The 115,343-nt window shown below is 36.1% G+C and carries 96 protein-coding genes, 3 pseudogenes and 1 riboswitch (1 of these 100 running past the window's edge); of the genes and pseudogenes, 43 read left to right on the top strand and 56 right to left on the bottom strand.

Features of this window, described 5'->3' with window-relative positions; all coding sequences use genetic code 11:
* On the top strand, nt 1–681 hold the 3' portion of the coding sequence (locus HMPREF2603_RS10380; protein WP_060804623.1) for a transposase. It extends 549 nt beyond the left edge of the window; only the last 681 of its 1,230 coding nucleotides appear in the window; its start codon lies beyond the left edge, outside the window; its stop codon occupies nt 679–681.
* A gap of 35 nt (nt 682–716) precedes the next feature.
* On the opposite strand, the gene HMPREF2603_RS10375 is transcribed toward HMPREF2603_RS10380, so the two are convergent.
* Both HMPREF2603_RS10375 and HMPREF2603_RS10370 read right to left on the bottom strand, forming a co-directional pair.
* A complete protein-coding gene (locus tag HMPREF2603_RS10375; RefSeq protein ID WP_060804625.1) occupies nt 717–1,055 on the bottom strand; it encodes a nucleotide pyrophosphohydrolase in 339 nt (112 codons plus the stop codon).
* Entirely contained in the window at nt 1,048–2,796 is a 1,749-nt protein-coding gene (locus tag HMPREF2603_RS10370; protein ID WP_060804627.1) for a DUF2075 domain-containing protein, read from the bottom strand. The genes HMPREF2603_RS10375 and HMPREF2603_RS10370 overlap by 8 nt, the downstream gene beginning before the upstream one ends.
* A 439-nt stretch (nt 2,797–3,235) precedes the next feature.
* Between HMPREF2603_RS10370 and lpdA the strand changes: the two genes are divergently transcribed.
* From lpdA to HMPREF2603_RS10345, 5 genes are all read left to right on the top strand, one after another.
* On the top strand, nt 3,236–4,588 hold the full coding sequence (lpdA, locus tag HMPREF2603_RS10365; protein WP_060804630.1) for a dihydrolipoyl dehydrogenase: 1,353 nt from the start codon (nt 3,236–3,238) through the stop codon (nt 4,586–4,588).
* Nucleotides 4,589–4,611: 23 nt separating this feature from the next.
* Complete coding sequence (locus HMPREF2603_RS10360; RefSeq protein ID WP_060804632.1) at nt 4,612–5,559, top strand: thiamine pyrophosphate-dependent dehydrogenase E1 component subunit alpha; 948 nt, start codon at nt 4,612–4,614, stop codon at nt 5,557–5,559.
* A 20-nt stretch (nt 5,560–5,579) separates the two neighbouring features.
* Nucleotides 5,580–6,620, top strand: a complete 1,041-nt coding sequence (locus HMPREF2603_RS10355; protein WP_060804634.1) for an alpha-ketoacid dehydrogenase subunit beta — start codon at nt 5,580–5,582, stop codon at nt 6,618–6,620.
* 18 nt (nt 6,621–6,638) lie between these two features.
* The gene (locus tag HMPREF2603_RS10350) at nt 6,639–7,892 is read left to right on the top strand and encodes a dihydrolipoamide acetyltransferase family protein (RefSeq protein WP_060804636.1); all 1,254 of its coding nucleotides are present in this window, start codon (nt 6,639–6,641) and stop codon (nt 7,890–7,892) included.
* Nucleotides 7,893–8,579: 687 nt separating this feature from the next.
* Nucleotides 8,580–10,424 carry a DUF262 domain-containing protein gene (locus tag HMPREF2603_RS10345; protein ID WP_060804639.1) on the top strand — a complete coding sequence of 615 codons (1,845 nt, stop codon included), beginning with the start codon at nt 8,580–8,582 and terminating at the stop codon, nt 10,422–10,424.
* A gap of 381 nt (nt 10,425–10,805) precedes the next feature.
* On the opposite strand, the gene HMPREF2603_RS10340 is transcribed toward HMPREF2603_RS10345, so the two are convergent.
* Nucleotides 10,806–11,693, bottom strand: a complete 888-nt coding sequence (locus tag HMPREF2603_RS10340) for a hypothetical protein (RefSeq protein ID WP_060804641.1) — start codon at nt 11,691–11,693, stop codon at nt 10,806–10,808.
* Between the two features lie 305 nt (nt 11,694–11,998).
* On the opposite strand from HMPREF2603_RS10340, the gene HMPREF2603_RS10335 reads away from it, so the two are divergent.
* The 3 genes from HMPREF2603_RS10335 (at nt 11,999) to HMPREF2603_RS10325 (ending at nt 13,924) form a co-directional block, all read left to right on the top strand.
* Nucleotides 11,999–12,832: a DUF3100 domain-containing protein gene (locus HMPREF2603_RS10335; protein ID WP_060804644.1), complete on the top strand. Its 834-nt coding sequence runs from the start codon at nt 11,999–12,001 to the stop codon at nt 12,830–12,832.
* Complete coding sequence (locus HMPREF2603_RS10330; protein ID WP_060804646.1) at nt 12,816–13,274, top strand: hypothetical protein; 459 nt, start codon at nt 12,816–12,818, stop codon at nt 13,272–13,274. Before HMPREF2603_RS10335 ends, HMPREF2603_RS10330 begins: the two co-directional genes overlap by 17 nt.
* A gap of 149 nt (nt 13,275–13,423) precedes the next feature.
* Nucleotides 13,424–13,924: a hypothetical protein gene (locus HMPREF2603_RS10325; RefSeq protein WP_060804649.1), complete on the top strand. Its 501-nt coding sequence runs from the start codon at nt 13,424–13,426 to the stop codon at nt 13,922–13,924.
* Between the two features lie 89 nt (nt 13,925–14,013).
* Here HMPREF2603_RS10325 and HMPREF2603_RS13685 read toward each other — a convergent pair whose 3' ends face one another.
* The 3 genes from HMPREF2603_RS13685 to HMPREF2603_RS10310 all read right to left on the bottom strand — a co-directional run bounded on the left by HMPREF2603_RS13685 (nt 14,014) and on the right by HMPREF2603_RS10310 (nt 21,296).
* Entirely contained in the window at nt 14,014–18,282 is a 4,269-nt protein-coding gene (locus HMPREF2603_RS13685; protein WP_070502101.1) for an SdrD B-like domain-containing protein, read from the bottom strand.
* 272 nt (nt 18,283–18,554) lie between these two features.
* Nucleotides 18,555–19,748, bottom strand: coding sequence for a YSIRK-targeted surface antigen transcriptional regulator (locus tag HMPREF2603_RS10315; protein ID WP_060804653.1), 1,194 nt, complete (start codon nt 19,746–19,748; stop codon nt 18,555–18,557).
* A 528-nt stretch (nt 19,749–20,276) separates the two neighbouring features.
* Nucleotides 20,277–21,296 carry an amidohydrolase family protein gene (locus tag HMPREF2603_RS10310; RefSeq protein ID WP_060804655.1) on the bottom strand — a complete coding sequence of 340 codons (1,020 nt, stop codon included), beginning with the start codon at nt 21,294–21,296 and terminating at the stop codon, nt 20,277–20,279.
* Nucleotides 21,297–21,899: 603 nt separating this feature from the next.
* On the opposite strand from HMPREF2603_RS10310, the gene pgsB reads away from it, so the two are divergent.
* The 6 genes from pgsB (at nt 21,900) to HMPREF2603_RS10285 (ending at nt 29,073) form a co-directional block, all read left to right on the top strand.
* Nucleotides 21,900–23,057 (top strand): poly-gamma-glutamate synthase PgsB, encoded by a 1,158-nt coding sequence (gene pgsB, locus HMPREF2603_RS10305; protein ID WP_002480094.1) that lies wholly within the window; start codon nt 21,900–21,902, stop codon nt 23,055–23,057.
* A gap of 2 nt (nt 23,058–23,059) precedes the next feature.
* Nucleotides 23,060–23,512: a poly-gamma-glutamate biosynthesis protein PgsC gene (gene pgsC, locus HMPREF2603_RS10300; protein WP_002480095.1), complete on the top strand. Its 453-nt coding sequence runs from the start codon at nt 23,060–23,062 to the stop codon at nt 23,510–23,512.
* Between the two features lie 14 nt (nt 23,513–23,526).
* A complete protein-coding gene (locus HMPREF2603_RS10295; RefSeq protein ID WP_060804657.1) occupies nt 23,527–24,597 on the top strand; it encodes a CapA family protein in 1,071 nt (356 codons plus the stop codon).
* Nucleotides 24,587–24,763, top strand: a complete 177-nt coding sequence (locus HMPREF2603_RS13455; RefSeq protein WP_002480097.1) for a hypothetical protein — start codon at nt 24,587–24,589, stop codon at nt 24,761–24,763. Before HMPREF2603_RS10295 ends, HMPREF2603_RS13455 begins: the two co-directional genes overlap by 11 nt.
* Nucleotides 24,750–26,348: a gamma-glutamyltransferase gene (locus HMPREF2603_RS10290; protein ID WP_060804659.1), complete on the top strand. Its 1,599-nt coding sequence runs from the start codon at nt 24,750–24,752 to the stop codon at nt 26,346–26,348. Before HMPREF2603_RS13455 ends, HMPREF2603_RS10290 begins: the two co-directional genes overlap by 14 nt.
* Before the next feature lie 127 nt (nt 26,349–26,475).
* The gene (locus HMPREF2603_RS10285) at nt 26,476–29,073 is read left to right on the top strand and encodes a YfhO family protein (RefSeq protein WP_060804661.1); all 2,598 of its coding nucleotides are present in this window, start codon (nt 26,476–26,478) and stop codon (nt 29,071–29,073) included.
* A gap of 82 nt (nt 29,074–29,155) precedes the next feature.
* Here HMPREF2603_RS10285 and HMPREF2603_RS10280 read toward each other — a convergent pair whose 3' ends face one another.
* Nucleotides 29,156–29,869, bottom strand: coding sequence for a poly-gamma-glutamate hydrolase family protein (locus HMPREF2603_RS10280; protein WP_060804663.1), 714 nt, complete (start codon nt 29,867–29,869; stop codon nt 29,156–29,158).
* 632 nt (nt 29,870–30,501) lie between these two features.
* Here HMPREF2603_RS10280 and nhaC point away from each other — a divergent pair.
* The gene (gene nhaC, locus HMPREF2603_RS10275; RefSeq protein WP_002480101.1) at nt 30,502–31,998 is read left to right on the top strand and encodes a Na+/H+ antiporter NhaC; all 1,497 of its coding nucleotides are present in this window, start codon (nt 30,502–30,504) and stop codon (nt 31,996–31,998) included.
* 80 nt (nt 31,999–32,078) lie between these two features.
* On the opposite strand, the pseudogene HMPREF2603_RS10270 reads toward nhaC, so the two are convergent.
* Nucleotides 32,079–32,878: pseudogene (locus tag HMPREF2603_RS10270) on the bottom strand (sialate O-acetylesterase).
* 244 nt (nt 32,879–33,122) lie between these two features.
* Between HMPREF2603_RS10270 and mbcS the strand changes: the two are divergent.
* Entirely contained in the window at nt 33,123–34,706 is a 1,584-nt protein-coding gene (gene mbcS / locus HMPREF2603_RS10265) for an acyl-CoA synthetase MbcS (protein ID WP_060804665.1), read from the top strand.
* A gap of 218 nt (nt 34,707–34,924) precedes the next feature.
* Here the strand turns inward: mbcS and putP are convergent, their stop codons facing one another.
* Nucleotides 34,925–36,469: a sodium/proline symporter PutP gene (putP, locus tag HMPREF2603_RS10260; RefSeq protein WP_002480104.1), complete on the bottom strand. Its 1,545-nt coding sequence runs from the start codon at nt 36,467–36,469 to the stop codon at nt 34,925–34,927.
* 882 nt (nt 36,470–37,351) lie between these two features.
* Between putP and HMPREF2603_RS10255 the strand changes: the two genes are divergently transcribed.
* Entirely contained in the window at nt 37,352–37,936 is a 585-nt protein-coding gene (locus HMPREF2603_RS10255; RefSeq protein WP_060804667.1) for a hydantoinase/oxoprolinase N-terminal domain-containing protein, read from the top strand.
* Between the two features lie 317 nt (nt 37,937–38,253).
* On the opposite strand, the gene mqo is transcribed toward HMPREF2603_RS10255, so the two are convergent.
* A complete protein-coding gene (mqo, locus tag HMPREF2603_RS10250) occupies nt 38,254–39,741 on the bottom strand; it encodes a malate dehydrogenase (quinone) (RefSeq protein ID WP_060804668.1) in 1,488 nt (495 codons plus the stop codon).
* A 311-nt stretch (nt 39,742–40,052) separates the two neighbouring features.
* Here mqo and HMPREF2603_RS10245 point away from each other — a divergent pair, with 311 nt between their 5' ends.
* Nucleotides 40,053–40,901 carry a CPBP family intramembrane glutamic endopeptidase gene (locus HMPREF2603_RS10245; RefSeq protein ID WP_060804670.1) on the top strand — a complete coding sequence of 283 codons (849 nt, stop codon included), beginning with the start codon at nt 40,053–40,055 and terminating at the stop codon, nt 40,899–40,901.
* Between the two features lie 88 nt (nt 40,902–40,989).
* On the opposite strand, the gene HMPREF2603_RS10240 is transcribed toward HMPREF2603_RS10245, so the two are convergent.
* From HMPREF2603_RS10240 to HMPREF2603_RS10220, 4 genes are all read right to left on the bottom strand, one after another.
* Entirely contained in the window at nt 40,990–41,991 is a 1,002-nt protein-coding gene (locus HMPREF2603_RS10240; protein ID WP_060804749.1) for an NADP-dependent oxidoreductase, read from the bottom strand.
* A 164-nt stretch (nt 41,992–42,155) separates the two neighbouring features.
* Complete coding sequence (locus HMPREF2603_RS10235; RefSeq protein ID WP_060804672.1) at nt 42,156–42,596, bottom strand: MarR family winged helix-turn-helix transcriptional regulator; 441 nt, start codon at nt 42,594–42,596, stop codon at nt 42,156–42,158.
* Nucleotides 42,597–42,638: 42 nt separating this feature from the next.
* On the bottom strand, nt 42,639–44,072 hold the full coding sequence (locus HMPREF2603_RS10230; RefSeq protein ID WP_070468898.1) for a YhgE/Pip family protein: 1,434 nt from the start codon (nt 44,070–44,072) through the stop codon (nt 42,639–42,641).
* A gap of 637 nt (nt 44,073–44,709) precedes the next feature.
* A complete protein-coding gene (locus HMPREF2603_RS10220; RefSeq protein ID WP_060804676.1) occupies nt 44,710–45,885 on the bottom strand; it encodes a glycerate kinase in 1,176 nt (391 codons plus the stop codon).
* A gap of 130 nt (nt 45,886–46,015) precedes the next feature.
* On the opposite strand from HMPREF2603_RS10220, the gene HMPREF2603_RS10215 reads away from it, so the two are divergent.
* Nucleotides 46,016–46,441 carry a pyridoxamine 5'-phosphate oxidase family protein gene (locus tag HMPREF2603_RS10215; RefSeq protein WP_023014741.1) on the top strand — a complete coding sequence of 142 codons (426 nt, stop codon included), beginning with the start codon at nt 46,016–46,018 and terminating at the stop codon, nt 46,439–46,441.
* Nucleotides 46,442–46,524: 83 nt separating this feature from the next.
* On the opposite strand, the gene HMPREF2603_RS10210 is transcribed toward HMPREF2603_RS10215, so the two are convergent.
* From HMPREF2603_RS10210 to HMPREF2603_RS10195, 4 genes are all read right to left on the bottom strand, one after another.
* Entirely contained in the window at nt 46,525–47,388 is an 864-nt protein-coding gene (locus HMPREF2603_RS10210; RefSeq protein ID WP_060804678.1) for a phytoene/squalene synthase family protein, read from the bottom strand.
* A 198-nt stretch (nt 47,389–47,586) separates the two neighbouring features.
* Nucleotides 47,587–47,964, bottom strand: a complete 378-nt coding sequence (locus HMPREF2603_RS10205) for a YbgA family protein (protein WP_257243748.1) — start codon at nt 47,962–47,964, stop codon at nt 47,587–47,589.
* A 40-nt stretch (nt 47,965–48,004) separates the two neighbouring features.
* Nucleotides 48,005–49,420, bottom strand: a complete 1,416-nt coding sequence (locus tag HMPREF2603_RS10200) for a YfcC family protein (protein ID WP_060804682.1) — start codon at nt 49,418–49,420, stop codon at nt 48,005–48,007.
* 178 nt (nt 49,421–49,598) lie between these two features.
* Nucleotides 49,599–49,913 (bottom strand): hypothetical protein, encoded by a 315-nt coding sequence (locus HMPREF2603_RS10195; RefSeq protein WP_002480117.1) that lies wholly within the window; start codon nt 49,911–49,913, stop codon nt 49,599–49,601.
* A 150-nt stretch (nt 49,914–50,063) separates the two neighbouring features.
* A riboswitch (TPP riboswitch) is annotated at nt 50,064–50,165 on the top strand.
* Between the two features lie 115 nt (nt 50,166–50,280).
* On the opposite strand from HMPREF2603_RS10195, the gene HMPREF2603_RS10190 reads away from it, so the two are divergent.
* From HMPREF2603_RS10190 to HMPREF2603_RS10175, 4 genes are all read left to right on the top strand, one after another.
* On the top strand, nt 50,281–51,033 hold the full coding sequence (locus HMPREF2603_RS10190) for a 3-oxoacyl-ACP reductase (RefSeq protein ID WP_060804684.1): 753 nt from the start codon (nt 50,281–50,283) through the stop codon (nt 51,031–51,033).
* Nucleotides 51,034–51,062: 29 nt separating this feature from the next.
* The gene (locus tag HMPREF2603_RS10185) at nt 51,063–52,367 is read left to right on the top strand and encodes an LLM class flavin-dependent oxidoreductase (protein ID WP_060804687.1); all 1,305 of its coding nucleotides are present in this window, start codon (nt 51,063–51,065) and stop codon (nt 52,365–52,367) included.
* A 115-nt stretch (nt 52,368–52,482) separates the two neighbouring features.
* Entirely contained in the window at nt 52,483–52,815 is a 333-nt protein-coding gene (locus HMPREF2603_RS10180) for a hypothetical protein (RefSeq protein ID WP_060804689.1), read from the top strand.
* A 45-nt stretch (nt 52,816–52,860) separates the two neighbouring features.
* Nucleotides 52,861–53,046, top strand: coding sequence for a helix-turn-helix transcriptional regulator (locus HMPREF2603_RS10175; protein ID WP_060804692.1), 186 nt, complete (start codon nt 52,861–52,863; stop codon nt 53,044–53,046).
* A 51-nt stretch (nt 53,047–53,097) separates the two neighbouring features.
* Here HMPREF2603_RS10175 and HMPREF2603_RS10170 read toward each other — a convergent pair whose 3' ends face one another.
* From HMPREF2603_RS10170 to HMPREF2603_RS10160, 3 genes are all read right to left on the bottom strand, one after another.
* Nucleotides 53,098–54,714, bottom strand: coding sequence for a hypothetical protein (locus HMPREF2603_RS10170; RefSeq protein WP_023014747.1), 1,617 nt, complete (start codon nt 54,712–54,714; stop codon nt 53,098–53,100).
* A 70-nt stretch (nt 54,715–54,784) separates the two neighbouring features.
* Nucleotides 54,785–57,751 (bottom strand): fibrinogen-binding adhesin SdrG C-terminal domain-containing protein, encoded by a 2,967-nt coding sequence (locus tag HMPREF2603_RS10165; RefSeq protein WP_070502099.1) that lies wholly within the window; start codon nt 57,749–57,751, stop codon nt 54,785–54,787.
* A 299-nt stretch (nt 57,752–58,050) separates the two neighbouring features.
* Nucleotides 58,051–60,102, bottom strand: coding sequence for a Mur ligase family protein (locus tag HMPREF2603_RS10160; protein WP_060804697.1), 2,052 nt, complete (start codon nt 60,100–60,102; stop codon nt 58,051–58,053).
* A 91-nt stretch (nt 60,103–60,193) separates the two neighbouring features.
* On the opposite strand from HMPREF2603_RS10160, the gene HMPREF2603_RS10155 reads away from it, so the two are divergent.
* Entirely contained in the window at nt 60,194–60,379 is a 186-nt protein-coding gene (locus HMPREF2603_RS10155; RefSeq protein ID WP_002480125.1) for a hypothetical protein, read from the top strand.
* Nucleotides 60,380–60,634: 255 nt separating this feature from the next.
* Entirely contained in the window at nt 60,635–61,048 is a 414-nt protein-coding gene (locus HMPREF2603_RS10150; RefSeq protein WP_002480126.1) for a hypothetical protein, read from the top strand.
* A gap of 67 nt (nt 61,049–61,115) precedes the next feature.
* On the opposite strand, the gene HMPREF2603_RS10145 is transcribed toward HMPREF2603_RS10150, so the two are convergent.
* Together HMPREF2603_RS10145 and HMPREF2603_RS10140 are read right to left on the bottom strand one after the other, a co-directional pair.
* A complete protein-coding gene (locus HMPREF2603_RS10145) occupies nt 61,116–61,604 on the bottom strand; it encodes a DUF4064 domain-containing protein (protein WP_002480127.1) in 489 nt (162 codons plus the stop codon).
* A gap of 185 nt (nt 61,605–61,789) precedes the next feature.
* Nucleotides 61,790–62,869, bottom strand: a complete 1,080-nt coding sequence (locus HMPREF2603_RS10140; RefSeq protein WP_060804699.1) for an aldo/keto reductase — start codon at nt 62,867–62,869, stop codon at nt 61,790–61,792.
* Between the two features lie 191 nt (nt 62,870–63,060).
* Between HMPREF2603_RS10140 and HMPREF2603_RS13450 the strand changes: the two genes are divergently transcribed.
* The 3 genes from HMPREF2603_RS13450 to HMPREF2603_RS10130 all read left to right on the top strand — a co-directional run bounded on the left by HMPREF2603_RS13450 (nt 63,061) and on the right by HMPREF2603_RS10130 (nt 64,843).
* Nucleotides 63,061–63,210 carry a hypothetical protein gene (locus HMPREF2603_RS13450; RefSeq protein WP_002480129.1) on the top strand — a complete coding sequence of 50 codons (150 nt, stop codon included), beginning with the start codon at nt 63,061–63,063 and terminating at the stop codon, nt 63,208–63,210.
* Nucleotides 63,211–63,386: 176 nt separating this feature from the next.
* Nucleotides 63,387–64,568, top strand: a complete 1,182-nt coding sequence (locus HMPREF2603_RS10135) for a YbfB/YjiJ family MFS transporter (RefSeq protein WP_060804702.1) — start codon at nt 63,387–63,389, stop codon at nt 64,566–64,568.
* 59 nt (nt 64,569–64,627) lie between these two features.
* Nucleotides 64,628–64,843 carry a hypothetical protein gene (locus tag HMPREF2603_RS10130; protein WP_002480131.1) on the top strand — a complete coding sequence of 72 codons (216 nt, stop codon included), beginning with the start codon at nt 64,628–64,630 and terminating at the stop codon, nt 64,841–64,843.
* A gap of 62 nt (nt 64,844–64,905) precedes the next feature.
* Here the strand turns inward: HMPREF2603_RS10130 and HMPREF2603_RS10125 are convergent, their stop codons facing one another.
* The 4 genes from HMPREF2603_RS10125 to HMPREF2603_RS10110 all read right to left on the bottom strand — a co-directional run bounded on the left by HMPREF2603_RS10125 (nt 64,906) and on the right by HMPREF2603_RS10110 (nt 68,909).
* Complete coding sequence (locus HMPREF2603_RS10125; RefSeq protein ID WP_002480132.1) at nt 64,906–66,039, bottom strand: M24 family metallopeptidase; 1,134 nt, start codon at nt 66,037–66,039, stop codon at nt 64,906–64,908.
* On the bottom strand, nt 66,017–67,426 hold the full coding sequence (locus tag HMPREF2603_RS10120) for a sodium:solute symporter family protein (protein WP_023014753.1): 1,410 nt from the start codon (nt 67,424–67,426) through the stop codon (nt 66,017–66,019). Before HMPREF2603_RS10120 ends, HMPREF2603_RS10125 begins: the two co-directional genes overlap by 23 nt.
* Nucleotides 67,427–67,572: 146 nt before the next feature.
* Complete coding sequence (locus HMPREF2603_RS10115; protein ID WP_060804704.1) at nt 67,573–68,298, bottom strand: hypothetical protein; 726 nt, start codon at nt 68,296–68,298, stop codon at nt 67,573–67,575.
* A gap of 5 nt (nt 68,299–68,303) precedes the next feature.
* Nucleotides 68,304–68,909 (bottom strand): DUF4004 family protein, encoded by a 606-nt coding sequence (locus tag HMPREF2603_RS10110; protein ID WP_023014755.1) that lies wholly within the window; start codon nt 68,907–68,909, stop codon nt 68,304–68,306.
* A 516-nt stretch (nt 68,910–69,425) separates the two neighbouring features.
* Here HMPREF2603_RS10110 and HMPREF2603_RS10100 point away from each other — a divergent pair.
* Entirely contained in the window at nt 69,426–70,352 is a 927-nt protein-coding gene (locus HMPREF2603_RS10100; protein WP_060804706.1) for a VOC family protein, read from the top strand.
* A 159-nt stretch (nt 70,353–70,511) separates the two neighbouring features.
* Here HMPREF2603_RS10100 and HMPREF2603_RS10095 read toward each other — a convergent pair whose 3' ends face one another.
* Nucleotides 70,512–70,793, bottom strand: coding sequence for a GNAT family N-acetyltransferase (locus HMPREF2603_RS10095; protein WP_023014757.1), 282 nt, complete (start codon nt 70,791–70,793; stop codon nt 70,512–70,514).
* A 234-nt stretch (nt 70,794–71,027) separates the two neighbouring features.
* On the opposite strand from HMPREF2603_RS10095, the gene HMPREF2603_RS10090 reads away from it, so the two are divergent.
* Both HMPREF2603_RS10090 and HMPREF2603_RS10085 read left to right on the top strand, forming a co-directional pair.
* Nucleotides 71,028–71,498, top strand: coding sequence for a hypothetical protein (locus HMPREF2603_RS10090; RefSeq protein ID WP_060804708.1), 471 nt, complete (start codon nt 71,028–71,030; stop codon nt 71,496–71,498).
* 137 nt (nt 71,499–71,635) lie between these two features.
* Nucleotides 71,636–72,556 carry a TDT family transporter gene (locus HMPREF2603_RS10085; protein WP_060804710.1) on the top strand — a complete coding sequence of 307 codons (921 nt, stop codon included), beginning with the start codon at nt 71,636–71,638 and terminating at the stop codon, nt 72,554–72,556.
* Between the two features lie 50 nt (nt 72,557–72,606).
* On the opposite strand, the gene HMPREF2603_RS10080 is transcribed toward HMPREF2603_RS10085, so the two are convergent.
* Nucleotides 72,607–72,879, bottom strand: coding sequence for a GNAT family N-acetyltransferase (locus HMPREF2603_RS10080; RefSeq protein ID WP_060804712.1), 273 nt, complete (start codon nt 72,877–72,879; stop codon nt 72,607–72,609).
* Nucleotides 72,880–73,175: 296 nt separating this feature from the next.
* Here HMPREF2603_RS10080 and HMPREF2603_RS10075 point away from each other — a divergent pair, with 296 nt between their 5' ends.
* Nucleotides 73,176–74,129 carry an oxygen-dependent tRNA uridine(34) hydroxylase TrhO gene (locus tag HMPREF2603_RS10075; RefSeq protein WP_060804714.1) on the top strand — a complete coding sequence of 318 codons (954 nt, stop codon included), beginning with the start codon at nt 73,176–73,178 and terminating at the stop codon, nt 74,127–74,129.
* Nucleotides 74,130–74,300: 171 nt separating this feature from the next.
* Here the strand turns inward: HMPREF2603_RS10075 and HMPREF2603_RS13845 are convergent, their stop codons facing one another.
* The 5 genes from HMPREF2603_RS13845 to HMPREF2603_RS10055 form a co-directional block, all read right to left on the bottom strand.
* Nucleotides 74,301–74,351: a putative holin-like toxin gene (locus HMPREF2603_RS13845; protein ID WP_226956322.1), complete on the bottom strand. Its 51-nt coding sequence runs from the start codon at nt 74,349–74,351 to the stop codon at nt 74,301–74,303.
* A gap of 87 nt (nt 74,352–74,438) precedes the next feature.
* Entirely contained in the window at nt 74,439–75,896 is a 1,458-nt protein-coding gene (locus tag HMPREF2603_RS10070) for a carbon starvation CstA family protein (RefSeq protein ID WP_060804717.1), read from the bottom strand.
* Nucleotides 75,897–76,464: 568 nt separating this feature from the next.
* Entirely contained in the window at nt 76,465–76,569 is a 105-nt protein-coding gene (locus HMPREF2603_RS13840; RefSeq protein WP_107529461.1) for a putative holin-like toxin, read from the bottom strand.
* A 597-nt stretch (nt 76,570–77,166) separates the two neighbouring features.
* Nucleotides 77,167–77,352, bottom strand: a complete 186-nt coding sequence (locus HMPREF2603_RS10060) for a hypothetical protein (protein WP_060804722.1) — start codon at nt 77,350–77,352, stop codon at nt 77,167–77,169.
* A 173-nt stretch (nt 77,353–77,525) separates the two neighbouring features.
* On the bottom strand, nt 77,526–79,160 hold the full coding sequence (locus HMPREF2603_RS10055) for a BCCT family transporter (protein ID WP_060804724.1): 1,635 nt from the start codon (nt 79,158–79,160) through the stop codon (nt 77,526–77,528).
* Nucleotides 79,161–79,491: 331 nt separating this feature from the next.
* Here HMPREF2603_RS10055 and HMPREF2603_RS10050 point away from each other — a divergent pair, with 331 nt between their 5' ends.
* The 3 genes from HMPREF2603_RS10050 to HMPREF2603_RS10040 are packed head-to-tail and all read left to right on the top strand — an operon-like array spanning nt 79,492 to nt 82,440.
* Nucleotides 79,492–80,472, top strand: a complete 981-nt coding sequence (locus HMPREF2603_RS10050; protein ID WP_070502097.1) for a tripartite tricarboxylate transporter substrate binding protein — start codon at nt 79,492–79,494, stop codon at nt 80,470–80,472.
* A gap of 11 nt (nt 80,473–80,483) precedes the next feature.
* On the top strand, nt 80,484–80,927 hold the full coding sequence (locus tag HMPREF2603_RS10045; protein WP_060804726.1) for a tripartite tricarboxylate transporter TctB family protein: 444 nt from the start codon (nt 80,484–80,486) through the stop codon (nt 80,925–80,927).
* Between the two features lie 16 nt (nt 80,928–80,943).
* On the top strand, nt 80,944–82,440 hold the full coding sequence (locus HMPREF2603_RS10040; protein WP_060804727.1) for a tripartite tricarboxylate transporter permease: 1,497 nt from the start codon (nt 80,944–80,946) through the stop codon (nt 82,438–82,440).
* A gap of 95 nt (nt 82,441–82,535) precedes the next feature.
* Here HMPREF2603_RS10040 and HMPREF2603_RS10035 read toward each other — a convergent pair whose 3' ends face one another.
* Nucleotides 82,536–83,150 (bottom strand): hypothetical protein, encoded by a 615-nt coding sequence (locus HMPREF2603_RS10035; protein ID WP_060804728.1) that lies wholly within the window; start codon nt 83,148–83,150, stop codon nt 82,536–82,538.
* A 356-nt stretch (nt 83,151–83,506) separates the two neighbouring features.
* Between HMPREF2603_RS10035 and HMPREF2603_RS10030 the strand changes: the two genes are divergently transcribed.
* Complete coding sequence (locus tag HMPREF2603_RS10030) at nt 83,507–84,079, top strand: hypothetical protein (RefSeq protein WP_083297517.1); 573 nt, start codon at nt 83,507–83,509, stop codon at nt 84,077–84,079.
* 241 nt (nt 84,080–84,320) lie between these two features.
* Here the strand turns inward: HMPREF2603_RS10030 and HMPREF2603_RS10025 are convergent, their stop codons facing one another.
* From HMPREF2603_RS10025 to HMPREF2603_RS09960, 14 genes are all read right to left on the bottom strand, one after another.
* On the bottom strand, nt 84,321–85,391 hold the full coding sequence (locus HMPREF2603_RS10025) for an NAD(P)-dependent alcohol dehydrogenase (protein ID WP_060804729.1): 1,071 nt from the start codon (nt 85,389–85,391) through the stop codon (nt 84,321–84,323).
* Complete coding sequence (gene xylB, locus HMPREF2603_RS10020; RefSeq protein ID WP_180363567.1) at nt 85,381–86,895, bottom strand: xylulokinase; 1,515 nt, start codon at nt 86,893–86,895, stop codon at nt 85,381–85,383. Before xylB ends, HMPREF2603_RS10025 begins: the two co-directional genes overlap by 11 nt.
* Before the next feature lie 15 nt (nt 86,896–86,910).
* Nucleotides 86,911–88,200: an MFS transporter gene (locus HMPREF2603_RS10015; RefSeq protein ID WP_002480153.1), complete on the bottom strand. Its 1,290-nt coding sequence runs from the start codon at nt 88,198–88,200 to the stop codon at nt 86,911–86,913.
* A gap of 67 nt (nt 88,201–88,267) precedes the next feature.
* Nucleotides 88,268–89,290: a LacI family DNA-binding transcriptional regulator gene (locus HMPREF2603_RS10010; RefSeq protein WP_060804731.1), complete on the bottom strand. Its 1,023-nt coding sequence runs from the start codon at nt 89,288–89,290 to the stop codon at nt 88,268–88,270.
* A 254-nt stretch (nt 89,291–89,544) separates the two neighbouring features.
* Complete coding sequence (locus tag HMPREF2603_RS10005; protein ID WP_060804732.1) at nt 89,545–89,922, bottom strand: RES family NAD+ phosphorylase; 378 nt, start codon at nt 89,920–89,922, stop codon at nt 89,545–89,547.
* Nucleotides 89,904–90,764 carry a sce7726 family protein gene (locus HMPREF2603_RS10000; protein ID WP_060804733.1) on the bottom strand — a complete coding sequence of 287 codons (861 nt, stop codon included), beginning with the start codon at nt 90,762–90,764 and terminating at the stop codon, nt 89,904–89,906. Before HMPREF2603_RS10000 ends, HMPREF2603_RS10005 begins: the two co-directional genes overlap by 19 nt.
* Before the next feature lie 222 nt (nt 90,765–90,986).
* On the bottom strand, nt 90,987–92,144 hold the full coding sequence (gene nagA / locus HMPREF2603_RS09995) for an N-acetylglucosamine-6-phosphate deacetylase (protein WP_060804734.1): 1,158 nt from the start codon (nt 92,142–92,144) through the stop codon (nt 90,987–90,989).
* A 23-nt stretch (nt 92,145–92,167) separates the two neighbouring features.
* Nucleotides 92,168–92,545 (bottom strand): PTS sugar transporter subunit IIA, encoded by a 378-nt coding sequence (locus HMPREF2603_RS09990; RefSeq protein ID WP_002480156.1) that lies wholly within the window; start codon nt 92,543–92,545, stop codon nt 92,168–92,170.
* Nucleotides 92,546–92,566: 21 nt separating this feature from the next.
* Nucleotides 92,567–93,397 carry a PTS system mannose/fructose/sorbose family transporter subunit IID gene (locus tag HMPREF2603_RS09985; protein WP_060804735.1) on the bottom strand — a complete coding sequence of 277 codons (831 nt, stop codon included), beginning with the start codon at nt 93,395–93,397 and terminating at the stop codon, nt 92,567–92,569.
* The gene (locus tag HMPREF2603_RS09980; RefSeq protein WP_002480158.1) at nt 93,384–94,280 is read right to left on the bottom strand and encodes a PTS mannose/fructose/sorbose/N-acetylgalactosamine transporter subunit IIC; all 897 of its coding nucleotides are present in this window, start codon (nt 94,278–94,280) and stop codon (nt 93,384–93,386) included. The genes HMPREF2603_RS09985 and HMPREF2603_RS09980 overlap by 14 nt, the downstream gene beginning before the upstream one ends.
* A 17-nt stretch (nt 94,281–94,297) precedes the next feature.
* Entirely contained in the window at nt 94,298–94,777 is a 480-nt protein-coding gene (locus HMPREF2603_RS09975) for a PTS sugar transporter subunit IIB (protein ID WP_031262332.1), read from the bottom strand.
* A complete protein-coding gene (locus HMPREF2603_RS09970) occupies nt 94,771–96,564 on the bottom strand; it encodes a glycoside hydrolase family 35 protein (protein ID WP_070468889.1) in 1,794 nt (597 codons plus the stop codon). Before HMPREF2603_RS09970 ends, HMPREF2603_RS09975 begins: the two co-directional genes overlap by 7 nt.
* A gap of 27 nt (nt 96,565–96,591) precedes the next feature.
* Nucleotides 96,592–97,707 (bottom strand): SIS domain-containing protein, encoded by a 1,116-nt coding sequence (locus HMPREF2603_RS09965; protein WP_060804737.1) that lies wholly within the window; start codon nt 97,705–97,707, stop codon nt 96,592–96,594.
* Nucleotides 97,708–97,769: 62 nt separating this feature from the next.
* Nucleotides 97,770–98,483, bottom strand: a complete 714-nt coding sequence (locus HMPREF2603_RS09960; RefSeq protein WP_060804738.1) for a GntR family transcriptional regulator — start codon at nt 98,481–98,483, stop codon at nt 97,770–97,772.
* Nucleotides 98,484–99,483: 1,000 nt separating this feature from the next.
* Here HMPREF2603_RS09960 and HMPREF2603_RS13260 point away from each other — a divergent pair.
* Nucleotides 99,484–99,756 (top strand): annotated as a pseudogene (locus HMPREF2603_RS13260) (hypothetical protein); the annotation flags it as partial.
* 428 nt (nt 99,757–100,184) lie between these two features.
* On the opposite strand, the gene HMPREF2603_RS09955 reads toward HMPREF2603_RS13260, so the two are convergent.
* Nucleotides 100,185–100,898, bottom strand: a complete 714-nt coding sequence (locus HMPREF2603_RS09955) for a zinc-ribbon domain-containing protein (protein ID WP_060804739.1) — start codon at nt 100,896–100,898, stop codon at nt 100,185–100,187.
* 270 nt (nt 100,899–101,168) lie between these two features.
* On the opposite strand from HMPREF2603_RS09955, the gene HMPREF2603_RS09950 reads away from it, so the two are divergent.
* Nucleotides 101,169–102,011, top strand: coding sequence for a zinc ribbon domain-containing protein (locus tag HMPREF2603_RS09950; protein WP_060804740.1), 843 nt, complete (start codon nt 101,169–101,171; stop codon nt 102,009–102,011).
* Nucleotides 102,011–103,309 carry a TcaA second domain-containing protein gene (locus HMPREF2603_RS09945; RefSeq protein ID WP_060804741.1) on the top strand — a complete coding sequence of 433 codons (1,299 nt, stop codon included), beginning with the start codon at nt 102,011–102,013 and terminating at the stop codon, nt 103,307–103,309. The genes HMPREF2603_RS09950 and HMPREF2603_RS09945 overlap by 1 nt, the downstream gene beginning before the upstream one ends.
* Before the next feature lie 73 nt (nt 103,310–103,382).
* Here the strand turns inward: HMPREF2603_RS09945 and HMPREF2603_RS09940 are convergent, their stop codons facing one another.
* From HMPREF2603_RS09940 to HMPREF2603_RS09920, 5 genes are all read right to left on the bottom strand, one after another.
* Entirely contained in the window at nt 103,383–104,579 is a 1,197-nt protein-coding gene (locus HMPREF2603_RS09940) for a hypothetical protein (RefSeq protein ID WP_060804742.1), read from the bottom strand.
* A gap of 249 nt (nt 104,580–104,828) precedes the next feature.
* A complete protein-coding gene (locus HMPREF2603_RS09935) occupies nt 104,829–106,226 on the bottom strand; it encodes an MFS transporter (protein WP_070502095.1) in 1,398 nt (465 codons plus the stop codon).
* Nucleotides 106,227–106,243: 17 nt separating this feature from the next.
* Nucleotides 106,244–109,264 (bottom strand): NADH-dependent flavin oxidoreductase, encoded by a 3,021-nt coding sequence (locus HMPREF2603_RS09930; protein WP_060804744.1) that lies wholly within the window; start codon nt 109,262–109,264, stop codon nt 106,244–106,246.
* A 251-nt stretch (nt 109,265–109,515) separates the two neighbouring features.
* Nucleotides 109,516–110,436, bottom strand: coding sequence for an FAD:protein FMN transferase (locus HMPREF2603_RS09925; RefSeq protein ID WP_060804745.1), 921 nt, complete (start codon nt 110,434–110,436; stop codon nt 109,516–109,518).
* Nucleotides 110,437–110,551: 115 nt separating this feature from the next.
* The gene (locus HMPREF2603_RS09920) at nt 110,552–111,241 is read right to left on the bottom strand and encodes a zinc-ribbon domain-containing protein (protein WP_060804746.1); all 690 of its coding nucleotides are present in this window, start codon (nt 111,239–111,241) and stop codon (nt 110,552–110,554) included.
* Nucleotides 111,242–111,557: 316 nt separating this feature from the next.
* Here HMPREF2603_RS09920 and HMPREF2603_RS09915 point away from each other — a divergent pair.
* Nucleotides 111,558–112,609 (top strand): annotated as a pseudogene (locus HMPREF2603_RS09915) (2,3-butanediol dehydrogenase).
* A gap of 146 nt (nt 112,610–112,755) precedes the next feature.
* Here the strand turns inward: HMPREF2603_RS09915 and HMPREF2603_RS09910 are convergent.
* Nucleotides 112,756–113,178: a cupin domain-containing protein gene (locus HMPREF2603_RS09910; RefSeq protein ID WP_002480187.1), complete on the bottom strand. Its 423-nt coding sequence runs from the start codon at nt 113,176–113,178 to the stop codon at nt 112,756–112,758.
* A 208-nt stretch (nt 113,179–113,386) separates the two neighbouring features.
* On the opposite strand from HMPREF2603_RS09910, the gene HMPREF2603_RS09905 reads away from it, so the two are divergent.
* Both HMPREF2603_RS09905 and HMPREF2603_RS09900 read left to right on the top strand, forming a co-directional pair.
* Nucleotides 113,387–114,880 carry a catalase gene (locus HMPREF2603_RS09905; RefSeq protein ID WP_060804747.1) on the top strand — a complete coding sequence of 498 codons (1,494 nt, stop codon included), beginning with the start codon at nt 113,387–113,389 and terminating at the stop codon, nt 114,878–114,880.
* A gap of 45 nt (nt 114,881–114,925) precedes the next feature.
* Complete coding sequence (locus HMPREF2603_RS09900) at nt 114,926–115,252, top strand: hypothetical protein (protein WP_060804748.1); 327 nt, start codon at nt 114,926–114,928, stop codon at nt 115,250–115,252.
* Nucleotides 115,253–115,343: the final 91 nt, after the last annotated feature.

Here is a 115,343-nt window from a genome sequence, read left to right as displayed (position 1 = left end):
TTTGCGAAACTCTATACAATCACTGGCATCAATGAATATGGATATAGAGATATTTTAACTTTGACTGTTTCTTTTGAAGAAGAAAATGTGGTTTGGACACAACTCTTCAATGAATTGAAAAATCGTGGGATGAATCCGCCTTTAATGATTTCAGCTGACCTATCACCTGCTTTAATGAAAATATGTTCAAAACATTTTCCAACGATGAAATATCAAGTATGTTCTAGATCTATGAGAATTGCGTTGAATGAAGCTTTTGAACGTGTCTTAAATACTGATGACTATGCTGAACCACCAAAAGACGTTGCGAAACAAGCACGTCAACTGGTAGCTGCACTATTCGAGCCTAATACTGAATATCAAGTCAATGTAGAAATCAAAAAAGAATTAGTAAAAATAACGAAAGACTATTCAAGTTTTGAGGAAGGTATAAATTTATTAAATCAATACTTTGAAAGCTGCTTTACGTATCTGACAATACCTGTCGCACCTAACTACAACTATGTACTGACAAGTAATAGCGCAGAACGTATCAATAAAGAAGTTAAAAAAATGAGTGAATGCCCTTATGTTTATGCGAGCCCAGAATCAGCAGAGCTGGCGATTTCTTGTTTTATGAAACACTTGGAGTTCAACAACTTCTTTAAACGTATAAAACTTAAAAACAGAGAGCTCTATTAAATAATTAAAGGACTGCGCTAAGCAGTCCTCACATGTTATAACTCTGTATATTTTTTATTTGAATCTTTAGCTTTCTCTACTGGATACTTAATCGCATTTTTCTTCAACTTTTCGCGGATAATATCATCAATATTCATCTCTAAGTTATCCGCAATCATGTAGCTGTATATCAAGACATCTGCCAACTCTTCAGCGATACGCTCACGCTTTGTCTCGTTGACTTCTTCAGGCTGTTTCCACTGATACAGTTCTAAAAGTTCAGATGCTTCAAGCGATAAAGAAATTGCGAGATCTTTTTCATTATGATAAGGTCTCCAGTTTCTCGCATTACGAAAATCATTAATTTCTTGGATGAGTTGTTCTATATTATTCATGGTCTATACCTCCATTAGCGGCACGTTTAAGTTCATTTTGTAAAGCTTCATCTACTGCGTAAATATATAAGCCGTTGACGCCGCGTGTTAATAAGACGTTTAATTCATTCTTAAGCAATTCTTCTGTGAATTTAGCTTTAGTGTTATCTGAGAGTGTTCTATTTCTAGTTGCTTTTTGATTATAACTCTCTGAACCGTCAAAAATAATTTTACCATCTCTAAATTTAACAGATGGACCAATAATCACACCTGCATAATTTAAATCGAAGCCTTGTACGGTAAATGTTGAACCTACTTCATCAATAGTTTGACTTTGTTCAGGCCAAGATAAAGATTTTTCTCGTTTACTAACTTTGAGTTGACTGTTCCAAGGCATGCTCCATTCACCAATACGTACACGCCAATAATCCGCGTCTTCAGGTGCTTTACTATTATACTTCCAGTCATACGTTGCGAGTAAACGTGAAATACCAGAGTCTTGAGATTGAGCTTTATTTCGTATTGCTTGTTCTAGCTGCTTAGGTTGATCAAATATTTTAATATCATACTTATCATCTTCAGGAATATTATCAATGGTTTGTTTATCTATGAGGCGACGAATCCAATCTACAGTATCTTCATTACTATTGATGCGCATTTGATTATTAAGATGTATGTGATTGTTATTTGCTTTAGTTTCTGACACCAATTTTTCTAACTGGTCTGCTTCTATCACTTGTTCAGTACTTAAGATTTGGTTTCTATCAAATACCGCAATAACTACTTTTGCTCGGGCAATTAAATCTTTCAGTTGGTTTTGTCCACGGTAAGATTGCTTACCTTGTGTCCATAATAAGTGCGCTTCATCTACAATGATTACATCTACTTTATCCTCAGTACTGCGCTGATTAATAAAGCTGGTAGGTTTGTTTACTATCGCTTGTTTTTTATTCTTTGGATCATACAACCCTAATTTCTTCGCAATTTCTTGATAAACTTTTAATTGTTCATCATGATTGACTAACAAATACACACTTAAAGGCTGGTTATCATTTTCTTCTAACAACATACGTTTTAAATCAAAGAATAAGCTGCTCATTAATACAGTTTTACCTGAACCCGCTTCACCTTCTACCAACACCAGCTGTTCTTCTAAGTTATTATGTAACGCTACTTTAATCTTACCCGTTATCGCTTCTTTAGCTTTATTTTGTTCCTGAGTCAATTTATGAAACGGGGAAGCTTTGAATATCGCTGAATCTCTAATAATACTTTCTACTGGGAACAAAATATTATTCTCTTTATTCAACTTCTTCCAAATATCCGTAAAGATATCATCTAATTGATCAGCTGTATAATAATCGTTTTGTTGGTTTGCTCTCTTATTATAGATGTATTCAATGCTATCAACACTTGATAAATACTGCATCAAACGATTCTCCACATCTAACGTTAGAGATTTATTGAAATAGCGATGACCAATCACATACATAGTCGACGTTAACGACAACGAAAAATCTGCCCAATAAGGTACTGTCTTCGCATCCGTCAATAAATGCTGAGAAGTACGCTCCTTAATATCAGCTGTCTCCCCTACATACACCTTAAAACCCTTTTGCTTATCATCATTAATGATATAAACCGTAGGATACTTCAACAGATACTTCGAATCCTCAGAGCCTTCCCATACGTCCACAAAATGATTTAAATCCTCCATTGAATACTTTATTTGTTTAATTATCGGCTTTCTTTTCCTATTCATTTTAATCACCTAATACACCATTAATATTGTAGTAATAAAATACTACACACCCGTTTAAGATAATTATAAGTGTCAGTGAATAGGAAAACAATAAAACCACCATACGATTCAGCTTCCAAAATACATTTATACACAATGTATTTTTCTTTCATGTTCTTTTAATACCGTTCTCTTTAATTTTAGCCTTTATATACTGATTCTCATTTTATAAACAGTAATTACATATCAGTTGTAATTTTTAATCGATGAATGCTTCTAACTTTAATACTAATCATTGATTTATCACAAATTGCTACTCAATATTCCTGTAAATTTTTTAGAGTTGCACATATTTATTTGAATATTTAGAAAATATTAAGTAAAATGAGAATAAACTAAGTAAGCGCTTACATAGTGAATGTTTACTTGTTTCCACCTTTTATATTAAGGAGGCGATAATTTGAAACAATATGACTTAGTTGTTATTGGCGCTGGCCCTGGTGGTTATGTTTCTGCTATTCGAGCAGCACAATTAGGTTTAAAAGCAGCTATCGTTGAAAAACAGTATTTTGGGGGAACCTGTTTAAACGTTGGCTGTATACCATCCAAATTATTATTAGAATATGGTAAAAAAGTTCAAAACATTAACATTGCTGACTCTTGGGGAATACACACTGAAAATTTAGACATAGATTATTCTAAATTGCTCTCTAAATCGAAGACAGTAATTTCTCAATTAACTGGCGGTGTTGAGTATTTACTTAAACAAAACAAAGTTGATCAGATTAAGGGTGAAGCAATTGTAAACGAAGACTTAACCATTAAAGTTGATCAGCAAACCATCAAGGCTAAAGACATTATTCTTGCAACTGGCAGTACTCCATTCGTTCCTCCTATCCCTGGACTAAAAGAAACAAACTATCACACTACAGACACTATCTTCAAAATCGAAAAACTACCAAAGCAATTAGCAGTAATTGGTGGTGGCGTTATTGCTACAGAAATCGCATCATCAATGGCTGACTTAGGTGTTAAAGTGACAATTATAGAAGTCGCTGATGATATCTTACTCACTGAAACTAAAGAAATCCGCTCCGTATTAAAAGAACATTTAGATTCTCAAGACATTACAATTTTAACGCAATGCACAATTGATAAGGTTACCCAAGATCATATCCAATTAAAAGATCAAAAAGATATTAACTTTGATACCCTGCTTGTCGCTACTGGCAGAAAACCGAACCTTCAAGTCATTAATAAACTCAATATCGAAAAAGATGAAAAATCATTTTTAAAGGTTGATACAAATTATCAAACTAGCATCCCACACATTTATGCCGTTGGAGATTTAGTAAATAGTTATCAGCTTGCTCATGCTGCGAGTGCTGAAGGAATCGTGGCAACAGAAAGTATTGCTGGTTTAAAACCTAAAGCAATTCAAAATGAAATGATTCCACGTTGTATCTATACGCGTGTGGAAGCCGCTTCAGTAGGTTTATCTCAAGAACAAGCAGAAGAACAAGGTTATAAAGTTAAAACAGTCGAAGCTCAATTCCAAAGTAATGCTAAAGCTTTGATTGAGGGAGAGACAGATGGTTTTATTCAACTCGTTATTGATACTCAATATAGTGAAATATTAGGTGGTTTTATTACCGGGCCTAATGCTACTGAGTTAATTGGTGAACTGCTAGGTGTAAAAGTATCTGAAGGAACAATAGAAGAATTATCGCAAGTGATTCAACCTCACCCTTCTCTTTTAGAAGTAATGGGAGAATCTGCAGATAGTTATCTAAATAAAGCAATTCATAAATAGCTATTTTTAAGGGGGAATTAGTTATGAATAAAGAAGAAGCACGCTGGATCTATAAAACAATGAATGAAATCCGTGAATTTGAAGACAAAGTACATGAGATATTTGGTAAAGGAGAAATCCCTGGATTCGTGCATCTATACGTTGGCGAAGAAGGTGTCGCAACGGGTGTAATGGCTTTATTAGAAGATGATGACTATATCACGAGTACACACCGAGGACACGGACATGCTATTGCTAAAGGTTGCGACTTAAACGGTATGATGGCTGAAATCATGGGTAAACGAGACGGCTTAGGCCATGGTAAAGGTGGCTCAATGCACGTGGCAGAAATAGATAAAGGTATGCTCGGTGCCAATGGTATTGTAAGTGGCGGTTTCGGCTTAGCAACTGGTGCTGGTATTTCTTTAAGAAACCAAGGCAAAAATAATGTTGCTGTATGCTTCTTTGGAGATGGTGCAGCAAACGAAGGAAACTTCCATGAAGGCTTAAACTTCGCTTCGATTTTAAAACTGCCTGTTATCTTCGTTTGTGAAAACAACCAATTTGGTGAAGGTACTACACATAAATATGCAAGTGCATCAGAAACAATTGCTGAGAGAGCTTCAGCTTATAACATGCCTGGTGTTTATGTAGATGGAATGAATGTAGTAGAAGTATATGATGCAGCAAAAGAAGCTATCGAACGTGCTAAAAATGGCGAAGGTCCTACGCTTATAGAGTGTGATACTTATCGTAAGTATGGACACTTTGAAGGCGATGAACAAAAAGTAAAATCAAAAGAAGACCGAAATGCTGATCGTAATCCAACTGAAGAATTCCGAAAATATGCCATTGAAAATGACTTGTTAACTGAAGATGAAGCAAATGAAATTGAAACAGCTGCGAAAAAAGCTGTAGAAGATGCAGTAGAATTTGGTGAAAATAGTGAATTACCAGATTTAGATTCTTTATATAAAGATGTATTTGCATAAGCTTAAAGGGGGAACTGACAATGGGAGAAGAACGTAAAATCACATTTATGAAAGCCGTAAACGAAGCAATGGATATTGCGATGGAACAAGACGAAAACGTTATATTAATTGGTACTGATGTAGCCGGCGGTGCAGATGTAGATCACTTACAAGATGATGATTCATTCGGCGGTGTATTCGGTGTTACAAAGGGATTAGTTAAAAAATATGGACGTAATCGCGTGATCGATACACCTATCGCTGAACATATTACTTTAAGTTCCGCAGTCGGTGCTGCTGCAACAGGCTTAAGACCTGTGGCAGAATTAATGTTCAATGATTTTATCGGGTTTGGACTTGATCCTATTTTAAACCAAGGTGCAAAAATGAGATATATGTTTGGCGGTAAAGCCAAGATTCCAATGGTAGTTAGAACTGTCCATGGTGCTGGCGCTGGTGCCGCGGCGCAACACTCACAAACACTATATAATATTTTTGCTAGTATTCCTGGTGTTAAAGTAGTAGTCCCTTCTAATCCATATGATGCTAAAGGATTACTTTTAGCAGCGATTAAAGACGATAATTTAGTTGTTTACTCAGAAGACAAAACATTACTAAGTATGAAAGGTGACGTCCCTGAAGAAGACTATATTGTTGAAATTGGAAAAGCTAATGTTGTACAAGAAGGCGATGACTTAACAATTGTAGCAATAGGAAAAATGGTACAGACAGCTTTAGACACTGCTGAAAAGTTATCTGAAGATAATATTTCAACTGAAGTCATCGACTTACGCTCAATTTCTCCATGGGATGAAGAAGCGGTATTAGAATCAGTAAAGAAAACAGGTCGTTTGATTGTGATAGATGAATCTAATCCTCAATGTAATATAGCTGGAGATGTCGCTTCAGTAATTGGTGATATTGGATTCGATTACTTAGATGGACCTATTAAAAAGGTTACTGCTCCAGATACACCTGTACCTTTCGCTCAAAACTTAGAACAAGCATACATTCCAAGTGTAGAAAAAGTATTAGATGTAGCTGATGAACTAATTGCTGATTTAAAGAAAGTAAAATCTTAAGTTAAGGGGGTGGATAAAATGAGCACAAATATTATGATGCCTAAACTAGGCATGACAATGAAAGAAGGAACTGTTGAAGAATGGCATGTACAAGAAGGTGATTCAGTAAATAAAGGTGACATCATCGTTTCAATCAGTTCAGAAAAATTAACACAAGATGTTGAAGCCCCTGCTGACGGAACTATTATAAAAATCACTACTCAAGCCGGTGAAGAAGCGAAAGTCAAAACACCTATTGGGGTTATAGGAGAAAGCGGAGAGACTGTTGAAGAAAGTGAGCAAGAAAACAGTTCAGAAAAAGATGAAACTTCTGAAGAAAAAGATGTGAATTCAAATGATACTAACGAGTCTCCATCTCCTAAAGAAGTTAGTGCTACTCAAAATAAAGGAGAACGTATATTCATTTCTCCTCTGGCACGCAATATGGCAGATAAAAACAATTTAGATATCTCTCGTATCGAAGGCACAGGTGGAAATGGAAGAATTACTAAACTTGATATACAGCGTGTTCTTGAAAATGGATTAGATAAAGAGAGTCAAGATACAACTGATACACCTTCTGCTGCTTCTGTTCCATCTTCTACTGCAGGAGAAGGATTAAATCCAATACGTAAACGTATTGCTCAAAATATGCGTCAGAGTCTCGAACAAACAGCACAACTTACTCTGCACCGTAAAGTTAATGCTGATCCATTATTATCATTTAAAGAAAAATTAGCTACAGAGTTAAGTAATGCTGGACAAGATGTGAAGTTATCTATCACAGCATTGCTCGCTAAGGCTGTAGTATTATCACTAAAAGAGTATAAAAAAATTAATGTCCGCTATGAAAATGGTGAGCTTCAAGAATTTGATGAAGTACATCTAGGTATTGCGACATCATTAGATGATGGACTGATGGTGCCTGTGATTAAAGAAGCGGATAGTAAAAGCATCGGTGCATTAGCAAATGAAATTAAAGATTCTGCAGAAAAAGTACGCAATGGTGAAACTAATGATGTTGTCTTATCTGGTGCTACATTTACGATCACTAATATGGGTACAAGTGAGATTGAGTACTTTACTCCAATTTTAAATGTGGGTGAAGCGGGTATCCTAGGTGTTGGTGCTATGCAATCAGAAGTTGTTATACAGGATGGCAATGTAAAGCAAATTCAACGTTTACCACTCAGTCTAACATTTGATCACCAGTTATTAGATGGTGCTGATGCTGCAGAGTACTTAAAAATGCTTGCGAAGTATATCGAAAATCCATATTTGTTAATTTTATAGAACATGAATAAAATCGGAATTATCATAAGTATTTACGATAATTCCGATGCTTTTTTATTTAATTGGCGTTGCAACATTATTTACTAGTTCATCTAGCCCTCATATATTATCTATTCCATTTGTGTCTAACCATTTTATTACATTCTCTTTAGATACATTATATGCTTCTATCGCTCCACTTCATGTTGCTTTTCCACAAAGCATGTCATTAAATCTAGACCCTTATTCACTTTCAAACAACAATGTTTCCTTATATGATTGAATTATTACTCCTATACTAAATATATAAATTTAATACTTCATTTGATTAATCATCTAATTTCTTAAACTGTTTATATTAATCGCCTAACACACCATCAACATTGTAGTAAGTATACACTAAACCCCTCTTTAAAATAATTATAAATGTCTGTGAACAGTAGGAAATAAAATCGCTATACAAATATGTATAAATAATAATATGTTTACAAATAGTGTTTTAACTTCCTTGATCTAACTCATCTAAATAATTAATAACTAGTCGTCAAATCTATGCTTATATTCATAACAAAATATAGTATTGCTTAACCCTTAATGATATGATTAATATAAATTAAGTTTATTTATCGTAAAATTTTGAATCACAAATTACGTACTAGTTTTAAAGGGTTTTTAATAAATAATAGTAACTCGAGGAGAGTGGATAAATTGGGATATAGAATTGAAACACGTACTTTTGAAGAATTGCAAGGCAAATTAAATTTACCGAACTTCCAAAGAGCACTTGTATGGTCTAATAACCAAAAAAAAGAGTTTTTTAATACTCTTAAAGATGGATTTCCCTTTGGTTCTATTTTGTTGTATGAATACGAAAGAGAAAAAACTAAAGATAATGAAAATAGATACAGTTTAATAGATGGACTACAAAGATATTCTACAATGTTGGATTTCAAAGATAATCCTACAAACTATATTGAATTTGATGAATTTGCTGAAAGAATAGCTAGACTTTATAAAAATGCATCTAAAAGTACCACTAACGAAGTTGTGAATTTCTCTAAAGATACTTTATTAGAAATAGTAAAACAAAATAACGATCCTAATTCACCAAATACAAGAGCAACAGCTCTTTCCAAGAAAGTGATAGACAAATTTCCTGCTTTAGATGACCAAGATATACGTGATGAAATAACAGAAATTCAACAAGAAGTCACTGAATTTTTTAATAACCAATTAAATATTAGCAAAGTCAAGATACCATGCATTATTTTTGAAGGTGATGAAACACAACTTGCTGAAGTTTTTCAAAGATTGAATAGCGGCGGGAAAAAATTATCAAAATATCAAGTTTTTGCAGCTCATTGGGATAAATATAATATTGAATTAAGTAAAGCTGAGTATAGTAATAAAATTTTGGATAATATTATTGATAGATATGAAACTTTGAATAATGATCGGGGCATACTTATTGAAGATTTTGACCCTCAAGAGATGAGAAATAGTCGTGAAATTAACTTATCCGAATTTTGTTATGGTTTAGGTAAAATACTTGCTGAAGAATTGTATATCTTCTTTGATAAAATAAGTGAAGACATATGTAACGAATTAGGTTTTCAAACTATGTTAATGATATTTGATATCCCGACCTCTAAAATGAATACTTTACCTCACTTCCATAAATACTTAAAAAACGGTAATAATATAGAAGATATGGTTAGTAAAATTGTAGGTGTGTATAAAATCATTAACAATAAATTCGACAATATATTTACTTTGTCATCTTTAACAAGAAAGAAAAAACATGAAACAAAGTCATTTACCCGTTTACAAATCATGTCATTCTTCGCATCATTATGGCAAGTTTCATATTCGCTTATACTTGATGAAACAAAAGATAGTTTATATATAAAAGAAAAACAAGGAAGAAAAAAAGAGCGTCAGAAAATTTTAGATAATATTGTTAGCTATTCTATTTATGACATCATAAGAAATTACTGGTCTGGAACCGGAGATAAAAAGTTAATGGATATTTATATAAATAAAAACAATAGATATTCAAATGCATTACCAAAAGAAATTTTTATGAATGAACTACTTCGTTGGAACGACGAAAGTATAAATAAATCTAGCGTAAATATCCAATCTGACGAAAAAATGATAATATCATGCATTGCAAATACTCACTCTGATTTTTATAAAGGTCTAAATGATAACTTTGATTATGAACATATTTTCTCAAGAAAGTTATACAATAAACATAAAAATAATCATTTAATACCGGCAGGTGCTTTAGGTAATATAATGCTATTAGATGAAGGCTCTAATCGTAAAAAGAAAGAAAAATTTCTGTATGAAATTTTTAATTTAGATAATATTAATAAGGAAGATACTCACGAATATAACTACATAAAATACAGTAGTTATCCTGAAAAACGAGTTATAGACAAAATAGAATTTGATCTAGTAGCAGGAGAATATGATTCTCTTATAAATATGATTAAAACCAGAGGAGATTTAATTATTAAAGAGCTTACTAATTCTTTATATTCATAGATCTTACTTCTTATCTTCTCGTCACTACTTTTTAAACTATTTTTTATTAAATAGAATAAGTCATGCATCTATATGAGTCATACAGGTATGCATGACTTACTTATTTCTATCGATAAACTTATTAATCATTTATAACAATTAGCGAATTTGCCCTGTCTCTTACCATATTTTTTACTACTAATTTGCTAATTTTATACATACATTAATATTTTATACAAAACAATTTACTTCACTTAACTATCTTACTTTTATCCATGTTCACTTACTTAATAAAAATTTCTAATAGTATACGTAAGCCTTGAATCTCTATAACTCGTATAGAAGTTCAAGGCTTATTTAATATTTATAGATCTAACTACTCATTCATAAAACAATATTCCACTATTCTTCTTTAAACCAATTGGAGATTTCTCCTCTTCTCGCAGCAAACTTCATCTTTGAAATTGAACTGTTCTTTATAACTACAGTATATCTATAGCTTGTTTCTACTAGTTTAGCTATGTTTTTTAATTCTTCTGGTTCTTTTCCATCTATCCCTAAATATCTAGTGAATACTATAAAATATCTATCCGTAGGCAAAACTTCTTTAGCTTGATTTACCATGTATTCAATAAATTGATTAATTATAACTATTTCCTCTACGCTATTTTCAGTTTCTCTTTCAATAAACCTCAGTTTATTATCAATGAATTCATCTTCTTTAAGATTATCCATTTCTTCATCTAATGATATTTGGTTATAAACACACATTCCCATGAACTTTTTTAAGTTGAATAATTGCTTTTCAGAAACCCCAATCTTCTCCCTCAACAATGCATCTAACTTATCTTCATCCAGAAAGTGATTTTGCGACATTAAACGATTCATATAATTTATCTGTTCTTTTTCAAACGTGGGAATTTTATATGAAGATTTGTGATCATCTATATTCTTTCTGACATAATACTGAACTCTGAAATACTTATCATATTGAAAAGAGCTTTCATTATCTAAATTAAACTTTTCCATTATATTGAGCAATCCTTCATATCCATACGATATTAAATCTTGCTTTTCTAAAATCGTTTCTTTTATCTGTAATATATTTTGTTCAACCACTTTATCAACAGTATGATGATTCAGCATAATGAACTTGTTTGCCCAATACTCTTTTTCCTTTTCATCACACGTTCTCCAATTTTTTATACATTCGATACTCTGAACATTTATTTCCTCTTTTGTAGATCGATCCATTACATTCCTATTTCTATCTTTTGATGTTGTATTCATTTGTTGTCCTTCTTTTCTATATTTTTTAGAACGATTGATTTAAAACCTGCTTCAATTTCTACAATATGAACGCCTACCTCTCACATTTATTTTTATCACTCATAAACTACTCTCCTTTTTCTATACATTTATCAGCATGGAAATGCGAACATACAAATTATACATGCTTTTGCTCTACATTTTGTTTACCAAAAAAGCAAAATAAGTGTCATTTACCTCTTCACTTTCTATATGTTTAACGTTACAATGAGTTCATTCACACAATTTTCTGATTATTACAATAATTATTATAGGAGGAGATAACTATGAATCGAAGACAACACTACTGGAAAGATTGGCGATTACATGTCTTAGTATTAGCCATTGTTGTGATTTGTGAATTAATTGGCCCATTCGATATTCCATTAGGGGTTACGTCTATTTTATTATTACCTGTAGTTTATGGAGTTGTCTTAGGTTTATTAGCTTATTTCACTCCTTTGGTTGGTAAGAAACAAGCCAAAAACTCAGAGCCTATGGTTTTTATTTCTGTTGCTATTTTAATTGCGAAATTTGGTACTGAAGCAGGACCTGCACTTCCTAAAATTATCGCGGCAGGCCCAGCATTAGTTTTACAAGAGCTTGGTAACTTAGGTACGATTTTCCTTTCTTTGCCGTTAGCAATTATGCTTGGACTACGTCGTGAGGCTATCGGTATGACACACTCTATTGGTAGAGAAGCAAATATGGCGTTAATTACAGAAAAGTTCGGAATTGAATCACCAGAATGGCGTGGTGTCATGTCTATGTATATCTTCGGAACAATTTTCGGTGCGATATTCTTTAGTATCTTTTCAGGTTTGATCGCATCCATCATACCTTTACATCCATTGGCTTACGCAATGGCGACTGGTGTTGGTAGTGGCGTTATGTCAGCTGCTGCAGTTGGTCCTATTATTGAAATGTTCCCAAGCTATGCTAGTGATATTAAAGCATTCTCAGGAGTCAGTAACTTATTAACATCAGTAACAGGATTATATATGGGTATCTTAATCGCATTACCATTAACAATTCGTTACTACAATGGTGTTATGAAGGTTAAAGCTAGACTACAAAAAAGTACAAAAGGAAAGAGGGATATACATGAAACTCACGTCTAATATTATCAACTGGTCTTTGACGCTTGTCGTTGTGGGACTTATTGCGTTAATTAGTAACTGGGTTGGCCAAGACATTATGCCTTCAAAAGCTGTTCCAGGTGTTCTTGCGTTAATGGGAATCGCTTTAGTCGGTATGATTCTTCAACAACTTATCCCTCTTAACATTCCTAGTATTGCTTATATTGGAGTACTTGGATTAGTACTTACAATTCCTGGTATGCCGACGGCACCTTATATCGTCAGTTGGACACACAACGTAGAATTAATGGCTTTAGCTACACCAGTTGTTGCATATGCTGGTATTTCAATCGGTAACTCTTGGACTGACTTTGCGAAGTTAGGATGGAAAACAATCGTTGTAGGTATGGTCATTCTAATGAGTACATATGTCGGTTCAGCCGTCGTAGCTCATATTGTGTTGAAGATACAAGGTATTATTTAACTTATAAATACAAGTTTACTGAATAGGTAAAGGAAGTCGATTGTGCCGTCGACTTCCTTTTTTTATACTAATTTCTAAGTAATAACATCTACTATGTTTATTACTCAAATTAAGATCCGTCACAATAAATATAGAGAGAACTTGAGATAATGAAAGTCACATACGTCGCAATATTTTATAAAAATGATCCGAAGCTTGAAGGCCAATACTTCTTTGTAGATTTCGATGTAGAATCACTACATGAAGTACTTCCTCCAATCGAACTCCTATCTCCTGAAGATTGCTTAGGCTTCGCCCTAGCAAAGTATAAAGAACTCGGCATCCCCTTACCTGAACCCTTCTCCTTTGATTTAATCTTTCTTAATGACACTTACTATTATGAGAAAAGAGCAATCACTATTGAACTTAATGAATACGCTGGAACTAAGAAACGTAAACCTAAAAAGTTTATTCCTGAATGGCTCTACCGTTTTGAAATGAGCGAAGATGAAAAGTTTCGAAGAAAACGAGAAAGAGATTGGCAAAGAAAAGCTATGGATGAACTGATGAACACAGAATTTGAAGGTGCTCACGTTGGTTTTATGTCAGGCAAGCCTTGGTTACCACAAGCAACAGAAGTAAGATACGAAGAAATTTATGACTTAGACTAAAAAAATGCCTCCAAAAGCATTCACATGATGTGAGCTTAAGGAGGCATTACTTATGCATTAAAACCTATTCAAAGTATTACTGCGATACATTATTTATGATCTTTTGTTTCCTTCTTACGACGATTAAATAAGAATACACTACCTAATGCCGCGAATGATGTTCCAATTAAACCTGCATTTGTACCTTCTTCACCTGTTTCTGGTAAAGCTTTATCTTTAGAAACTTTTGGAGCTTTTTCCGGTTGTTTTTCAGATTTAACTACTTTATGAGGGGCTACATCACCTTTTGGTGCTTTAGGTGGTGTAGGTTGACCAGGTTCTGATGGTTGTTCTGGTGTAGTTGGTACTTCTGGTTTATTTGGTTTTTCAGGTTTTTCTGGCGTGTTAGGTACTTCCGGTTTCTCTGGTACCTCTGGTTTTTCTGGTACTTCAGGTACTTCTGGTTTCTCTGGCACTTCTGGCTTCTCTGGTTTTTCAGGAACTTTTGGTTCTTCCGGTTTCTCAGGTGTGATTGGTTTTTCAGGTTCTACTACTGGTTTATAGAAGCCACTGTCGATTGTGTAATTATCTGCATTGTCGATTACGACTTTCGTTTCTAAACCATTTGAATCTAATGCTTGATCACCAACATTTACCTTAGTTGCTGTGTAACCTTCTGGTGTAGTGAATTTAACTGTGTATTCACCGTTTTCTAATCCAGTAAAGTTATACTTACCTTCAGCATCTGTCACAACTGATTCTGTTGTACCATCTGGTTTAGTCAGTGTCACTGTTACGCCTGAAATGCCTTTTTCATTTGAATTTTGGATACCGTCTTTGTTGCTGTCTTCCCACACATAGTCACCTAAGTTGTATGTTGCTGGGACTGGTGTCGGCTCAACCGTCGGTTTGTAGAAGCCGCTGTCGATTGTGTAATCATCCGCATTATCTACCACGACTTTGACTGTTTGACCGTCTGAGTCTAATGCTTTGTCTCCTACATTTACTTTAGTTGGTTCATAGCCTTTCGGTGTATCGAACGTTACTGTGTATTCGCCGTTTGGTAATCCTGTGAAGTGGTACATACCGTTGTCGTCAGTCACTGTTGTTTCTGTGCTGCCGTCCGGCTTAGTTAAAGTAACTGTTACGCCTGAAATGCCTTTTTCGTTTGAGTTTTGAACACCGTCTTTACTGCTGTCTTCCCAGACTTTATCTCCGATTGAGTATGTTCCTGGCACTGGTGTCGGTTCAACCGTCGGTTTGTTGAAACCGCTGTCGATTGTGAAATCATCCGCATTATCTACCACGACTTTGACTGTTTGACCGTCTGAGTCTAATGCTTTGTCTCCTACATTCACTTTAGTTGGTTCATAACCTTTCGGTGTTTCGAACGTTACTGTGTATTCGCCATTTTGTAATCTTGTGAAGTGGTACATACCGTTATCGTCTGTCACTGTTGTTTCTGTGCTGCCGTCTGGCTTAGTCAATGTAACTGTTACACCTGCAATGCCTTTTTCGTTTGAGTTTTGGACACCGTCTTTACTGCTGTCTTCCCAGACTTTATCTCCGATTGAGTAAGTCGCTGGCACTGGTGTTGGTTCTACCGTTGGTTTGTAGAATCCACTGTCAATTGTGTAATCATCTGCATTGTTGATCTTCACTGTAGCTGACGTACCTTCTGAATCAAGCGCTCTAGAATTTCCTTGCTCAATCAATGTAGATTTATAACCTTTTGGTGTTTCGAAATCTACCTGGTATTCGCCATTTTCTAAATCTGTAAATTTATATTTACCTTTTTCGTCTGTAACTGTCGTTACTTTTGTACCATCCGGTTTAGTTAATGTGACTGTTACACCTGCAATACCTACTTCATTTGAGTTTTGGATACCGTCTTTGTTGCTGTCTTCCCAGACATAGTCACCTAAGTTGTATGTTGCTGGAACTGGTGTCGGCTCAACCGTCGGTTTGTAGAATCCGCTGTCGATTGTGTAATCATCTGCATTGTTGATCTTCACTGTAGCTGACGTACCTTCTGAATCAAGCGCTCTAGACTCTCCTTGTTCGATCAATGTAGATTTATAACCTTCTGGTGTTTCGAAATCTACCTGGTATTCGCCATTTTCTAAATCTGTAAATTTATATTTACCTTTTTCGTCTGTAACTGTCGTTACTTTTGTACCATCTGGTTTTGTTAATGTGACCGTTACTCCAGCAATTCCTACTTCATTTAAGTTTTGGATACCATCTTTATTGCTGTCTTCCCAGACATAGTCACCTAAATTATATTTCGCTACTACTGGTTTAAAGAATCCCGAGTCTATTGTTAAGTCGTCTGCCCCATTAATAGTTACAGGAACAACTAAGCCATTTGAGTCAACTTTGTTGTCTGAACCAACTTTTTGAGCAGTTGGAACATAACCTTCCGGTGTATCAAACTCCACTGTATAGTCACCATTAGAGATATCCCAGAATAAGTAGTTACCATATTTATCAGTTACTGCTGTGTTAATGATTTTTCCTGTTGTATCTTTTAATGTAACTAAAACACCTGGAATCTGCTTTTCTCCCATATCTTGGATACCATTTTGATTAATGTCTTCCCAAACATAATCACCTAATTTATATGTTTCAACAGTCCCATCTCCAGTCCCTGAACTATTCTCAATAACAAAGTTATTAACAAAGAAATAACTTGCAGATGAGCCATATAAATCTGTTGCTAATAAAGTTGCTCTAGTAGTTAAATCTGAACTATATGTTGGATCAAATTTCGAATCCATTACTACTACATATGGTGTATCAATAGCTCCAAAATTTATAACCATATTTCCATTAGAATTAGTATAGATACTGCCATTATTTTGGAAATTTTGCGCCAAGTCCTGATAGTCTGTTTCATCAAAATTATAACTATCAGTTAATAATTTAGAATCTGAAATTTTATAAATATGAAGTTTTGTATAATTAAATCCAATAAGAGCATTACTATCATTATCTTTCGGAGCTATATTAAGAACTGCACTACTTAAATTTTCATCTGTAGGGTTAACATATATCACTTCAGTAAAAGCATTTGTTTTGTTTGTAGCATCAACATTTGTAATCATTGAAGTAACTGATGCTGGATAATAACTATAATTATGCCCATCATACGCATAAGTTATTTGAGCATCAAACTTCTCTTCAGCTAAGCTATAATTTAGTGGATATGTGCCGAACTTTTGCGCTGTTTTACGATCCGCAAATTGAGCTAAGCTGAAGCTTCCTGCAACATTTTGCTTATCATTAACCCAATCAGTAAATGTATATGTTAATGTCTTAGAAGTCGTATCGTAAACACCATTTGCAACTACAAATCCAGATGGTGACTTCAAACTTGTTTCAAATTTATTATTATCAGCTGAATAATCTAATTCTCCATCCATGTTTGCATAAGTTGGCATTTGTAGAGTGAAATAGTCTCCAGCTTTCACAGTGCCATTTACTGTATAATCTGCTTCTAAACGGAAATTACCACTCTTATTTGGATCAATTTCTGTTTTATTGATTTTAGCATTTGATACTGTGACTAAATTATTTACATTTTTACCTTGTTGAACAGTTAGTTCACTGCCTAGGCTCTTACCTGTAATATTTTCATTTCTCGTTGTTTGTGCATTTTGTGCTGTAGCTTCAATAGTGTCCTTATCTTTATTTTGAGATGATTGCTTTAATAAGTCTGCCGTTACTACTGGAGTTTTTTGCGGTGTAATATCCGCTTCTCCGCCCCTTGTTTCGACAACCGGATTAACAGGTTGTGATGCAGTTAATGTTTGAGGTGCTTCTACAGGTTTAATTAATTGTTTTTCTTCTGCTGATTCTTCAATTTTTTGTGGATTGTTTTCAGGTTGTACGCCTGTTGTTGGTACTTCATTAATTGTTGGTGCTGATTCTGTAAGTGGTGTTTTTTCTTCAATAGGATTTTTTTGTTCAGTAGGTGTTGATTCTTTGGTAGGTGTTGATTCTGTAGTTGGTTGTGATACTTTAGGTTCTTTAGAGGTATTTTCTAGTTGTTGTCTTGTATCTGCTTTGTTGTCTGTTTGTGTGTCATTTTCAATCGGATCTTTTAGTGTGTCATTATTTAATTGATTTTCAGTGTTATCAATGTTTGCCGGCTGAGCATCTGGTGTCCCTGCATTTTTCGCAGGCTCATCTGGCTGTACTGATGTTGAATCTTTAGCCTGGTTTGATGTCGTTATCTCCTCTGCTGCTTTTGCTTCGTGACCAAGACCGAATATTAAGGTAGCACCTACAATAATGGATGCTGTACCAACCGAAAATCGGCGGATTGCATATTTGTTACGGTGCTTTGCCTCAAAATTATTTAGTTGTTTATTCATGTGTTTCTCCTCTCTCTATTTAAGCCGTTCAATGCTTTTATCCCTAATTAGGTATAAAAATTAAGCCGAACCGATCAGTATTGTTCCTGTAGAACGTTGGAGAAGAACTAGTGTTTGAAATAGACAGACTTTCTTCATCCCTGGGGACTCACAAAATGAGTAGGAAACAATAACAAATCAGACGGCTTAATGTGATTATATTTAATTAGAGTATTAAAATATTGTATTAAATAATAGAAAGGGTACTTATCACTTTACATATTTTTGTGATATTATACTTTTTTGTTTCTTCTGTACTGTGTAGGTGTCATTTCAAATTCTTTTTTAAATTTCTTACAGAAATGAGAAGAATCTGCATAACCTAACATTTGGGAGATTTCACTGATGCTTAAGTTACGATCTAATAACTTTTTAGCATCTTCTAGTTTTGACTTAGTAATATACTTTTTAACTGTCATACCAAGTTCATTTTTAAAGTTTAAATTTAAGGTCGTTTGGCTAATGTTAAATTCTTTAGCAATCGACTCTATCGTGATTTCATTGTAAAGATTCTGGTTGATATAGTTGAGAATTGAAGATAAAAATGGGGAGAGCTCTTCATCCACGATTTCACCTATTTTTTGAGTGAAAAATACGATAGCGCCATTTCTGACTTTCATAATTTCCGAAAAGTTTTTAGCGGCTTCATTGTCAATAATCATTTGGTCTCTCGTGCGGGTTGCTTCTAATACATCCATGCCTGATTCTATTGCGAGTTGTGATAATTTTTCAAAAACGATAATCGAATAATTCTTCTCGCTACGAATAGAATCTCTTTTACTTGTTGGCATGATTCCTCCTTCCAAATCTGATAGAGATTTCTTCAACTTTGTTATAGAACCTTGTCTAACTAAATCCATCACTTGCTTTTCATACTTTAATTTATTCTTTTCGTTTTCATTTTCAATAAAAAATAATTTCTCTAACCCAGCGTCGTCTAACATTTTCTGCAACTTTTCTACATAGCTATGTATAGGCTCAAAAGTCGGGTCTGATTGACGATCTAATGTAAAAAGATAGTGCACTAATTTAATAATGTCTCTAATGTCTTCTAGAGAATAGAGCTTTATTTCTGGTGCATAATCATTGATTGCCTTTTTAAATTTAATGCTGATGTTTTGTTGTTTTAAAAAGTGTGTAAAGAAGTCGTCCGGTGGTAAACAATGGACATTAAACGGACCAAACAGATAATGCTTGTCCTCAAAGTTATGAAGTAGAAATACTTCATTCATGGCACCTGTTAAAATATAGTAATTATGCCTTTTCTTTTCATCTTCAACAGATTTAATAAGATCTAGTTCGTTATATTGCGGGCTTATCATTTTCTTCGATGTATACTCCTGTATCTCATTCAGATTAGAATCGTATGCTTTAACATTGATACCTAAACATACATGAAGCGATTTTAATATTGCTTTTTCTTTCATTTCTAATCAAAGACCTCCTAGTTGTTACGAAGTTTCTCTTGCCTCACATTAATATCATAATAGCAAATCGAAATATTTAATTGTACATATTATAAAACATTGTATGTTTAAAACATACAATCGCTCACAAGTTGTATTTTAACAATACTGTCATTACAACCTTATCGCAAGCAAACGTTTTCCTTAAATTATCAATAACCTTTCTAAATATTAAATATGTTTATCATTAATCTTAAATTATTTGATTAAAACAAATAAGTATAACTTTAAATTATTATAGACGAACATAAAAAGTAGAGCCTGTCAGAAATAGAGGCTCTACTTATATCTTTACGAAATATAGATGTCATTATTTACGTAAATTCAAACGCTTTTTTATTATACTTGATTTGTCAAGTATACTTTATTTCAAAGACATTAAATACCTGAATGTTTCACGTCAAACTAAATCAGCTTTATCTGATCTTTTCATCAAATGTTCAAACTTATTGTACTTATTTTTGCATTATATAACATAATGCAGTTTATTTAATCTTGCTCTGTATCAATGTTAAATAAACGTTCCGCATTTTGATAAGCAATTTTAGCTTGTTCTGTTGGTGTGAGATTCAATTCATCTAAGAATGTCGTTAATCCCTCTGGTTTTATATACGGGTAATCCGATGCATATAAGATACGATCAATACCGAAATAGTGACGTATCATTTCAAATTGAGGTCTCGATAACATCCCACTCGGCGTGATGTAGAAGTTATTTTTAAAATACGTACTGATAGGTTGTTTTAAATGCTCTGATATGATTGTTTGATCCATACGTTCTAAGAAGAACGGCACAAATTCTCCCCAATGGCCGAGGATGATTTGTAGATTCGGATAACGGTCTAATAATCCTGAAAGTACTAATCTTACCGCATGAATCCCTGTCTCCATATGCCAGCCATAGCCAAATGACGCAAATATTGATGCAGTGACGTCATCATAGCTTGAGCTATTATAATAAGCTTGGTAGACCTCTGATTTAATCGGTGCTGGATGTAAGTAAATAGGTACGTTTAATTCTGCAGCCGCTTCAAATATCCCCTCATACTTCGGATGATCCAAGAACGTACCGTCATCTCCTCTTCCTGCAATCAACGCACCTTTAAGTCCTAGTTCTTTTACACTTCTTCTTAATTCTTGTGCTGCTGCTTCTGGTTCATTAATCGGCAATACCGCCAAGCCTTGAAAACGTGTCGGACGTAAGTCCACATACTCTCCTAACACATCATTACATAACTGACATAATTCAATTCCTGCCTGTCCTATTAAGAGTGAAGGTGCTTCTTTACCATAAGATAAAACCTGCATACGTACGTTATTGTCATTCATAAATTTCATACGCGTTTTATGTTGGTCTAGATCATCTTCACCATGAAAGTCAGTCTTTTCTTCTAAAGCTGAAAGCATTGTTTCTAACGGAACACCTTTAGGATCTTTCGAAACTAAATTCCTCACCTTTTCTTGTACATCTGTCAGTATATAGTGTTCTTCAACCAAAATTGTTTCCATTTTTTCTTCCTTCTCTCTTCTATATCGTTAATAATCTTTTCCCGAGTTACCTTACATATATGCGATAAGCTTTTCGATAGTTGATTCTAAGCTGGTCTGTCTCAAAATAAATTCCCATAAGATTATCTTACTTAACATAGTAGTTAATTTTCATAAACTTTCCATTTTCAATAGTAAATGCCATCTCCAACTTACAAAATTTTCTATACCATACATCGCCACATTAAGCTTGATACATTTAAAATAGTTCCGTTTTCGTGTAATTATAAATTGATACATATAAACTATTTTTTAGATTTTAATGGTAATAATTAAGAATATTACATAGATTACAAATATTACCGTTGTTAAACAATAATGGAGACCTTTATAAAGTGAGACCTATCAACTTTTTCCTGAGTTTTTATAGTGCCTGTTATAAAATTGTCACATTTGCCTGTATATTATGACATTTTAATTATTTAATGCTAATTGATAGGTTTTAACTAAAATCTATTATATTTTTCTAACAAATAATAAACATTCTTACATTTTAGTAAAATTAGATTTTTTTAATATTTGATATGTTAATCTGTTCGGGGATAAAAAAACGAGGTGAAAATTTTGTTATTAGTAATCATATTTTCCGCATTGATTTTAGTACTTGGCATTCGTGAAATGCATGTACATAGAAAACGTATCAAACAGATCCCGATACGTATCAACATTAACGGTATTCGCGGTAAGTCCACCATTACTCGATTAATCTACGGCATCTTACGAGAAGATAACTACCAAGTTATTGGTAAAACAACAGGAACTGATGCCCGAATGCTGTATTGGTTTGATGAAGAAGAGTATCCAGTCGTTCGTAAACCTCAAGGTCCGAACATCGGAGAGCAAAAGGATATTTTGCAGAATGTTATCGACAACAAAGGTAAAGCCATCGTTAATGAATGTATGGCCGTCAATCCAGACTATCAAATCGTCTTTCAAGAAAAGCTGTTAAAGGCGAATGTGGGTGTCATTGTCAATGTCATGGAAGACCATATGGAAACTTTAGGCCCGACATTAGATGAAGTGGCAGAAGCATTTACCGCAACAATTCCTTATAACGGAAAACTTGTCATCATGAAAGACGATTACACAGACTTCTTTAAGAAAGTCGCAGATAAACGCAACACTGAAACGATTGTCGTGGACAGAGATAAAGTTGAAGAAGATTTACTTCGAAAATTCGACTATATCGTCTTCCCTGACAATGTCGCGATTGCGATGGGTGTCGCAAAAGCAATCGGCGCCAATCCAGATGTCGCAATTGAAGGTATGTTGAACGCACCGCCTGATAGTGGCGCAGTACATATACACTACTATCATAAGAACGATACTAAGAACATCTTCGTTAATGCCTTCGCCGCAAACGAACCTCAGTCATCTAAAGCGATTCTCCAAAAAGTAATCGACTACAAATATCCCTATGAAAAGAAAGTCATTATTTTGAATTGTCGTGGTGACCGTTTAGATAGAACAAAACTCTTTGCTGAAGATTTCATTACTGACGTAGACTTCGACACGTTGATTTGTGTCGGCAAGAGTACGCAGCTTGTGACAGAAGTCATGAAATCTCAACCAGATAAAAAATACTTGAACTTTGAAGGAAGACCTTTCGAAGAAGTAGAACAAGCAATCTATGAGGAATCCAAATCGGCACTAGTTTTTTGTGTCGGTAATATTCATGGTAACGGCAAGAAAGTCGTGAATTTATTAGAAGGGATGGATTAATTTTGGTAGGTTCAGAGCTGTATTTCTCATTATTTGTAGGTATCGTACTCAGCTTGATATTCGCTGAGAAATTCGGTATCAATCCTGCAGGGCTCGTAGTACCTGGTTATTTAGCTTTAATATTTGATCAACCTATTATGTTGCTGTCAGTACTGATTATCAGCTGTCTGACATACTTCATTGTGGCACACGGTATTAGTAAAGTTGCTTTACTTTATGGACGTAGAAAGTTCGCCGCAATGATTTTAACCGGCATGATTATAAAATTCGTTTTTGACTTGATATATCCACTGACCCCCTTTGAGGTCGTGCAGATATCCGGTATCGGTATTGTCATTCCAGGCATTATCGCGAATACCATTCAAAAACAAGGTACAATCACTACGTTAGCTTCATGTATGCTGCTGACTTGTATCACGTACGTCGTGTTATTCGCATATAGCTTTATCAAATAAGAAGGAGTTAGAGTATGGCTAACAAGCAACGTTTCAATATAGAGAATTGGATTTTAAAGAAATCCAAAAATCAAAAGAAGCATAATTCTAAATACATGTTAGTTGTGTCTATCGTTGCGCTGATACTACTCATAACGCTCATGGCCACTGCTAAAACACATAAGGTCGATGTCTTCGCTAAACATAAAGATGATATTCACTTAGCTTACTTTGGTAATGTCAATTTGAATAAATACATCAGACAAAGTGACTTAGATGATATGTTCGACCCCATTCACAGCATCATTAAAGAAAGTGATTATGCTTCAACCAGCTTGAATATCAATCGCGTATCTAAAAATTCATCTAAGAACGTCAAAAAGAACTTAGATAATATCGCATTTATGAAATCACTTGGCTTTACGAATCTTAATTTGACCAACAACGCAGTAGACCTCGCAGACATGAAACAAATTGAAAAACAAGCCAATCAAAAATACGGTTATAACTTTTTAACCGGTAATGGTTCAAACCCATTAAACAGTAAAGTATCTCATAAGACGATTCATGGTAAGAAAATTGCGACTGTGTCATTTACAGACATCAACTCAAAATATACGAATGCGAATAAAGCCACAACATCTATCGCTTTAGATCCGAAAATCTTTGTTCCATTAGTTAAAAAACTTAAAGAAGAAAATGACATGGTTGTTGTCAATGTAGACTGGGGTATTCCAGATGAACCACATGTCACAAGCCGTCAGAAGACTTACGGTCACGCCCTAGCAGAAGCAGGTGCTGATGTGGTCTTAGGCCATAATACAGTGATTCAAAAAATTGAAGAACATCAAAATACACCAATCTTCTACAGTTTAGGTAATGTCACTTCAGATGATTTCTTATCTGAGAATAAAAAAGGCTTAGCGGTTCAACAATCATGGGATGGAAATCGCAGTGACTTCATGATTACACCGATTAAGACTTCTGGAGATAAAATCACCAAAGATAATATGAACGTCATAGAAAAAACAAAACTAAAAAATCGTATTTCTCACCCATCCATCAAACTTAAAGATACTAAAGGAGGCTACTATTATGAAAATTAAGAATTACTTATTATATGCGGCTATTGTATTGATCATCGCCAGCATTTTCTTAATGATTATTCTCAGCAATGCGAATGAACCTTTAGATAAATATGAAAAACATGATTTAAAAACTGAAAAACACGTGTCTTTCAATGGAGGTCATACCTTCCATGAACATTTATAGTAAAAAGGTACTGACAGTTATATTTATCATCACATTGCTGGTATCTACTATCTTCTACTTTGTAAATAAAGAAGACCAAGTCGATAAAGATGAACTTTATGAAAATAAATTAGCCTCTCAAAATCATAAAGACGCTAAAAAGAAATACGGTGTCGCAACGAACAATAAAATTGCGAGAGCTGTCGGAAATAAAATTATTCAAGAAGGCGGAAACTCAGCCGACGCAGCTTACGGTGTTGCTTATACTTTAGCAGTTACTGAACCTTACGCTGCAGGACTCGGCGGTGAAGGTACGTCATTGACGTATGATGGAAAAAAGGGGTCCAAACCTACTGTCTATGACTACAACACAGTTTCTGGCTATAACTATCAAAAAGGCGACGAAGTCGGTGTACCTGGTTTTGTTCAAGGTATGCATGACATGCACGAAAAAGAAGGTCATATGAGTGAAAAGAAAATCTTAAACTATGTTATTCCACTTGCTGAGGATGGATTCCAAGTCAACACTGACCTTGCAAAACTCCTTTCTAAATATAGTGGGAACTTAGATAACAACTCACCTTTCTTTAAAAAGGAAGACCAAGTCGTACAAAATGGCGACGTCGTTAAACAAGAAGCTTTAGCTAAAACATTAAAGGGGATCAGAGATCACGGTCCAGATTATTTCTATAAAACACAAGGACCAAGCATTGCTAAACAAAGCGGGAGTCATTTAAGCGAGAAAGATTTCACTGACTATAAAACACAAACGAAACAACCACTTTCAACTAACTATCTGAATAACCAAGTCTATACGTCACCTAACCCGACCAGCGGTATGTTGACACTTCAAGGTCTGAAAATTGATCAGTCTATCAATGGTAACTTAGGTGAAGAAAAACGAAATGACTTTATTGAAAGTGTTATCGAAGCAAGAAATGTAAACTTTAAAAATAGATATTTAATCAATGATCAAGCAAAAAATGACACTAAACATACAGGAGATCATTATTTATTAAAACGTGCTGAAAAGTACAAGAACATTAAAAATCAATTCGGTTTACAAGGACAAGTGAATACAGCTGGTTCACACTTTGTAGTTGTTGATAAACAAGGCCGCATGACAAGCTCAACAAACACACTCAACAACTTCTTCGGTTCTGGCGCTTATACGAAGCAAGGTTTCTTTATGAACAATGCTTTAAAACGTTTCTCAGATTCACCAGATAGTGATAACCACGGTGACAAACATAAATCACCGCGTTCATTCATCTCACCTACCATTGTGGTTGGTAAAGATTATTACTTCGGCGGCGGTACACCAGGTGGTAATAAAGTACCGACTCTTATGCAAGAAAACTTATCTAATTACTTACGCGGTAAAGATTCACTTCAAGAAACAATTGATAAGCCGCGCTTCTATAATGACGGCAAAGATGTCTATTATGAAGACGGCATGAGCGACCAAGACCTTAAGACGATTAAAGACTTAGGTTACAATCCTAAAAACAGCGCAGACAATCCAAACTTCGGCAGTTTCCAAGGTGCAACTTACTTCAAGAAAGACAAGAAAACAGAAACAGGACATGATGTTGAAGTAAGATAGTGTGAATTTATTGCTGTATCAATTGTAAAGTTAAACCCATCACAAACAAGGGACTGAGATGACGACATAAAAGTTATCTCAGTCCTCATTTCTTTAAAAATCTATTTACTAAAGGAGGCTGAACATAATGCGACGCGATCATCCCATGCTCAAACGTTTTCTATTGATTTTACTCTTGAGTATTGCACTAACTACACTAGTCTTTATTCCTTTCTTTATGAATGCGGCAAAAGGCATTGCGTTTATTAGTAAAGGCGATGGGTTTTCACAGTTAGTCCCTTTCCAAAAGTATTTATATCATCAATACACACACTTCAGAAGCTTTTATGATGTTTCATTCGGCTTAGGCGGAGATTATACAAAAGGCTTATCTTATTACTACGCTACGTCACCTTTATTACTGCTATACTTCGGTATCGTATATATTGGTGAACAACTCTTTAATCTGCCTGCGCACAGTATACAATTTTGGGCTGCCAACCAGATTTTCTTGAGTTATATTCGTGTAGTATTCACAGTCTTAACAAGTATCTATTTCTTTAGATACCTTAATTCCAATCGTTTCTTCGTCATACTCGCAACGTTAATGTATGCAATTTCTGTAGTGACGATTTACTTTAACTTTACCTGGTCATTTTATGGTGACGTACTAATCTTGTTGCCGTTATCGTTATTAGGCTTAGAACGTTTCTTTCAAGCGCGCAAAATCGGTTTATTTATCTTTGCGATTGCGGTCACGTTATTCTCTAATTTCTACTTCAGTTATTATGAGTTTATTATTCTAAGCTTTTATACTTTATATCGCATTATTTGGCCATACCATAAAGACATTGTCCAACGTGTACAGAAGCTTTATCTTTTAATTATTGCGGCAGTACTCAGTTTAATGATTGCAAGTCTCGGTTTTTATACAGGTGTTTCAGCAGTTATGGCTAATGACCGTCAAATCAATCCGAACTTAACACTTTCATTACTCATTGATTTCAAAGAAAAATATCATATGTTTTCTGACGGCTTTTACATCACAATTTCAACACTGACATTCATCGCCTTATTTGCGTTTAGATTATATAAGCATTATTTCTATCGCTTATTTGCGATTTTAACTTGGATTATGCTGATAGGGTCACTAACCCCTTATTTCGATAGTTTCTTTAATGGCTTTTCATTGCCTGCACGCAGATGGGTGTACATTTTAGGACTTTCATCCAGTGTCTTGATTGCATTATTCTTACTTCATCTTTCTGAAGTATCTATCAAGCAATACCTATACACAGCCCTTGGCTGTGTCGTTGTCATGCTATATATGTATACACAATACGACGGTAATAATACATGGATGTGGGTCACACTGGTATTAATGATTTTCCTATTTATCTGTTTGTATCAACCACACTTGTTGAAGCGAAAAGCCACCTACATCGCAATTGTTTTACTGGTATTCATTCAACAATTGGTAATGATACAAAATTATCATGATACACATATGTCTATTTATGAACGTCCGATTGCTTCTATGAAAGAAGACAATTACAACAATGCTAAACTGCAACATAAATTTGATCAGTTGCAGCGAGAGAAAGATCCATTCAGTCGTATTGAATATCTCTCATTCCCTGCACAAAATTCGCCTTTAATTTATGGCTTTAGAGGAATCGCACTATACTCTAGTCTGTTTAATGGAGATATTTTAAATTACTATGATAAAACAATGCAGATTGCACAGCCGATTGATAAAAATAGTAACTATCGCTTTTTAGGTAATCGCGCTAACTTAATGGCATTGTGGAACGTACAAGACCGCTTCAAAAACCCAATCGACCACAACCGCCCTTATGGTTTTGAACCGCAATCTACAATTAAAGGAAAGAAAAATAAATACGAACATTCATCATCAACGATTGATTACCCTGCTACTCACATCACAGATAAAGTCTATGATAATAAAAAATTAAAAACACCAATTGAGAAAGAACATGCGATGTTAAAAGGTGTCGTCCTAGATGACGCTACACCAGCGACTCACAAAACAGAACATAACATCAACTATAAAGACCAAATCCAGGAAGAAGCTGATGATGCACGCTGGAATAAAACAGACAAAACCTTAAAAGTTAAAGAGAAAAATGGCGGCATTGATTATACCCTTCCAAAATCAATGACTGATAAATATAAAGATTTATATTTTGAAATTGAACTCGAGCTACAGTCACCAGATAAACCACACCGAGTTAAACTAAATGAATTCACGCAAAACCGCAGTTCACTCGGTTACTCTTATCGTCGTGTGGTTAATCCATTAACTATTCGTATCAAAGCCGATGATAAAGTGCGATTAAACTTACCTAAAGGCAATTACCGTTATAAACTTAAAGGTGTCTACGGTGAAGATTATCAAGCGTTGAAAACTGCATCACGTTCAGTTGACCGTGTCAAAATCAAACCTACATCTCACGGCTATACCTTTACAAAACAACCACAAGATCATGGTTATTTAGTCATCCCGACACCTTATGAAAAAGGTATGCATGCGACAATTGATGGTAAAGAAGCAGAAGTGAAAAAAGGTAATGGTATTGAAACAGTCATTCCTGTTAAAAAAGGTCAAAAACACATTCAGCTTTCTTATACACCACCTTATCTTTATCCATTATTAATCCTTAGTGGTATTGGACTGATTCTGGCTATCGGCTTTACTTGGTTTGTTCGTCATAAAACTAAATAACTTCATTTAATATCAAATGATTCACCAAAGAAGCAGCGGCTTAAAAGGTGCCGCTGCTTCTTTATACATATTCATTAACTTTTTAAGACTCATTCAAAGCGCTATTAATACTGTCAGTGAATGCAGACATACGGTCTGTCCAATTCGCTGGATTTTCACGGCTTGGACGAGACGCATCGCTATTTTTAAAGAATTGGTTCGCAAATTGATTATTCAACTCAATTTGTACCCCAGCTTTTTGTTGGTTTTGATTCGTAATATTATTTAAATTACGCCCTGCGATATTACCTGTGGCTTCTGTGACATCAAAACCTTCTGATCTTAACGACGTAGCGATGCGTTCACGTAAAGCATCATCTCGTCCTCCTACATAGATATCATTACCAGAACGTGCTGTTTTATGAATAGTCACTGTCTTTTTCGACTCATGAACCATGGCTTGTGCTTTAGGTTCATCATAATTTTCGGATGTGACATGCAGTTCTTTATTATTTATTGGACGAATACCTTTAAATGTGTAGTAACTCGCATTATTTTTATTCGCAATTTCATATGCGATTTCACTTGTGCCTGGTTCAATACCACCGCCATGTGGTGCAACAATCAGTGTATCATTTGTACCCTTGCTTGTTTTGATTGTCCAATCTTTACCCTCTTGTGTAGCTTGTTGCAGTTGCGTCATCGATTGATATTTATCTGAAGCACTGAACGTTACTGGAGATAATGTCAACAAACTAACCATAGCTATAGAAACCACACTCGCTGAAATCAATATCGGATTCTTTATCTTTCTCATTCTACAACACCTCTTTTTAAAGTTCTTTCTATATAATTATCTCCTTTCCTAAGTTCACTTAATTTCCGCTTTAAGCTTATCCATACTTATTAATCCCTTTAGTAACAGTGTAACCTTCTTGAAATAATTTAATCATATTTTTGTGAAAACATTATAATCTTAATTAAATATTAAATCCGGTAAAGCAATTGATCAAAATAAAATTTAGCATGGCTTTTTTAACACAGTTAATTTTCTCAAGCTAGTTTAACCTTAACATTTTATCCTACATTTTTATGCAATTTGCTTTAAATTTATAATTTAGGGGTAGTAATAACTAATGACATATCTCCTGTGATTCACTTCATTAAAATGCTGCTGCGTTAATCGACGATTTCGCAACTGCATTTTAAATTTTTTTAATTTTTTTCGATACTTAAATTATCGGTAAAATGAATGTGTAATTTAAGTTATCAGAATTATCAAAACAGTTGGTATGACTTACTTTGTAGCACTTTCTGAAATGACATTGTATTTTCAGAAAAGACAAAAAGAGGGTGAATTTGAACATTTTGTCTGTCAATTGTTTGTTGAAAGCGATTTCATTTTTATGTATTATGACACTAAAGATATAAAAAGGGGCTGGTTTATATATGCAAGGAGAAGAGAAAAATGGGCAAAACGTAGAACAACAAGCACAAAATGAAAAGAAACCAAAAGCCATAGGAATTTGGCCGTCATTATTTACATTGGGGTTAATGATAGCGGTCATGTTATTTACAGTCGCAGTATTAAAGAAAGAACCACATATTCCACTGATGATTGGGACAGCAGTGGCTATCGGGGTTACAATGTTGCATGGCTATAAGTTCGACGATGTCGAGCAGATGATGTATAAGGGGATCAGACATGCATTACCTGCGATTGTCATCATTATTTTAGTCGGATTGATTATCGGATCATGGATTGGCAGCGGTGTCGTTGCGACAATGATTTATTATGGTCTACAGTTGATTGATCCACGTTTCTTCTTAGCAGTAGTCGTCTTACTGTGTGGTATTGTCGCATTAGCAATCGGAAGTTCTTGGTCTACCATGGCAACTGTGGGGGTTGCTTCAATGGGGATTGGAATGAGTATGGGAATCAACCCAGGTATGGTAGCAGGCGCTGTCATCTCAGGCTCATATTTTGGAGATAAAATGAGTCCGCTCTCTGATACAACAAACTTAGCATCAGGATTAACGAAAGTAGATTTATTCGAACATATTAAACATATGACTTATACAACAATCCCAGCACTTGTGATTTCACTCATCGCATTCTTTATTATTGGGATGCAGTATGGTAATCGTAATTTTGACGCTAAAAATATTGAGAAAATTCTATCAACGATGCAGAATGAATTTGTAATTTCACCTTGGTTATTGTTAATTCCTTTAGCTGTTATTGTATTAGTAATGTTTAAAGTACCTGCCATTCCTGCCATTTGTGCTGGTATTATCTTAGGATTCTTCGCACAAATTTTTGTACAAGGCGGTTCTTTAACAGAAGCACTGACTGCACTTCAAACAGGTTATACAATGGAATCAGGCAATAAGATGGTGGATGAGTTATTTAACCGTGGTGGTTTAGAATCTATGTTCTATACAATTTCACTGACACTCGTCGCAATGACATTCGGTGGTGTCTTAGAATATTCAGGTATGTTAGATTCACTCATTAGCATCATCTTACGTTGGGCAAAGAATACAGGTTCATTATTAACATCAGTGATTCTATCTTGTATCGGTACAAACTTCACATGTTCTGAACAATATATTTCTATTATCGTACCAGGACGTATGTATGCACAAACTTTTGCGGATAAAGGTTTACATCCTAAGAACTTATCACGTGCGTTAGAGGATGGCGGTACACTGACTTCTGTCTTCGTACCATGGAACACATGTGGTGTGTTTATCGCATCAACATTAGGTGTCGGCGTAATGCAGTATGCGCCATTCGCATTCTTAAACTTCTTAGTACCAATCATTTCTATTATCTTCGCATACACAGGTTATAAGATTGTGAAGTTGCCGAAAGATAAACGTGAAGGTGTGAAAGCTAGAAAAAAGAAAGCCACTTTGCCTAACGATACGAACTTAGCATAAAAATTATTTGAATTTTTAGAAATCTAATAACAGATAGTTTAACACCCTCGTGTTGATGACACGAGGGTGCATTCTGTTTTCTATGATTTAAGACGTTCGCTAAACGTTTCAAATGATATTTGACCTGTCGCTAACTTTTCATATTCAACACGCATTTGTTCATTTTTAGATAGCGGACGTTCATATAAGGCTTCAACACATGTCGCTTCGTCTTTTAACGGTTCGTATAATGACGTTAACGTTTTAAACACTTCATAATAACGCAAGCCGAATCTTCTTAATGATTGTGCATTAAAATGAATACCGTCTGGATTCATTGTTAACCCTTTTGAAGTGACAAAGTATGTGTCTGGCACTTGTTGCGGCATAGTTTGTAAAATATGGTTGATTTCTGCATGTTGTGTCAAAGTACGACTGAAACCTTCTGCATGTGTTAAATGATCTAACCCACCTATGATGAAAGGTACATGAGGCAGATCAAGTTCCTTTCTGACATGTGCAATCACATTTTTTAATTTGATTGATACACTTGATATAAATCCTGATTACAGTCGTTTTCACCTTGGTGCCATAAGATACCGATAATTTCACTCGTTTCTTGCGCAAAACGTGCTTCAGAAAGTGCATGGCGCATGAGTACACTTCCGGGTTGCCATTCTGAAATAGCACTGCCGCCTTCAGCACAAGGGATTAAGCCGATAGATTCATTGGGATGGTCGATTGACCAAGCTTGCGCAAACGCACTCGCCAAACCGACACCTGCTAAATGTCTATCAGCGTGAATCGGTTCACCCATCATTTGCCATCTGCCATTTCTTAAGACATGGATATGTTCATTAATAATGGCTGGAACTTCATTTAGAAAGCCTCTGCCTGCCATATTGGATTGGCCCAATAAAAGAATGGATTTCATAATGATACCTGCTTTCTATAGTTTGATTCAGTTTCATTATAACAAGTATTTCTATTCTTTAAGTAGAATTAATTTTTAAAAGAAAACGTTTTCCTTAATAATTTAAACCGCTTCGCTTATCTTATAAGTTGAGGATTGATAGAATGGAGTGGTATTCTATTTTCAAAATAAAATAACAGAACGTGCTTTTAGTGTTAGGAGGAGTAAAAGAATGAATAAACCCCATTTAGTGGCACCTGAAGATTTCAATATTGTCTCTGAGATTGAGAAGTACGCAAAAGATAAATCAAAAGTTGCGATCATCTTTGAAGATAATGCAGGTGGAACAACAGAAGTAACTTATGATGAATTAATTCGCAGCGCAAATCGCATTGGTAATTTATTTAAACAACATGGTTTGCGTAAAGGCGATATATTACTCATTAAAATGGAACGCAGTATTGAAACATATGAAGTTTATATTGCGGCATTGAAATTAGGTGTCGCTTTAATCCCAGCATCTGAAATGTTAAGAACGAAAGACTTGCAGTACCGTATTACACACGGTGAAGTCGATGCAGTCTTGTCTATTGCGTCAGGGGCAGATGAATTTGAAGGCGTAAAAGAATATGATGACTTAACAAAATTTATTATTGGGGATACTAAAGAAGATTGGATTAATGTCGAAGAAGGCAAAAAAGAAATGAGTGAGGAATTAGACATCACACCGACAAAACGTGATGACGTCGCTTTCTTACCTTATACATCAGGTACAACAGGCAATCCTAAAGCTGTTGTACACTCACATGGCTGGGGTTATGCACATATGCAGATGGCACCGAAACATTGGTTGAACATCAGTGAAGGTGACATTGTATGGGCCACTGCCGCACCTGGTTGGCAAAAATGGGTATGGAGTCCATTCCTATCTACAATGACATCCGGCGCAACAGCCTTTGTGTTTAATGGTCGCTTCAACGGCACAGTCTATTTAGAATTACTCGAAAAATACAAAATCAACGTACTTTGCTGTACGCCGACTGAGTACCGTATTATGGCCAAGCTCCAAGATTTAGGTAGTTATGACCTATCTCATCTTCATGACGCTGTATCAGCCGGAGAACCTTTAAACCAAGAAGTTGTTGAGAAATTCCAAGATACTTTCGATATCACAGTACGTGACGGTTACGGTCAAACAGAAAGTACTTTAGTGATCGGTTTATTAAAAGATGTTAAAGGTAAACCTGGTTCTATGGGTAAAGCTATCCCTGGCAGTGAAGTCACTATTATTGACGATGAAGGTAACTTAGCTGAAGTCGGAGAAGTCGGCAATATCGCTGTTCCAGTCGATTTACCTGCATTGTTCAAAGGTTACTTCAAAGAGCCTGAACGTACACAAGAACGTATCGTCGGCAATTATTTCATGTCAGGCGACTTAGCTAAAGTTGATGAAGATGGCTACTTCTGGTTCGAAGGCCGTAAAGACGATATCATTATCAGCTCTGGTTACACAATCGGACCATTCGAAGTGGAAGATTCATTAACGAAACACCCTGCAGTTAAAGAATGTGCAGTGGTCGCAAGCCCACATGAATTACGTGGTAATATCGTAAAAGCTTTCATTATCTTACAAGATGGCTATGAACCAAGTGATGACTTAGTGAAAGAACTTCAAAATTATGTCAAATACGATGTCGCACCTTATAAATATCCACGTGCGATTGAATTCGTTGAAGAATTACCAAAAACTAATTCAGGCAAAATCCGTCGTGTTGAATTACGTGAAGCAGAAATCGAAAAATATAATAAAAAATAAAAGCAATACACCCTACATCCCTGTCATTCGGCGGGGATGTTTTCATGTTATAAGGATGAAGGAAAGAGAAAATATACTTTTTATTTCCTGGGTTATAGCAATCAAAAAATAAAGCCTCTGAAGTGACTTGTGTGTCACTTCAGAGGCTTCTCTATCTCTCTACTATTCAATTAGATTACTAGTGTTCTTTCATATCCTAGTTAAAGCATGATAGTAACTTAGCTCATTTCTTTTTTAACTACCGCTTTAACACGGTCAATATCACCTGAAACGTCTATATCCGGTTTCTTCGTGAATTTAGAAACAATGATTGTTACTAACACACTGGCAATCACACCAGGGATGATTTCATATAAGTTGAAGAAGTCATTTGTTTCACCTAATGGTTTTGCGAAGACAATCCATAGAATTACAACAACTGCACCAGCGATCATACCACTGATAGCACCTGTACGACTTAAACCTTTCCAGTAAAGTGACATTACAACAAGTGGACCGAATGCGGCACCGAAACCTGCCCATGCATTACCTACTAGGTTTAAAATTGTGTCGTTTGGTGACCAAGCAATTGCGATAGAAATAATCGCAACAACTAATACTGATAAACGACCTACTAATAAGAATTCTTTTTGATGTTTCTTCGCAGCTTCTTCACCACGGATTAATTTGTAGAAGTCTTCAGTCAATGAACTTGATGTTACAAGTAATTGAGAAGAAATTGTACTCATAATCGCAGCCAAGATTGCAGCAAGTAAGAAACCGCCGACTAATGGGTGGAATAAAATTTGACTCATTAAAATAAATAATGTTTCTGGGTCTTTTAATTCAACGCCTTTATCTTGAATAAACGCGATACCGATTAAGCCCACGAATACTGCTCCAATTAAGCTGACAGCCATCCAACCGATACCAAAACGACGTGCTGTTCTTAATTGTTTAACAGTTTTAATACTCATGAAACGCACGATGATATGAGGTTGACCGAAGTAACCTAAGCCCCATGCGAAGAATGAGATAATTCCGACAATTGTTGTCCCTTTGAATAAATCTAAGTTTGTCGGTTTTAAATCTGTTACTGTATTGAATGTGTCTAATCCATTTAATTTAAGTAATGCGACAATCGGAACCATAATCATCGCAATCAGCATAATCACACCTTGGAAGAAGTCAGTCAGTGATACTGCTAAGTATCCACCAAAGAATGTATACGCGATAACGATAACTGAAATTAAGATTAATCCTAAACGATAATCCAATCCGAATGCACTGTCGAAGAGTTTACCGCCTGATACCATACCCGCATGTGTGTATAAGGTAAAGAATACGACGATAATGCCTCCTGAAATAATTTTAATCAAGTTAGAATGGTCAGCAAGACGATTCTTGAAGAAGTCTGGCAACGTAATTGCATCACCAGCTTGTTCTGTATATACACGTAATCTCGGTGCTACTACGAAGTAGTTGATATATGCACCAAGTGTTAAACCAATCGCAAGCCACGCAGCTGAAAGTCCAGTAGTATAGACCTCACCGGGTAGTCCCATGATCATCCAACCACTCATGTCGGATGCCCCTGCAGAGAGTGCCGTTACGTATGGCCCAATGCTACGGCCGCCCAGCATGTATTCACTGACATTTCCTGTTGCTTTCTTATAACCATAGTAGCCGATGACTAATAAGATTAAGAAATACAAAGCAATCATGATATACGTTTGCCAGTCTGGGTGTACCTGTTGTCTCAGTGTTGCTCCTAAAGTAAACATGTCTAAAATAAACATCCTTTCAAATTATTTGGAATAAAATGTACGGATCGTTCTTAGGCATAGCAATGACAAGGTTCAGAATCTAAATCAAAGTTACAAAGCCAAGATGACTTTGAATAACTCCCCATTCACCCTGAAATCTTATTTTAATTAACTCATTGCGCACAACTTCTAAAAGTATGTCCCCACATACTTACCCCTAATGAAGTACTTAACCTATTCAAAAAAGCAGCTAAAACAATTCTCCCAAGTTTCGTAAGCAAATGCCTTTGTTTATGTAACGTTGTATCAAATAGTATTTATACCGCTTTTTTTAACTAAGATATTTTCATATACCCTACTTTTTAGATTAAGAACATTTGAGTTAACTAAAATATTAACCTGAAATCCTTTATCCCTTGCAAAAAATTGCTTTTAACTTTTTAGCAAAGATGTTTCTTAGCTTAACACAATGATATTTTTACGCAAATTTAAGTCGGCAAAAAAGCCACTTTCTCGCCCATTTTAGACATTTTTTTATCTGCGTTCGTCACTTAAATACCAACGGTTACAGCGAAATCTAAAAAAAATTTCAAAAATTTTTCGTTTGACAGCGTTTTCTAGTTGTAATCAAATTCTAATATAATTTATTTATCCTTCTAAAACCCCCTCATTTCAACCCTTAACAAACTTAAAGTAATTGTAATATTCAGAATTCTAATTGAAAATATTTTACACTGTGGTAATATATAACCGGATTACACAAATACTGTCATTGAGCATTGCACAGTAATAGATGGTTACTTACTATCTCAAAAGTAACTCAACATCTTTTATGACAGTATCATGTGTTGTAGTACCTAAAATAGATGAACTTCTAAAACTGAAAGGAGCATTATTATTATGCGCACAGCCAAAAGTATAGGCGACACCAGAACAGAATCAGACGCATCAAATAATAACAGAGATTTAATTTTAGGAAAGACAAGAGACACATTAAAGCACTGTGATCAAGATATAGTTAAACTACTTAGCCAAAGTCAACTACATTTAGAAGCCATCCGAGAGTTTATCAATCATACAGCAACAGCTGTTCAGGCATTAACAAAAAATAAGCGTGTTAAAACAGGCATCATTGTTACAGAAGGTATCCAAAAAATTTTAAAAACTACTTGCGACATTCAACCAGAGTTATTTAACACAAAGCTACAACAATCAATCCCTCTCATACAACGTCACTTAAGAAGAGAAGTTTCAGAACATATTAACTATGAAGGCAAGATTCTTAATGGTCTTGATTTCGATGAAGTAGAAGACATTATACGTAACTTTAAAACTGAAGGCGTAGAAGCGATTGTGATTTCATTTTTACACAGCTATCAAAATAATGATCATGAACGCGCAACAAAATACTATATCAATAAATATCATCCAGAATTTACTGTCACATATTCTACTGAATCAATTGAATACCTTCATACAACTTAAGCAAAAGCATTTGAAACTTATTTAGTCTACACATCTACTTTACTCTATTAGAGTATTAATCAAATGAAATATATAAATGGTATAGGAAAACCATGTTTCATCTCAGTTATGAAATATGGTTTTCTTATGCTTATTCCAACTGGAATCTACACAATTCCAACAATGTGCTGCCAAGAAATTTTAGACATCCCTTCTACTCACCTCAGACAAACCTCAGTCTGTCTCTTATCTATCCAATACCACTATGAAATCCATACTTATGTATAAAAAAGCAGTACCTCCTACTTTAAGGAAGCACTGTTTTATTGTGTTATTGCTTATTTTTCATTTAATTTCAAAGTATCCGCTGATGCTTTACGTACTTTGTTTAATAACTTCGTATCCTCAATTAATGATTCGCCATAAGATGGAATCATTTCTTTTAATTTGCCTGACCATTGTTCTAGGTAGTCAGGGAAGTTTTGTTCAATGATTTCTAATGCGACTGATACTGAAGTTGAAGCCCCTGGTGATTCACCTAACATTGCGACTACAGTGTGGTCTTTAGAGTGAACGACTTCTGTACCGAATTGGATAAAGCCGCGACCATGTTCTTGTGTATCTTTGATTACTTGAACACGTTTACCTGCAATGTGTAAATCCCAATCTTCGTCTTTCGCATCTGGTACGAAACGACGTAATTCTTTCATACGGTCTTCTTTTTTCATCAACATTTGTTGGATTGAATATTTAACAAGTGATAAGTTTTTAACCCCAGCAGCTGCCATTGTTAATAAGTTATCACGATTCAATGAACGGAATAAGTCTAAGTTTGAACCGTGTTTCAAGAATTTAGGTCCGATTGCTGCGAATGGTCCGAATAATAAACTTTCTTTTCCACGCACATAACGACGGTCTAAATGTGGTACCGTCATTGGTGGTGTGCCTGGCGGCTCTTTACCGTAAACTTTCGCATCGTGTTGTTGTACGATTTCCGGTTTGTTACATACTAAGAATGCACCACTGATTGGGAAACCGCCTAAGTTTTTACTTTCTTCAATACGTGTTTTTTGAAGTAATGGGATTGCGGCACCACCAGCACCGATAAAGATATAGTCTGCCACATGTGTTTCAACATTGTCAGTATCTAAGTTACGCACTTCTACTTCCCATTTCTTATCAGCACGTTGTTGGAAGCCAACTACTTCGTGACGATAGAAAAGTTCTGCATTATCATGTGTTTCTAAGTTTGAAGCTAATTTACGTGTTAACTCACCAAAGTTAACGTCTGTTCCTTTATCAATCTTACTTGCCGCAATCGCTAAGTGTGGAGAACGACCTTCCATCATTAAAGGCATCCATTGCGCAAGTTTATCACGATCTTCAGTGTACTCAATGTCAGAGAACATCGGTAAATTTTTCAATGCTTCATAACGTTTCTTCAAGAATTGAACGTTTTTAATACCTTGAACGAAACTGATGTGTGGTAATGGCGTGATGAACTCACGTGGGTTTTCAATCGCATTCGTTTTCACTAAATGTGACCAGAACTGTTTTGAAATCTCAAACTGTTCATTAATTTCTTTCGCTTTTTCCACATCAATTGAACCATCTGGTTGTTCAACCGTATAGTTCAACTCACATAATGCTGCATGCCCAGTGCCAGCATTACTTGTATCATAAGAACTTTCCAACCCAGGACCATCTAAGCGTTCAAATAACTTGATGTTCCAGTCAGGTTGAATTTCTTTTAAAAATGAACCAAAAGTGGTGCTTAATACCCCTGCACCAATCAAAATAACGTTTTTTGATTCTGCTTGACTCATTTCTTAACCACCTTCCTCAAATTAAATGTCCGGTCATCTGATGACTTAAGACGTAATGATTTACTTATTTATCTTAAACTATCTCACACAAAAACTAAAACATTATGTTTATGAATTATTTGCTTAAAACGAATAAGCGTAACTTGTTACACTTTTATGATAAGTGATATTCATTCTCACTGTCAACACGCAATATAACGCACTTAACAATTAGGAATGAAATCACATCACTTACGATATAATGCACTGTCTTTTAATAACGTATGATAGACTGAAATTATGAACTCTAAAATGAGGAGAGGAGTCACATCATGTCTAAACAAAATGACGATTATATTTACTACACCGATGAATCAACCAACCCTGAACATTACATAACACCTAACGAAACACATGAACCAAACAGAAAAAAATCAAAGCGATCTCATCCTGACAACATACGTCCAAAAGGCAGACGTTGGCTCAACATTATCTTATGGATTATCTTTATGTTTTTATGTACGACACCAACACTTGTCGCAATGTTTTTAATCGGATTTGTCGCTATGAATCCCCATGGTAATCCGCTCGCATTCGCAGGTATTATTGTAGGCTACGTCATTTGGTCAGCACTTGTTATCTGGTTGCTCGTCTGGTATTACCGTAAAAAAGGTTATGAAAGTTTAAAACCCCTTGGATTTGTAGACATTGCCTGGAATATTCTATATTTCATCGCCACACGTATTTGGACTGCACTATGTGTTGTCGTCATGGCAGTGGTTTTTGGTGAACAAGGTTCAGAAAATGATGAATTACTGTTAAAACAAGTTCAACATCTACAGGACTTCACAAATCCGATGATTGTGATTGCACTCATCTTATTCGTGTTCCATCTGACATTTGTCGGACCATTTTTAGAAGAAATTACCTTCAGAGGTATTTTCAAAGAAACGATTTTCTCTAGATTCTCATTCTGGTTGCCGATGCTGATTTCTTCAGCTATTTTTTCAATCAACCATGCCAGCACCAACATCGTAGGTTTCTTACTTTATATGGGAATGGGTGCTTGTTTCTATCTTGCTTATCAACGCCGTCGCAATCTTTGGGACAGCTATATGGTCCATGCGTTAAATAACGGAACCGCAAGTATCGCGATTATTATCGGTTTATTATTAATGTAGTGAGCTATGATTGATTTAAATATTCTATATGTATACACAAAAGGAGCACCTTAATGGTTGCTCCTTTTGTTATTGAGTTATCTATCAATTAATCTTCTACTTTAATCACGATCTTACCTTTCGCATGACCTTGTTCTGAATAATCGAGTGCACGTTGCGTATCATGGAATGGATAGACCTTATCAATGACAGGTTTGATTTCGCCTTCTTCAATAAGGTTCGTAATTGTACGTAATTGCGCATCACTCGGATGCATTAAGAAGAATTCATAATACACATGGTGTGCTTTCGCAAGCTTACGAACATGACGAGACAAATACCAAATACCTGCACGTTTTGCTAAATTTAAATGCCAAGTATCTGCGAATTTCATAGTCGGCGGTCCGACTAATGATGCGATAGAGCCACCTGGTTTTAATATCGTAAAGGCTTTTTCTAAGTTTTTGCCACCTAACGTATCAAAGACCCCATCATAATTAGATAAGACATCCCAGAAATTTTGTTGTTTATAATTAATAATTTCATCTGCGCCGAGTGATCGAACTAAGGATTCACCTTTTTCACTGACAGTCGTCGCGACATGTAAGCCCATCACACGGCCTAATTGAATCGCAAAGGTACCAATACCGCCTGAACCCGCTTCAACCAACACTTTATCTCCTGCTTTAAGATGCATGATTTCATGGAAAGCCTGATAGCTCGTTAACCCGACTAGCGGAATACTCGCCGCTTCCACAAAATCTAAGTTCTTCGGCATCAACGCAATATCATACTGATTAATCGCAAAATACTGCGCAAATGTCCCCATATTATTTTTGCCAGGTCGGCCGTATACCTTATCTCCAACTTTAAAGTTTCTAACGTCTTTCCCTACTTTCTCCACAACGCCTGCTAAATCATTGCCGAGTACTAGCGGGAATTTATGTTTAACCACTGCCTTTAAATCACCATCACGTGTTTTAAAATCTACTGGATTCACACTGGCAGCTTTCACACGTACTAGGACCTCTTCTGGACCAGGCTCTGGTACGGGTAAATCAATCATCTCAACAGGTTGTTTCCCATACTTTCGAACAGCCATAGCCTTCATTGTTTCTGACATATTTTCCAACTCCTTCGTACTTATAACGTTTATCTCTTACATGAATGTTACCCTTCTATACCCGCCTCCCCACGTTGACTATGCATTGAGCGTAAATAAAAGCACCGCTTCACTCTCTATCGTGTAGCGGTGCTTAACCTTACGTTATTCATTTAACGTTGTTTCAATGTTTGTTCAATGGCTTGAAGTTTATCTACAAACTGCACAATTTCCTCAGTACTGAAATGTCCTTTTAAACATTCACTGACAATCCATGCCATTTTTTCTTTGACTTCTTCTAAAAATTGAATGCCCTCATCAGTCATTTCCATTAATTTAATACGCTTATTATCTGAAGCTGCTTGTCGTACCAGCCCCATTTTTTCTAGTTTATGAATACGTTTAGAAGCTGCAGTTTTAAAGATATCTTGTAAGTCAGCAAGTTCATTAATCGTTAATCTGCGATGAGAACGGATCATAATTAAAGCTTCTAATTGCTCTCGTGAAATCATATGTTTCAATCCTGTTTCTTGAAGCATATCTGAAATGTATTTATTGATATTCATTAAACTCAAATCAAATCTAGTTAATGCTTCTTTCATTTCGTCATTCATGATTGTCCCTCCAACTTATTGCGCTTCACTCACATTTTATCATTAGTTGAATTTCATTTGGAATAGTGGTTTGCCACGTTTGTTAAACCAGATTAATACTAGATATTGAATCAACATCGCACCTAACGCAATACCAGTAAGGATTGCGGCTACAAAACCGAAAGTAAAGTGGCCTGCATTCGTAAAGATGGCTTCACGGAAACCTTGAATCGCGTAAGACATCGGTGAGAATGGGTGGATGAAACGGAAGAATGCGGCTGACATTTCAATCGGGAACATTCCTTCACTTGAGCTTAATTGCAGTACTAACAATAACATCGCTAAGAATAAACCGACACGATCTAATAATAATACGAGTAAAGAAGTTACTGCGATTGCCGCAATTGCCCATAAGAACATGACTGTTAAGAACTTACCTATGTTTTCAATATCTAAACCGAGTCCGAATTTCACCCATAGACTTAACATGATGGCACTGAATGAACCTTGTAAGACATATAAGAACACTTTACCTAACCATTGTTTCCATGGTGCGACATCTTGACATAATGTTTTAGTTAATGGATAAATTGCCGCAAAAGATACAGCACCTACAAATAAACCTACACTTGCCATATAAGGTAAAACTGTTTCGCCATAGTAATCTGCTTTAGTGATATTGTTTTCTGTTACTTTCTCAATATCATTCAATGCTTGTTCATTTTCATTTTCAAAATGGACATTCGTTTGTTTTTCTACTGCTTGATCAATTTTTTGTTTAAGCTGTTCATTATTTTGTTGAAGCTGTTGTATGCCTTGTGTCACTTGTTCATTACCTTGAACTAACTGTTCACCTTGTGCACCTGCCATAGGTGCCATTTGTTTTAAACCTGCAGTCACCTGTTCATTACCATTAATTAATTGCCCTTCTGCTTGAGACATTTGTCCTAAAGCCTTCGATGTATCTGTATAACCTTGTTTAGATTGTTTATTAGCCGCAAATAATTCATCTAAGTATTCTGCACGCACTGTATTGCGAATCGATTTGGTTACAGTATCAATCGCTTTTTGTGCCGCTTGACTGCCTGTATAACTTGAACCTGGGTTCACTTGTGTTTCTAACTCAATTTTCTTTGGATTTTTATTTAATAATGTTGTTGCATTTTTAGATGCATCTTCTGGAATAATAATTGTTCCGATAGCTTTGCCGTTCTTTAATTGTTTTTTCGCTGTGTCTTTAGATACTTCTTGGAAATCGAATTTTTTATTATCTTTAAGTTTCGATACGACTTCGTCTCCAATATTGATTTTCTTGCCTTGAAGTGTTGCTGCTTTATCTTCATTAACAATAGATATTTTCAATTGGTCTGTCTTATCATATGGATCCCAAATTGACCCCACAAATAATGCTACATAAATCAGAGGTAATAAGCCTATCGCAATCAACGCAACAATTAACATCTTATTATTTTTGATAAATTTTAACTCATTAAACATAAGTAACTCCTTCTCCTTTATAGTACACCCCATGTACTATGATACTTTTTAAAACGTAAAAGCTTGATACCCCAACACTTTTACGCATTTATTTTCCATTATTGATTTGTTATTTTAAATAGTACACCCTATGTACGTTTTCTAATATTAAACCTATTGTTGATGATTGTCAACAATAAAATACACATTTTTTCTCTTTTTCTTTTCACTCTTAAATATACAAGCTTTCATAATGTTTACTTAAATCGACTTCATTTCAAATGACTCAAACAAGGTAGATGATTCATTACACACTCGCTTCAATTATTTAATCATATTTTAATAATTTTATGTTATTCTAATTTTAAAGTTAATCACTCATATAAAGAGAGAGGTGCTGATTGAATATGAAGAAACGCTATGTCATCGTTCAATATCTATTAATCATACTGACAGGAATATTGTTACTTAATAGCTTGTTTAATCCTGATCAGATAATAAAAAGTTATATCAATATCGTTCTTTTTATTTGTGTAATGTTATTAGCATTGATTGCTTGGATAGTCGGACGTTTTAAACACCCTAAGCAATGAACGCTATAGTATTAACTACCAAAAATGAAGTTGATTTTTTTGAAGAAAAAAGAACGTCTAACTATTTAGACGTTCTTCCCTAATTCTAATCTATGTGCCGCATCTTGTGCGAGTGCTTTTAAATAACGAAATGGATGTGCAAGTGCTTCTGCTTTACTGATTGAAGCATGGTCGTTTGGTGGTCTGTCATCTAGGCCAGTCACACTGAAGACGTGATCAATCCCATGTGTTTTAACAGCTTCATAGCCTTCTCCAGTTACGCCGCATAACGCAATAACAGGTATGTTAAATTGTTGAGCTGTTTTCGCAACACCAATCGGCGTTTTCCCATAAATTGTCTGTCGATCGATTTTACCTTCGCCGGTAATACAAATATCAGCATCTTTCAGACGTGCTTTTAACTGTGTTTCATGTAAAACAATATCGATACCTCGAGAAAGTTCTGCAGCTAAAAAAGCAACTAACGCAATACCCGTACCACCTGCAGCCCCTGCTCCTGGCACATTAGAATAATCATGTTGAAACGTTTCTGTTAACACTTGATTGTAATGTGTTAAAGCTTGTTCGAGTTGTTCAATATCTTTTGGTGAAGCGCCTTTTTGTTTAGCGTACGTATGAGTAGCACCTGTGGGTCCAAGTAATGGGTTATCAACATCACAGACTACTTCAAAAGTTACGTTTTTCAGCCGTTTGTCTAACTTAGAAATATTAATTTGCGCAAGGTTGATTAGAGCGGCACCACCTTCAGGTAAGTTGTCACCTTTCTCATCAAGGAATTTTACGCCAAGTGCTTTCATCATACCTGTTCCGCCATCATTGGTCGCACTTCCGCCAATACCGAGGATAATTTTTTGTGCACCTTGATTTAGTGCGCTTAAAATCAATTGCCCTGTACCGTATGTAGAAGTCACAAGCGGATTACGATGTTTGAGTTCGATTGTTTCTAAACCAGAAGCTTCTGCGAGTTCAATAATAGCCGTTTTACTTTGTTCAACATATGAATATTGTGCATCAATAATTCGGCCTAAAGCGTCTGTCGCTTTTACAGGTTTCATGGTTCCGCCTAAGGCATCATGGAGCGACTGCATCGTCCCTTCACCGCCATCAGCCATCGGTACTTTGTCATAGATGACCGTTTCAGGCAAGACTTCCTGTAGTCCTAATTCTATGGCTTGTGCCGCTTCAGCCGCTGTTAAAGTTTCTTTAAATGAATCTGGTGCAATCACAATTTTTCGTACCATTCCATGATGCCTCCTTCTTTTTTCATCTTCATTATAGCGACATTTACAATATGCATAAAGGATGAGTTATACCTGACACAACTTTTATTGCCAACGCATACGGGTAAATATAAAAAAAGAGGTGAATACTATGGATAGACAAGTTGTCTTAAAAAAGATTAAAGATATTATGAAAGCATCACGTATTGGTGTACTTTCAACTTCCTATGACAATAAGCCAGATAGCCGATATATGATTTTCTATGACCAAGAATTTGATTTATATACGAAAACTAGTACAGACTCAGTAAAGATTGAAGAAATCGAACAAAATCCTGTTGCGCATATTTTATTAGGCTATGATGATACGAAAAACCATAGTTTCTTAGAAATCTATGCAGACTTAGAAGTCACTGAAGATCCAGATGTATTAGATTGGATTTGGGACGAACAAGATAAATCGTTCTTTGATTCTAAAGAAGACCCTAAACTTTGTGTCATTAGAGCTATTCCAAGATCTATTAAATTAATGAATAGCGATTCAGAAGATGGACCGCAATATGTAGAATTTAATTAAGCTATAAACATGACAAAACCAGCATGCCTGTTTGAAACATCACATGCTGGTTTTGTTTATAGTTTATTGTTTTAAGTTTAAAGTTATTTGTATGATTTCATGACACGACGGTAAATTTGACCTTTTTTCAAGCGACTGACATATGCACGTTGGTGCAATGAATAATGCTTTTTACGTACAACTTCAAGGATTTCACGATACGCTTGAGCTGCAACTTCAATAATGGGGCGTGCATCTTCGTGGAAGTAATCTAAATGACTTAATGCATTATGATACATAGCATCCGCATCTTTGGCGTAACTTTCCCATAAATCAATATAATTTTGTGTCACACCGTCTTCATATACTGCTTTTAAATCAACATTATATTCTTTTAAGCGATTTGCGCTTAAATAGATACGGTTATTTTCAAAGTCTTCACCGACATCACGTAAAATATTTGTGATTTGTAGGGCTTTACCAAGTTCTATACCGATTTTATCTGCTGTCTCATAATATTGTTCATAAGCAAGTACAGGTGTCAGTAATTCACCAATCGTACCTGCCACGCCGTAACAATAGGCTTCTAGCTCTTCATCTGTTTCTAATGCTGTCATAGTCAAATCGCTTTCCACGTAATCCATTAATGTTTTAAAGGCATGTAATGGAACAGGATAAGATTTTAGTGTATGACGAAACGCGCGCATCACAGATGCGTTACTATTAAAGTTCACATTTTCAGAATCTCCATCGTAGATGTGTTCTAAATCTTCACGAATCGCATCTAAGCGTTTTGGATCTTCATATTCATCTATACTGTCATCTATCATACGACATACTGCATAAATCGCCCAAACTGCTTTACGCTCTTGTTCAGGCAGACTATTAAACGCATAAGAGAAGGTCTTTGAGTACTCTTCCATTATCTTTCTGCAGTATTCGTAATCATCATTTATTAATTGTTCCATAACATTTCACACCTTGCTGTCATTATTCCTACTAGAGTCAATTACCCTCTATTTGAAATTTTAATAATAAGTTAAGTTATTCAGTTAACCAAATCTGATTTAATTTGAAACTTGTGTTACATGTTAAGCGAAAATCAGATAAAAGTCATTTAATAACCTACCACTTTTCTCAAATTTTTTAATACTTCTGATTTTCTGTCATGCATTCTTCAAAATTGAAGAATTTAATAAGTACTTACTTTGATATTTAATCGCAAGTGTATAGATAAATGACAAGAGCTCCTCACATGTTGTTTTCCCTGATTCGAAGTCCGCTTTCAATGTTTGGTGTCGATTTTTTTCAGTATCATCCGCTTCTTTCTTAAAATAGCCCCACATATGATCAAACGTATTAATGACGGCACCTTTAGACGGAGGGAGGGCTAATGCTTCATCAATCAAGCGTTGTAATACCTCACCTTCTACATTATCTTTCATGACTGATCTGATTTGGTTATAGTGTGCTTGGCTATGCCACATGACTTCATATTTATATTCACGCCATAATTTCTCTTTCTCGTGTTGATTCAAGGACACTTCCTCCTCATGTTTTAACTTTGAACAGAGTTAGTATTCCCTAATAGCCGACAAGCAATGCGATGGACATGGCAATTGCACAAATAATAACCCACAGCAGAATCAATTTCCAAGCGAATTTCAACCACTGTACGTATGAAATTTTCGCAACTGCGAGTGCACCCATTAAAATGGCAGAAGTCGGAAACAGCACATTGCTGATGGAATCACCATATTGGAAAGCAAGCACTGTAAGTTGACGATTAATATCCAGCAAGTCTGAAATCGGCACCATCAAAGGCATTGTAGTCAAGGCTTGTCCTGAACCAGATGGAATGAAGAAGTTAAGGAAAAATTGGAAGATAAACATCACAATAATCACAATAGACGATGGAACATCATTGAGTAGTGTAGTCATTCCATGAATAATAGAATCAATAATTTTACCTTGTTCTAAAATAACGACAATGCCTTTCGCAAAACCAACAATCATTGCGCCAAATAAAATGTCTTTCATTCCTTCAATAAAAGCATCAAAGGTACCATTCATACCTAAGTCACTGACAAACCCTGCAAGCAAACCTGCCAAAACAAAGTTTGCGCTCATTTGATTAAAAGACCATTCATAACGAAAGATACCATAGACGTTAAACACAATAGTTAACGCAATAATACTTAATGCGAAGGCTTGACGTTTGGTAAAGCGTTCATATTCTATAGCCTTATGACTTTGACCTTCTTCTTGTTCTAAAGCATAAACGACACTTTTCTTTGGATTACGTTTCACTTTTCTAGCATAAAACATTACCGACCCGATTGCTGCGGCTAGAATGAATATATAAATGATGGAACGTAACCCCCAACCTGAGAACATGGGAAGTTCAGCAACGGTTTGCGCAACACCGACTGTAAATGGATTCAACATACCTCCAATAAATCCACTTGCAGCACCTAAAATCACCATCGCGGCCCCTGTCATCGCATCATAACCTAGTGTTCTCGCAATGATTACACCAATCGGCACAAAGATAATGGTTTCTTCTGCTAAACCAATTGAAAAGCCTAAAATAGAGAACACAATCATAGTTAATGGAATCATTAAGATGCGCGAAGAACCTAATGTTTTAATCGCTTGGTTAATCCCATTTTCAAATGCGCCTGTTCTATGTACAATGCCGAAAGCACCACCGACTAAAAAGATATAAAAGTCTATTTCTCCCCCTGTCAGTAAACCTTCAGGTACTGCACGGAATAAATCTAAAAATGACACCCCGTGTTGTTCAATACTATGATATGAACCTGGGACTACTAACGTTTGTCCCCCTTTATCTACGCGTTTATATTCCCCTGCTGGAATAATATACGTCAAGACGCAAGCAATGGCGATAATCATCATTAACAATGCATACGTATGAGGTGTTTTTAACTGGAATTTTGAAGATGAATCTTTTGAATTTTCCTTTGTATTTTCTGTCATACACATTCCTCTTTCCCACTATTAATTATCTGAATTTTCTTATTTTATATAGTATAGCCTGTTTCTGAATCATTAGTCGGGAAAATTTAGTTTTGTTGTGTATTTGAAGTAAATAGAAACATAATGAAAAAGCTGACCGGTTATACTTTCGGTCAGCTTTCAATTCATCATGATTCAATTATGAAGAAGGTTTATCTTCTTCGTGTGGTGCATTCGCGGCTGCTTTTGCTTCAACACGTTGTGCTTCTTCTTCAGCTGTTACTTCTCGATGTTCTTGTTGTTGTTCAAGTGCTTTAACATCTTGTGGTTGTTGATTTTCAGTTTCTTGAGTTTTAGCCGCTTGTTCTTCTTTAGCTTTCGCTTCTTGTTGTTTTTGTGCTTCCCATCTAGCTTCTTTTTCTTGTTTTTTCAATTTACGTTTCTTTTCTTCACGCACAGAGAAGACAATGAAAATAATGGCTAATAAAGGGAATGACATACCTAACCAGAACATATAACTCACTCCAATTCTGTAGGGAGACCCTGTTATTTGTATTCTTGTTTATCATAACATGTATGCTGTTATTTTTTCACTAAATCCTTTCTCATTGCCCTTCCTTGACTTACTTCTAGAAAGTCGATAGATTAAGGTTAATGACAAATATAAATGCACTAGGGGCGTTTTATAACTGAGATGAAGCATGGCTTCAGACCCTTTGAACCTGATCTAGCTGAAACTAGCGTAGGAAAGTGTGAGTATTTAACTAAGAAAGTATGGCTAAGAATGTCTGAGTCTATACTTTAAACTCGCTCTGATACGCACAGCTCTAGATAGGTTGTGTGTTTTTTTATGTCTTAATTCAACTAAAGGGGCGATTTAAATGGCAAGAACAATTTTAGTAACAGGCGGCGGACGTGGCTTAGGTGCTGTAATCAGCCGTACATTAGGTGAACAAGGTTTTAACGTTATTATTAACTACAACCAAAGTAAGGAAGCTGCAGAAGCATTGGCTCAAGAAATTGATAATAACCGTGCTGTCGCAATTCAAGCAGATGTTACTGACCGTGATGCAGTAGAACATTTAGTCAAAGAAGGAACAGAAACATTCGGTCGTATTGATGGTGTAGTGAACAACGCATTGATCGGTTTCAAATTTGATCCGACAACACAAAAATCATTTAAAGATATGGACTGGTCAGATTATCAAAATCAAATCGATGGCACATTAAAAGCTGCATTCAACGTTGTACAAAGTGTGGTACCTCAATTTATTGAAAATCAACGTGGCAGTGTTGTATCTATCGGCACAAATTTATACCAAAATCCTGTTGTTCCTTATCATGAATATACAACAGCAAAAGCTGCATTAATTGGTTTCACACGTAACATTGCAGCAGAGCTTGGCCAATATGGTATTAATGCGAATGTTGTTTCAGGCGGATTGCTTAAAACAACGGACGCTAGCTCAGTTACTACACCTGAAGTCTTTGACTTGATTGCGCAAAGTACACCACTACGTAAGGTGACAACACCCCAAGATGTCGCAAACATGGTGGCTTATCTTGTTTCAGAACAAGCAGACGGTATTACAGGCCAAAACATCACTGTTGACGGCGGATTAACAATGAACTAAGTAACAATATTAAACACGAGGTGAATAACATGCCTACGCAGAAAGAAAAACAACTGCACATTGGCGTTTTATTATATGGATGCGGCCATCATCAAGCCGCATGGCTGATGCCTGATTCAAGTGTCGAACGTATCGGCACCATCGAGTATTATCAAGATTTAGCTCAAATCGCAGAACGCGGTTATTTTGACGCGGTGTTTTTCGCGGATAACCAATCCTTCCCCGCAAATAATGACACCACGATGCCTGCGTTCTGGTTTGACCCTATTGTCAATTTAACTGCAATTTCGCAGGTCACAAAACATGTCGGGTTAGTCTCAACGATTTCCAGCACATTTTCTAACCCTTATACGGCTGCACGTCAGCTATTAAGTTTGGACCATATCACTGGCGGTCGTGTCGGTTGGAATTTAGTCACATCTATGACGGATATTGAAGCACAAAATCACAGTATGGAAGGTCTGCCTGATCATACAGCACGATACCAAAAAGCAGATGAATTTGCGGAAGTCATGAATCATCTCTTCGAGTCATGGCAAACCAATGATTTCAAACACGATCGTAAACACAATCAACTGATTGATTCAAAAGCAATAGAACCTTTCAATCATCAAGGAGAACACTTCCAAGTTCGCGGCCCTTTATCTACACCCGCAAGTCCACAAGGTAAACCCGTCGCAATGCAGGCTGGCGCATCTAAACAAGGCGTGGCACTCGCAGTTAAATATGCAGATGCAGTTTACTCTGTTTCTTGGAATATCAAACAAGCAAAACAGTTCAGACAACGCTTAGATGATGAAATCAAACGTACCGGTCAGACTGACCGCAACCTTAAAGTCTTCCCAGGTCTGGTGACTTATGTCGCAGAAACCCATGAAGCAGCTTTAGAGAAAAAAGCGGCGCTTGATAATCAACTACCGATTGAAACAGCGCTAAATCAACTCAGTTTCTTTGTCCAACAAGATTGTCATAGTTGGGATTTAGATGATAAAGTCCCAGACTTACCTCCTGTCTCTGAATTTACTGGGCCTGTAGGTCGTTATGAAACAGTCCTTGAGATTATCAGAGATACAAACCCCACTGTACGAGAGTTATTGGGATATTTAAATGCAGGTGGTGGTCATTTAACATTGATCGGAACACCTGTGGAAATTGTGAATGAAATGGAACATTGGTTCAAAGAAGGTGTGGCAGATGGTTTCAACTTAATGCCTCCTACCTTGCCGGATAGCTTAGATGATTTTGTAAATTTGATTGTTCCAGAATTACAAAAACGCGGACTTTATCGAAAAAACTATACAGGACACACATTTAAAGAACATTTAGGAATTTAAAACAGGGCCATTCGGCTCTGTTTTTTTATGCGAAATGTAAAACATACTTGACATTATTTAAGCGCAGCAGTATTCTAAAAATGTCAAATAAACTTTACATTTCAGGAGGGACATCATGATATTACTAAAAATTATCATCCCTATTGTAACCTTAGTTGCTTTCGCATTTGCTTGGAGAGGCTTCTTAAAAAATTATATGCCTTCAGAAGCAGTAGATGTTCAAACCGAGTCTCATTATGACGAACGTCAAACTAAAATTATTTTAGAAGTACTCGCAAAGACTTTTATCATTACCATTCTTCTCATCACATTTGCCTTTCTAAATCGTACGCTTGGTTTAGTCAGTGCACATAGCTTTATCTCGAAATATCCTGAAGCTGTCTTTTTAGTTATTATAATGGGAAGTTTAGTTTATAATTATGTAATCGTTAAACGAAAGTATCCATAATAGACATAGAGTGATGAGAAAATACACCTACAAAGGGTGAGAGTTATGAAAAACAAAATAAAATTGTATCGCAAACAAAATGAGATGTCTCAAGAAGCACTAAGTAAAAGTGTCAATGTTTCGAGACAAACGATTAATGCGATTGAAAATAATAAGTATGATCCTTCTTTAAGCTTAGCTTTTAAAATCGCTAAACAGTTTAAAGTTACAGTGGATGAATTATTTTCATAATAAAACAGGCCATGAACAAAATTACGAGTTCATGGCCTGTTTAATATGTCATTATTTAAAGACTTTTTGGTATTGGACGTAACCAGAAATATAGTGTTCGATATCATCAATGCGGACACGATAACCATGGTGTTTGATAAAGAACGAACCAAGAATACGTTGTGGGTTTTTAAAGTACATCGCAAGTTCTGGATAGAAGTATCCTGTACGTTGATAATCTGCACGTTTATGAATCGTTGTCATTAAGTCATCTACGTTAATCAATCGATCTACGATTTCCCCAAAACCTTTTTCTCTGGCTTTACGTACAATATGATACGTTGCCATCAACATCTCCATGAATGTTGGGAAAGTTGTAATACGATTCTTAATGTAGTCTAAATAACTAGAAACATTTCTAATTCCAAATTCTATATATTTCGCTTCAGGCGCAATTTGGATTAATTCATTCGTACAATAACCTAACCAATGATCATGGTTCTTCCAGTAACTTTGTGAAATGAATCGTTCAAACATATGACGTACTGTTTCTAACCATTTTTCATTCTGATCAACTTGATAAAGTCGTAATAATCCTAACGCAGCTTCACCATCATAATAAATCACACGGAACTTTTCTTTAACTTCTAGACTAGGATATTGTAAGACATGTACAGTTTCAGCTGTTTCACTGTCAATCATTGAAACCATACCTTCTGCCACTTGTTGTGCAGCTTCTAAATACTTCTGGTTACCTGGTTTTATTTTTAGATACTCACAAATCGCAAAAACAAATGCCGCATTTTGACCTAGTTTAATTTCATTAATATTTTTGGTGTCATCAAATATATGTGCGACTTCTCCTTGCTTGTATAAGTAATTGTCGATTAAGTAATCAATCGCTTTTTCAGCAATAGTGATATCTTTGTTTAAGTAATGTAATCCTTCCATTAGCGCATAAGTTGAAGAAGCATGTCTCAAATTATTATAGAAACTGATTTTCTTATCGAAGTGTGGAAAATAACCATAGATAAATTGACCGCTTGGTTGTAATTCATTCGCAAGATAATCTGTCGAAGTTTCCAACATTTTATCAATTTCTTGTGACAAATCTTCAACATGACGTAATCCTTTTTCACGACCCTCTGCGGCTAGTTCATAAACCTCATGATTTTCAATAAAGTAACCCTTTGTATAAAACTTTTTAATCGGCTTACCCATATAATCTTGATGTCTATAGAACTGTTTATGTTTTGTATATTTCTTCAAATAGTTATTGATATTATCCTCAGATAAGAAGAAAGACTTTTTATCTTTAGTCGGTCTGACAAAGGCATTAATATTAATTTCTTCTGCCATGAAAGTTAAATTCCAATTCTTATCATAAGCAATTCCGTAATCAATATAGTTTCGACGTGTCTCTTCTAAATCTCTTTTAACATCTTCAAAGACAACTTCTTTCGTACGATAAACAAAATCAATTTTAACCCACTTAGGATACTTACCAGCTTTCTTTTTAAACTGTTCATATTGTTTCGTAATATCTCTTTTAAGATTACGTGACTGCTTAATCAATTTTACAGAAGCTTTCATATTGGGATTACCTAAACTAACAAACACATAATCTTTACCTAATAGCTGTTGATCTGCTTTTTGTAAAATTTGTTCAATCTCGTTGTTAATTGTCATGTCCAAACCCCTTCTCATTCAGTATGTATAAATGGGCCGGAACAAAGTCCAGCCCACTATTTAAATAGAATTATTGTTCTTTATTTTTCTTACGGCGTCCGAATAATAATGCAGAACCTAGTGCTGCGAATAAGCCACCGAATAATGTAGCTTCTTTATTATTATTCTCTTCACCTGTGTCAGGTAATTCTTTATCGCCATGACCTTCAGCTTGTGCTGGTTGTTCACCATTTGAACCTTGTGTAGTACCTTGTTCTGGAGTGCCAGGGTGTCCTGGTTCATCTGGATTACCTGGTTCATTTGGTTCAACAGGGTAATCTGAATCTGCGTCGGCATCGGCATCGGCATCGGCATCGGCGTCTGCGTCGGCATCGGCATCTGCGTCGGCGTCGGCATCAGCATCGGCATCAGCATCGGCATCGGCGTCGGCATCTGCGTCGGCATCTGCGTCGGCGTCGGCATCCGCGTCTGCGTCTGCGTCTGCATCAGCATCTGCGTCGGCGTCAGCATCGGCATCCGCGTCTGCGTCTGCATCGGCATCCGCGTCTGCGTCTGAATCTGCATCTGCATCAGCATCTGCGTCGGCGTCGGCATCGGCATCGGCATCTGCGTCGGCATCGGCGTCAGCATCAGCGTCGGCATCAGCATCTGCGTCGGCATCAGCATCCGCGTCTGCGTCGGCGTCAGCATCCGCGTCGGCATCGGCATCAGCATCTGCGTCGGCGTCGGCATCAGCGTCTGCGTCTGCATCAGCATCGGCATCAGCGTCTGCGTCTGCATCTGCGTCGGCGTCGGCATCGGCATCAGCATCCGCATCGGCATCTGCGTCAGCATCGGCATCGGCGTCAGCATCCGCGTCTGCGTCTGCATCAGCGTCTGCGTCTGCATCTGCGTCGGCATCGGCATCGGCGTCAGCATCCGCATCGGCATCTGCGTCTGTATCGTCACCGTCTGCTTCACCAGAACCACTATTGTAAACGTTGTAGTTATCCCATGTGTAATAAGTATGGCCTTGGCCATCATTTGTCGCATCTGAAATCATTTCTGATCTTGTTTTGATTTGTTCACGTGAACCATCTTGAGCCACGCTATCTAAAACAATAATATAGCGACTTCCGTTTGAAGTTAAGTCTTGGAAATCTAGTGATAGAACTTCTCCACCATTTTCATCTACTGAATATTGTGGGTTGAAGTTGTAAATCGCATCTGGATTATTTGTAACGTCTACCAAGTTCGGATTGTTTTCATCTACGTAGAAACTTGGGTTCAGTTGTTCACCATTTCTCACTTCGTAAATCTTGAAGTTTGTCACATCTGGATTTAATTGTGCTGAACTTTGAGCTGGTGTGCCGTCAGCTGTATCTGGCCAATAATTGTATAAGTTCACTGTCGCATTATACGATTGTTTACCTTGTGGGTTTACATATACAATTTGTCTATATTCACCAGTGTTTCTATCAGTTGTAGTGATAAAGCTATCTACGTTTGATGGGTATGGTGAATCTGAAGTTCTGTAATTGATATCAATATCAGTACTGTATGTTTCACCAGCTACATTTGTTTCTACTGGGTATGTGCCGTCTGTTGGCGCAGCTTGTCTATCCGCATATAATGGAATTTCAAAATGACCTGTTACATTATCATGATTATTAACATAATCAGAGAATGTGTATGTTAGTGAGTTTGAATCAGGATTAAATGCGCCTGTTGCAACTACTTCAGTACCATTCATCAAGTCAGGAATTTTAGAACTGCTTGGTGTACTGTTTCCGTAGTAGTTCAAGTACTCTGGGAATTGAACATTGAAGTAGTCTCCAGCTTGAACACTGTCAGCAATTGCTAAATCAGCTGACATATATGTTGATTCACTATCGTTCGCTTGAATTGAGTTTGGACCGATTTGAATATTTGAAGCTGTTACGTCTCCATCAACATTGTTGCCAGTCGGTGCTGCTTGCGCTAGTGCAAATGTTTGTGCAGCTCCTTCTTGTGTAGGTTGTTCAGTTGAACGTGTTGCAGTTGTATTTGTTGGTGCTGCAAGTACTTCAGAACTATCTTTTTGATTTGAGTAATCTTGTACTGATTTATTCAAATCTGCTGGATCAGCTGTATTTGAAGTGTCACCTACTGTTGCTGCTGTAGTAGCGTTTGCATCAGATAATTGCGCTGCATTTGGATCATATGCTGGTTGTTCAGCATCTGATACTGGTGCTTGTGCAGTTGTTTGTGCATCTTGTTGTGGTTCAACAGATTGCGCTTGTTGCGTTGTTGTTTCATTAGCTGGTGCTGTTGCATTTTGTGCAGCTGTATCACCAGTTGTTGTTGTTTCATTTGTGCCTGTTGTTGGAGCTTCAACTGGCGCAACAGGTGTTGAAGCATTCAATGCATTTTCCTGTGTTGGTTGTGCATCTTGAGTTGATTGTGATTCTTGTTGTGCTGATGTATTTGTTGTTGATGTTTGCTTATCAACTGTTTGGTCAGTATTTGTTTCAGTTGTTTTCGGCTCAGTCGTAGTTGTGTTTGCTGTATTTGTATCTGTTGTTGTTTGAGCATCAGTTTTTGGTGCTTGTTCTTTAGCTGTTGTATTTTGTTCAGTCGCAGTTGTCTCTGCAGTTGTTTCATTTGTTGGTGTTTTTGTTTCTGTAGTTGCTGGTGCATCTGCTTTTGGTGCAGTTGTCTCTGTCGACTGTTGGGTAGAATTAGTTGGTGCTTGTTCCCCTGCTACAGTTTGCTCTGCTTTTGCATCAGTTGTATTTGTTGCTGATGTATCTTGAGCTGGTGTTTGATCTTGTGTAGCTGTTGTTTCATTTGTCGTTGTGCTTTGTGTTTTTGTTTCAGTTGTCGGAGTTTGTTCTTGTGGTGTTGACTCTGTAGTTGTAGTGACGTTCGTTGTCTCACCGCTTGTAGTATTTTCTGCGGCTTGCGCGTCATTCGCATTCGCAAATAATGTTGCCCCTACAATAACTGAGGCAGCCCCTACAGTGATTTTACGAATTGAATAACGATTACGTTTGTTGAAAAAGTCTTGATTATTCAAGAAATCCCTCCTACTTATTTTTGTAAGGCCTTACCCTAATATGTTACACAAACACGCAATAAATAAACAATTTTGCATTAATTTGACAATGTTTTTATTTTTCAGACACATTTTGTCCAAGTTTGATTAATCCCATGCAATTGGTTAGATTTATATTTATATAGAACTCATCTTTATTTATAAATTACCTACCGATTATTTTAAAACTAATATAGTTTTATCATAAATCACATTTTAATTCAAAATCCATTTTGAGAATAAAATAAAAAGTCTAAGGCTAACCCCAGACAAAATTAACCTCAGACTTTTCTTGATAAATATGATTTTGCTTCATCTTCACTTTCAAATCCTGTGAAAATAATAACTTGCTTACCTTCTTTTAAAATGCCATGACGACCGTATTCACCAATGACTATTCCACCTTTATCATTCTCAAATAATTGGTTTTGTCCATATTTTAATAAGGCGAGTAAGTCATCTACACTGAACGTTTGACGCTCTTTCATTCTGAAACGTCCTGTTAAGTTAATCGCTACAGAATCAGACATTTTTAATTGTTTAACCAATTCTTGCACATGTCTTTTTCTTGCTTGATGCGTTGGATACAGTTCATGCGCTAATTGATAGACTAACGATGGAGGTGGTGTGTCAGTCATGGCTTCTACTAGATCCCTCCACGAAAGCTGCATACCTTCATAGTAAGTGTCATCGTTTGTGGGCCATTGTTTGAGAGTAACCGTATAATTTTGAACTTCTCGTTGTTTTGCATCTAGGTAGTAAATAATCGGTGTCAAACCTTCTATTGTGGCTGAACCATAACGATTAGATTGCGTTTCAATCTGATCAGTTTCTAAATTATAAATAAGATATGCGCGCCCTTGACTAGCAGCCGCTTCAAAATGCTTCTCTTCGTCCCCGCTTCTCTCATAATGCAGCAAAGCATTTTGAAGCTGACTTGCGACTTTGGGAAACTCTGTTTGAGTTACAGAAGATTTCATCAACACTAAAGCATCTTGATTAATCAAATAACATAAATCTTTCAACATTAAATCTTTATTGTGATACCACGTAATATATTTACCTTTAACTTTATTCACTACTTTACGTAATGGTTGATCCATACATAAAATATAATCCGCTTCAGACTGTTCTAAGGCAGGCACTAATTCAGCATGCACGCGGTCAGTCTGCTCACCTAAATCACTGATTTGACCTAACGCAATAATTTTATGTCCTTTAAAGAATGGCGCTTGTGAATTAAACGCATCAATCGCATTCAACATTGCAGGCAAAGAAGCATTATGCGTATCATCAAGTACCGTAGCTTCTTCATGCAGACTTTTCACAGGTCTGAATTCTAAGACCTTCTTAAAAAGTTGAGTTTGCGCTAACTGTTTCAAGTGTTGCTTTACATCAACTTTCAAATGTTTCAACGTTAATAATACTGCCAAAGCATTCTCAACCATGCCCTTACTGACAGAAGGCACTTCAAATTGATAACCATCATTCGTTGTCACTTCTACTGCTTTTTTCACAGGTTTGATTTGTGTCGTATAAATGTCTGCCGAATTATCTTCAGTACTATAACGATATACATGTTTAGTATGAGTTGATGCAGCTTGTTTCAGCTCATTTTGATGGAGTGTGTCACCATTATAAATCGCGATACCGTCTTGATTTAATCCCGCAAAAATCCTTGATTTGAAAGCTACAATTTCTTCCGTTGAACCAATAGTGGATAGATGTGCAGAGCCGATTCCTGTGACAATCGCAATTTGTGGTTTCAATACTTCAGCCATATTTCCACGATTATTTAACGCATTTAAAGACGTTTCGAAAACCGCAATATCTGGATTAGATGCTAACTTGCACATATGCAAATAAATGGCACTACGTGTATTACTGTTCCCTCTATTTTGTTGGACTTTATAAGGTTGTAACGCCGCACTTAACATTAAGCGTGTCGAGCTTTTCCCCATGGATCCTGTTAACGCAATGACTGGATTATGATAATGTTTTCGAATATGTAAGGCTAATATTTTCATAGCTTTAATCGCATTTCTCACTACAATTTGTGGAATTTGATGTGCTAAATCTTCTACATAGGTTTCAGTAATAATCAAACCAATCTTTGAAACATCTTTTGGGATTTGCGCATTACCATCTTTCATCACTTTTGATTTCTTTAAATATTGTTTCCATGATGCTTCACTGATAGAGATGAATGCGGTTGATTCTGACTTAACATGCAGCATTTGATATTCAAAATCATCAATAGGATTTTGTTCCTTTCCTTGTGCATCAAGTAGTTCTGTATCTAAGATTTGTGCAATCGTTTCTAATGTATACATGATGACCTCCAAAAAGTAATAGTTTTGCATTGCTTCAACCTTATGGTTTATTGTATAGATAATCTTAACAATTTACAGGAGGCTTTCAGCAATGACCACAGAGAAAGATAAAAGTCTAGATGAGATTAATCAGGAAATAGAAGAAGAATTGAGAAACTATGATCCTGATAAAGAGGAAAAACCAAAGAGAAGTGTACTCTTTACCAAACCCAGACTCATCGTTCTATTAGTTGTTTTAGGACTTGCGCTGTACAGATTACTTCACTTCTTTTTCTAATTATCGGTAGGTGTAAATAATTAACGTTACTATATCATATTCAAAGTCCATGTGTGTCGTGCAACTGGAAGTCTGTGTATGTATTCCTTACTTCCAGCGTTGCCACATGTTTAATAGGTTGCCAATTTTTTAAGTTATATGCCACCTAATAAACATTTATATTACTGACGTTATTCTCACTTTAACTTTTCTAAATCTACTAAAAGTATGATACGCTCAATAAAACTTACCTCTTAATAAAGGATGGCGTCATTTATGAAAGTACTGTACCACGCAATGTCCATTTTAATTTTATCTGTCTTTTTATTCGGCTTATTCAGCCTGACCGATTTATTTTATACCCATCATCTCGCAAGTTTATTATTAAATGTGGATTTTGTGCCAGGCTTTTTTGATGTGAGCTTTGGGCTTAAATTCATCTTACATATTGTCTTTACCACAATGATATATGTCGTCTTTCAAGCCATCCGGGACTCTTACGTCTATCCAGCAGGTATTCTGATTATTATCGTATTATTCGCCGTTATCTATCCTTCACTTATTACTTGGTCTATTAACCCAATCTACCAATTTCACTGGATTGATTATATTGTTTGGATGATAGGTCACACTATCTTCATCTTCTTAGTCGTTTTCATTCTGCGCTTTGAGAAAAATTTATGGTATTAGAATCAATAATTTCATTTTAAATGAAAATAAGCCGCCTCTGTATGAGACGGCTTAAATATTGATTGAATTAGTATTTATATGGATCTTCTTCTCTTGTACGTTCATGTGAACGTTCTTGTGCGAATTCATTCGCTTTATCATAGTTATAGTAACCATCTTGAGTTAATGAAGCTGCTTTTGGTTTTCTGCTGAATAACATGATAGATGCGATAATCCAAAGAATCGCTGAAATCCAGTTACATAATAATGCCACGATACCTGCGATTAATAATAAGATAGCTGCTGCTTTTGCTTTCTTGCTAATAAAGATTCCGCCGACAATAGCTAAAATCACCGCAATTACATTAGCCACTAATACGAAAGTACCGAGTACTTGCATACCTGAAGCTACTTGTGAGATTTCTTCATACGTTAAGCTGGCATCACTTTGCTGCATACCTGCTACAAAGTCATCACTTTGCATTAATGGAACCATTAAAGCCACAAATAATACGATTAACGCACCGATTCCGACACCAATCCATGTTAAGACATGTTCACCTGTTCGTTTGATCATATAAAACCCTCCCCTATCTCTTTAGTATTGTTAAAAATTTTATAAGCTTACAATTATCATTAGTATACTAATACATGAGTTATACGTCCATAGTCTACTTAAAATCTTCAACATCTTTTACATTTTCAATAAATATAAATGTTTGTTTCTTAAAATTCTTTTTTAAATTACAGTACTTCACTGATTTAAAGTAACGTATCGCTATGATTCATTAAACGGTTATATTCTTCTAAATATACTTTTTCAGCTTCAGAACCACGTGCAGCTGAATTCATCGCACGATGCCATAGTGGATAAATCGGTTGTGGCTGTGTTAAATCCGTAATCATTTGATGTTCTTCTTTTGTAAGTTTCAGATTATAAGATGCGATATTCTCTTTCAGTTGTGCTTGATTACGTGCAGCTAAGACAATTGAATCCACGTTTGGACGTTCTCTCAACCAAGCTAAAATCACTTGTGGCACTGTCGCATTGTGTGCGTGTGCTATTTCTTGTACAAGTTCAATTAAACGATAGAACAACTCATGATTTTTCACATAAGGCTCAGCCCATCCGTCACCTTGACGGGTATTGGGTTCGCCTTTTTTATCACGGGTAATCTTACCTGTAAGTAATCCTTCGCCTAAAGGCGACCAGATACTGTTGCCAACACCTAATTCTGTACCTGCAGGCAACAATTCATATTCCGCTTCTCTTGATTCAGGCGTGTAATAGATTTGTTGCGCAATCGGCGGTGCCATATTATTTTCTACCGCCAGTGTATAGGTCTTGGCTAAATTCCAACCACTATAGTTAGATACACCCCAATAACGAATTTTACCTTTACGAATTAAATCATTCATCGTTTGAATTGTTTCTTCTACCGGAACTTGTCCATCCCATGTATGAATGTAATATAAATCAACGTAATCTGTACCTAAACGTTTTAAAGAATGGTCGATCGAACGCTCTATATTTAAACGAGATGCACCGACATTATTTGCGATATCGTTATATGGGAATCCTGTTTTGGTACTGATGACCATTTCATCTCTGTGATGTCTGATTGCTTTTCCTAACGCAATTTCTGCATCACCTTTCGCATAAAGGTTTGCTGTATCAAATTGGTTAATACCTTGCTCTAAAGCATAGTCTATAAAGTATGCCGCTTCTTTCTCTGTTACACCACCCGCATTTTCAAAACCATTCGTTGCGGAGAATGGAACAGAACCTAACGCATATTTCGAAACGACTAATCCTGAATTACCAAGTGTTGTATAATCCATAATCTGTCTCCTCCTTTAATACTTAATAATGTAATTCCCTTTAAAGAAGAATTTTAAATGCTATAAGCTTAAAATCTATAATAAAATTAGGCAGTGTACGATAATTAAAAAAGAATTACGCTTAATATGTTTCACGTTCTATACGTGGGGTAACATATAACTGTACTTAATTTTTAAGGAGGAATTTGATTATGAACTTTGATGATATTAAGAAAAAAGGTCAAGATCACTTAAACGAACATAAAGATGAGTATATTGAAAAAGGTAAAGAATTCGCTAAAGATCAATTAGGCGGAGATAAGAAAGATAACAAAGACGATAAAAAAGAAGACAAGAAATAATAAACTGGATTAACAACCCTACTTTAACTATAGATAGACTGCTTTCAATAGAAAGTGGTCTATTTTTTATAAGCACGATAACTTTTACTTATGTTAAACATCAAGAATCATCATTATTATTAAAGTATATTGAGGCGTATAATGAGGTCATCTATCAAATTTCAGGGGTGAATGCCATGTCACAACACGCACATCGTCAGTTATTACTCGGGATGGCATCATTATTTATTGTAATGGCCATCGGTCGATTTGCCTATACACCTATCTTACCGTTTATGCAGCAAGCAGAACACATGGATGGTAAAGGGGCTGGCTTACTTGCGACGATTAATTATCTCGGTTATTTAATCGGTGCGATTATTCCGATGTTTTGGATTATTAAAAGTAAAGTCGTCGATGTGAAAATTTATTTAGTATTAAACGTGCTTTCTACAATTTTTATGGGGTTTACCTCAAATTTCATTTTATGGTCCATATTGCGTTTAATCGCAGGACTCACAAGCGGAACAGTCTTTGTCTTAGCCTCTAACGTCGTATTAGAAGCATTAAGACAAGCACATAAAGAAGGTATTTCAGGTTTACTCTATAGCGCTGTTGGTATCGGACTTTTTTCAAGCAGTATTTTTGTCTTCTTCTACACAGACGTCAACTCATGGAAAATGACTTGGATTATCCTTGGTATCTTTTCATTAGCGTTAAGTTTATTGGTTATTTTCTTTATGCGAAAAAACCCAGATATTAATGTTGAAGCGCATCATAAAGCGACTTCTAAGACACCCTTCCGTCTCAACAAAACATTTATGCGCTGGTTCTCTATTGCTTATTTCTGTGAAGGTGCAGGCTATATTATTACCGGAACTTTCTTAGTCGCAATCATTAAATCAATCCCTGCTTTCTCTGAATATGCAGCACTCAGTTGGATGTTTGTCGGCTTAGGGGCTATCCCTTCTACAGTAGTATGGTCAATGATTGCGGAGAAAATGGATTATAGTAAAGCAACTTATATGGCATTTGGTCTACAAATCATCAGTGTCGCTTTACCAGTGTTTTCACACCATATTGTCAGCTTAATCATCAGCTCGTTAATTTTCGGCAGTACATTCTTAGGTCTAACAACACTCTTCATGTCTAAGGGGCAAATGTTGATGCTTCAGACAGGCGGTAAGTCTAACTTTATCGCTACATTAACTGTTATTTACAGTATCGGCCAAATGATTGCGCCGTTTGTGTCAGGCTATCTTATTGGTGATTCCGGCAATTATAATGCAGCATTGTTATTTGCGACAGCTATTTTAATTATCGGTCTTATCAGCAGCTGGATCAGTTACCGTGCATTAAATAAAGAAGCGATTCAATAAGTAAAGTTTTGTCTGGTTATCAAAAGGGAATGTAACTACTAACAAAGGAGGATGTTACAATGCCTTTTGTAAAACAAAGAATGAAAGAAGATTTAACTGAAGACCCACGTATTAGTGAAGACAGCTTCACAACAGACCAAGAACTTCAAAACAGAGCGTTTGAACGTTTAGGTAAAGACATCGTCATTATTGAAGTATTATCTATTATGAACATTGTCTTTGCGGTCTTTTCATTTTCATTACTTGGTCTATTATTACGAGAACGAAGCAAATAATCATTGAAACTTGAAAAACCTGTGCCATCACACGATGGCACAGGTTTTTAATTATGCATTGTTTATTTAATCAAATCTTCTAAGTCATGCGGATAGTTTGTGACAACTTCTGTTCCTTCTTTTTTCAAGATAACCGTATCAGAATGTCTGAAGCCGCCGACGCCTGGAATATAAATACCTGGTTCTACACAAAAGACCATGCCTTCTTTTAACTCTAGCTCATTATCAAAGCGCAATGAGGGTTCTTCATGTTGTCCAATACCTATACCATGACCTGTTCTATGGCTGATATAGTCACCATAACCTTCCGCTTCAAGAATTGTTCTTGCGACTTGATCGACCGCATTTGCGGTTACACCCACTTCAATAAAGTCTAACGCCGCTTTATGCGCTTCAACCATCGCTTCAAATGCATGGCGCTGTTCATCAGTCGGCTCGCCAACAAAGAAAGTACGTTCACATTCTGCACGATATCCATTCAACTCTAATTGACGGCTATGTACAATCACATCACCTTGTTGAATTTGTTTCGTATTAGAGAATGTATGTGGCATTGTAGAACGTTTGATACCTGAAGGTGACATTACAAAAAATCCAAATTCCGCATCTGGATAATTTTGAGAAATCGTGTCGAATAAATAACTGTTTCCAAAGTTATCGATATCCATTTCAGTCAAACCTGCTTTCGCATGTTCGATCGTTTGCGCCACGGCTTGACTGACAATTTCTCCACTCTCTCTAATAGCTTGTTGTTCATCTTCATATTTATAAGTTCGTTGTTCTACTAATGCTTGACCGATATCTTTCACTTTAAAGTTATGACTCACAATATCTAAATAAAATTGTGTGGGTAAGAAGCCTGTTTCAATCCCAATCGTTGAGACATTTTGATATTTTTCTAATAAGTCATTAAAGACTGTTTGATAATGCGTCGGAACATCATCTGTGACTGGAATTTCAGTATACGTATAGATATCTTGAATACCCGTTTTATCTCTGAAATGCGCTTCTTCTAGTTTCGGCGCAATTACTTCAATGTTTTCCTGGGAAATAAATAAAATAATCGGACGCGAATAAATGACAGCTTTAAAGCCAGTAAAATACATTTGATTCTCAAAATTCATTACAATACTTAAATCGATGTCTTGTTGTTTCATCGTTTCTCTAAACGCATCAAGACGTTGTTTCAAGTTCACGTTGGTTGCCTCCTTTAGAAGTAAATAATGTCACAACTACTAACACAATAATCGCCAGCGGCACAGAAATTAACGCAGAGTTAATACCTGTACTTTGAACAAAACCAAGTTCCCAAGTCAGTGTTGTTACTAAACCGACTGCCATTGAAGCAAGGCCTCCTGCTTTCGTGACTTTCGGATAAATAAACACTGCTAATAATGCCGGTGTAATTCCTGCACCGTATACGGTATAAGCGTACATTTGAACAGATAACACTGATGGGAAGTACATTGTTAATAAGAATGCGATCACACCTAAAATCGGTACAAGAATTCTTGTCATCAATAACATCTTATTTTCATGCTTATACTTAAAGTTATCCCCGAACAAGTCATAAATGACACTTGTCGCAGCAGATAATAAATATGAATTTCCTGTAGTAGTAATAAACGCAGTAAGTGCTGCAATGAGCACACCGCCAATCACAATCGGCAATTGACTCGTTAACGCAATCAAAGCCATTCCTGGTTCAATTTTCGGGAAAATCGAACGAGAAATAAATGCGAGCAATGAAATAAGTGGTGTCACGATTAATAAACCGACAATCCACCCAATCGTACCGATACGTGTCACTTTATTATCACGAGATGACGCCAGTCGTTGATAAATATTCTGATCACCTAACAGTAAGAACAACATTGGAATATAGAAACCTAAAATTTGAACAAAAGTTAATGTTCCCATTGGTTTCAAATGTGTTTTCGGTACATTCGACAAAATAGTATCCCAGCCGCCACCGACCGCAATTGCGACAGGTACTGCGATAATCAACGCAATTGTAATTAAGAATGCACTTAACGCATCTGTTGGTGCGACTGACATCAAACCGCCCATAGTCGCAAGTAAAATAATAATCACTGCCGCAATAATAGTACCGAGTTCTACTGAAATACCTGTTGAAACATGTAATACATAGCCAAGTCCTTGATATTGATACGAGACAATCCCTACAAACGCTAAAATGATAATGACTGCCGCAAAGTAACTTGCGACCTTTCCATATTTCATCTCTAATATCTCAGCTACAGTATATTTTCCATAGTTTCTGACTTTCGAACTAATAATAAAAATTGTCCCTATTCCGATGATACTCGGAATCGCATAACCGACTGCCGGCCATAATCCAAAACTATAAGCCAGCGAGTTTTGACCGCCTGTGACAGAACCACTACCGACCCATGTCGCAAGTAATGTCCCCATTAATACGACTGGCCCGAGTGATTTACCTGCGAGAATAAAGTCCTCATTACTCTCTACTTTCTTTGAATACACAAAACCTAATGCAACCATCAATACCCCATAACCGATGACGAACCAAATTAAAATTGGTTCAGCAGAAAATCCCATAATATTCCCCCCTGTATATAAAAAACTAACCGTTTTCCAACGATTAGCTTAAGAATAAAGATTAATTTTAGCACAAAATTAAAAAAATAGTAACAACAATCTAATTATTCTGATATTTTAAGGGAGAATACGTCTAAAAATACAATTTATAGTTTCGTAATTTTACTGATTTGTGCTGCTTGAGCGCATTCTAAGGTCTTTGTATATTCAATCGTTTCAACTTCCACATCTTCGTGTAAGATAATATGATCTCCACGAATGACTTTCGCTTTAACACGGTCGACTTCTATACGATCCCCTTCAATAACCTCAGCAGTTAAGTATGCAGAATCTGACTGAGAAGTCATGACAGTTATAAACTTAAACTTATTCTTTTCCCCATCATGTTTGCGTATGTGAATCACATTGCCGCCGATTTCGCGAACATAACTATCTTGTCGAACATGTACGTCAACAGTATCTGCATTCAACATTCCTTCGACTTTAACTTGACCATCGATTTCAAGTTCATCTACTTCGCAATTACCTTCTGTTTCAAGTACCCCGAGAAGTTTTAATCTTTTACCGTTTAAATGACCTTTGACATCAACAGTTCCTGTCACTTTAAGTAATTCAAATGTTAAATCTTCTTCTACTTCAACTTCACCGATAATAGAAGCTGTTGATACATGTACATTTTTACGACCAGTGAAATTACCTATCAGTTTGATTTTGTTTACATTGACTTGGTCTGATGCGGTAATTTCACCCGTCATTTTAATGTTATTAACACTGGTTTCAAATAGAAATTGAACTTCTCCCAATAAAGTAATCGCGTCATATTCACTGTCTTCTAATTGCTTCTTACCCATGCCTTTGATGGACTGACTCATGATGTTTACACTTCTTTCTTAAATAGGTTTTGGATGTTAATTGTTTCTAAGACTCTTACACTATCATCGATTTTAATCGGCGTATTTTGTTCAATCAGCAAATAAAACGTGATTCCGAATTTACGACAGATATATAATTCTGCTTCTTTATCATTTTCACTATATTCTAGTAAAAACGCCTGTAAATCTTGTGCTTCTTCCATTGAGACAATACTGCGTGTTACTACTTCATCTAAAATAGTACCCACATAAACCGCTTGATCTTGCGGATATTGTTCTAACAAGACTTTACCGACTTCGCGATAAAAGAAACCTGCCCATGATTGAATCAAAGTGTCATTATCTTTGTATTCAATTTCTGGTTCATAACCGTCATCTGCGAACATTTTGACCATATCATCTAAGACATAGTCATGTTTATAACGTTGAATATCTTCGATTCTTTTAATGACTTTGGCTTTAGGTAAGAACGTTTCTTGACCTGTAAAAGTAGATTTACGAATGAACCATTCATCTGGAATTAAGTGTTTACGTTTCCAACGATACAATTGGCCGTAAGTAATGCCACATTCTGTTAATAAGTCTTTTTTGCTGATTAATTGTTCTTTCATAATTATCCTCCTAATCATAATGTAACATAACACTGTTACATCTACGAGTGTTTTCGCTATTTTCCCATAAAAAATAACCTGACCTAGACGGATGCATACGCAAACTGGCTGGATCAGGTTCCTCTTTAGCTATCTATTGTTTCCTTCTACCTTTAAATATCTCGAGTATGATTAATACGATGCATACCACCATAACTATCGTGATGAGTACAGCCACGATATAGTTTAGTCCTATGGTTGATGCGACTATCATTTCAATCAATGCTAACAAGCACATTAACGCAATCAGCAGCGATATTTTCACCAAGTTCATCGTTTCACCCCATCTATTTCTCTTAGGTATTTGCTTCTATTATGCCCGATAACGCGATTATCCTCAAAGCAAAAACTTAAGGTTTGCGTGTTTTGTCAAAAGTTGGGGTAAATTTATACAAAGAAACATAAAACTTTCTTTATGTTAAAGGAACGGTTATGATATAGGTATAAAAAGTATACTAAATAAATAGGAGGGATAGTATGACGCTAATTACAGGACATCATCATATCTCAATGTACACAAAAGATGCACGTGAAAATAAACAATTTTATACAGAGGTCTTAGGTTTACGCTTAATTGAAAAATCTGTGAACCAAGATAATCCATCGATGTACCACTTATTCTATGGGGATGAAACAGGTGCACCAGGTACTTTGTTAACTTTCTTTGAAATGAAAATGTTAGGAAAACATCATTCAGGTACTAATAGTATTGAACGTTTAGTATTACTCGTACCTGATGAAGCAGCATTAGGTTATTTCAAAGAACGTCTGAACGAGAATCAAGTTGAAACAGAAGCTATCACATACCTTAGACAACAAGCATTAGCTTTCGAAGATCCTGATGGCTTAAAACTAATACTTATGGTCAATGGTGACAACGCAGTTCCTAACGCTTGGCATGCGAATCCTTATACAGATGTACCTCAAGAATTTCAAATTTTAGGAATGGGACCTGTAGAATTACATCTCCGTAATTTACAACCTACTATCGACTTTCTAACCAACACATTAGGTTATCACGCACACTTTGGCGATGATAATGTCTATACATTAAATCCTAATGGACGTTATACAGACTTTGTCTTAGTTGAAGAACAAGGTCAAAGTGTAAAACCTGGACGTGGTTATGTACATCATATTGCAGTGAGTGTGCCAACTGATGAAGCTTTAGAAACATTATTAGATAAATTAGAACAATTGCCTGGCAGTACTTCAGGTATTATTGACCGTTATTTCTTTAAATCTATCTACTATCGTAACAACAAAATTTTATATGAATTCGCAACAGAAGCACCTGGTTTTACGGTCGACACAGATGTTAAAGATCTAGGCAGCAAACTCGCATTACCTGACTTCTTAGAACACAAACGTGAACAAATCGAAAGTCAATTAGAAGAAATTTAAGTTAGAAAATCTAAAGATTATATGTAATATTCGCCAACTGGAATCAAGATAAAACTGCATTAAAATGAAGCGCTGGGACGTCATATCTCAGCGCTTCTTTACACTTACCTCAAACACACTAACCCTTGTCATTACAGGAGTTTTAAGACATACCTAAGACTAACCTTTTAGTAAGACGTCATGATACTCCGGTGTCTCTTCTAATACTTGTTTAGCGAACGGACAAGTAGCTAAAATTTTTATGTCATTTTCTCGTGCGTAATTCACACCCGCTTCAACTAACTGCTTCGCAATACCTTGTCCACGTAAACTTTCATCTACACCTGTATGATCGATAATAATTTTATCTTTGCCTGTCGGTACATATGTCATTTCTGCATCTGGATTTTCTTCTGAATCACCTACATAGAATTTATTGTGTCCGTGTTTAATCTCTGCCATACTATCTCCTCACTTTCAAATAAGTTGGTATAAAAGTTATACCACTAACTTCTCTTTCTAAACACAACGAATGATTTAACAATGACAAATATCTACTTAATCTCTATTCATTTTAATATTGTAACGTTCATTTAATATAAAAAGAGTAGAAAAGCGTAAGGCAATTCTATAAAATTAGAATGAAGATATACACCAAGCACCAAGATAAAACTATAGATATAGGGAGCCAACATCATGTTTCAAGCTATCAAACGTATTCTAGCAGTCGTTGTCACTGCATTGCTTGTGACAGCTGTCATTGTCACTGGAATGATTGCTTATGATAAATATAAGCATCACAGCAGCGATCAAGTAGATGCTGCGAAATACTATGAAAATAAAGAAAAACAAAAAGAGAAGAAAACTGAGAAAAAAGAACATAAGCAAGAAGCGCCAGAAGAACCTGTGGTAGAGGAACAAGTACATCATGAGGTCCAACAATCAACTGTACATATCTATCAAGCACCTCAACCTGAAGAAAAACCTGAACCTAAACAAGAAAAAGAAGAAACAAAAGAATATAAACCTGGCGAAGGTGGCGGATCACATCCAGAATCAAAACCACAACCCCAACAAGCACAATCGAAACCACAACCAGAGCCACAACCTGTTCAACAACAAAAACCAGCCCAACCTGCGCAACAACCACAAGGGCAAGGACATTAATCTCAATAGAGAGGACTCAAAAGGTTCTCTCTATTTTGTTATCTTTTCAAATCATCTACATTTCACTCTGTTTCTTAATCATATAAGCAGTGCTATACTTTGAACATATAAAGAGAGAGAATAGGCAGGCTACATATATGTTTAAATCCATGATTCAAAACGTACCTGCCGCGATTTGCGGTTTAGCTTTAGGTACATTTACTTTTAGTCACATTTTATTTCAAATCCACTTAGCTTGGCTAGGTTTATTAGCAACTACTCTAGGTAGTATTTGCCTGGTTTTATTTTTTATTAAGTTGATACGCTTTCCAAAAGCATTAGGCTTAGAATTAAAGGACAGTAATACTTTTGCGATTATGCCTGCATTACCTATGGGGTTCATGACACTCGCTTCAATTTTAAAATCACAATTCCATATTAATAACCTAATACTCACAAGTTTCTGGATAGGTGCTGTATTGCTACATATTATTTTAATGATTTGGTTTATCGTTTATTTCATTATAAAACACCGCACATATCCAAATACGAGTTGGTTTGTAATGTTTGTCGGTATCGGCGTGATTGGTGAGACGGCTTCATCGTTTTACGCTAAAATCGGTATCTTTGCGATAGATTTCAGTTCAGTCTTATTCTGGATTCTTTTAGCGTTTATTTTACTTGAAAGAATGTGGCATTATTATCCGAAAGATCAATTACCGATGGCAGTCATTATTAGTGCACCTGCGTCCTTATGTTTAAATGCATATCTATCTTATACTGAAAGTTTATCAGTCAGCTATATTCTGTTTTATTTCGTCATTGCGCAATTTCTATTTGTGTTCTCAGTTATCTTCTTGCCTCAAATCATTGAGAAACGATTCAAACCCGCATATGCTGCACTGACTTTCCCGTGGGCTGTTACTGCTGCCTCAACGTATCATCTTTATACACAATTAGACCTCCCTGGTATTTCCCAGGAAATGCTTGGAATCCTTGCGATGATTGAAATCATCTTTGCGGGATGTGTCATCGTGTGGGTCTATTTCCGTTATACAAAACACATCTTTAACACATAAAACAAGCGCGCTAGTCCTCAGACTAACGCGCCTCTTTTATACGCTCATTATTATTTATTTACCAAAATATCTTTGTCATCTGTATTTTCAATGAATGCTTTTGCGAACCAGCATTGTGCATCAATTTTTAAGTCATTTTCTTTCGCATACTCTAAACCGGCATGGACTAATTGATTACCTACACCTTGTCCACGTAAGCTTGGATCTACACCTGTATGCGTAATCGTCATCACATCGTCGTTCATAGTATAATCCATTTCTGCATCTGGTTTCGCTTCATCACCGACATAAAATTTATTATTGCTATGTTTAATCTCTGCCATGTATCTCACCTCATTTAAAGTTCTATATATAGTTATTATACCCGTTTGTGTGAAAAACAAATGTAACTTAGCTTTCAAGGACTTTGTATATGAGAATTCTTGCTTTATTTACCCTATTTTAGTGCATTCAATATTAAGTTTATAAACAAACTTATTGCATATTTACAATGATTTGTTAAGCTATTACAGTGGAAAATAATGCTTATCGGTAAAAAAATAGGTCTAATGCATCATTTAGGTTTTAGCTTTTTCCTTTATAATGAGAAATAGATAGAAAGATTGAGGAGTATCATAATATGGATTATAGAGTATTGTTATATTATAAATATGTCACTATAGATGACCCAGAAACGTATGCGGCAGAACACTTAGAGTTCTGTAAAGCACACAATTTAAAAGGCCGTATTTTAGTCTCTACTGAAGGGATTAATGGTACGTTATCAGGAACAAAAGAAGACACAGACGCTTATATTGCACATATGCGTGCAGATGAACGCTTCAAAGATATCACATTCAAGATTGATGAAGCAGAAGGTCATGCATTTAAGAAAATGCATGTACGTCCAAGACATGAAATCGTAGCACTTGATTTAGAACATGATATCGACCCACGTGAGACAACAGGTAAATATTTATCACCTAAAGAATTCAGAGAAGCTTTAGATGATGAAGATACTATCGTCTTAGACGCACGTAATGACTATGAGTTTGATTTAGGTCATTTCCGTGGTGCAGTTCGTCCAAACATTACACGTTTCCGTGATTTACCGCAATGGATCAGAGACAATAAAGATATGTTCATGGATAAGAAAATTGTCACTTATTGTACCGGCGGTATCCGTTGTGAAAAATTCTCAGGCTTCTTACTTAAAGAAGGCTTTGAAGATGTTGCACAATTAGAAGGCGGTATCGCAACGTACGGTAAAGACCCTGAAACACAAGGTGAATTATGGGACGGTAAAATGTACGTCTTCGATGAACGTATCAGTGTAGACGTTAACCAAGTAGAAAAAACAGTGATTGGCAAAGAATGGTTCGATGGTACACCATGCGAACGTTATATCAACTGCAGTAACCCTGAATGTAATAAACAAATCTTAGTATCAGAAGAAAACGAACACCGTTATTTAGGTGCTTGCTGTAAAGAATGTGCAGAGCACGAACGTAATCGCTATGTAGCGAAACACAATCTCAGTGATGAGGAAAAAGAACGCCATTTAGAAAACTTTAAAGAAACTGTCCACCAATAATTATTCAAAACACGATGGGTATTCAGTACCCATCTTTTTTTATGTCTATATTTAAATTGTGTCATAATATAGATGAAAATAAAAAGCACCGTGCTGGTACACGATGCTTTAGAGACCGTTTCAAAGACAGTGACACATTGAAGGTTAAAAAATAAATACTAGAATTGCGAACTACAAACCACAGAACGCAATCATTATACTTATAGCTTCAAATACACTCATGGGCATATCCTTTCTAAATTCAGTACAATAAAAAAACCCGCACGTGCTTTAACGTACGGGTTGAACTAATCTATTTAAGACACCTTGTTAGACTGCCGCATCTCGCTGTGACACGATTGGATGATCTAACTCAAATTTCACACCTGCTGTCACTTTCTTGTATTGATAAATGAAATAAGCAATCCAAATTAATGTTAAGACAGCACCTAAATAATAGCTAAGCGTTAAATTTAAACCGAAACCAATCTTCTGACTTAAGATATAGACAAAGATATTCCAAGTCATGAATGTCGCTGGTACAGCTGCTACCCAGAAGTTCTTCTTAGCTAGCAACAGATACATTGCGCCGACCCATAATGCGACCACTGCTGTTGTTTGGTTTGCCCATGAGAAGTAGCGCCATAGAATTGTGAAATCAATTTGTGTTAAGCCGAAACTGATAATAAACAGTGGTGTTGCAACGATAATACGTTTAACTAGAGAACGTTGATTGACATTCAAGTAATCCGCAATAATCATACGTGCACTTCTAAATGATGTATCACCACTTGTGATAGGCAAGACAATCACTCCTAACACCGCAATTGTACCTAAAACAGAACCAAGCAATAAGTGAGATGCCTCACTCACAACAAGTGCTGCTTCCCCTTTCGCAAGCACTCCTTGCAAGCCTTGATAACCATTAAATAAACTCATACCTGCTGCTGCCCAGATCATCGCTATAACCCCTTCTGCGACCATCATGCCATAGAAGATAAAGCGGCCATTCTTTTCATTGTTCGCAGTACGTGAAATAATCGGTGTTTGTGTCGCATGGAAACCTGATAATGCCCCACACGTAATCGTAAAGAATAACAGTGGGAAAATCGGTGCGCCGTCAGGGTGCATATTTTTTAAACTTAACTCTGGAATCGGTGCGCCTGTTTGAATTAAACGAAAGCCCATTGCGACCGCACTAATCAATAATAACGCTCCAAAGACTGGATAGACACGTCCTATAATTTTATCAATCGGTAAAATCGTTGAAAGAATGTAGTAAACAAAAATAACGAAGATAATAACACCTAACGCAATACGACCGTCCATCATGTTATGAAGCAATAACGCTGGACTCGTCACGAATACTGTTCCCGTAAGCAGCAACAATAAAATCGAGAAGATATTAACGAAATGCTTCATGACCTTCCCTAAGAATTTACTCGCAAGTTCAGGCAGATGTGCCCCTTTGTTTCGAATAGAAATCATACCTGTTAAATAATCATGAACGGCTCCTGCGAAAATACATCCTAAAACAATCCATAAAAATGCGACCGGTCCATATAATGCCCCCATAATTGGTCCGAAGATTGGACCTACTCCAGCAATATTCAGTAATTGAATTAACGAGTTAGACGATGTCTTCATCGGCACAAAATCTACATTATCTCTTTGATGATGTGCTGGTGTCGGTCTTCCTGTTTTCGGTCCAAACATCTTATCAATGTACTTACCATAAGTGAAATAACCAATAACTAGTAAAATGATTGAAACAATAAACGTAATCATTTCACAATCCCCCTTTTTCTATCTCTCTCCCTGTAGTTCAGATGTGACAACTTTATGAAAACGTTTTCTTAATTGAACCACATTTCTTTATTTGTCACAAGATTGTGAAATGTTTAGCTAGAAATAGTTGTTACACACTGTTTATTATTGTGTTTATAATAAATTTATGTTATAAAATAATCGTACTCGCACACGACTCTTTGAGACCGTTTCAAAGACGGTGACACATTGAAGGTTAAAAAATAAACCATCTGACTTGTCAAAGTTTGTAGATGGTTTATTTTTTTCTATTAGAAATGTACAAAAAGATAAATACTAGAATTGTGAACTGCAAATCACAGAACACAATCATTATACTTATAGCTTCAAATACACTCATAGGAATTTCCTTTCTAAATTCAGTAACTCATAAACTATTCTAGTTGTACTTCTTATGCGTGTTGTGCGATAATATAAATGTAATAAAAAAGAGCCGTGCTTGTACACGACTCTTTGAGACCGTTAAAAAGACGGTGACATAGAAAATTTTTAAAATAAGCCATTTCCTTAGTCAAAGTAGAAAGATGGCTTATTTTTTATCTCTTTTTTCAACAAGTTTCGTAATAGTAGAGACTAGATTTAGTATAAATTCACCAAATGCCAGTAGCAATACTATGACTTCAAATGTTGTCATTTAAGGCATTTCCTTTCTAAATTCGGCGATACCATAGGCATCACCTCCTTTAAATTAGATTTGCCACCATCTATTCAACTTTCTCATGCATTTATTATATTATGGCTCAATCTACTTTACATTATGATATAATGAAATTCTTTATTTTTATAACCAAACTCAATATAATTACATGTAAATGTACCTGCAATTTTTACAAATATTTTTATGAAGATGACAGTATGTGTCTAAGTTAAATATCTGAGTATGTGATTGTATTCATAAATCAAATACGACGCTATTTATACGTTTAGATAAAGAAAGGTATGCATAACATATGATTTATACATTGAGCGTTATCCTTATTCCCATAGTTGTCTTAAGCTTCATTATTTACTGTACAGTTAAGCGAAAGCCTTTGTATTATGTCATTATTGCGATGATTCTACTTCAAATCTTTAAGATACTTGATAGTATTTTTATTGAACATAAGTCTGTCCTTCAGGCATTACTTCATCCTTTTGATATTTTATTATGGGTGATATTAATTGCTTATGGGATCATTCATTATCAGAATAAACAAAAAGCATAAAACGCCTCGTGATGTCGCGAAACGTTTTATGCTTTGTCTTTTTTACTTAATTTCTCACTTACCGCAATTACCAGAACCAGTATTATAATGATTAATGCTGCGAAACCTTCAATCTTTTCACTTAAAATGGGTTGGTAAACAAACTTGGTAATAAATAGGGTTAAATAACTAATTGAAAAAATAAAAGCGATGATTTTTAACGTTTTAATCATGGTTGTACTTCTCTCTTTCTCTAACTCCTTTCACCTGATTAAGCATACACTTCTTTCTGATTAGGTGAATGCTCTTTTAATTATCATATGTAATAGTTATTTAAATTATACAATAAATAATAGCCGCTTCACACACCCATCGTGCGAAGCGGCTATCACTTTATCTCGATATTTTAATCTTCTTTATGTTGGTTCTCTTCTTGTCGCGCTTGTTCTTGCGCTTCTTGTTCTTTTTGAATTTCTTTCTCACGTTTCTCTAATGGAATAGAGAAGTCTTTTTCGTCATCAATATATGACATCTGGAAGTGTTTTGTCGGTTCTCGACGTAAGGCACCCATAATCGCAAAGATCATCAACACTAGGATGATAGAGAATGGTAAGCCTGTCACAAGTGAAGCAGTTTGTAAACTTGTTAAACCACCTGCAATAGTCATTGTGACTGAAATCGCACCGATTAATAAGCCCCAAATAACTTTATCTTTTACGTTAGGGTTATCAACCCCGCCTGTCGCCATACTTGCGACAATGTGTGTTGTAGAGTCAGCACTTGTCACAATAAAGATAAAGATTAAGGCAATGGCTAGAATGCTTGTGATATCTGAAATTGGGAATTGTTTCAACAACTCGAATAATGCGACTGAATAGTCTTTATCTACAATTTTCTCGATACCTGTATTTTGTGTTAATGCAATTTTTAATGCCGTACCACCAAATCCAGCAATCCAAGTGAATGAAATTAATGGTGGAATGATTAATACACCAATGACGAATTCACGAATTGTACGTCCACGTGATACACGGGCAACGAAACCACCGATAAATGGTGACCAAGCAATGACCCATGCCCAGTAGAAGACTGTCCATTGTTGAACCCAACTGTTATCACCTGTGTATGGATTGATACGTAAACTATATTGAATAAAGTGTGTTAAGTAATCTGAAATCGCAAGTGTATAAGATTCTAACACGAATTTTAAATCACCAAAGATTAAGATGAATATCAATAAGATTGCCCCAAGTCCGATATTGATATTACTCAACCATTTAACACCTCGGTTTAAACCTGTAAGTGCTGATCCTAAGAAGATACATACCATAATGACTGTAATCGCTACTTTAGTCACATTTGTATTCGGTACATCAAAGACATGATTTAATCCACCACTGATTTGCATAATACCTAAACCGATAGATGTCGCAATCCCCATCACTGTCGCAATAATTGCGAGAATATCGATCAAGTTACGTAAAGGTCTTGGATAAGCCTCGCCAAAGACCGGTTCCATAGCTGTAGAAATTAATCCGTTACGTTTCTTACGGAATTGGAAGTACGCTACTGTTAAACCTGCCATTGCGAAGATAGACCATTGTGAGATACCCCAGTGGAAGAAGGTATATCCCATAGCTAAACGTGCAGATTCTGCAGATTGATCTTTAACACCTGGGAACGGCACATGTAAGAAGTGTGTCAGCGGTTCTGCTACACCCCAGAAGACAATCCCAACACCAAGTCCTGCTGAGAATAACATCCCAATCCAAGACATGAATGAGAATTCTGGTTCAGAGTCATCTGCGCCGAGTTTGAAGCGGCCGTATCGTGAAACGGCTAAAGCGATTAAGAAAATATCCAGTACGACAATAATGACTAAGAAGAGCCATCCAAATGCCCCTGCGATGACATCATACGTACTCTGCGCATATTTTCCGAATAGTTTCGGGAAAATGCCCGCAACTAAAGTCGCCAGCAGGATAATCCCTACCGAAGTGAAATAAACTATATTTCTATGTTTTTCTTTCCTGGTTTTCATGTGAAATTAATAATCCCCTTCCCGCTTGTTTCATATAAGCGTTTGTTTCATTAAACCATAAACAGAACATAATCACAATTCATCATTAAAAACATTCACATCATTATTTAATTTTTATTACGAAACATTTTTAGAATTTAATATCAGCCTTACAGACACTTAAAGATGATAACCTCAAGTTTTCATTTATTTTCACAGATTCCAATATATATTTTATAATTTATACCCTTAGTTATTTATATAATAATTACATCTAACTATCATTGTTAAATTTTGAAAATTGTGATAAATTATCGTAAAATTGAATATTTTTAAATAAAGGGGGATTTTTATGCGAAGATTGGGGTACTTCGTGTTAGCCATGACAGTTATTTTAGCGAGCTGCGGTAAATCTGATGATAAGAAAACCGTAAAATCTAATACGTTTCCTGATGAAACTGTTGAGATTATTGCACCCACTTCACCAGGCGGTGGCTGGGACACCACTGCACGCGCAATTCAAAAAGTCATGTTAGATGAAAAGCTGACGAATCAAAACATTACAGTTGTGAATAAGCCTGGAGGCGGCGGTGAAGTCGGTTGGCAATACTTAAAATCACGTTCACCAAATACAATCGCCATTAACTCAAGTCTATTACTGTCTAATAAAGAATTAGGGTTAAGTGACCTTGGAGATGATGACTTCACTCCTATTGCGATTCTTGCGACTGAATGGATTAGTTTAACCGCATCAAATAAATCTAATTTGAACTCTGGTAAAGAAGTGATGGAAAAGCTCAAGAAAGATCCGAAATCACTGACAATCGGTGTCGCACCTGGTTTAGGAAATAACGACCACCTTGCATTCGTACAAGCAGCGAAACAATACGGTGTAGATGTCGATAAACTTGATTTCTTAGTGTATAAGAGTGGTGGAGATTTACAAACTGCCCTACTTGGCGGTCATGTAGATGTCGCTTCTACAGCAGTATCAGAAGTTAAAGAGCAACATCAAGTACATAAACTGAAAATGTTGGCAGTGTCATCTGATGAACGACTTGAAGGCATTAAAGATGTGCCGACTTGGCAGGAACAAGGTGTCGATATGGTGTTCCCTCATTGGCGCGGTGTCATGGGGACGAAAGATATGACAAAAGAAGAACGTGCTTATTGGGATAAGACCATGCGTAAAGTCGTACATTCTAAACAATGGCAAGAATTACGCAAAAACAATGATTGGGATAACTTCTATAAAGATAGTGCTGAATCTGAAAAATTCTTAAAAGAGCAACGAAAAAAATATGATCAGCTGATTAAAGATGCTGGTTTCTAAGGGGGAATTGTATGGCTCGTTTAATGCCGCCTATTTTACTTACGTTATTAGGCATCATCTATTTAGTTTTAACGCTGAATGTACAACGTTCACGCATTGGTGATCCAAACAGTCCAATGTACTTTCCACTGCTCATTTCAGTGTTATTGATTGTGATGAGTGTGATTTATTTCTTCCAAGAATATAAAAAAAGACATGAGCATTTTGAAATTCTAGACTTGTTACTTCAAAAGAAAACCTTAATACGCTTAGGCGCAACAGTAGCAATGATTATTATTTACGCATTGATTTTTGAACGCTTAGGTTTCTTGATTTCAACAATCCTCTTCTTAGGAGGCGTCTTGTTTTTAATCAATGGGGTGAAACACTGGCTTCAAAATATCATTGTGGCGCTCGTATTTTCAGGGATTACATGGTATACCTTCTCTCAATTATTAGATGTGAGTTTACCATAAGACAAGGGGGAGCAATATGGGAGATATCAATACGTTCTTAGAAGGTCTCACAACTGCCTTTCATCCTATGAATTTATTATGGGTGTTAATCGGCGGATTTTTAGGGACAATTGTAGGCATGCTGCCGGGGTTAGGTCCAGCGACCGCAGTTGCAGTGTTAATTCCTGTGACATTCGGTATGGAACCTGTCAGTGCCTTGATTTTAATGATTGCGATTTATTATGGCGCGATGTATGGGGGATCGCGTAGTTCTATTTTACTGAATACACCAGGTGATGGTTCTGCGATTGCGGCTACTTTCGATGGATATCCTATGACTAAAAATGGGGAAGCGGGCAAAGCTTTAACGATTTCCGCAGTCGCTTCACTCATCGGCGGTATTGTGGCAGTTGTCGGGTTTATTGTACTTGCCAAACCGCTATCAGATTTCTCACTTCAATTCGGACCACGTGAATACTTTGTATTATTCTTATTTACATTATCGACGATTGTCTCATTATCTATCGGTAAAATGGTCAAAGGTTTTATCGCTACTGCGATTGGACTCATGGTCAGTACAGTCGGCGTCGATTTACAAACAAGCGTTTACCGCTTCACCTTCGATATTCCACACCTAAGTGAAGGGATTAACTTCTTAGTTGTGATTATCGGTGTCTATGCGGTGGCTGAAGTCCTGTATAACTATATGCATCTAGAAGCATTGAAGCCGCCTGATGCGAAATTAGGATCAATGAAGTTGACGAAGACGGATTGGAAGCGGACATGGTGGACTATGTTAAGACAAAGTCCAATTGGATTCGTCATTGGTGTCTTACCAGGTGCTGGTGGTTCTATCGCTTCTATGTTGAGTTACTCTACTGAGCGGCAAGTGAACAAGAATGGTAAAGACTTTGGTAAAGGTGCGATTGAAGGGGTTGCGGCACCTGAGGCGTCTAACAACGCTGCTTCAGTTGGTGCACTGATTCCATTACTTACAATGGGCGTACCTGGTTCAGGAACAACCGCTGTTATTTTAGGTGCAGTTATTATGTTAGGTTTACAACCTGGTCCATTACTCTTTGAAAATGAACCAGAAACCATTTGGACACTGATTAACAGTATGTTTATCGGTAATATTTTCTTAGTGATTATCAACATCGCACTCATAGGTGTGTTACTTAAGATTTTACGTACACCGCCTAAAGTACTTTATCCAATTATTTTAGTGTTAGCTTACTTAGGTACATACACTTTAGGTTATAGTGTTGTAGATTTCTATATTTTATTAATCTTTGGTTTATTAGGTTTAGGTTTAAAACTTTTAGACTTCCCGATGGCTCCGCTCATCTTGGCAGCTATTGTCGGATCAGATATGGAACAGAACTTCCGTAAGAGCTTAATTACCAGCAATAATAATGTTTTCGATATTTTCTTCGGATCACCGATCAGTATTGTGTTGACGATTATGACAATACTTTCATTAACGTATCCACTGATAATGAAGATGGTGAAGAAGCGGAAGAAAGCAGAGTAAATGAAAGGCAATGATTTAACATTTTGAAAAATACCGTATAAAGCAGACACTTAAAAAGTGAAAACTTTATACGGTATTTTTTATGTTATCAGTTTTTATTCTTTATCATATTTCTTTGCGTTATATTGCTTATATTTATCGCCATCATTTTTATCTAATACCTTTATCAATGCAGGTCTATAAAGCTTATGACTATATCGCTCTAAACCAAATTTAGTTATACCATCAATGAACTCTCCAACAGTTACATCTAAATTGATTTTTGATCTTACAACTATATTTTTGTCGCAGCTTGGTTGATCGTATTGATTTTTATATATTTTGGCACTCTTATCAAATTTTCTATATTTATCAACTAAATCTTGATTAATTTTCATAATTTCTTGTATATCTTTATTAGATTCGTCTATATGATGACTCATCATTAAGACCAAGTTTTGTAGATGCATATCATACGCATTATAATCATCTGCAACCTCACTTAATATTTCATTAGTCGTTTGTCTATTTAAATTCGACATATCAAATGTAAGTTGGTTATTTCTTATTTTGGCTACTTGAAACACCAAAATATCTAGCATACTGACTAAATCATTTCTATAAGCCACTTCTTGTTCTCGCTTTTGTTTTTCAAACTGCAAATTAATACCATAAATTGTAATGACACATGTTGTAATAGCCCCGATGATTGCTGAAATAATTTCTACCATTTATACCATCTCCTAAACACTAATCTTCTTTTTTAGTATTACACAATATCAAACGTTTTGATATATTATTTACAAAAAAACAAGAAATAATGTTTCAGTTTTAAAATTTAGCATTTCTATTAAAGGTTCACCCCCCTATAATATAATGATTTCTAATAAAGTAGCTGGCTCTCTCTGCTAACTCACAACAATTCTTACTACTCCTTCTATCTTCTTATGTTAAAAAGTTGATATTTATATTATATATTTATGTTAATTTTTATTTAATTAATAGTAAATTTATATATTGTTATTATTTAAGTGATATTATTGGAATGGGATGTTAGGGATGTTTGCTAATAAACGGAGGCCTAACCATGAATTATAAAAAAGTTGCTTTCTCACTTTCTGTTTTAACTGTATTATTCAGTGTAACAAGTCAAACTTTTGTAGATGCTGTTGAACAAATATCTAGTGAAAACGAATCCTCAAGCCTTTATACTAATGAAGAATTAGATATGGAAGGTTTAACTAGGACATTATCTGCTATTGAACACATGCCAGACTCTGTTATTAATGAAGGAAAACCCGCAATTGAAAACTACTTAAATGAACAAGGAGTAGGTGTTCAAACTTACGGAGCAAGTGTCAGTAATTATGCAGCTTGTACAGGAGCAATAGGATATGCACTTGTCACTAATTTTACACCTGCTAAAATCGCAAAAGTAAAGTCTGCTTTAAAAGCTGCCGGGGGCACATTAACGTTTGTTAAGAAGATGTCTGGAGCATATAAACAGTTAAGAAAACTTGGTCATAGTAAACAAAGCGCTGTTAAGAACGCCGCAGCACAAGCTGCAAAAGCGGCTGGACCAGATGTTAAAGAAGCTTTATTAGATTTCTTCGGTATCGCAACAATTGTAGGCGCCTGTGCACCTATCTTTGAAAAATAAAACTACTGAGGTGAATACCACTTGAATACCAAAAAGAAAGAAACACTTTATCTCATAGGATTCGTTATAATTTTGATTGTTTTATTCTTGCCTATCAGCGCATTCATAAAAGCTGTTGTAACTATAGTATTATTAGTGTTGGCAGTAATATTAAGGTTTTTTGTGAAGAATAATGATGAAGATAGATAGTTATAAAAATAGCCTCGTCCGCTTTTTTGGACGAGGCTATTTGATCTTTATATTAGTCTAAGAAACCGTTAGGATAAACCATCACTTTTAATGAACCTTGTTTGTTGTTGAGTGCTCTTTCTAATGCTGCTTTTGTATCTTTAAGTTCATATGAATCTGTGAACATTGAGTCTAAATCTGCGTCTGTATTGTTTAACATTTCAATACCCATTGGGTAAGTGTTTGCGTAACGGAAGACACCATAAATATTTAATTCACGGTTACCAATGAATGGAATGTTTAACGCAATTTCCTCTTGTTGTGGTAGGCCAACGATAGATAAGCTACCGCCTACTGCTAGAGATTGTACAGCTGATTGTAGTGCTGCTGGATGACCTGCTGTTTCAAAGGCATAGTCTGCACCTTTACCGTTTGTAATTTCTTGGATACGTTCTACTGAATCTTCTTTAGAAATATTAATTGTTTCAGTCGCACCAAGTTTTAACGCTTCTTCTAAACGAATATCTGCTAAGTCAGTCACGATGATACGTGTCGCACCAAATGCTTTAGCTGCCACAACCGCCATTAAACCAACTGGGCCCATACCTGTAATTACGACTGTTGAACCTGGTTGAACACCTGCACGTTTACAAGCTTGAATACCTACTGAGAATGGTTCGTTTAATGATGCTTGTTCATAAGATAATGAATCTGGAATTGGGAATAAGAAGTCTTCTGGATGTGCAATGTACTGTGCGAATGCACCATCAATCGGTGGTGTTGCTAGAAACTCAACATCTTGGCATAAGTTGTATTGCCCTTTTTGACATTGTTCACATTTACCACATGGTACACCTGGCTCTACTGCGACTCTGTCACCTACTGAAAACTTCGTCACATCTTCACCAACTGCCGCAACCATACCGGCACATTCGTGACCTAAGATTAATGGTTCTTTGACAATGAAATCACCGATTTTACCATGTTCATAGTAATGGACGTCAGAACCGCAAACACCCACCGCCATCATTTTAACTAAGACTTCCTTCGGTTCTAATTTCGGCACATCGACTTCTTTGATTTCAATATCGAATGGTTTATTTAATAAAGCTATCTGCATTGTTTCAGGAATATTATTTGTCATCTGTATAACCCCCGTGATTTTGTTGAATTGATAACAGATCCGCTGTCATCTGTTTCGTATTTTGATAAACGTCTTGATACACTTTGAAGTAACGTTCATAAATTTTATGCTTTTGTGTATTTGGTTTGAAGGTCGTGTCGTATTGAATAAAGGTTTCAACACAGTCTTTTAATGAATCGAACCAACCAACACCATATGCAGCTAGAATTGCTGCGCCCATACTTGGCCCTTCTTCGTGTTTTAATTTCTTAACTTCTAAATTGAATACATCTGCTTGAAGTTGTAACCAGAAATCACTTTTAGCGCCGCCGCCAATTGAAGTGATGGTGTGAATCGCTGGATAAAACTGTCTGATATAGTCTAATGATTCATAAAGCGAATACGTGATGCCTTCAATCACTGCACGTGAGAAATCTTCACGTGTTTGTTTACCACTGATACCGATAAAGCTGCCACGAATTTTCGCATCGCCATGTGGTGTACGTTCTCCCATTAAGTATGGTGTGAATACTAAACCATTCGCACCTGGCGAGGAACTTTCCGCATCTTCCGTAATGTCTTCAAAGCTTTGTTCTGCATAGAAATTACGTTTATACCAGTCTAAACTGAAGCCTGCAGCAAGTGTAACCCCCATCGCATAAGAAATATCCGGTGTGACATGTTTAAAATAGTGAATATTATTTTGATAATCACTATAATCTTTCTGACAAACGAGTACTACACCAGACGTACCGATACTGCACATCGCATCTCCTTCACCGATAATACCGGCACCGAGTGCACCACATGCATTGTCAGCACCACCCGCAATCACTTTTGTTGAAGTTGGTAAGTTTAATTCTTGCGCTACTGTTTCAGTTACTCCACCCACTACATCTGTTGAATTAACAAGTTCTGGAAGTAAATGTGAAAGTTCATAGTAAACGCTTGTTTCTTTATCCCATGCTTCACTTTCACTGTTGTAAAGCAGTGTACCGGATGCATCAGATTTCTCCATTTGGACCTTGCCAGTTAATGCATATCTGACATAATCCTTTGGAAGAATGAATGTTTCAGCTTTCTCAAAGTGTTGTGGTTCATGTGCTTTCACCCATAATAATTTTGGTAACGTGAAGCCTTCTAGAATAGGATTGCCCAGTAATTTATCTCCGAACTGTGCTTTAATTTCATCACATTGTTCAGTATTTCTAGTATCGTTCCATAAGATTGCCGGGCGAATAGGATGATTGTCTTTGTCTAATAACACTAAGCCATGCATTTGGCCCGAGAAAGACATACCTTCTATTTGGTACTGACTATCGTCTAACTGATCTGTCAGTGTTTGAATTGCTTGTTTTGTTGCTTGTACCCATTCATCTGGGTTTTGTTCACTATAACCATTTTGCGGTTGTGAAATACTGATAGGTTCACTGCTTGATGTCACAATCGAACCTTGTTGGTCAACCGCAATCACTTTAACTGAGCTTGTTCCTAAATCTATACCTAAAACAAGTGGTTTCAATATGTTTCATCTGCCTTTTTAAATATTTACATTATCCGGTTTAGGTTGGATCACTTTACGTGGTTTTTCTTTTAATCCTGGTTGATGTACTTTGATGAAGTACGTCAATACAGCACCAAAGAAGTATAATAATGCGAATGCCCATACCACACCGATTTCATTGAAGACTGGTAATAATACTGTCGCAATCACAGATGGTAAGAAGTTACTTAAACCAGCTGCTAAGTTATGTGAAGATAATGTTGCACCGATATGATTTGGTTCTAACGCTGTGAAAATCGCGAAAATCGGAACGAATGCTGATTGTGTAATACCAAATAATACAGCACATAATACGCCGATCAAGAATACGTCTCCGCTAATCATCGGTAAGTAATAGAATGTCAGTGTTGTGATACCGCAACCGACACAACCGAACCACATGACTTGGCGTTTCCAACCGATTTTGTCTGCAGTAATACCCCAGAATACGTCACCAACAATACAAGTGACATGCATTGTACCCCAGATCCATAACCATTGTTGCATCGTAAAGCCGATTTCATCTGTAAATAAAACTGGGAAGATAATCACTAATCCAAAGAGTGATAGTTGGTTAATAATTCTTACAATGAATACTTTAATAATTTCAGGGTTCTTATAAACCACACCGATATCTTTAAGCACCTTCTTATAACGATCACTTACTGCTAAATCTGCGTTAGGTTTCACATTGTCTTTACCTACTGCGATATAAGCAATAATACCGCCAATCATAATCCATACGATAGATAGCCATAGTGTTCCCATGAAGCCCATATATGGAATTGTGAAACTTGGTAAGTATGAACCTACAACACCCATACCTACTGAGAACATCGCCCAGAACCAACCGATTGCTGTCGCAAGTCGTGCTTTATTTGTAATGTATGTCACCCATACTAAGAAACCGTATAAGAATAATGGATATGCGATACCTCTGATACCGTACATCAATAACATCATGTTGTAATTTTCAACTTGCAAACCAAACGTCAAGAAAAGTACATGGAAGACAATCCATAATACAACACCGCTTGTCATTACTTTTCTTGGTCCATATACGTCAGATAAGACTGCCGCTAACCATGAACCCACTACTACCATCACACCATATACCGCAAAGACTAATGATGCTTGGCTTTTGCTGAATCCAATGTCTACGATGTATTTAGACAAGAAGGCTTGTTCAATACCGTCTCCTGTCATAAAAATAAAGATTGCGATAATACCTAAGAATACAACTGTTGGTATTCCCATCCATAACTTTCTATTTTTCTCTATCGTCATTATAGATTTCCCCCTCATTTATAACTAACTTAAACGTTTAAGTTTGACGTTAAGAAAAAAGAACGAACTAGCGTTCATTTTTCTTAGCGCACGATGCTCTTATGGCTAAATGCGTCGATAACTCTACCGAAGTTGCAGGTTCATCGTTGTTCATTTCAATGATTAATTGTGCTGCACATTCACCGAGTTTACTTGCTGGTTGTTCTACGACCGTAATGGCTGGTGAATATATTTCGTTCCAATGACTATTATCAAAGCCGATAAATGAAATATCTTTGCCGATTTGAATATCCAGTTCTTTAAAGGCTTGTAACGCACCGATCATCAATAAATAGTTCGTTGCGATTAACGCACTTGGCGCATCTTTTGAAGTCAGCCATTGCTTAGTCGCAAGATACCCGCTTCTTATCTGAGCCTCAGTCCCCAATTTATCATCACTAAAACTCATTAAATGCGCATCAACTGTTAACTGATTATCCATTAACGCTTGTTCATATCCTGCTTGTCTATGGGTAGTTGTACTGATCTTAGGATTTGCCAATAAAATCGCAATAGACGTGTGGCCTAACTCCAATAAGTGTTTAGTTGCTTGATAACCAGCTGCTTGGTTATTCACCGTGACACTTGGCACATCACTCGCTTCAATCGTTCTGTCTACTGTCACAATCGGTGTCTTTTTCCATTCATCTTTTAATGTCAGATGTGATGAAACAGGTGCTAACACAATCGCATTGACACGTTGTTTCACAAATAAATCTATCAATTCATTTTGTCGTTGTTCACTTTCTTCTGACGAAATCACAATCACTTGCAAGTTGTGTTCTAAACACACTGTAGTTAAACCGTTTAAAATATCCGTAAAGAATGGGTTTTGGTCAGGGACAATAAAGGCAACTAAGTTACTCTGGCCGCTTTTTAACTGACGAGCATACGTATTTGGTTGATAACCCAGCGACTCAACAGCTACTTCTACTTTCGCTTTCGTTTTTTCGCTGACTTGTCCTTTTTTACCATTCATCACATTTGAAACGGTCGCTACAGAAACACCTGCTGCTTTTGCGACGTCGTGAAGTGTTGGATTATTGTTCATATTGATTACTTCCTTAAACGTTTAAGTTAAAACTGATTCTTATTTTAATGTATCCTAGTATAAATGTAAAGGCTTACATTTACAAAATACAATAAACCCGGCTCCTATGACTACTTAGGAACCGGGTAGTGAAAATTAAACTATTCTGTGAATAACGTTTAATTCATTTTTAGTTATAAGTGTATAGAATTCTAAATATTGGGAATTTATCAAAGAAGGACCTTCGAAGTATGACACCACGTAACAGCAATCTATCAATCTGCATTCTCAAGTTTGAGAGAAACATTCGTAACTATTTTCTTATTCCAATGAATGCATTCGAATAAATCGGGGTCGAAAAACATATAATTATAAGTAGTGGGGTCGAATATACTACTGTATTTAATGCCGTCGTAGCCTAAACTTTTAATATAATCTGCGATATATTGAAAAGGTATATATTCTTGACCTTGAGGTGAACTAGGTTCAGATATTCCGCTTTGAATATGTTTAATAACATCATAATTCACATAATACTTGGAAACTTCTTCCAAACCTCTATTTAATGATTTCGCAGTAAAATCAGATAAATCAGCAATGAGTATAGAAGCTAACAATTCATTTTGTTTACCTCTTAAATATGGGTAGTACATGCTTTGACCTCCTTCATCATTTCATACAACTTATGAGTTTCATTAAGGTTTAATTTATTAAAGTATAAAAGGAATTTTAACTCTTTAGGTGCCTCTAGAAATTCTTTTTCAAACTTCTGAAGTGCATTTCTTTTCTTCAATTGCTTCAACATTGCATCATAAACTTCAAGAATATCACACTGTTTAAATACCTCTAATACAGTTTTGTATTCTGTGAAATCCGTGTATGTCGGTATGGATACATTCAAAGCTTTCAATACACTTATACGTTCTGGCTTTCTTAAAAATTTATAAATGCTTTCTATGTTTAAACAATCAGAATAAGCAGTTGGCTTTTGCACCTCGTGAAGTGTATTTCTTTTAGTAAGCACATAAATCCCTATAGATGATTGACTATAATGCTTTTTGACTTTTTCTACATGGCTTTGATCAGTCACAATCGACACATGATTAAACACTTTATAATAATCTTCTATTTGGCGTTCTAAACGATTTAAACTATCTAATGCAGTTTTAATTTCGTACACTTCTGCTTTCCCATTAATTAAAATAAAGTCAGCAATACTTTTTTCTATAGGCATTTCAGATAGCGCTACTGTCGTATGAATCGAATGTTTACCTAGCAGCAACTTGTTTAACAATGTATTTTTAAAGTAATACTCATTCCTATAACTTCTTTGTAGTACTTTATATAAGGACTGTAACTTTTCTACGCTGCTTTTTTGTGTAGTATCTTGAACAAATTCAGAGTATACTTCATCAACTTTAATATCCGATTGATTACGAACAAGAGCACGTAAAGTTTGATTAGAAAACATTTGATTCAAAACTTCAATTTTCATTGTTTTCAGCACCTCATCAATTCATTTTTTACAAATTATAATTAAGCCTCGGCTCAATAAGTTTAAAGATTATTATAAACCACTATGAAGTATTAAGCATCTTTTTTATTAAGCACAAAAAAGCACCCGGCTCCTATGACTACTTAGGAACCGGGTACTATGATGATTGTTGATGAATCATCTTATATTCACTAGGGGGTTGGGGTTTTATTGGATTATTTTTTAACTAAAGGAATGGATTTTTCCTTTTTTAATGGCAGTCAGAACGTTGATGTCTTCATCTACTAAAATGAGGTCTGCATCTTTGCCTGGTTTGATACTACCTTTTTGATTATCTATTTTGAGTGCTTTCGCTTGGTTCAAACTCGTTGTTCTCCATGCGTTTTCTAAAGTGTCACCTGTAAAATCAAGTAAGTTTTTAAGTCCTTGATTCATTCTTAATATACTACCCGCAAGAGAACCTGTTTTTAATCTTGCTTCTTTTCCTTTCACTACGACAGTTTGGCCGCCAAGGTCGTATTCGCCTTCTGACATACCTTTCGCGCGCATCGCATCTGTAATCACATAAAAGTGTTCATTGCCTTTCATTTTATAGGCAATTTTAATAGATGCCGGATGAGAGTGTACACCGTCTACAATCAATTCTGTACTTAAATCATCATTCGTCCACGCAGCACCGAAATCACCAGGGGCACGGTGTAAGAATGGTGTACCTGCATTGTATAGATGAGTAATGTGTTTTGCGCCTTTGGCTACAGCGGCATTGACTTGGTCGAAGTCTGCTGTCGTATGGCCGATAGAGAAGATAATCTCATCTTTAAATGCTTCTAACATAACATCAGCACCTTCCACTTCGGGAGCGAAAGTGAGAATTTTGATATTATGATCTGCTGTTTCTTGGAAATGTTTCAGTTTCTCAACACTTGGTTGTTGTACGTAGGCTGGATTTTGTGCACCGACTTTATGTTCTGAAATAAACGGTCCTTCTAAATGGATACCGACAATTTCCGCAGCATTATAGCTGTTTTGTGTTGCTTTATACGCAACAATTGATTCTAACGCTTTATTAATATTTTCTTCAGATTGTGTCATTGTTATCGCTAAGAAAGAAGTGGTCCCTTCGCTTAGTAAATTCTCAGCTAAGTGTTGTAACCCTTCAACAGATGCATCCATCGCATCATTGCCATATCCACCGTGGATATGAATATCTATAAATCCTGGAAGTAAGATTTTACCTTCCGCATCATGTTGAGTAAGCGGGCCTGTATACACACCACTTTCTACTGCTTCAATTTTACTGTCTTTAATATGGACATATCCTGATTCAATCACTTGATCTTCACTGTAAATCTTAGCGTTGCTAATTACATATTCTGACATGTTTCTACCTTCTTATTCGTAATCTATAATAATAAATCGTTTACTTTCACAATATACTCTTTCGTTTTTCCAACAATATCTTGTGCTTCTCCTAAGAGTTCACCATTTACATATGCGACAATCATTGGCAAGTTCATACCAGCATATAAATCAAACTGCTGACCTTGCATTAATAATTTAGCCGCAACATTGGCAGGTGTCCCGCCCATTAAATCCGCAAAGACTGTAAAGCCGTCTTCTTTGGCCATTTCCGCAAGTAATTTTGCTTGGAAGTCCTCTGCACTTTCTTCTGGTAACAACGGGACAGGAACGATATCAGGTTGTTCACCTAAAATCATTTCTGCACTTTCTTTTAAACCTTCACAAAATGCGCCATGACTGATTAATATTAATTTTTTCATCTCTTTGTTTCCACCTTTGAATTAAGCTTTACCGATAATGCCTAATGCAGATAAGATAATTGATACAACTAATACGATAAAGATGGCTTTAGTTGAACTCATTTTATTGCGTCCAAGTAACCAGTAAATCGCTAATACGATACCAAGTGGTAATAATTTAGGTAAGATCATATCGATATTGTTTTGAACATCAATTGTCAATTTACCGATGTGCAGCATCCAAGCGAACTTCACTTTAATCATCGTGGCGACGAGAGCTCCGACCATGAAGACCCCGAGCAATGTAGCTGCGTTCGTTAAGTTCTCAAGTCTGTGTTGCATTGTCGTAACAAGGGATACCCCTTCTTTATACGCGAATTCTAATTGTTTCCATCTGAATACCATAACGGCGATTTGAGCTGCTAACCAGATAAATGCGCCGATCGGGTTACCGTTGATTGCCATGTTGGCAGCTAAAGCACCGAAGATTGTCGGGATTAATGAGGCAAAGATTGAGTCACCGATTGCGGCGAATGGTCCCATTAAACCAACTTTCAAACCTTGTACTGAGTCTTTAGCTTTTACTTTTTCTTTCTCTTCCATTGCGATATCAATACCCATGATGATGGTATTGAAGAAGTTACTTGTGTTAAAGAATTGTGTATGAGTTTTCATCATTTCTTTAAGTTCTGGTGTGCCGTCGCCATAAATCTTTCTTAATTGCGGAAGGATAGTATACAAATAACCAGAGGCTTGCATACGTTCATAGTTCCACCCTAATTGATAGGCAAATAAGCTACGGCGATTGATTTGATTAAAATCTTTTTTGGTTAATTTATAAGATGTGCCGTTTTGATTATTAGAGTTCGTCATCCTCAATCTCTCCTTCGCTGTTATTATTCTGAGCTGCGCCACCATACTGCGGTACTGGACGGCTTTCTGATGTACGTTTGTATTCAATTGCCGCAAACGCGAAACCGATCAATGCGATACCTAACATTGATAAACCAGTGAATTTAATACCGAAGTGTTTATCTAAGCCAGCCACTGCTGTACCAAGTCCAGTCATACCATCAAATACAGTTACGAATAATGCTGTTAATACGAAACCTAAAATGAAGTATGGGAAATGTTTCTTAATAGGTAGATAACGTAAAAGGATTGCGAAACCTACAGCTGGTAAAACGGCACCGGCAACAGTTAAACCATCACCTAACCATTTCAAATCTGAGTTCAAGTAATTTACAACGGCTTTCACTACGCCGCCACCAAAAGCTAATGCTAAGAATACTGGAATCATTCTTGATAATGACCAAGGAATCATACCGTATAAATAGTTTCTTTCAATTGCTTTGTAATCAAATGATTCGATTTTCGCATCGATTCTATGCGCAAAGAATGTGTTAGCAAAACGTGCTAAAATATCTGTTTGAATCATTAAGCTCGCAACCGGCACGGCCAATGTTGCTAAAGCTTGTTGCGGGTTCATTCCAAGTGCTACTGAGAATGCGACCGCAAGTAAGGTACCAGAGTTGGCATCAATTCTTGATGCACCCCCGAATGTCCCTACACCTAAAATCGTTAATTGCATACTACCGCCGATAATCAACCCTGTTGTCACATCGCCCATAATCAAACCGGCGATTAATCCCGCAAATACAGGTTGGCTTAAAGATGAATAAATTTGGATTTCATCTAGGATTTGATACCCTGCATACAAGGTTAATAATAAAATCTGCCACCAAAGTATTTCCATGTTGTCTTCACTCCTGACTATCCCTTAATTAATGTCATAAAATCTTCTGCTTTATCGTTTGGAACCATTTGAGCAGTTATCTTAACGCCTTTTTGTTGAATTGCTTTAAAGTCGTTAATATCTTTATCCGTTACATTGATAGAACGTGTAATAGACTTTGTTTCATCTGTTTGAGACATATTACCTACGTTTAACACATCAAGGTCAACACCTTGATTGATCAGTTCTAAGAAACGATCTGGTTTCTTCGCAATGACCATTAAGCGTTGTGAATCGTATCTGCCTGCTAAAATATTTTCAGCTGCTTTTGCTACAGGCAAGACACTTAAACGCACACCTGCAGGTGTTGCTAATTTCAAGCCTTGCTTGTCAATTGTGCTTTGAGCGACTTCATCATCAATTACCATAAAACGTGTGATATTCAGTTTCGTTGCCCATAAGTTTGCGACTTGACCGTGAATTAAACGGCCGTCAATTCTGTTTGCTATAATCATGATGTTCTCTCCTTACGTTTTGAGGCTATATATTGAGGTGCTTGTAATAAGCGGATTTCCTCTGAGTACTGTCCTTCTGTTTCGAAAATAATGATTTCATTTTGACCTTGTTTCAATAATGCACCTGGGATATACAAAGAAAGTGTCGGGCCTATGTTCCAGTAACGACCTATGTTAAAACCGTTCACTAATACAACGCCTTTACCGAAACCGCTTACATCTAAGTAAGTACTTTCAGGTGTTTCTATGTCAAATTGATATCTGTAGAAACTTGGTTGGTCTGCTTCCCATGCTTGTTCAAAGTGCTTGTCTTCTAACAAGTCAAAATCAATAGCGAATTGTTTCCATTGTTGTACAAAGTGCAGATCTTGCATCAAACCTTGACCAAGACCTTTACGTTGTGTCGGTGCGACGAGTTTATATCCATAATTGACACGTCCCATGTGTTCGACTAGCACATCTGCTTGAACGACAGGTTGTTTTAATGCCACTTCAAACTTGTCACCGATTTCTTCTTGATAGGCGGTATAGACTTTTTCATTGTCTAAGAACAATTGGACACGGTCTCTCGCATCCACGATTCTTAAATACTCTTGTCTAGTCGCTCGTTTCAACTGTGTACGATAAACCATGTAACCATAGCCTGTACCAGCAGTCTCCATGGATTCTGGATAGAAGCTTTCGCTGTGATGGCTGATATCTTCTAGGATGTTAAACAGGCTGACTTTATCAGTTAGCGTGATATGATCTTTAGCCATCAACGGCTTCACTTTCGGTGTTGTTTGTTGAATCTCTGGATGAAGCTTGTGTACCAGCTGTTGAATTTTGTAGTACTTCACGGTTGGATTACCTGCTTCATCTAAAGGTGCATCGTAATCATAAGATGTCACTTGTGGTAAATCGATACGTCCTCGTGCAGAACAACCATTCCAAAACCCGAAATTCGTGCCGCCATGAAACATATAGAGATTAATGGAACCGCGTTTTAATACTTCACCGATTTCATCAATCAGTTCATCGCTTTGACGTGTAATAATACGGTCGCCCCAGCGGTTGAACCAGCCATCCCAAAATTCCATACTCATTAGCGGCCATATTTTGCCGAATTGTTGATGGAACTTGTGCAGGTTGTCTAAACGCTTTTGTGATTTCGAACCGAAGTTGCCTGTCGGTATAATGTCTGCTTCAGCGAGACTGCCGGCCTCTAGACATTGTTGCCATGAGCCGTCTGATGTGAATAGCGGTACTGTTACACCACGGTCTCGCATCATGCGGGCGAGTGCACTGAGGTAAGTCTTGTCTTCACCATAAGAGCCGTATTCATTTTCGACTTGCATCATGAGGATGGGGCCGTGATGGTCGATTTGAAGCGGTGTTAAGATTTCAAACAATCGGTCGTAATAACGCTCCACATACTCTAAGAATTGCGGATCACGCGAACGCACACGTAAGTTTGGTTTTGTTAATAACCACGCTGGCAAACCACCGAATTCCCATTCTGCACAAATGTATGGAGAAGGTCTGATGATGACATAAAGACCAATAGCTTCAGCCGTATGAATGAAACGTTTGATATCTTTCGTCCCAGAAAAGTCGAACTCACCTTCAACGGTTTCGTGAAAATTCCACGGTACATATGTCTCAACGGCGTTAAAGCCCAAGGCTTTCAAGTTGTACAAAGAATGTTCCCAGTCTTCAGGCAACACTCTGAAATAATGAATCGCACCTGACAAAATCTTCAAAGGCTTTCCATCTAACATAAATTCTTCTTCCACTGTGAATTTACTCAACAAGCTCGCCTCCTTGAATATTGTGTCTTAAGCTTTAAATGGATAAATCGTGACACCTTTAACGACACGGTTGATAAATCCATTTGGACTTGGATTATCTGGATTCAATCCTAATTGAACAGATTTATAAAACGCTAATAACTGTCCGAAAATCAAATACGCAAGCGTCAACTCTAAATCACTGTCATGTTCAGCATTTGGGAAAGTAAATGTGAATGCATCATCACTTGTTTTACCGTCTAACACTAAGATTTGATAGTTACGTTCTGGTATATCGATTTCATGAATCACATCTGTCTCATAACGACGTTGATAGTCATTTGAGCCTCTCAACATGATGAATAATGCATTGTCATTTAAACCAGCTTTAGGACCGTGTCTGAATCCAAGTGTAGTTTCTTTCGCAATTTCAATCGCACCTGCAGTCAACTCGTTTAGTTTCAAGCTGACTTCTTTGGTCAGCTCACCTTGCATGCCTGTGCCGGCATAAAAGATTTTCTTGAACGGTTGTGCTGCAACTTCTCTTGCATGTGCATCAATCCAACTGAAGTTCTGTTCGACACGTTTAAAGTAAGCTTCATCGATTTCTTCTGAACTGAATAATAAGCAAGCTGCCAATAACATAGTTGAGAAACTTGATGTCATTGCGAGTGATTTATCATTCGTTTCATCTGGCAAGATAACTTTGAATGCATTCTCAGTATCTGCGTAACGTCCTAAGAAGCCATCTTTATTGTTTGTGATGAAAACGTGATAAACATGTTGTGACAATTGGTTAAATAATTCTACTGTGCCTTGCGTTTCAGGACTGTTACCTGATCTTGCGAAGGAAACCACTAAGTATGTTGTTGCATCGTCGATATATGTGCCCGGATTTGTCACAAAGTGTGTTGTCGGTACAGATTCAAAGCTCCATTTCGGGAATTTATTATTATCCACGGCCATACGCGCAATGTCGCCGACATATGCACTTGAACCTGCGCCAGTGAAAATAACTTTAAACTTCTCAGTCGATTCATGTTGTTCAATGGCTTCAATGAATCGTTTGAAATCCGCTGAAACATCATTTACAATATCGAACGTTTTCTTCCACACAGAAGGTTGTTGTTGTATTTCTCTATAAGTATCTGTTGTCTTCAAAATGATTCTACCTCCTACTATGTTGTTATGTTGTCATAACCAGTTGCATTATGAATACACAGAGCTTAAAGCAGCTGCACTGTGTATTTGTAATTATTACCACCTGCATAAGATTGCGTATACTCAATGATTTCGCCCTTAACGTAACTGACACGTTCAATAAACATACAGCTTGCGTTAATGCTTTCATTCAATAAATCCGCAATACTCTTATTCAATTTAATCGCACTTAAACTTTCATATGCATTATCAATCTGAATATCATAATACTGATCTAATGTTTCATAGAGTGAGTGATGGTTAAAATCGAATTTATCCAACCCTTCACATAATCTTACTGGTAAATATGTAATTTCATAAATCATCGGCTGGTCATTTGCGAGCCTTAAACGTATTAAACGGTACACTGAGTGAAATGATTTTAAGCCCATTTTCTCTTGTAAGAACGGCGTCGCATCAATACGTTCCATACTAATTACTTTCGTACTCGCATGCTTGCCATTCTTCTCAATCTCATCTTTGAAACTATAGAGACTGTTTAACACTTGTGTATAATGATTTCCTAGTACAATCGAGCCCTTTCCATGTTCACGTCTGATCATTTGTTCCTGTTCCAAACGATCCAGTGACTCACGAATCGTAATACGACTTACATCATACAAATCACATAATTTTCTTTCAGATGGTAATTTTGTTCCTTCCTCATATTCACCGTTTACAATCCGAGTCTTTATATCTTCATACACTTGGAAGTATAACGGAGCTTTAGAGTTATTCATTTTTATCACCTCTGGTTATAACCACTTTTATTATAATTGAGTTTGTAAGGGCTGTCATTACTTTTTTTGAAAAAAATTCAATTTTTCTTATCCTATTAAAAAAGAGAACTGCTGAATCATCAACAGTTCCATCCTACTATCAATTGCCTATCATTTTAACACATGTACATCACTAATATACGTACCATCAACTAGTTATTCTCATAACTCGCTTCAATGAATGCCTTAGCCTTCTCTAAATCTTTCTTATTTCTAAGTGTTAAAGCGACATTACCAGTTCCGTAATGAGAAATCTATTTCACTAGGAAACTTTAAAGATGTCTCTTATTAAATGCACAAATTCAAAATTGTAAATAGCACTAAAACAATTTATTATTGTTTGTTATAATTATTAAATAATAAGAACTTTTGGAGGGTTGATTCTATGAAAAGTATTGTGAGATTCATATTATTCTACATACTAGCCTTGATTATTTACAACTCGATTATGTTTATCTTCGACAGAAAGGTGGACTTAGCTGATACCTTCCTACTTCCTTTAGTGGTTACCTTAATTATGTTCCTTGTATTTAAAACTGAAGAAAATCGGTAACTTTATCTTGAATTAAAGCATGTTAGTGATTTGAAGCTGATGAACAAAAAACAAAGAAATCAACAAAGAGGAGAATTTTCATGAAAAAACTATCAAACATTATTTTTAGTACTCACTGTCGTTCTATTCGTTGTTGGATGTAGTACAAATAAAACAGAAAGCGAAGAGAAAGAGAAGACAGTTAAAGCAACAAGTATTCCTACACAATACTTTGATAAGAAAACTACTCAATCTACCATTTCAAAGTCACAAATGAAAAAAAAGATATTCAACTGTATTTAGACAGTGATAAAAAATTAACAAAAGCAGGTAATTACTATGAAGTACTCTCTAATCCAGAAAAAGAATTAACTCAAAAAGACATTGATAAAATAAAGAAAGCCAGTCATCTAAAAAAAAGAGAATGATCAAAACTTCTCAAATTATATTCAAAACAAAAAGTTACCTAACAACTATCAAACTAATGCAGACCGTATAAGCAAATTCACCCAATCTAATAACAAATTTATGATGGATCTTGATAAAAGTATTGAAAACTCATCTGACAAAGTTAAAAACGGCAAATTACCTAAAGAAGAACTCAAAGCTTTACGACAATCTGCCAAATCAGTTAATGGCAAAGAACAAGCAAAGATTGAAAAAATTCCTAAACCAAGAAAATATTCATACTATCGCATTTGAAAAATAAAAAACAATCTAACTATTTTAACCATTAGAATATGAACATAAACACCATTAACTAAATTAATTTTTTAAAATTGAAAAGCTAGGAATGATGCCTTTGAATAGAGTACTCTGGTGCTTGAACATTATTAATTACCTAATATTATTACTTTTGTTATTCGTATTTTTTCTAACAAATACTATATCTGCTTGGGGTTTTAACGCTGTAACTTTCTTTTTTATTTATTCTCTAATCACATTAGTTTTTTCTATCTTTGGTGCCATACGTTTTCGAAAGGAAAGTAACTTGAATACATCATTTATTACAAGTATTTTTATAAATTCAGTTAATCTCGTTTTAGTATTTCCGCTATTAGTTATATTTATTTTTTAGCAATAAAAAAGGAGTCTAGGCTTACTTCTCAAGTTTCCTAGACTCCTTTTATTTATATTTGATCAATGTTTTCAATTGCTTTAATGTATTGTCCATTTGTATAGACTTTGATGGTATAGTCATTGTCTTTGTTTTTATCGTAGTACCAAGTATCGCCACGTTTTTCATTCGGTACGTTATGGAAGTCCGTGAACTCTCTTGTTGTGACGTTAGAAGGTACAACGAAGACATGATCTACTTTGTTGTCATTGTCATAACTTACAGCAATATTTCCATATTTATTAGCGTCATGACCGTTAATATCTAGACTTTCTTCTGGTTCTCCATATTTCTTTTCAATCGTTTTCTTAGTATCTCCAATATGAAATCCTTTATAGCCTGAAGAGTTATCTGCATTCATAAAGTTAGCGCTGAAGTCATCTGAGTTCACTTCAACTTTAACTGTTTTTGTTTCTTGTTTTGATGTTGTTGCTTGTTCTTGTGTTGTATCGTTTTGTGTGGCTTTTTTGTCGTTATCTTCACGGATACTCATAAAGTGAGAGATAGCGAAAATCAACGTAGCAACCAAAACGAGGATCATAAGACTAATCACGATAATCCAACCTTTTGATAATTTCTTTTTAGATGACTGTATGCGGTGTGTTTCGTTTGTAGGTTTTGATTGTGCTGCATCACGCCTGTCTTTTTGTGGCACTTTTGCGCCACAGTTTGTACAGAATAGTTCATCAGGTTCTAATTTCTTTCCACAATTTGTACAGTACTTCAAAGTTAAACTCCTTTCTATATTCAGATGACATAGATGCCGTTATTTTAAGTACAAACTATCACCTTTACAGTTTTCACAACTTGATAATGTACTTCAATTATACATCTTGTTATTTGAATTTATAGTACATTTTTTGTCTTTTTTGAAAATTATTTCAATAACTTTAATTGTGTTATAGATATTGAAAAATGAGTGTGCTACTATGACATTAATCACACAAAATGTTGTGTATTATTTTTTATATTTAATTAAAAGTTAAGGGGGATTAACATGAAATGTCCAAAATGCGGAGCACCTGTTGAACAAGACGATCGTTTCTGCGGAGAATGCGGAATCGATTTAACTAAAGTATCAGCTGTTTCCTCACAAAATTCTACTGAATCAGAATCATCTCAAGCATTACATAACCACAATGAAAATGAACCAACACACTCTATTCAACAACCTAGTTTCGACAAAGAAAAATTTAATCAACATGCGAATGAAATTAAACACGAAGGGACGAGTTTCTTTTCACAACTCTTCAAATCACACGACAATGTGATTGCAGGTACTAAATCTTTCTCACTTAAATTTATCGGCATACTCTCTGCAGTATTTTTAATTTTGACACTGATTGTTTTAGCTATCTTCGTTCCAAGCGAAGTTAACTACATTGGATATGGCGTTACGAAATCAGGTATTGTCACAAAATCATTCTTCGGTATTCTGTTATTCTTAGTTATTTCTTATGGATTACTTGCTGGGGTGACACGTCTAGTAGTTAAAGACAACATAAGTTTTGCGAAGATTCTGTCTGACTTTGTATTCATTAATACTTTCTCATTCATTTTCTTCATTTTAGGATTACTGTTACTAAGAGGCGAAATCTATTCAATCGGATCATTCTTATTATTACTAGGAATTGTCAGCTTCTATGCATCAGCTGTTTATCTCATCACGAAATACTCTAGCTACCATACATTACGTATTCCAGTATTCTTCGGTATCATCATCTATATTGTAGTTCAATTTATCGTACTATCAATCTACGGTGAAATGCTTCGAAATACATTTGTAGATATCTTTGGAAGTATGCTTGAAGACCTGTTTAGATTTGGAGGTGGTTTCTAGTGAAGTTCTGTCGTAATTGCGGACACAAACTTAAAGAGGGACAGAAAGTTTGCCCACAATGCGGAACACCCACGAATCAAACACCTAAGCGCTCTAATCAAAACTATCACTCAGCACCACGCCAACCACAATCTAAAAAGATGTGGGTAATTATCGGTATTATTGCCGCAATCATTATTGTTTTACTGATACTCTTCTTTATCGGTAAACAACAAGCAAGTGTCACACATCAAGCAGATCAAGTCGCAGACGCGATTAAAGATAAAGACCCAAATAAAGTTAAAAAGTATGTCACGTCAGACGGTAAAAAGCTAAGTAAAGATGAGGCTAAAGCTTTTCTTGATATCTTAGAAGGCGGTAAGCTTTATAAAACTGTCGGTAATGAAGTCAAAGAAAAAGGCGAAAGCATGAAACGCAATCATAAGTATAGCGATACTGTTAAATATGATAGCGAAACAATTATGAACATCGACCAAGACGGAAAGAAATGGCTCTTCTTTGATGATTATAAATTCGATATTCCAAACTACTCTATTAGTATGGATGATATTTCAGACGGTGGCACAATTACTTATGAATACGAAGGCAAGAAACACAAAGTAGATAGTAATGGTCATATCGGCTCGTTCCCACTTGGTCTTTATGAGTTAAAAGCTACGAAGAAAGTTAACGACAAAGACTATAAAGGACAACTTCAAATCTATGCATCACAACATTCTAGTCTTGCTCACTCAAACTTTGATCAAATCAAATTCAATGTCGAGTTAGATAATTACAGTATTAACGAAGAAGATACAACGCTTTACATCAACAACAAACCACATGACTTCGACTCTTTTACTGATTATGGTCCATATCCGCCAGATGAAAAAGTTGAAGTCTACGCAGTAGCTGATGTTGAAGGTAAGAACTTCACGTCAGACAAACAAGTAGTGAAATTCGAAGGAGATTCAGAAAGCCCAGAAACAGTAAAACTTTCTTTCGATGACGATGCTATTGATAAACAAATCGATAAAGCATTAGAAAAAGAAATGAGCAAAGATGACGATGATGACGAAAGCTCAGAGGAAAAAGTCACACGTGAAAACGTCATCGACGTTGTAGAATCATTCGAAGGCAGCACACTTGATACAGACACATACACATATAAAGAACCAGAAAAAGATGGAGACGACTGGGGATTCTCTTTCACAGATAAAGACGGAGACCTTGCCGGTTCTTACATCATTGAACCAGACAAATACGTCACTAAATATGATGAAGATGGCGAAGAAATCGACTCTGGTTACGGAAAATAACTTTATAGAACTATTAAAGCTGCATGACCTTGAAATTGAGGGCATGCAGCTTTTTTATTGATGATTTTTACCGTTAATTTTTAGTGAAAATAATGGCATTTGCTTTGTATTTGAGTTCTTTAACTTTTTTACCTATTGGTTTATCTTGCTTTTGTATATTTTCAGATATAAGTGCAGAACTCGTATTATTAACATTTCGTTTCCCAAAAGTATAGAAATAATATTTCTCAAGCCAATTTATATACTCGTTGATTTCACCATTATTGACTTCATAATCCTTTTTCAAGACTTCAATTATTTGATTCTTCCAAGCTCTATTAAACCTTCTGAAAATAAATGCCGGAGTTTCTTTTTCTTTAGAGTTTTCTTTTAAGCTTAATGCTATTCTTCTCAAAATAATACGTGCACTAAATAAAATTGTATTATTTTTATAACTCAATAACTCTCTGCCAAAATTCCCTTTGCCATCTCCTAGTTGAGGGTTCCCTGAACGAAATGGAAATGATTCAACATTACAAATAGAAGCATTTTTTAATTTTTCTTCTAACTCATCAACGTCTTCATTTGTTAATCTTTCAGAGAGTTTACGCTGAAGTTTAACAAATGTGGTTTCCTTATTATATTCACCAAATAAAGGATAAAAGTATTTGCCTAAGTAATAATAGTGTTGTGCAAAAACAGTCTTGTTTTGTAATATTTGAGCAGCTTCACCATTCAAATTTGCGTTTATAAGTGATTTGAACTCAGTCTTTAAAATATTTTCATTGAAGTCAATGATATGTATACTCACTTCAGCTTCACTAGGAAAGTTTTCTTTTTTTGAACTTACATCTGCATCAGAATTAAAAATATCAAAGTAGTGAGTTAAAGACTCTATGAAATATTTATAGTTCTTAGTAGTATTATGTGCTCTAACAGCATGTTTATCTTCAACTTGAATATTTGGGTTCGTTAAACAAATAAACAAATTCGAGTTATCTATATCACCTTTTACATGATTTGGTAATCCGAAATCAATATTTGCCGGAATTTTAAATTCACGTATTTTATCTGACAAAAACTCATTTTCAAAATTCTCTTCTATAGCTAACCAAGAAAAATTCTCTTCATTAGTTTCATCAGATGGTGTTTTCCCATTTATAATATCAGCAAAGTTTTGTATAACTTTTTTACCTCGCTCAGTTTGCCATGGGTTATATTTGTCCAAAAATTCATCATGATCTAAAATAGCATGCTTTAAAATAGTTTCTTCAAATTTATTGTTATCCAATTTTGCCTCATCCTATCACTTTGTTTTTATAATCGATACTAAAACCCTAATCAATTAGCTCTATTAAACCATATGATTAGGACAGTGCATGTCCACTTAACAACAATATTTATAAACGAATAAACTCAACCATACAAGGCAGTCTCACGCTTGTCTGAAGTGAGTGTGACGGCTGTATAAAATTGAGTTATTCGCATTAAAAAAGAACCACTAACCTGTATAGATTAGCAGTTCTTGTGTCATATTATTTTATTGTTTCTCCATTTTTCCTTTCGGTATTGTCACAAAGGATGCGACGAATGCGCTAAGCATTACGGCTGCACCTACAACAAAGGCAATACCTGCTGAGAATTCTGGTGTATGGTTTGGTGCGAGTGATGAGTAGACTGTTGTCAGGATTGCGATACCGAATGCGGCACCGAGTGTTGATGACATTTTAATGATACCTGAGGCAACCCCTACTTTTTCAGCTGGAACACTCGTTAATGCTGTATCAAGTACTGGTGTCGCGAAGAAACCAAGTCCGAGTCCAATGAATAAGAATCCGATGACTGATACGATGATATAAACTACATCTGGTAAGAATACTGTTGAGATAAGCAGTATACCTACTGCGATAGAAATCGGTCCTGCAAGCATTGGGAATCTTGGTCCTTTACGTTGTAAGTAACGTTCACCAATACGAATCATAGATAAGCTTCCGATTAAGTAAGTGATTGTAACGAAACCTGCTTTTAATCCTGAGAAACCTAATCCTGCTTGGGCATAGATATTAAATAATGCGAGTGATCCGATAACTGTGTTTAACAAGAAGTTCGCTGATACTGTACCGATATACGTTTTATTAGAGAATACACTGAAGTCGATAAACGGTTGATGTTTTTGTCTTTCATAGAAGTAGAAGACAAAGACTGAAATAACGAAAATCGCATCAAGTGTTAAAGTAATCGGGTTCAACCAACCTAATCTTGTTCCTTGTGTTGTAACTACGTTGATACTTAACATCATAATTAAGAAGATAGCAATCCCTACAACGTCGAACTTCATATTTTTAGCGCCAGGCTCTTTTGATTCTGGAACCCCTCTAAATAAGTAGAGTGCGACGAATGATAGGATGATTGATAATACGAAAATCCATTTCCATCCAAAGAATGTTGCGACAAGTCCTGCGAAGAATGACGCGATACCTGTTCCGCCATATGATCCGAATGACCAGAAACTTAACGCTTTTTGACGTTCTTCGTCATGATAGAACTGATTAATAATCGCAATCGTTGCCGGCATTAAACATGCGGCTGATAAACCTTGTAAGACACGGCCGATAATCAACAGTGCAGGAATACTTGAGATAATGACGGAAATAGATCCGACAATACTCAAGATAATTCCGACACGTGTTATTTTCACACGACCTAGCTTATCCGCTAAGCCACCTGCTACAACAATGAAGATACCTGTGAATAGTGAAGTTAAACTTACTGCAATATTCACGACAGTCATATCAATGTTGTAATCTTTTTGAACATGTGGTGCGATGTTCAAGAAGGATTGCGCGAATAACCAATACGTGAGGATGGATAAGATAATCGCAACGATGAGCTGTGTACCCGGTTTAAATGCTTGATGTTGTTTCTTATTTTGTGCCATTACTTGTTCCTCCTCATTTAGTGATTTTTAATAATGCTTTGACCTGCGATACGACCATAAGTGAAGATGTCCGCAAGTGCGTTACCACCTAAACGGTTACCCGCGTGGATACCGCCCGCAACTTCACCTGCTGCGTATAAACCTTTTATTGGGTTGTTATCGATATCAATGACTTGTGCAGTTGTATCGATTTTCAGACCGCCCATTGTATGGTGAACTGCTGGTTTACGTGGTGTAGCGTAGAACGGTGCACGTTCAATCTTAAGATCGAATGCGTTCTTACTGAAGTCATCATCATGACCTTTATCCACGAAGTCGTTATAACGTTCAATTGTTTTCACAAAGTGGTCTGGATCCATATTTAATTGTCTTGCTAAATCTTCAAGCGTATCTGCTTTATAAAGCACTTTTTCTTCAATTTCTTTATCAATTTTTTCTTGAGATGTGTTCATCGCAAGTTCTTTAATATTTTCATCAGCAATGATGTAGAACAAGCCATCTTTTTGGTCTAATGCTGCTTTAGATAAGACGTCACGGCTTTCAAATTCGTTGACGAAACGGTCCCCGTCTTTGTTGACGAAGACGAAGTTAGATGGTGTCACAATTAAGCCTGTGAATAATGCACCTGTTTTAGGGTCAGAAATCGGCATCATTTGTGAGAAGCCCATGCCGACTAAGTCAGCACCTACTTGAACACCTAATTTAATACCGTCACCTGTGATTGCTGGTGAGTTTGTTGTTTTAATATCATCAGGAATGTTATCCCAATATGTGTTATATTGTTGAATCATTTGTGTATTCGCACCGAATCCGCCTGCGGCGATAACCACACCATAACGTGTATGGATTCTAACTTTCGCACCATTATGTTTCGTTGCTTCTACACCGACAATTTTACCGTCTTCTTTAATCAGACGATCCGCTGTTGTTTCAGTCATGATTTGACCATGGTTCTTACGTACATAGTCACTTAATGACTCAATGAACTCTAAACCTTGAGCTTTCATTGGTTTATGTCCACGTCTCCATAAAGCACCTACAGGCATATCTACAATTGTTCTATCGAAGTGTACACCTTTTTCAGTTAACCATTTCACTGATTCTAAGACATTGTCTGTTAATGTTTTAACTAAGTCATATTGACCTGTGATGACTTTACCGTTTCTATCCGCACGACGTCCGCCAAGGTACGTTTGGATACGGTGCAATTCAATAGAGTCGAACAAGTAATCTTGTCCTTCTTTTTGTGTTTCTAAATATTCTTTGATTTGTTGTTTCAATGTACGGAAGTCTTCAAGGTATTCTTCCTCAATGTCATTTTCATCATGGTTCATTAATGCTTCTAATGTTTCTTGTTCACCATGTAATGATGGGAATGTATTTTGCCATGAAGGTTCAGGTGCGTTTACTTGGCCACCTGTACGGATTGTATTACCACCAATAGCCGCGAATTTCTCAAGCATAATCACTTCTTTGCCTTGTTCTAAGACTGAAGCTGCTGCACTTAAACCAGCGCCACCTGTACCGATGACTACAACATCTGTTGTTTCTTCGATAGTTTCGTCTGACCATTCTACAACTGGTTTTGGACGCGCACGTAAGATGTCTGGATTTTCGCCTGCTTGTTTAATCGCTTCTGCCACACCTTCAATAACCGCTTCACACGTCACTGTCGCACCAGAAATCACATCTACGTTCAATGTTTGACCATTAATGATTTCGTTTGGTAAACGTTCAAACGCTGGGTTTGCGATACCTTCTGATTCATTACTGTCATCTACTTCAATAGACACGATTTCATCTTCAGAGAACACAACTTTCATTGGTAAGTTCGCATTGTGTCCTTGCGCGAAGACTTCATACGTACCTGGGTTATATTTAACCTTTTTATTTTGTAACGCTTTTAAGCGTTCATATTTACGTTGTTCTTCTTCTTTATCGACAATCATGAAGTCCATTACTTTCCATAACGGAGATGGAATGTGTAATAAACGTTGATCATGAATATCTACGAAATCTTCAACTTTTTCATTCTTTTCAATCTTTTCAGCCCAATGTGGCTCAACTAAATAAGCTTTACCTACGCTGACTAAGTCATAACCAAGTTCTAATGCTTCTTCAGCATCTTCACGTTGACCGATACTACCAACACCCATAATTGGAATGTCAGCTAACGTATCGCTTTGAAGTTTTAAATATTTTGAAATTAATGGTTCTTTATCCGCTGTATCTACAATAGATGTACGTTTATAACTGTTCGCAGAAATATGGAAGTAATCTGGATGTGCTTTTGCTAAAGTATTTAAAAGATACATTGTATCGTCAAAACGGATACCTGGTTCTTCTAATTCTTCTGGTGAGAAACGGTAACCAATAATGAAGTTTTCAGCTCCATTATCTTTTGTTGCTTTTTGTACTTCTTTCAAGACAGCCATTGGGAAATTCGTACGTTTTTGTCTGCTTCCGCCCCACTCATCTGTTCTACGGTTACTGTGAGGTGAGAAGAATTGTTGTAAGAGGTATGTGTTCGCACCATGAATTTCAACACCATCATAACCCGCTTCAATTGCTCTTCTTGTTGCTTCACCGAATTGGTGAATCATATCTTCAACTTGTAACGCTGTCATTTCACGAGGTACTGCCGCATTTGGACGAAGCGCCGCAACCGGACTCGCTGAAATTGGAGTCGCACCCCCGTTTAATTTAGGATCAGCCATTCTCCCTGCGTGATATAACTGTAAAATTGCTTTAGATCCATTTTCGTGAATCGCATCTGCTAAACGTTTTAAACCTGAAATCTTTTCATCTGTATCTATGCCGATAGCACCTGGGAAGCCACGGCCATTGTCCATTACGAAACAACTTTCTACAATAATCGCACCCACTTTACCAGAGCGGTGTTTATAGTAATCAATCATCTCTGCCGTTACTGATCCATCAAAGTAAGCTGATTGGATAGTCATAGGTGCCATTGTAATCCTATTATCTAATTCAGCTCCTGAAGCTAATTTAACCTTTTCAAATAATGACTTTGTCATACCCTCTTCTCCTTTGTGAATATTTTCACATGATACCGCAAAATTTTTTCTCATACCTAGCATATGAGAAGTTAACGAGTATCAAGTGATTCATTTTTTATATTTACCTTTGATTCACTGAAAGTATAACATAGAAAGAAAGTTTGTGAAATAGTTAACAAGATAAATTTAAATTATTTTTACAATCACTTATTTTAGTATCTTTATTAATTCACATGGTGATTTAAGCATCGAATCACCATGTGATTATATTAAATTAATGTAAGGTGCGTCATGCGTTGTGTTGTGAAGACTTCACCATCTTTACTGATAATCACCGCTTCAATACCAGGAATTTCATTCAACACCGCAATCGCTTGATTAATCGACATCGCAAAACATACGGTTGTCCAAATCTCTCCATCAATAGATTGATCAGAAACAATCGTTATACTAGCAATGCCCCCTTCTACTGGATAGCCCGTTTTTGAATCTAAAATATGGTGATACAGCTTGTCACCTTTATAGAAATAACGTTCATAGATACCAGAAGTCACCACAGATTGACCTGCGATTTCTACTACACCTACTAATCCTCCACGTTCAGAATCAGGTTGTTGAATCCCTACTGTCCACTTATCTTTATTTATAGGATGACCAATCGTTAAGACATTACCACCTAAATCAATAATGCCTGTTTGTACACCTTGTGAGACAAAGTAATCTTTTAATCGATCCGCAAAGTAACCTTTCGCAATGGCACCTAGATCAATTTCCATCCCTGGCACTTTTAAATAAACTGTATATGCTTCATGATCTAATACTACATTTTCTGGTTGGATTTTTTGTAAACGCTCTTGAATGTCAGATTCATTTGGTAATTGAGCATCTTTAAAACCAATTTTCCATAATTTAACTAATGGCCCAATCGTCAGATTGAACTTAGAATCAGAAGACAGACTGACCGCATGTGCTTGTGCAATCAATTCAAATAAATCTTCTTCTACTTGTACAGGCTTAATGCCCGCATTTTGATTTACGTGCATTAAATCTGATTTATCATCATTTGCGCTAAAGCGTTTTTCATAGTCTTTCAACATCTCTTCAGCATGGTTTAATAGTACTTCCGCTTTAGGATGTTCAATTTGTAGGGTAATACGTGTCCCCATGAGGTTTAATACTTTCTGTTTCATTTCAGCAACTCCTCAATACATAACGATAGATTTATCTTTATACTATCAAACTCTCTTTCATTCTCGAAATTCAAATTAAAAAACGACACTCCTTTTTAAGAAATGTCGCTTTAAATTAAATCTGCGGAATATTTTCAATGGCTTCAATCATATTGTCTTTTGTATATACCTTAATACTGAATCCATTATCTTTCAGCGTATCGTAATACCATATACTTCCATGGTCTATATCAGGTGCGTTATGAAAACTTGTAAACTCAGTTTCAGACATATGAGATGGAATCACAAAGACGTGATCAATTTTATTGTCATTATCATAGCTGACACCCATATCGCCATATAATTCAACTTTGTTTCCACGAACTTCTTTTGTACCTTCTGGTTTACCGAATGTACTTTGTACATCTGATTTAGATTGACCAATTTCAAAGCCTTTATAGCCATGTGTATTCGATGATTTCATAAAGTTTTGACTAAACTCCGTTGAATTCACATTGACTGAGATTTTATCTGTGTCTGGCAAGTTATGTTGCGTAGCTTGTTCATGATTATTTGCGCTTTGTTGATGGTTTCCTGAACCTCCGCTATAGAAATAAAAAGCAAGATAAGCGCCGCCTATGATTAAAGCTAAGATAACTAAGCCTAACAGACTCCAACCGATGACTTTCCAAGGTGAAACTGATGTACGCTCGTGTAGAATTTCAGTACGTGAAAATTCATGATAATCTCTGTTTTCTTTACCGCAATTTGTGCAATAGTGTTCATCTGGTGCTAAAGGTTTCCCACAGTTTGTACAGTACTTCATAACGCTTTTCCCCTCACGTTTATTGTTATCTTTATTATAGTTGATAAAAACATACACTGCTATATCATTAAATATTCAATTCAACTTTTTACCTTAAATTGTATTAAACGTTACGCTTTCACGCACTATTTCAACTTAATATCAATCTAACCAAAAAAACATTGTTCCACGCATAAATTAGCGATATAATTATGTTAAAGAAAGCCATTTCATCCAAGCGTCACAAGGCTTTAGACAAGTTACCCAGCATCAAGATATTCACAACAATTCCAATCAATTAACCTATTGGAATTATAGAAAGGGAGCGTTTTATTTTATGAAAGCAGCTGTATGGTACGGACAAAAAGATGTACGTGTTGAGGAACGTGAAATCAGACCATTAAAAGACGATGAGGTACGCGTTAAAGTATCTTGGACAGGTATTTGTGGAACAGATTTACATGAATATTTAGAAGGACCTGTATTTATCGCGGTCGATGAGCCAGATCCGTTATTAGGTCAAAAAGCACCTGTTACTTTGGGTCATGAATTTTCAGGTATAGTCGAAGAAGTAGGTAGTGAAGTTACTGAATATAAAAAAGGTGATCGTGTAGTAGTTAACCCTACTGTTTCTAAACACGAAAAAGAAGAAAACATCGATTTATATGATGGCTATTCATTTATCGGTCTAGGTGCAGATGGTGGTTTCGCATACTACACTAATGCACCTGAAGGTAATGTATACCGTTTACCTGATAACGTATCAGCTAAAGAAGTACTTTAGTAGAGCCTACGGCAGTAGCTGTACAAGCCGTTAAAGAAGGCGAATTGTTATTTGGTGATACAGTAGCAGTTATCGGTGCAGGACCAATTGGTTTATTAAATGTCATCGCGGCAAAAGCTGCTGGAGCAAGTAAGATTTTTGTATTCGACTTATCTGACGAACGCTTAGCAAAAGCTAAAGAAGTCGGTGCTACTTACGCAGTAAACTCTGGTGAAGTAAATCCGGTAGAATTCGTTCGCGAACACACTGAAAATGGTGTAGATGTCACATTTGAAGTAGCTGGTGTAGCTGCTACATTAGCACAATCTATTTCTATGACACGCCCACGTGGTACAGTCGTTATCGTATCTATTTTCAGTCATCCAGTACAATTTGATCCAATGCAATTAACAAACACAGGTGTGAAATTAACATCAACAATTGCTTACACACCAACTACTTTCCAACAAACGATCGATTTAATCAGCGAAGGCAACTTAAATGTTAAACCAGTCGTTACAGATGAAATCGAATTAGAAGATATCGTTGAATCCGGATTTGAAAAATTAGTCAGTGATAAATCACAAGCTAAAATCTTAGTAAGATTAAATGGTGACCAAGCATAATAAATTATAGGTATATCCAGTTAAGGTAGGGAGCACAGTCTTCCTGCCTTTTTATATTGAGTATATATTACTCTTTCTTTCAATTTAAAAAACGACACTCCTCTTTCAAGAAATGTCGTTTTCCTCATATATGATGATGTGTGTTATTAATGTTCGTTCGGATCATTTTCTGCATCTTGGTGTGTTTTGTGTACAGTACCGAATTTATGGTCTGGACCACCGTAGATTGAGTAAAGTTTTAATGGTTCGTCACCTTTGTTTGTGACGTTATGCCATGTATCTGCAGGAACGATAATCGCATCGTCAGGGTTGACTTCTTTTTCGAAATTCAAATTGTCTTCTGTTGGACCCATTTGGCATAAACCTTTACCTTGTTCAACACGTAGGAATTGTTCAATACCATGGTGGATTTCTAAACCGATGTCATCTCCTGGTTGAATTGTCATTAATGTAACTTGAATATTTGAACCAGTCCAAATGGTAGTACGGTAGTTTTCATTTTCCAATGTCATACCTTCGATATTATCTACTACTGGTTTGTTACCTTGGTCTTCAAAATTATAAGTCATTTTAAAACCCTCCTTGATTTAATGCTTACATTTATATTGTACTCCGTTTTAATTCATTGAAACGACTTTTATAAAGAGTTCACAAATTCTTCAAGAACAGTTATTAATTTTTTCAAAGAACGAGTGCTATTCTTTAACAGTTTTTTAATGCGTCATGCTACAATCAATACAGATAGATTAGAATCATTCTAAATAAGGAGAGTTGAATATGAGTAAAGACAAATCAAAATTAACAGGTCTTTTCGGCCATCCCGTAGGAGATCGTGAAAATTCAGCAACAGCTGGTCCACGTGGTCCATTACTAATGCAAGACGTATATTTCTTAGAATTATTAGCACACTTCGATCGTGAAGTTATCCCTGAACGACGTATGCACGCTAAAGGTTCAGGTGCATTCGGGACATTTACAGTAACTAATGATATTACACAATACACAGATGCGAGCATCTTCGCAGAAGTCGGTAAACAAACACCTATGTTTGCACGTTTCTCTACAGTAGCTGGTGAACGCGGTGCAGCTGATGCTGAACGTGACATCCGTGGCTTCGCATTAAAATTCTATACAGATGAAGGTAACTGGGACCTTGTAGGTAACAATACACCTGTATTCTTCTTCAGAGACCCTAAATTATTCCCAAGTTTAAACCACGCAGTTAAACGTGACCCACGTACAAATATGCGCAGTGCACAAAACAACTGGGATTTCTGGACTTCATTACCTGAAGCATTACATCAAGTAACAATCTTAATGTCTGACCGTGGTATTCCTCGTGGCTATAGACACATGCACGGTTTCGGCTCACATACGTATTCTTTATTAAATAAAGATAACGAACGTGTATGGGTGAAATTCCACTTCCGTACACAACAAGGTATTGAAAACTTCTCACTAGAAGAAGCAGAACAAGTGATTGCGAAAGATCGTGAATCATCTCAACGTGACTTATTCGAAGCTATCGAAGAAGGCAACTTCCCTAAATGGAAAATGTATATCCAAGTCATGACAGAAGAACAAGCACGTAACCACAAAGACAATCCATTCGACCTAACTAAAGTTTGGTTTAAAGATGAATATCCATTAATTGAAGTCGGTGAGTTCGAATTAAACCGCAACCCTGACAACTACTTCATGGATGTTGAACAAGCAGCATTCGCACCAACTAACATTGTGCCTGGTATCGACTTCTCACCAGACAAAATGTTGCAAGGTCGCTTATTCTCTTATGGAGATGCTCAACGTTACCGTTTAGGTGTTAACCACTGGCAAATCCCAGTCAACCAACCTAAAGGTGTAGGTGTTGAAAACTTATGTCCATTCGCACGTGATGGTCAAGGTCGCTTCTTAGACGGCAACCAAGGCGGTAAAACACATTACTACCCTAACAGCACAGGCGCAATGGAAAGCCAACCAGGTTACAAACGTCCACCAATGGATGTCGTAGATGGTCCAGCTTATGAATACGACTACCGTGAAGATGACGATAACTACTTCGAACAACCAGGTAAATTGTTCAGACTACAAACACCTGAACAACAAGAACGCATCTTCCAAAACACAGCAAATGAAATGGAAGGCGTAACATTAGAAGTAAAAGAACGTCATATTCGTCATTGCTATAAAGCAGATCCTGAGTATGGTAAAGGTGTCGCAAAAGCAATGGGTATCGACATTAACAGTATTGATTTAGATGCTGAAGACTAAGCCGATTATTTCCTAGGCAATATATAAAGAAGAGGTAGCTTATTTATGATATTAGATAAAGTGAACCCAAATGACCTATTTCCAACCGAGTCACAACAAACTTCAGTATTAGGCAAAATGGGTTATCCAATGAACGGTGAAATTAAAATCTTTGAAGCAGCTTACATCGCCACAAATGAACGTTTGATTTTAAATGTAGATATGGCTGGAGAGTTCTATTATCGCAACATCGCATACAATGAAATTAAAGCGATTGAACTCACAGAAGACACATTAAGTCTGACATTTGAAATTGGCACATTTAAATTAACTGATTTCAAACAAGATGAAGCTGAAAACTTTAAAGCCTATGTTACATCGCAAATAAAATAACTTTTAAAAGTTTTAGTGCAAGATCGAGGTACTACTAATTCTTTTGATAAAAAGAAGAAGGGGTCGGGACATAAATGTTCTGACTTCTAAT

This window comes from Staphylococcus sp. HMSC055C03 (genome assembly GCF_001809385.1).
Classification (GTDB): domain Bacteria; phylum Bacillota; class Bacilli; order Staphylococcales; family Staphylococcaceae; genus Staphylococcus; species Staphylococcus simulans.
This window is presented reverse-complemented; position numbering and strand designations above follow the sequence as displayed.

Coding starts and splice junctions, on each gene's coding strand:
- HMPREF2603_RS10375 (WP_060804625.1), bottom strand. CDS start 1,055: ATGAATAATATAGAACAACTCATCCAAGAAATTAATGATTTTCGTAAT.
- HMPREF2603_RS10370 (WP_060804627.1), bottom strand. CDS start 2,796: ATGAATAGGAAAAGAAAGCCGATAATTAAACAAATAAAGTATTCAATG.
- HMPREF2603_RS10360 (WP_060804632.1), top strand. CDS start 4,612: ATGAATAAAGAAGAAGCACGCTGGATCTATAAAACAATGAATGAAATC.
- HMPREF2603_RS10355 (WP_060804634.1), top strand. CDS start 5,580: ATGGGAGAAGAACGTAAAATCACATTTATGAAAGCCGTAAACGAAGCA.
- HMPREF2603_RS10350 (WP_060804636.1), top strand. CDS start 6,639: ATGAGCACAAATATTATGATGCCTAAACTAGGCATGACAATGAAAGAA.
- HMPREF2603_RS10340 (WP_060804641.1), bottom strand. CDS start 11,693: ATGAATACAACATCAAAAGATAGAAATAGGAATGTAATGGATCGATCT.
- HMPREF2603_RS10335 (WP_060804644.1), top strand. CDS start 11,999: ATGAATCGAAGACAACACTACTGGAAAGATTGGCGATTACATGTCTTA.
- HMPREF2603_RS10330 (WP_060804646.1), top strand. CDS start 12,816: ATGAAACTCACGTCTAATATTATCAACTGGTCTTTGACGCTTGTCGTT.
- HMPREF2603_RS10325 (WP_060804649.1), top strand. CDS start 13,424: ATGAAAGTCACATACGTCGCAATATTTTATAAAAATGATCCGAAGCTT.
- HMPREF2603_RS13685 (WP_070502101.1), bottom strand. CDS start 18,282: ATGAATAAACAACTAAATAATTTTGAGGCAAAGCACCGTAACAAATAT.
- HMPREF2603_RS10315 (WP_060804653.1), bottom strand. CDS start 19,748: ATGAAAGAAAAAGCAATATTAAAATCGCTTCATGTATGTTTAGGTATC.
- HMPREF2603_RS10310 (WP_060804655.1), bottom strand. CDS start 21,296: ATGGAAACAATTTTGGTTGAAGAACACTATATACTGACAGATGTACAA.
- HMPREF2603_RS10295 (WP_060804657.1), top strand. CDS start 23,527: ATGGCTAACAAGCAACGTTTCAATATAGAGAATTGGATTTTAAAGAAA.
- HMPREF2603_RS13455 (WP_002480097.1), top strand. CDS start 24,587: ATGAAAATTAAGAATTACTTATTATATGCGGCTATTGTATTGATCATC.
- HMPREF2603_RS10290 (WP_060804659.1), top strand. CDS start 24,750: ATGAACATTTATAGTAAAAAGGTACTGACAGTTATATTTATCATCACA.
- HMPREF2603_RS10285 (WP_060804661.1), top strand. CDS start 26,476: ATGCGACGCGATCATCCCATGCTCAAACGTTTTCTATTGATTTTACTC.
- HMPREF2603_RS10280 (WP_060804663.1), bottom strand. CDS start 29,869: ATGAGAAAGATAAAGAATCCGATATTGATTTCAGCGAGTGTGGTTTCT.
- nhaC (WP_002480101.1), top strand. CDS start 30,502: ATGCAAGGAGAAGAGAAAAATGGGCAAAACGTAGAACAACAAGCACAA.
- mbcS (WP_060804665.1), top strand. CDS start 33,123: ATGAATAAACCCCATTTAGTGGCACCTGAAGATTTCAATATTGTCTCT.
- putP (WP_002480104.1), bottom strand. CDS start 36,469: ATGTTTACTTTAGGAGCAACACTGAGACAACAGGTACACCCAGACTGG.
- HMPREF2603_RS10255 (WP_060804667.1), top strand. CDS start 37,352: ATGCGCACAGCCAAAAGTATAGGCGACACCAGAACAGAATCAGACGCA.
- mqo (WP_060804668.1), bottom strand. CDS start 39,741: ATGAGTCAAGCAGAATCAAAAAACGTTATTTTGATTGGTGCAGGGGTA.
- HMPREF2603_RS10245 (WP_060804670.1), top strand. CDS start 40,053: ATGTCTAAACAAAATGACGATTATATTTACTACACCGATGAATCAACC.
- HMPREF2603_RS10240 (WP_060804749.1), bottom strand. CDS start 41,991: ATGAAGGCTATGGCTGTTCGAAAGTATGGGAAACAACCTGTTGAGATG.
- HMPREF2603_RS10235 (WP_060804672.1), bottom strand. CDS start 42,596: ATGAATGACGAAATGAAAGAAGCATTAACTAGATTTGATTTGAGTTTA.
- HMPREF2603_RS10230 (WP_070468898.1), bottom strand. CDS start 44,072: ATGTTTAATGAGTTAAAATTTATCAAAAATAATAAGATGTTAATTGTT.
- HMPREF2603_RS10220 (WP_060804676.1), bottom strand. CDS start 45,885: ATGGTACGAAAAATTGTGATTGCACCAGATTCATTTAAAGAAACTTTA.
- HMPREF2603_RS10215 (WP_023014741.1), top strand. CDS start 46,016: ATGGATAGACAAGTTGTCTTAAAAAAGATTAAAGATATTATGAAAGCA.
- HMPREF2603_RS10210 (WP_060804678.1), bottom strand. CDS start 47,388: ATGGAACAATTAATAAATGATGATTACGAATACTGCAGAAAGATAATG.
- HMPREF2603_RS10200 (WP_060804682.1), bottom strand. CDS start 49,420: ATGACAGAAAATACAAAGGAAAATTCAAAAGATTCATCTTCAAAATTC.
- HMPREF2603_RS10195 (WP_002480117.1), bottom strand. CDS start 49,913: ATGTTCTGGTTAGGTATGTCATTCCCTTTATTAGCCATTATTTTCATT.
- HMPREF2603_RS10190 (WP_060804684.1), top strand. CDS start 50,281: ATGGCAAGAACAATTTTAGTAACAGGCGGCGGACGTGGCTTAGGTGCT.
- HMPREF2603_RS10185 (WP_060804687.1), top strand. CDS start 51,063: ATGCCTACGCAGAAAGAAAAACAACTGCACATTGGCGTTTTATTATAT.
- HMPREF2603_RS10180 (WP_060804689.1), top strand. CDS start 52,483: ATGATATTACTAAAAATTATCATCCCTATTGTAACCTTAGTTGCTTTC.
- HMPREF2603_RS10175 (WP_060804692.1), top strand. CDS start 52,861: ATGAAAAACAAAATAAAATTGTATCGCAAACAAAATGAGATGTCTCAA.
- HMPREF2603_RS10170 (WP_023014747.1), bottom strand. CDS start 54,714: ATGACAATTAACAACGAGATTGAACAAATTTTACAAAAAGCAGATCAA.
- HMPREF2603_RS10160 (WP_060804697.1), bottom strand. CDS start 60,102: ATGTATACATTAGAAACGATTGCACAAATCTTAGATACAGAACTACTT.
- HMPREF2603_RS10155 (WP_002480125.1), top strand. CDS start 60,194: ATGACCACAGAGAAAGATAAAAGTCTAGATGAGATTAATCAGGAAATA.
- HMPREF2603_RS10150 (WP_002480126.1), top strand. CDS start 60,635: ATGAAAGTACTGTACCACGCAATGTCCATTTTAATTTTATCTGTCTTT.
- HMPREF2603_RS10145 (WP_002480127.1), bottom strand. CDS start 61,604: ATGATCAAACGAACAGGTGAACATGTCTTAACATGGATTGGTGTCGGA.
- HMPREF2603_RS10140 (WP_060804699.1), bottom strand. CDS start 62,869: ATGGATTATACAACACTTGGTAATTCAGGATTAGTCGTTTCGAAATAT.
- HMPREF2603_RS13450 (WP_002480129.1), top strand. CDS start 63,061: ATGAACTTTGATGATATTAAGAAAAAAGGTCAAGATCACTTAAACGAA.
- HMPREF2603_RS10135 (WP_060804702.1), top strand. CDS start 63,387: ATGTCACAACACGCACATCGTCAGTTATTACTCGGGATGGCATCATTA.
- HMPREF2603_RS10130 (WP_002480131.1), top strand. CDS start 64,628: ATGCCTTTTGTAAAACAAAGAATGAAAGAAGATTTAACTGAAGACCCA.
- HMPREF2603_RS10120 (WP_023014753.1), bottom strand. CDS start 67,426: ATGGGATTTTCTGCTGAACCAATTTTAATTTGGTTCGTCATCGGTTAT.
- HMPREF2603_RS10115 (WP_060804704.1), bottom strand. CDS start 68,298: ATGAGTCAGTCCATCAAAGGCATGGGTAAGAAGCAATTAGAAGACAGT.
- HMPREF2603_RS10110 (WP_023014755.1), bottom strand. CDS start 68,909: ATGAAAGAACAATTAATCAGCAAAAAAGACTTATTAACAGAATGTGGC.
- HMPREF2603_RS10100 (WP_060804706.1), top strand. CDS start 69,426: ATGACGCTAATTACAGGACATCATCATATCTCAATGTACACAAAAGAT.
- HMPREF2603_RS10095 (WP_023014757.1), bottom strand. CDS start 70,793: ATGGCAGAGATTAAACACGGACACAATAAATTCTATGTAGGTGATTCA.
- HMPREF2603_RS10090 (WP_060804708.1), top strand. CDS start 71,028: ATGTTTCAAGCTATCAAACGTATTCTAGCAGTCGTTGTCACTGCATTG.
- HMPREF2603_RS10085 (WP_060804710.1), top strand. CDS start 71,636: ATGTTTAAATCCATGATTCAAAACGTACCTGCCGCGATTTGCGGTTTA.
- HMPREF2603_RS10080 (WP_060804712.1), bottom strand. CDS start 72,879: ATGGCAGAGATTAAACATAGCAATAATAAATTTTATGTCGGTGATGAA.
- HMPREF2603_RS10075 (WP_060804714.1), top strand. CDS start 73,176: ATGGATTATAGAGTATTGTTATATTATAAATATGTCACTATAGATGAC.
- HMPREF2603_RS10070 (WP_060804717.1), bottom strand. CDS start 75,896: ATGATTACGTTTATTGTTTCAATCATTTTACTAGTTATTGGTTATTTC.
- HMPREF2603_RS13840 (WP_107529461.1), bottom strand. CDS start 76,569: ATGACAACATTTGAAGTCATAGTATTGCTACTGGCATTTGGTGAATTT.
- HMPREF2603_RS10060 (WP_060804722.1), bottom strand. CDS start 77,352: ATGATTAAAACGTTAAAAATCATCGCTTTTATTTTTTCAATTAGTTAT.
- HMPREF2603_RS10055 (WP_060804724.1), bottom strand. CDS start 79,160: ATGAAAACCAGGAAAGAAAAACATAGAAATATAGTTTATTTCACTTCG.
- HMPREF2603_RS10050 (WP_070502097.1), top strand. CDS start 79,492: ATGCGAAGATTGGGGTACTTCGTGTTAGCCATGACAGTTATTTTAGCG.
- HMPREF2603_RS10045 (WP_060804726.1), top strand. CDS start 80,484: ATGGCTCGTTTAATGCCGCCTATTTTACTTACGTTATTAGGCATCATC.
- HMPREF2603_RS10040 (WP_060804727.1), top strand. CDS start 80,944: ATGGGAGATATCAATACGTTCTTAGAAGGTCTCACAACTGCCTTTCAT.
- HMPREF2603_RS10035 (WP_060804728.1), bottom strand. CDS start 83,150: ATGGTAGAAATTATTTCAGCAATCATCGGGGCTATTACAACATGTGTC.
- HMPREF2603_RS10030 (WP_083297517.1), top strand. CDS start 83,507: ATGAATTATAAAAAAGTTGCTTTCTCACTTTCTGTTTTAACTGTATTA.
- HMPREF2603_RS10025 (WP_060804729.1), bottom strand. CDS start 85,391: ATGACAAATAATATTCCTGAAACAATGCAGATAGCTTTATTAAATAAA.
- HMPREF2603_RS10015 (WP_002480153.1), bottom strand. CDS start 88,200: ATGACGATAGAGAAAAATAGAAAGTTATGGATGGGAATACCAACAGTT.
- HMPREF2603_RS10010 (WP_060804731.1), bottom strand. CDS start 89,290: ATGAACAATAATCCAACACTTCACGACGTCGCAAAAGCAGCAGGTGTT.
- HMPREF2603_RS10005 (WP_060804732.1), bottom strand. CDS start 89,922: ATGTACTACCCATATTTAAGAGGTAAACAAAATGAATTGTTAGCTTCT.
- HMPREF2603_RS10000 (WP_060804733.1), bottom strand. CDS start 90,764: ATGAAAATTGAAGTTTTGAATCAAATGTTTTCTAATCAAACTTTACGT.
- nagA (WP_060804734.1), bottom strand. CDS start 92,144: ATGTCAGAATATGTAATTAGCAACGCTAAGATTTACAGTGAAGATCAA.
- HMPREF2603_RS09990 (WP_002480156.1), bottom strand. CDS start 92,545: ATGAAAAAATTAATATTAATCAGTCATGGCGCATTTTGTGAAGGTTTA.
- HMPREF2603_RS09985 (WP_060804735.1), bottom strand. CDS start 93,397: ATGACGAACTCTAATAATCAAAACGGCACATCTTATAAATTAACCAAA.
- HMPREF2603_RS09980 (WP_002480158.1), bottom strand. CDS start 94,280: ATGGAAATACTTTGGTGGCAGATTTTATTATTAACCTTGTATGCAGGG.
- HMPREF2603_RS09960 (WP_060804738.1), bottom strand. CDS start 98,483: ATGAATAACTCTAAAGCTCCGTTATACTTCCAAGTGTATGAAGATATA.
- HMPREF2603_RS09950 (WP_060804740.1), top strand. CDS start 101,169: ATGAAATGTCCAAAATGCGGAGCACCTGTTGAACAAGACGATCGTTTC.
- HMPREF2603_RS09935 (WP_070502095.1), bottom strand. CDS start 106,226: ATGGCACAAAATAAGAAACAACATCAAGCATTTAAACCGGGTACACAG.
- HMPREF2603_RS09930 (WP_060804744.1), bottom strand. CDS start 109,264: ATGACAAAGTCATTATTTGAAAAGGTTAAATTAGCTTCAGGAGCTGAA.
- HMPREF2603_RS09925 (WP_060804745.1), bottom strand. CDS start 110,436: ATGAAACAGAAAGTATTAAACCTCATGGGGACACGTATTACCCTACAA.
- HMPREF2603_RS09920 (WP_060804746.1), bottom strand. CDS start 111,241: ATGAAGTACTGTACAAACTGTGGGAAACCTTTAGCACCAGATGAACAC.
- HMPREF2603_RS09910 (WP_002480187.1), bottom strand. CDS start 113,178: ATGACTTATAATTTTGAAGACCAAGGTAACAAACCAGTAGTAGATAAT.
- HMPREF2603_RS09905 (WP_060804747.1), top strand. CDS start 113,387: ATGAGTAAAGACAAATCAAAATTAACAGGTCTTTTCGGCCATCCCGTA.
- HMPREF2603_RS09900 (WP_060804748.1), top strand. CDS start 114,926: ATGATATTAGATAAAGTGAACCCAAATGACCTATTTCCAACCGAGTCA.